Origin of the sequence: Novosphingobium acidiphilum DSM 19966, from assembly GCF_000429005.1 — a bacterium.
Lineage (GTDB): Bacteria > Pseudomonadota > Alphaproteobacteria > Sphingomonadales > Sphingomonadaceae > Novosphingobium > Novosphingobium acidiphilum.
In genome coordinates, this window is the sequence record NZ_AUBA01000005.1 from 115078 (window position 1) to 230420 (window position 115343).

Below are 115343 nucleotides of genomic sequence, written 5' to 3' on the forward strand. Positions count from 1 at the left end.
CACCAGCTGGTCGGGCAGATAATGCACATTGACCACCGCGCGCGCCACACCCGCCTCGACCAGTTTGTCGAGGCCATAGTCGATCAGCGGCTTGCCCGCGACACGCACCAGCGGCTTGGGCCGGGTTGCGGTCAGTGGGCGCATGCGCTTGCCGATCCCGGCCGCCAGCAGCATCGCCACATCGCTGACCAGACGCCCGCCGTTCAACGGCTGATTGCGGAATTCTGCACTCATGCCGCAAAAGTCCCACCCAGGACCCCGGCCGGATCGCGCAAATCGTCGGGAATGTTGGCGGCAAACCATGCCGCCACCGGTGCCAGCGCAGGATGCGCCAGATCGCGCTCTAGCTGCGCCCATACCCGCGGGATCAGATCGAGGTAGCGCGGTTTGCCATCGCGTTTCCACAGCCGCACGAAAATGCCCACGATCTTGGCGTTGCGTTGCGCGCCCAGCCGCGCATAGTCGGCCAGGAAGGTATCGACATCGAACGCTCCGCCCGCAGCGGCCGACGCACCCCGGCAATAATGATCGAACATCGCCGCTTCGATTTCGGGCGACACATCGCGCCGCGCATCCTGCAGCAACGACACCAGGTCATAGGCCGGATGGCCCACCAGCGCGTCCTGGAAATCAAGCAGCCCTTGCGCCTCCAGCCCTTCGAGCAGCATGATGTTTTCGGCATGGTAATCGCGCAGCACCGTCACGCCGGGACGCTGGCGCGGCAACAACGGGGCCAGCGCCTCTTCCCAGGCGGCGGTCCAGCCCTGCACATCGACATACAGACCGCGCGCCGGGCAATACCATTCGGTGAACAGCCGCACTTCGCGCAGATATTCGGACAACGAATAATCGGTGAACGGCCCCGGTGGCAGGCGGTGCAGCGCCAGCAGCGTATCGATCGCGGCGCGATAGACCGCGGCTTCGTCATCGGGCCAGGCCTCGACATATTCGCGCACGCGCACATCGCCGAAATCTTCCAGCAGGACAAACCCGGCTTCGGCCTGGTCGGCATGGATCACCGGCGCGCGCAAGCCATTGGCATCAAGCCAGCGCGCCGCGCGCAAAAACGGTTCGGGATTTTCGCGCGGCGGCGGCGCATGCATCAGCATTGCCGGCCTGCCGTCTGCCTGGCGCACGCGGAAATAACGGCGAAACGAGGCGTCGCCCGGCAAAGGTTCGATTGCGGCATCGGCCCACCCGGCCTTGTGCAGAAAGCCGGTGGCGCCTTCGGGAATGATCACGTCCATGACAAGCGCTCTATCCAATCCGGCCCCGGCTCGACAATGGCCCGCCGGGTGTTATCCCGCGTTTCCATGCGGATCGTCAGGCAAGCCGGCTCGTGGCCAAATCCGCCGGCGTGGTCGGGCCATTCCGCCAGCAAGGCGGCGCCCTGGCGATAATCGTCAAGCCCGATCTCGCCGGCTTCGGCCGGGGCGTTCAGACGATAGAAATCGGCGTGGACCACGGGCAGCCGCACCGCCGGAGGATCATAGACCTCGATGATCGAAAAGGTCGGCGACGGTACCTCGCCATGATGCCCCAGCGCCGCCAGCACCGCGCGCGCCAGCGTCGTCTTGCCCGCACCCAGTCCGCCATAAAGCGCCACCACGTCGCCGGGCCGCAAGGCATCGGCAATCCGCAACGCCAGCCCGCCGGTTGCCGCCAGATCGGGCAGATCGATCGTGATCATGGCAGCAGGACCACCGCGGTGGTGCCCTGCCCCGGTTCTGACGACAATTCGACTGTGCCACCATGCGCGGCGATCAATTGCCGCACCAGCGGCAGCCCCAGGCCGCCGCGGCGTTCAACCCCGTTGCCATCGGGCGCCACGGTCAGGCCTTCAAGCGCGCGCGCCAGTTGTGCCGGTTCCATCCCGCGTCCGTTGTCCGACACCACCACCTGCACCTTGCGATCGATGCGGCGCGCGCAATCGACCAGAATGCGCCCGCCCGGCGGGGTTGCGGCAATGGCATTGTCGACCAGATGACCGAACGCGCGCGCCAGCCGCCGCGCATCGCCGTTTACCGTGCCAATCGCATCGCTGCCTCGCAGATCGAGCGACAAACGTCCCTCGGTCAGGCGCTCGGCGCGTTCCTGCACCACGTCGGTCAGCATGGCAAAGATCGCGATCGCATCGCGCGCCACCGGCAATGTGCCCGCCTCGCCCTGCGACAGGTCGAGCACGGTTTCAATCTGTTCGCTAAGCCGCGTAACCGAGGTCAGGATCGCGGCAACATATTCGCGCGCCTGATCGGGCAGATCGCCCGCCAATCCACCCTCCAGCATTTCGGCAAAACCGCGGATCGAGGTCAGCGGGGTGCGGAATTCATAACTCATGTTGGCAATAAACCGCGTCTTGACGGCATCCGCCTCGACCAGCGCGGCGTTGCGTTCGCGCAACATCGTTTCGGCCTTTTGCGAATCGGTGATGTCGAGCACGGTCAGCAGGCCGTTGCCATCGGGCAAAGGCACCCCGGCAAAGGCCAGATGGCGGCCGTCGGCCAGCGCCAGCCGCCCGGTATGTTGACGCCGTTCAAGCGTTGCGGCTTCGATCACCTGGGAAATCGTGGCCACTTGCGAAGGGCGCCGCAGCTTTGCGGCGATCTGGGTCAGGATCAGATCGGCGCGCGGATGCGTTGCCAGCATGTCCTCGTCCAGCCCCCAGTCGGCGGCGAACCGCCGGTTCCACAGCTGCAACTTGCTGTCGGGGCCGAACACCGCCAGCGATTCGAACAGGTTGTCAAACGTTGCGGTGCGCGTGCGCAGCAGCGTATCGCGCGTGGCCGACAGTTGCAGCTGTTCGGTGCGGTCTTCGAAAATCATCAGCAACCCGCCATCGGGCATCGGCTGCGCGACCACGCGCAAGTGCGTGCCGTCGGACAGATGCCAGGGTTCCTCGCGCGCTTCGCGGCTCAGAAACCAGCCCTGGCGTTCGCGCCGCCATTCGGGAAAATCGCGCACTTCGGGCAGTCGTCCACCATCGCGCATGCGATCAAGCACCCGGTCAAAGGCCGGCGCATCGGCAACCCAGGCGGCCGGCAGGGCAAACAGTCGCAGGAACGGATGGTTGACGAACACAAGATTGCCGCGATCGTCGAATTGCGCGATTGCGGCCGACATCGTGTCGAGCATCTGGCGCTGGGCCGCTCGAAACCGGCGGAATTGCCGGGTCAGCTCTTCCATTTCCTCGATGTCGACGGCGTAGCCGGCCACGCCATCATCGCCCAGCGGCAGATCGATCACGCGCAGGGCCCGGCGTTGGCCGCCGATCGTGGCCGAAACGACGCGTTCGATCGGAAAACCGCGCGATTGCGCGCTGCGCGCCACATCGCGCGGGGCAACCCCGTCGGCGCTTTCAACCAGTTCCGCGCCCGCCGCCACGACATCGGCGCCGCTGCGCCCCCCCACCGCGCGCACATAGGCCGAATTGACCAGCCGCAGGGCAAGATCGGGGCCGCGAAACCACATCGGCAGCGGCGCCGCCTCGATCAGCCCCGACAGTCCGGCAAAATCGGCGCGCGCGCCTGCGGTTTCGGCGCGCAAGGCGCGCAATTCCGCTTCGCTCTCGGAAAAATCGAAAAACCACACCAGCGCCGCGCCCGCCGGCGAAATCTGCGGATCGGCCAGATGGCCCCTTACCCCCAGGGTGCGGTCGGTGCCGTGCGGCGTAAGCGACAGCGTAAAGGGTGCTGCGGTCTTTTGCGTGCGGCGCACCGCATCGTTGAGCAGCGACAACTGGTATTCGTCAAACCCGCCGGTCGAACCGGTGTGACCGGCATCAAGTTCGGACAGATAGCCGGGCATCGCGGCAAATCCGAACCATCCGGCCAGCCGCGCCGGCCCTTCGATGCGTCCATCGGCGCGCACCACCATCGGCAGCGCGGGTGAATCCTCGACCATCCGGCCCAGCCGCCGCGCCTGGCGCATCGCGGTTTCGGCCCGACGCTGCTGTGCCCGTGCCGACAGCACAGCCCACGCCGCCGCAATTGTCCATGCGGCAAGCAGCAGTCCGATAACGGCCAGGGTGGCTTGGTTCAGCACCATGCCGACTTGGCTAGGGGTGAAGTCTGCGAATTACAATGCCGACAACCCGCGTACCCGCCGGAATTCGGCGGATACGCAAGCGCGCTGTCGATCAATAGCGGTAATGGTCGGGCTTGAACGGGCCTTCGGACTTGACCCCGATATAGCTCGCCTGGCGCGGGGTCAGCGTGGTCAGCTTGACGCCCAGTTTTTCCAGATGCAGCGCCGCCACCTTTTCATCGAGATGCTTGGGCAGGACATAGACATCGTTCTGGTACTGGTCGTTGCGGGTGTAGAGTTCGATCTGCGCCAGCGTCTGGTTGGTAAAGCTGGCCGACATCACAAAGCTGGGGTGTCCGGTGGCGCAGCCCAGGTTCACCAGGCGGCCCTTGGCCAGAATGATGATCTGCTTGCCATCGGGAAATTCGACCAGATCGGTACCGGGCTTGACCTCTTTCCAGTTGTAGTTCGACAGCGCGGAAATCTGGATTTCGCTATCGAAATGCCCGATGTTGCACACGATGGCCATCGGCTTCATCGCCTTCATGTGGTCGGCGGTGATCACGTCTTCGTTGCCGGTGGCGGTGACGAAAATGTCGGCACGGCCAACCGCGTCTTCCATCGTGACGACTTCATAGCCTTCCATCGCGGCCTGCAGCGCACAGATCGGATCGATTTCGGTAACGATCACGCGCGCGCCGCCATTGCGCAGCGATGCGGCAGACCCCTTGCCGACATCGCCGAAGCCGGCGACGCAGGCAATCTTGCCTGCCAGCATCACGTCGGTGGCGCGGCGGATCGCATCGACCAGCGATTCCTTGCAGCCATATAGATTGTCGAATTTCGACTTGGTCACCGAATCGTTCACATTGATCGCCGGAAACGGCAGCTTGCCGTCTTTGGCGATGTGATACAGCCGGTGGACCCCGGTGGTGGTTTCCTCTGACACGCCCTTGATGTGCGCCACGCTCATTGTCAGATAGCCGGGCTTGGCCTTGACGAAGGCTTTCAATGCGCGCTGAAATTCGATTTCTTCGGCATTGGTGGGTTCGGGAAGCGTATCGCCGGCTTCGATCCGGGCGCCCCACAGCGCAAACATCGTGGCATCGCCGCCATCATCGAGGATAAGATTGGCGGTCTGGCCGTTGCCATCATCCCAATCAAAGATCCGGCCGACATAATCCCAGTATTCGGCCAGGCTTTCACCCTTGATCGCAAACACCGGAATGCCCGCAGCGGCTATCGCGGCAGCGGCGTGGTCCTGCGTCGAATAGATGTTGCAGGTCGCCCAGCGCACATCGGCGCCCAGCGCAACCAGCGTCTCGATCAGCACCGCGGTCTGGATCGTCATGTGCAGCGATCCGGTGATGCGCGCACCCTTGAGCGGCTGCGACGCGCCGAATTCGGCGCGCAAAGCCATCAGGCCCGGCATTTCGGTTTCGGCAATGGCGATTTCCGCGCGGCCAAATTCGGCAAGACCGATATCGGCAATCACATAGTCCGGCTGGCTCACAGGCGGCACTCCTTGGGCATGAAGGTTGGCAAATGACGGGTCCATCCGTCTCTTGCCGGCGCCTTAGACCGATCGGCGGATAATATAAAGATGTCTTTATATGCGTCGCGGGGCAAGACCGATGTGCGTAACAACGCCTGGCTGTGGTTGCGCTGTCACACAGGCCACCTATATCGGACACCCGACCCGTGACCCGCCGATACCGGCGGTTCACCCGAAGGCTTTTGCAAGACGAAAAGGACACTGCACGATGACAATCGCGGTTGGAGACACACTGCCCGATATCAAGCTGGTCAAGGCCACGGCCGACGGCATGGAACCGGTGCAGACCACCGGCTATTTCGCCGGCAAGAAGATCGTGCTGTTTTCGGTACCCGGGGCGTTTACCCCGACCTGTTCGGCCAAGCACCTGCCCGGCTTTGTCGAAAAGGCGGCCGAGCTGAAAGCAGCGGGCGTCGATGAAATCGCCTGCACCGCGGTCAACGATCCCTTCGTGATGAAGGCCTGGGGCGCCGCTGCAGGTTCGCCCGAAGTGACGATGCTGGCCGATGGCAACGGCGATCTGGCCAAGGCGCTCGATCTTGTCATGGATGGCACCGGTTTCGGCCTGGGCCTGCGCGGCCAGCGGTTTGCTGCGGTGATCAACGACGGCGTGGTCGAACAGCTGCACGTCGAAGCCCCAGGCGATTTCAAGGTCAGCTCGGCCGAATACGTCCTCGAACATCTTTGATGTGTGCGTTCACTGATGTGAACGCCCAAGTCCGCTCGTTCCGCCTGATCACCAATACCCTTGCGGGTCGGTGACCGGGCGGGGCGGCAGAGACCTGTGGTGACCGCGTCTGGTCAGTACCCCATCAGACTCAGCACTTCCTTGCGGCTGCGGTTGTCTTCCAGGAATACCCCGAGCAGCCGGCTGGTGATCATGCCAACACCCGGCGTGCGCACCCCGCGCCCGGTCATGCAGCCATGCTGCGCCTCGATCACCACGGCAACACCGTGCGGCTTCAGCGCATCCCAGATGCATTGCGCCACTTCGCTGGTCAGGCGTTCCTGAATCTGAAGCCGCCGCGAATAGGCATTGAGAACACGCGCCAGCTTGGAAATGCCGACCACCTTGTCGCGCGGCAGATAGGCAATCGAAGCCTTGCCCACGATCGGCGCCATGTGGTGTTCGCAATGCGACTGGAACGGGATGTCCTTCAGCAGGACCAGCTCGTGATAGCCGCCCACTTCCTCGAACTGCCGCGCCAGATGCACGGCAGGATCTTCGCCATAGCCCTGGCAATATTCCTTCCACGCCCGCGCCACGCGCTTGGGCGTATCGATCAGGCCTTCGCGCGTCGGGTCATCACCGGCCCAGCGGATCAGCGTGCGGATCGCATCCTGCACATGATCGGGCACGGGCAATTTGCCCAGACGTTCATCGTCGTCGTCGTCGATATCGTGATCGGCGGAAATGCTCATGGGGGCTACATTGTCCTTGCCCGCAAGGTGCTGCGGCATTTCGGCACACCTAGGGCCACAGCCGGCGGATCGCAATGGCCCGTCATCGCGCAGCGCGCCGAGCCAGGCGCTGCTGCGATCGCGCAATGCGCTATTTGGCGGGCAGGATCAGATCGTCGGGATGCGCAACATTGAGATCACGGTGCAGCAATTCACCCACCAGATCAGGATCGGCGTGGCGCGGATCAAGCCGTTCAACACGGTTGTGCAGCCGATCGCGCATCGCGGTCAGCCGCGCGATCTCGCGCTGGTTGCGTTCAAGCGTATGCGCATTTTCCGACCAGGCCAGCAACCCGCTGGGCCCGGCCAGCGCCAGCGCGCCCAGCACCAGCAACACGACCAGCGCCAGTGTCTGCGTCAGACTTTCGCGCGGAAGTCTCATGGCCTGCGGTTTGCGTTTCATCTTTCACACCGAATCACATCCACCACACGGTTTCAACCACGAAACCGCGCCTGCCCGGCACGTCGCGGCGCGCATGCGGCCAAACGTTCTGCAACGGCGATGAATGGTTGGCGTCGAGATGGATAGCACGGCGTTTACCATACGGCGGTACAGCGCACTGCCTCCCCAGGCCGTCACCATCGGACGTTTTCGCACGTAGTAACACTGATAACTTGGGCTTTTTCGAATCCGTTCGCCGGTCGTCCGGATTAATTCGTTTCGCCGCGGCCATCCCCTTTTCATGACGTTCATGATTGGCCTAGAAGCGACCCTGCGGGACAGGTGATCCCGCGACAACCGGAGGCGATCTGACGTGGCCGACAACACCGGCGGATGGTTTGGACGTATACGCTGCTATTTCGGCAAGCACGAACGTCTGCGCGAAAGCGTGCATCGCAAAGGGCTGTATTACGTCGGCCGCTGCGCCAATTGCGGTGTGCCGCTGCGCAAACGCTATGGCGCGGAATGGACCACCTACACGCCTGACAAGACCGACCGTTGAAGCGTCCTAAGACTGCTTGACGGCCGCGCGGCGCCAGCGCCAGATCAACGCCGGCAGGATCATCAGCACCAGCACCAGCGACGTCAGCAGCCCGCCCAGGATCACCAGCGCCATCGGCCCTTCGATCTCGCGCCCTGCCTGACCGCTTTCCGCCGCAATCGGCAACAGTGCAAACCCCGTTACCAGGGCGGTCAGCACGATCGGCGTAACCCGTTCGCGCGTGGCCCGCAGGATCGTTGCCATCGACCAGGCCGCGCCTTCCTCCTCCACCAGATGATCGACATGGCTGACCAGCAGGATCGCATTGCGCGCCGATATGCCGAACAGCGAAATGAACCCGACCAGCGCCCCCAGCGAAATCACGCCGCCTGTGCCCCAGACCGCCAGCATGCCGCCCAACAGCGCCAGCGGCAAACCGGCCAGGATCAGCAGCGCCGGGCGCAAGCCGCCAAATGCCACCACCAGCAGCGCGATCATCGCCACCCCGGCAATCCCGACATGCCAGGCGATATCGCGCCGGGCAGCCGCCGCACCTTCGGCAGCGCCCGCCCACGACAGGAATGTGCCCGCAGGCATCGTTACATCATGGCCGATGCGTGCCTTGGCCTTGGCCACGACACTGGCCACATCGACGCCGGGCGCGACATTGGCGGTGACCACCTGGCGGCGTTGGCCACCCTGGTGTTCGATGATCGCACGGGTATCGCCCAGCCCGATCGACGCAATATCGCGCAGACGCACCGCCGTGCCGCCCGCCCCGCGCACCAGCGTTTCGCCCAGCATTTCGGGATCCTGGCGCGATTGCGGGGGCAACGTGACTGCCACCGGCACACTGCGCGTGGGCAGCACCACCTGGCCTGCGTCCAGCCCGGCAAAGGCGGCGCGGATGGCATCGCCCGCATCGGTACGGTTAACCCCGTGCAGCACCATCCGAGCGGGGTCGAGCGTTACCCCCAGCATCGGATTGCCCGGTTCGGATTTCAACTGCACATCGGCGGTGCCGGGCGTGGCGCGCAAGGCTCCGGCCACTTGCGCGGCCACTTTGTCCAGCGCGTCAAGATCATTGCCCTGCACGCTGACGACAATGGCGGCGGTTTCGCCCGACAGGCTTTCGCCGATGCGATCGCCCAGAAACGTGGTCACTTCGCCGTGAATGCCGGGCGTCGCTGCCAGCGCCGCGCGAATCCCCGCCAGCGCGCTGTCTTCGCCACCCGCGCCGACATCTTTCAGCCGGATATGGAATTCGCCTTTGCCTGGGGGCCAGGTGTCCTCTCCCGCCTCGGCCCGGCCGATCTGTTCCTCGACCGTCAGCACTTCGGGCAGAGCCAGCAACCGGTGCGACAGCCGCGTTCCGGCATCGCGCATCCAGTCGAACGAGGCACCGGGCGGTCCCGAAATCCCGACCACATAATGCCGTTCGCGAAACGCCGGCATCAGTTCGCTGCCGAACAGCGGTGCCATCGCGACAACCACCAGCGCCAGCACACCGACCACGCCCAGCGCCAGACCCGGTCGCGCGCAGATCCGCGCCAGCAAACGGCCATGCCGGTCCTTGACCGCGTGCAGAAACGCCGGTTCATCGGCCGGCGCGCGGGCGTCGAGCAACAGCAGCGCCAGCGACGGCGTGACAGTCAGAGCGACCAGCAGCGAGGCCAGTGTCGCCAGCACAAACGCCACCCCCAGCGGCGCAAAGAACGCGCCCTGCAGCCCGCTCAGCGCGATCACCGGCAGCATTGTCAGCACCAGGACAAAGGTTGCATAGACCACCGGCGCGCGCACTTCGACCGAGGCCGCAGCGATGATCTCGCGCCGCAGCGCCCGGTCGGCCACCCCGCGCAGGCGCCGCACGATGTTTTCGATATCGACGATGGCATCGTCGATCACCACGCCCAGCGCAACCGCCAGGCCACCCAGTGTCATTGTGTTGATCGTTTGCCCCGCCTGATCGAGCACGATCAGCGTCGCGAGCAACGACAGCGGGATCGACACAAAGGCGATCAGCGTCACGCGCACGTCGCGCAGGAAAAACAGCAGGACCAACGCAATCATCGCCGCGCCGATGAGGAGATCCAGCGTCAGCCCGTGCAGCGCGGCATCGATGAAATTGGCCGGGCGGTGCAGCGCCGGATAGACCTGCACGCCCTGCGCGGCCAGCGCCGGGGCCAGTTCGCCAAGCGCCGCCTCGACCGCGCGCGTCGCATCAAGCGTGTTGGCGCCATACTGGCTGGACAGCGTCATCAGCACGCCGGGCCGCCCCATGATCAACGCGTCGCCCACGCGCGGGGCGCCGGCATCTGTCACTTTGGCCACATCGCCGATACGCACCGCGCCATCGGCGCCATTGCTGACCACGCCCGCGGCAATCGCGTCGGCATCGGCGGCACTGGCGCCGGGATCGATGACGATGCGCTGGTTGGGGGTATCGGCAAAGCCGCCGCCGGTTACCGCTACAGTGCGCGCGACCGCATCGCGCAATTCGGCCAGGCCCAGTCCCCGCGCATAAAGCTTGGCCGGGTCGGCCTGCACCTCGATCCGCCGGTCATCGCCACCAAACACATTGGCCCGCGCCACTCCGCGCGCCGCCAGCAGCCGCGGTTTGACCGTCCACTGCACCAGGTCGCGCAGTTGCAACGGCGTCAGCCGGTCCGACGTGAACCCGATCTTGAGCAGATCCATCGTCGAAGACACCAGCGCCGAAATGCGTGGCGGATCGATCCCGGCGGGCAGCGTCGGCGCAGCATCGGCCAACGCCTCGGCCACCTGTTGACGCGCGCGATAGGGATCGACGCCGGCCTTGAACGTCACGTCGATCACGGCCAGACCCTGGATCGATTGCGACCGCACCGTCTCGACCCCATTGGCTCCGTTGATGACCGCCTCGAGCGGGCGGGTGACCAGCATTTCCACCTGACGCGGCGACAGCCCGGGCGCTTCGGCCTGGACCGAGGCCTGTGGCGGCACGAATTCCGGAAACACGTCATAGGCGGCGCTGCGCAGCGTCATCACGCCGAACGCCAGCACCATCAGCGCGGCCACCAGCACCAGCCAGGGATAACGCAGCGCCCCGCGAACAATGACATTGAGCATGCGCCTAGTCGCCCCCGCCGCCGCCGCCGGCCGATCGTTCCAGCCCCAGCAGCGTGCCGGCGCCGGCCACGACCAGCCTGTCGCCCGGCTTCAACGCGCCACCCCGGGCCACGAACCAGCCATCGACGACCGGCGTTGCCCCGTCGATCGGCACGCGCTCGAAATTTTCCGGCCCCGTGGCGCGCCACACCTGCAAAGCGCCATCGGCGCGTACAATTGCTGAACGCGGCACGATCATGCCATCGCGTGCGCCACCACCGGCGCGATGCGCGCTCAGCACCCGGCCAACGCCTGCCAGTGCCGCCTCGGGCCCTTCGAGCAAGGCCAGGACGCCCGCGCTTTGCAACTGCGTGTCGCCCGCCACGGCAGGGCCCAGCACGCGCACAGTTGCTTCGGCTTTGCCCAGATCGATCGTGACGCTGGAACCGGCCGGCACGGCGCCATCGGGAAAATCGATACGCAGCACGGCCATGCGGCCCGCGGTCGCCTCTGCCGCCAGGCGTGCGACGGCGGCGCACCCCAGCTTGCCCAAGGCAGGCCCGAACTCCAACCCGACCCGCTGGCACGCCTGGGTCAGCTTGGCGCGGTCCTGCCCTTCCTGCGCGCGCGCCGCATCCAGATCGCGGCGCGACGCACCGGCATCGGCGGCCACCAAAGCCGTCAATCGCGCCAGTTCGCGCGATGAACCATCGTGTGCCGCAGTGGCCGCGGTGATGTCGGAGGCAATCGTGCCAAGCGGCGCCGGATCGAGCCCGCGGGCAAAGCCGTCCTGCATCACGGCGGCGTGGCGCGCGACAAGCGGCGCGATCTGCACGCCGGCCTGCTGCTGCACCTTGTCGTCCACATGCAGGCCGGGGCCCGCGTCGGCGGCCTCGGCCTTGGCAGGGGGATGATCGTCGGGGCCCGCCAAGGGTGCGACCAGACGCATGCCCAGTGCCCCAAGCACAAGCCCGGCCATTCCAAGTGCAGCCCCCTGCCAACGCTTCACGGTTGTATCACTCCACCAAGGGCGGGATCGGTGCGCACCGAAATCCCGGTTTCGGGTCCATCGAGCGGACGGCGCAACGCCGCTTCGAGTGTGACTTGCGCCGAACGCAGCCGCACCAGCGCGTCGACCGCCGCCAGCCGTGCCGCAATTTCGGTCACCTTCAAAGCGGCCCAGTCGGCACGATCGATTGTGCCCAGGTGCAATTGCGTGTCGGCCCGGTCGGCAGCGCGGCGGGCCTGGGGCAATTCCTCGGTCTGCAGGCGCAGCAACGCAGTCTGCGCGGCGCGGCGTTCGCTGGCGGCGGCATCAATCGCACCCTGGGCATCGGCCAGCGCGGTCTCGATCGCCTGCCCGGCGGCCGCGCGGCGCGCCTCTGCCGCCGCGATCGCGCTGCGGTTCAAATCGAACGAAGGCGATTGCAGATTGAGACCGAACGGAATGTGGAACAGCCCGCCTTCCCAGGTATAGCCGGGGGCCAGGCTGATCGAGGGCATTTGTTTGGCCAGTTCGACACGCAATGCCTCCTCGGCCTGATCATAGGCGACGAGTTTGCCCAGCACATCTGCGCGATGGACCAGCGCCGCGCGCACATCTGCGGGCGTGATTGCGGATGCGTACGGCGCATCGCCGAATTCGGGCCAGACCAGCGGCACGGAGTCAAGCGCTGCGGCCGGCACGCCCAGCACGGTAGCAATGGCCGCACGGCCGGCGGCCACGCGCCCGGCCGCATCATCACGCGCGCGCGCCGCTGCGGCCCGCGACGCGCGCACCTGGGTCAACGTCAAGGCGGCCATTTCGCCCGCATCGACCCGCCGCTGCATCGCGGCCAGTTGCCGGTCGAGCATGGCCACCAGTTCATCGCCCAGCGCAACCTGCCGCGCGCCCGCCATGACATCGACCAGCCCGCGCATGGCTGCGGTGCGTTCGGTCCAGATCGTGTCGATCAGATCATAACCGGCGCCCACCACGGCCAGTTCCGCCCCGCGAATCCGGCCCTTTTTGCGCCCGCCGAAATCGAGTTGGACATCGGCTGTGGCGCCGATCTGCCAGGGCGAAGGCATCGACGGATCATTGGTGTAATCGGTTGACAATGCCAGCATCGGGCTGGCCGCCTTGTGCGCCACACGGGCATCGCGGCGCGCCACTTCCACCGCATCGCGCGCAGCGATTACGCGCGGATCGTCTGCCACGATTGCGGCGAACAACCCCAACCGGTCAAGCCCGGACACCGGTTGCGGCACGCCCGGTGCCAGTGCTGCGGCACGCGCCTGGATCTGCGACAGATTGACCGTGCCACCAACACGCGCCGACGCCCGCGCCGACAAGTCGACCGGAGCAGGTGGCACGTGCACGCATCCGGCCAGAACGGCCGTTATGCCAAGCGCGGCAAGCGAACGGAACGGGATGACTGACAATCTGGGCACCGCGCGGGGGGTATTGCGCCTTGATGTCGGCAGCAAGACATTGATTATCGGTTCAGGATTATAAATTTGCAACCGGCTGCCCGATCCATGAATTAGACCCATCATGCTCTTGCCCGGGTGGGCTCGCATGCCAAGCGAAACAAGGATTTATGCCCATGGCGCTGAATGACCCCCAGTTTGAAGCGGCCACAGCCGCACTGACCTTGCGCTATGGCCAAGATCATTCCGCCGCGCCTGCGTGGAATCCGACGATCGCGGGATTGCTGGCGCACCGTTCGGTGCGGGCCTATCTGCCCGATCCGCTGCCGCCGGGCACAATCGAAACCATGGTTGCGGCGGCGCAATCGGCGGCGACGTCGTCAAACCTGCAACTGTGGAGCGTGGTGGCGGTACACGATGCCGCTGCGCGCGCGCGGTTGGCAGAGCTTGCAGGCGGGCAACGCCATATTGTCGACGCCCCGGTGATCCTGCTGTTTGTGGCCGATCTGGCACGTGCGGGCATGATTGCGCACGACGCCGGGGCTTCGGGCGAAGGCTACGAATTCCTCGAAAGCTATACGGTTGCTGCGATCGATGCCGCGCTGGCTGCGCAAAACGCGGTTGTGGCCGCCGAATCGCTGGGCCTGGGCACGGTCTATATCGGTGCGATGCGCAACCACCCGGAAGAGGTTGCCGCGCTGGCCGGGCTGCCCCCGCACGCGGTGGTGGTGTTCGGCCTGGTCGTCGGCCACCCCGATCCGGCACACCCTGCATCGGTAAAGCCGCGTCTGCCGCAAGAGGTCGTGCTGCACCATGAACGCTATGACCTGGATGCGCAGCGCGAACCGATCGCGCGCTATGATGAAACCGCGCGCGCATTCCAGACCGCGCAAGGTCAGCAACCGGTAGGCTGGCGCGCGCTGATCATCAGCCGCGGACGCAATGCGGCGGCGCTCAACGGGCGTGACCGGCTGAAGGCGGCACTGCGCGCGCTGGGCATCGCGCTGCGCTAGGCGCCGAGGACACCGCCTAGGCGGCAGCCAACACTCCGCGCACGATGGCCCTGGCCAGCGTGTCGGCGCCTGCCGAGCCGAGCCGGGCCAGCCACCACGGGCGCGTCTGCATTGCGTTCACCGGCAGGTCGATGGCCCCGCTTGCCATGGCAAACGCCACATCGCCGTCAAACGGTGTGTGCACCGGGCGGATCACCCGTGCCATGCCGTCGTGCGCCATGATCGCCAGCCGCCGCACCTCGGCCTTGTCGAGCCGCGCGTTGCAGGCGATCACCGCCAGCGTGGTGTTGGCGCCGGGCTGCAAGCGGCCCATCGCGGCCAGACGGCTGGCCTGGGGAAAGGGATCATCACCCCCTGCCCCCCAGCCGCCGTCACGGCTGACCGCGCCGACCGGATTGACCGCCACCAGCGCGCCAACCACCAGGCCGTGTTCAAGCATGACCGACGCGCTGCCTATGCCGCCCGGCGCCAGCCCCGCGGTTGCCCCGCGCCCGGCTCCGACCCGGCCGAGTGCAAATGGTGCCATGTCTTCACTGGCGAGCGCAGCCCGCGTCGCGGCGCGGCCCAGCTCGTGATACGGTGGCTGCGATCCCCATTGCTTGTCTTCGGGGCCGTTGAGATCGAACAGGATCGCCCCCGGCACGATCGGCACCCGCGGCACGCCTGCGCCCATGTCCAGTCCGATACCCGCCGCCGCCAGTTCGATCGTGGCACCATCGGCCGCAGCCAGCCCATAGACCGATCCACCCGCCAGCGTGATCGCGTGGATGCCGGGCACAAGGTTTTCGGGCGCCATGACCTCGATTTCGCGCAAACCCGGCCCGCCTCCGCGCACATCGGCAGCAGCCGGCCACAACCCTTCGCACACCAGCACCGTCGCGCCCGTACCATGGCGATCGCTGGTCGCATGCCCGATGCGCAGGCCCGGTACATCGGTGATCAGGTCCAGCGCGGTCATGCCCGGTTCAACGCCAGCGCCAGCTGGTCGGCGGCGGCATCGCCGTGGGCACACCGCGTGGCTGCAACGATTTGCGCCGCGTCGGGCCGCACCCCGGTGTAAAGCACGAACTGTTCGACCGATTGGCGGACGATCACCTCGGTGCCCGATATCACGGCCTTGCCCAGTGCCTGTGCGGCAAGGATGAACGGCGTGCGCGGCGGTTGCGCCACGACATCAAACGCAACCTCGGCCGCCGCGATCATCGAGCGCGGAAACGCCATCGCGTTTGCCTGCGGGCCTTCCATGCCCAGGGGCGTGACATTGATCAGCAGCGCCGCACCGCCATCGGACAGTTCGGTCGCAAAGCGATAGCCGTGGCGCTGTGCCAGTGCAGCCCCGCTGTGCGCATTGCGCGCCACGATCGTGCCATTGCGAAAGCCTGCATCGAACAGCGCGGCCGCCACCGCCTTGGCCATGCCGCCGCTGCCCCGCAGCACAAACGGCATGACAGGGTCTGCCGGTCCATGTTCCAGAAGGTCGCGCACCGCGCCGTAATCGGGTTATGGCCGGTGATCACCCCGCTGTCGTTGACCAGCGTGTTGACACTGGCGATGCCCGAAGCCGATGCATCCAGCCGGTCGATCAGCGGGATCACCGCCTCCTTGAACGGCATCGAGATGGCAGATCCGCGAATGTCCAGCGCGCGCATGCCAAGCACCGCCGCCGCCAGATCGGTGGTGGCAAACGCCTTGTAGACATAATCGAGCCCCAACGCGTCATAGAGATGGTTGTGCAGCCGCGATCCGGCATTCCCCGGGCGCGCCGACAAAGACATGCACAGGCGCGTGTCGCGCCCGATCGGGGGTTTGGTCATTGCGGCACAGTACGCCGTGGCTAATGCCCGGCGCAAGGCCCGCCGGTGGCGCGTTCGAACAAGTACAAGGTGTTGTCGATGCGCAGGCCCCGCCACAGCATCGCCGCCGGAAACGTCCGGGTCAGGACATAGCCCGCGCGGCAGGCCTGCCCCGCCGGATCGGCTTTGACCGCGCCGGGCAACCACACCGTCGCCGCGAGCACTGCATCGGGATGCGTGGCGAGCGTTTCGTGCCATTCGCGCGGTGCCGGCAAGGCGTGCCAGGTTTCGTCGGTGTTCCACCGCACGAATTGCGGATGCGGCGCGCCATGGTGGTAATTGTCGAACACGTTGCGCGCCAGCCACGGCTGCGTTTCGAAGCTTTGCCCGCCAAAGGCATCGATGCGTGCGCCCGGATGGGCCGCACGCCATGCGGTCACCGCATCGGCAGCAGGGTGCCCGGCGGAATAGGCGTTGGCCACATCGTACAGCCCGCTGTGCACCGTCTGCATGCCTTGCGCCAGTTCGAGCAGCGCAATCGCGCCGATCAGCAGGCGGCGCGTGGGCAGATCGACCGGATTGTGCCACTGCGTCCACAACACGAACAGCACGATCATGAACAGCACGCCGCCATGCCAGCTGCTGGCAAGCACCGCGCCCGAAAACACGATCAGCGCCACCGGAATGGTCAGCATCACGACGCGGTCGCGCCCCGCCAGCACCAGCCGCACGACCAGCCCCAGAAACCCCACCGACAGCACCATGCCCAACACCACGTCGAGACCGTTCTGGTGCTCGGTGCTCCACGGCGTTACCCGGTCAAACAGCGCATTGGCAACGAACACCGCCGCACTGGCCACGGGATTGAGGCGCGTCACCTGGGCCATGAAGCCATTGTCCGCAGGCTGCCAGGCGGTCCACATTGCAAACAGGCCAAGCCCGCCGGCCACAGCCAGCGCCGCCCACGCGCGCCAATCGCCCAGCCGCCTGGCCAGTGCAAGCCGCACCAGCAAGTCCAGCCCAAGCAACCCCGACGCCACAAAGCTGAATGCGTTGATCTGCGCGATCACCCCGATCACCAGCGCATAAGGCAGCGGCCGATTGACCCGATCGGCAAACAGGATCGCCGCGATCGGCAACAGCATCAGATCAAGGCAATAGCCCCGCGCGACGACCGCGTATTGGTACCCGAAATACCAGGTAACCAGAAGCCCGACGCGCAGCGGCAACGGAAATGGCGCGCGCCACAGCACGATTGCCGCAGCCACGATGGCAAATCCCACCGACAGCACCCAGATCCCGCCGAACGGCAGACCGGCGCGCGTGGCCAGCCACAGTATCGCGTGCCACAGCCCCGGTGTGCCTTCATAACGGGCATAGGTACCGATCAACGTGGTAAACGCGTTGTCGCGCGCCAGCAGCCACGCCTGCATTTCATCAAACCAGGCCTCGTGGTGAAACCCGACCCAGATCACCCATGCAGCATAACCAACCAGCGCCAGCACTTGCACGGGCAGGCCCTTGGTATACGTCTTGTCCATGGCCTGACCGTTCAACCGAGCCGCGCCCGGGTGAACACCAGCAAATGGCGCATGGCCGATGTGGTGACGAAACTGAGCCCGACGGCAAACAGCTTGGCCAGCCGGGGGTTGATCGCCAGCGCCGACGCACTGCCCACGATCGCGGTGGTCAGCGCCAGCCCGACCAGTGCCGACACCAGGAACAGCACCTGTTGCCGCCGCCGTTCGGGGCCCGCCTGTGCCACGCAATCGGCAAACAGCACGCGGCTCGACACCACCCAGTTGACCGCGATACCCAGCACAAAGCCCAGTGCCGCGGCACGCGCAGGCGCCATGCCCAATTGCAGCAGGATCAGGAACGCCCCTGCATCGGCGCACAATGACACCACGCTGGAACTGAGATACCGGGCGAAGGGGCCGGTCAAAAGCGCACGCAGCAGCGTGCGCGCCGTCGTCTGTACCGGCCGTCGACTGGCCAAAATTCCGCTTGCAAACCCGTTCATGCCCGTTCCCGCCCGACCGTGATGGGGGCACCATGGACGAAACACGCTAAACACGGGTTAATGCCTAACCGCGGGTCCACAAAAATTGACAGATCTGGTTACCGGGTGCGCAACCGGCCGCCTGTCGCGATGATAACGCTTGTACCTGTGCGGGCAAAGCGGCACCAACCATGCGCAAGCCACCAGCCAAGGACCCATGATGACCGTTCGCCCGATCCGCCTTGCATGCCTGGCCATGGTCCTGGTGATTGCGCCAGTCCCGGTCATGGCGCAGGCCGGCCACGAACATGCCCCCGGCGTGCCGGATATCGATGCGCCCGAACTGGCCCAGCCCGGCCCCGATGCCGCAGGCATGACACAGCGCGTGATCGCATTGCACGACCGGATCGATCCGCTGGCGTCGCTGCTGGCTGGCCATGCGGTGCACGCCGACCGTGTGCTGCATCTGCGCATCTGGTATCCGGCAAAGCCCGCGCCCGGCGCAGTGCCGGTCACCTATGCCGCCCGCCTGACCGGCGAACCCGGCCATCCCGACGCCGCGTTCACCGTGCCCGGCATGGCCTATGCCGATGCCCCCGCGGCAGGCGATCACCACCCGGTGATCGTGCTGAGCCACGGCTACAACAACGATCCTGTAATGCTGAGCTGGCTCGGCGAAAATCTGGCCACCAAGGGCTATGTCGTGGTTGCGCCCGAACACCGCGACCCGCCGATCTGGGACCGCGCCAAATCGCCGGCCGGCCTGCTGGCGCGGCCGATTGATATCACCGGCACGATCACCGCGCTGCGCGGCGGGCTGCTTGGGCCGCTGGTCGATACCGGGCGCATCGGTCTGGTCGGCTATTCCTACGGCGGTTATGGCGTGTTGCAGGTGGGCGGCGGCAGGCTTGATCCGGAAAGCAAGGTCGTGGCCGCCCTGCCCGCCGATCTGGTGTCGGCCTATGCCGGGAACGGCGCGCGTGCCGCTGACCTGAACACTGCAGGTATCCGTGCGATCGTGGCGATTTCGCCAGCCGGCGGCGCGCCATGGTCGGTGTGGGGGCCGCAGGGCGCAGGCCTTGCCGGGATCAGCGCACCCTTGCTGGTCGTGGTGGGCAGCGCCGATCGCACCGTGGGCTATGAACACGGACCCGCCGCGATCTTTGCCCAGGCCACCCATACCGATCGGCACATGCTGGTGTTTCAGGGCGCCGGCCACGATATCGGTACCAATCCGCCGCCCGCCGAAATGCACGGGCGGCTGTGGGATTTCGACTGGTTTGCCGATCCGGTGTGGCGCAAGGACCGGATCAACGCCATCGCCACCCACATGATCACCGCGTTCCTCGACACCCATGTCAAAGGGGATGCCAGCCGCGCCGCCTATCTCGACGTGCCTTCGGAAAAATCCGACAACGCGGGCTGGCAGGGCGATGCACCCGGCTATGCGGCAATGAGCCAGGGTGGCACCAATCCGACATGGAAAGGTTTCTGGCGCGGACATCAGGACGGTCTGATCCTGATCCATCGGGCGGCGCAATAAACGGGTTCCCAAAATCGCCCGCTTGGCATTATGGGGCGTGAAACCAACCACAGGATCGAACCCGACAATGGCCATCAAACTGACGCTGACCGAGGATGAAACCGAAATCCTGATCGACGCTCTGGAAGCCGACATGGAAGGGTACCTTGAATCCGCCAAGGAAGCGCGCGGCAACAACAACCGCGAAGATGTCAAAACCTTCAGCGAAGCGGCCGAGCGCATCCAGGCGCTGCTGAACCGCCTGCGCCCGCTGGTCGACTGAACAGCCCGCACAGGGTGTGACGAAAGTGTGATTGCCACGGGCAGGTGTTGACCGCCGCGCCCGGCCGCGCTGCGTAGATACCATGATTCCGATGCTGTTTGCCGCGCTCGCGTTTGCCGTGCCTGTGCCTCGACCCGTGCAAAGCTGGGTCGAAATGGCCCCCGGGGGCAGCGTGGTGCGCATCCTGACCGAAGCCGAAACCTGCCCGGTGATTAGGGTGGATGGACGCAACCGGCGTGCCGTGTTGCGCGCGGCGCCCGCGTCGCTGCCCCAACGCAGCAACAAGGCGCATGTCGACGGGCCAACCGGCTTTGCATCGCGGGTCTGTGAACTGCCGCTGCCGCGTTGGGCGCGACGCGCCAGTCTTGGCGGCAGGCCCTTGCCCTTGCCCCGCCCCCGTCTCGACCGGATCGTGCTGATCGGCGATACCGGCTGCCGGATCAAGGCGGCAGACGATGCCGCGCAGGATTGCAACCAGCCCACGGCATGGCCCTTTGCCGCGATTGCCGCGCGCGCGGCGCGGATGCGCCCCGATCTGGTGCTGCATGTGGGCGATTATCTCTATCGCGAAAATGCCTGTCCGCCCGATCGGCAGGGCTGTGCCGGCACGCCGTGGGGGTATGGCGAGGCGGGCTGGCGCGCGGATTTTCTCGATCCCGCCGCACCGCTGCTGAATGCGGCGCCGTGGATCATGGTGCGTGGCAATCACGAGGAATGCGCGCGCGCCGGTCAGGGCTGGTGGCGATTGCTTGATCCGCACCCGCTGCAACCCGGCGCAGACTGCGCCGGCGCCGGCGATGACATGGCGGGCAACCACACCGATCCTTATGCCGTAAACCTGGGCCAGCAGGCGCAGGTGATCGTAGCCGACCTGATGCAATTGGCCAGCGGCAAGCCCGGCGATCCGCTCGTGTCTGCGCAATTCGATCGCGACATGGCCAGGATCGCCATGCTGTCGCGCGGCGCCAAAGTCAGTTTTGCCACCGCACATTTCCCGTTCAACCCGGTGGTGTGGCAGGACAAGCCGCACACCGCCGTCGCGATCGGGGCCAAGCCGGTCACCGCCTATGCGTTGCCGCCCCTGCCCCATGTCCGAGCCATGCTGGCGGGGCATATCCACATGTTCCAGCTGGCCCGCTTTGCCGACCGGCCGACGCAAGTCATCGCCGGATTTTCCGGCACGCTGGAAGACGACGCGCCCGCACCGGCCGGCCTTGCCGACATCGCTGGCAAGCCCGGTGCCGCGGCGTTGCAGGCACTGACCACGATCACCGGCCGGTTCGGCTTTGCGTTGATCGAACGCCATGGCCAGGCCTGGGACATGACCGTGTTTGCCGCCGATGGCGCCGTCATGCGCCGGTTTGCGATCTGACGCTTGCATCCGGTTGCGCGTTGGCGTTCGTAGTGCATTCAAACGGGTTACACCTGCCCGGACAGCAAAGGACACGACGATGGCGGCACGGGCACGCGATGGCGCAGGACGGGTTGCGCTGCGCTGGGTGATGGTGGTGTTCTATGCAGGTGCGGGTGTCCTGCACCTCAAATCCCCGCATGCCTTCGAACAGATCGTGCCGCCCCGGGTGCCCCAGCCGCACATGGTCGTTCTGGCGACAGGCGTGGCCGAATTGCTGGGCGCCGCAGGGCTGCTGGTCCGGCCGTTGCGCTGGTGGGCGGGGCTGGGTCTTGGCGCCTATGCGCTGTGCGTCTGGCCGGCCAATTTTTACCATGCCTTTGCGCATGTGGCGATTGGCGGTGTTGTCCTGGGCTGGGCCTACCACGCCCCGCGCCTGCTGTTTCAACCGGTGCTGATCTGGGCCGCGCTGTTTGCCGGGTCGGTCATCAATTGGCCCTTTGCCAGTCGCAGCCGCCGCATCTTGTCCTAACAGCGAGACTGGCACGCAGGGACACGCGTTGCATGGCGCGCAGACGCGGCAAAAACCGGTTGCTTGTACCGGCTTGTTCAGTAGTTATACTTATATTGCGGTGTGCGGGGGCGGCATTTTCGCTTAACTGACTAACCCCCGTCATTGTTGAACCCCGGCTCCATCAGCAAGGGTGTGTGTTGTGCTTCGCGCATTGGCCCAGATAGCATTGATCGCATTGCTGATGGTGACCCCGGCGCATGCCGCCAGGGTTGCCACCCAATGGGCGCAATTCAACGACCGGGGCTGGACCTTGATTGTCGTCCAGGACAATTTTTCAAAAACCACTGTCTGCCGCCTGCGCGGGTTCAAAGGACACGCGGCCTTTATCAACGGTGCGTTCGCATTTCGCGTGTCCGAACCTGCATTTGCCGCAAATGCGACAATCCGCATCGACGGCGGCGACCCGATCGCACTGCGCGATGAAATTCCGGCGCTGATGGCGCGCGGTATCCCGGTGGACAGCATTGCAGTCGATGGTCTGGGAAACGACCGGATCTGGGTGACTGCCGAACAGGTCGGCGCTGGCCAATCGCTGGTGGTTCAGCCCAGGATCGGTGGCCGCCTGACGCGTTACAGTCTGCAGGGCTACGCCACATTGCGCGAGGCGGCGGCGCGGCGCGGATGCACCGACGAAGGGCAGTTCCGTTGATGCAGCGCGCTTTGCGGCTTGGTCTTGCCGGCCTGCTGGCGGGAACATCGTGGCCTTGCGCACTGGCGCAGACGCCCCCGCGCAGCGATCTGCCGGGGCGCACAGCCAATCCGTTGCCTTGCGTCAAACGACAGGGCCTGTTGTGCCTGCCACACGGCACCGTGCCGGTTGCGCGCGCCATTCCGCTGTTCGAACCCGAGGACGAGCCACAGCCGACCGAAGACCTGGCCCAGGCAATCGACATGGCGTACCGATCGTCGCCCACGATCGAGATGCAGCGCTACAAACTGCGCGCCGATGACGAGGACTTTGCCCTCGCGCTCAGCGAACTGCGCCCTTACTCGGCATTGCAGATCGCCTCGGTGTTCAGCAAGACCGTCGACGGACGCCTGTCGCAAGCGTCCGGTTTTTTGCCCACCGATACCACGACCAGCAAGACCCTGTCGGCCAGCGCCAGCGTCAATCAGCCGCTTTATACCGGTGGCAAGGCCGCAGCCGATCGCGCAGCAGCACTTGCCGAAATTCGTGCCGGCCGGGCGCAATTGCGCGGGACCGAGGGCGATGTCCTGCTGCAGGTGATAACCACCTATGCCAACATTCGCCTTGATGCGGAAATCCTGCGCCTGCGCGCGGCCAATCTCAAACAGCTGGATTTTACACTCGACGAGGTCAAGGCACGCCAGATTGCCGGCGAATTGACCCGCACCGATATTGGCCTGGCCGACCAGCAGCGCCAATATGCGCAAGCGCTGTACAATGTTGCACAACAGCAGTGGCAGCAGGACCGGGCGATCTATGCAGCGCTGATCGGCCACGAACCCGGACAATTGGCCCCGATGCCGCAGCTGGCGCATCTGCCCGAAACGCTCGATGACGTCCTGGCGCTGTCGGACAGCCTCAATCCCGAACTGGCCGCGGCGATCGCCAACGAACAGCAAGCGCGCGCCGCGATCACGGCCGCCCGCGCGCAAGGCCGCCCCACGCTGATGCTGAGCGGGTCGGCCACGTTGAATGGTCAAAGTCTGCCATTCTATCTGCACAACCAGGATCAGGTGTTCGCCGGCCAGGCCATGCTGACTATCCCGCTGACCAATGGCGGGCGGGTGGGCGCCGCAGTGGCCCGGGCCGAAGACCAGGAGGCGGCCGCGCATGTCGGGATCGAAAGCGCACGGCGCCAGGTGATCGCCGATATCGTTGGCGCGTGGAGCCAGATCAAGGCGACACAGCGCAATATCGACGTCAATCAGTTGCAGGTGGCCGCAGCGCGCACGTATGACCAGGGCACGTTCGAGGAATACCGTGCAGGCCTGCGGTCAACTTTCGATGTGCTGTATGCGCACGGCATTGTGCGCGATGCACAGATCGCGCTGGCGACGGTCAGGCACGACCTTTATGTTGCCCAGGCGACCCTGTTGCGAAAGATCGGCCTGCTCGAAGCCCGCGCCATCCTGTCGCATTCGGCTCTGTATGATCCCGACGTCAACCTGACCCACGCCGCGGCCCGGTCTGCCCTGCCGTTTGACGCTGCAATTCGCGCCGTCGATGCATTGGCCCCGCCATCGTCGCGGCCTTTGTCGCTTCAACCGCTGCCAGCGGATCTGAAAGCGCCCGCGATGGTGCCGGCCGAAACCCCGCAGCGGGGCCGGCCATGACCGCAACAGCAGCGCAGCACAGCGATCAGGCCGCGCACAGCGAAAGCGGGCTTATCGCACTGGCGTCGCTGCTGGCGATGCATCGGATCGCGGTGGATCCGATGCAGTTGCGCCACGAAACGGGCCATTTTGATCCCGTCAGCGCGCGCGATATCCTGCGCGTGGCCAAAGCGCGCCAGGATGTGAAGGCGCGCGCCGTGCACGCCAAATATGCCGATCTGGCCCGCATGCCCCTGCCCGCGCTGGCCCATGGCGCGGACGGCTGGTTTCTGATCGGGCGGGTCGAAGGCGATGAAGCGCTGATCCAGCTGACCCGCCCCGAGCCGGGCATGAACGGGCTACCCATCCGCAAGGTCGATCGGCAGGGTTTGCAGGCGCTGTGGGATGGCGCGCTGATCCTTGTCACCACCCGCGAAGGGCTTGGTGACAGCCAGGCAAAGTTCGATGTGACCTGGTTCATTCCCCAGATTGTCAAATACCGCCGCCTGATCGGCGAAGTGCTGCTGATCACGCTGGGCGTCAATCTGCTGGGTCTGGCCGCGCCGCTGTTTTTCCAGAATGTCGTCGACAAGGTGCTGGTGCACGACACGCTCGATACGCTGAACGTGCTGGTGATCGGGTATCTGGCGGTGTCGTTGTGGGAAACCGCATTTGGCTGGCTGCGCACGCGGCTTTATTCCGAAACCAGCCAGAAGATCGACATGGAACTGGGCGCGCGCCTTTATCGCCACTTGCTGTCGCTGCCGATCGGCTATTTCGAAAACCGCCGGGTGGGCGACATCGCCATGCGGGTCAGACAGCTTGAAACCATTCGCGAATTTCTGACCAATGCCTCGTTGACGGTGCTGGTCGATCCGTTCTTCACGCTGGTGTTCCTGGCGGTCATGTGGATGTATTCCACCAAGCTGTTCATTGTCAGCGTGCTGACAATTCCGGCCTATATCGTTGTTGCACTGTTTGTAACGCGGCCGCTGCAGGCGCGCGTCGAAGAAAAATTCGAACGCGGTGCGGCCAACAACGCCCTGCTGGTCGAAAGCATTTCCGGGATCAACACCGTCAAGGCAAGCGCGGTCGAACCCCAATGGCAGGATCGCTGGGAACGACAGCTGGCGGGATATTCCGCCGCCAGCCAGTCCGTGATCAACCTGGGCAACACCGGTAGCCAGCTGATCCAGCTGATCTCAAAACTCAATCTGGCGGCGATCCTCTATTTCGGGGCGCAGGCGGTTATCAACCATCAGATGACGGTCGGCGGACTGGTTGCGTTCAACATGTTTGCCCAGCGCGTGTCGGGGCCGGTGATCCGCATGGCGCAGCTGTGGCAGGATTTCCAGCAGGTCAGGATCGCCGTCGCGCGGCTTGGCGATGTGCTGAACCAGCCCCCCGAACCCGGCGCCGGCAGCCGCATGGCGCTGCCCACGCTAACGGGGCAGATCACCTTTGAAGACGCCCGCTTTCGCTATGCGACCGAGGGGCCGTGGACGATCGACGCGATCAATCTGGTGATCCCTGCGGGCAGTTCGCTTGGCATCGTAGGTTCGTCCGGATCGGGCAAAAGCACGCTGACCAAACTCATCCAGCGGCTCTATGTCGCGCAAGGCGGGCGCATCTTTATCGACGGCGTGGATCTGTCGCAGATCGATCCGGCCTGGTTGCGGCGGCAGATTGGCGTGGTGCTGCAGGAAAACCTGCTGTTCAACCGATCGATCCGCGAAAACATCGCGCTGATCAATCCGGCCATGCCGATCGATCAGGTGATTGCCGCGGCCACGCTGGCCGGGGCCCACGATTTCATCGTCCGCCTTCCCCAGGGCTATGACACCCGCGTCGAAGAACGCGGCACCAACCTGTCGGGCGGTCAGCGCCAGCGGCTGGCCATCGCGCGGGCGCTTGTCACCAATCCGCGCATCCTGATCCTTGATGAAGCGACCAGCGCACTCGATGCCGAAAGCGAGGAGGTGATCCAGGCCAACCTGGCGCGGATCAGCGCGGGTCGCACCGTGGTCATCATCGCGCATCGGCTGTCAGCCGTGCGCGGCTGCGACCACATCATCGCCATGGAAAACGGCCGGATTGTCGAACGCGGATCGCACGACGAACTGTTGGGCCTGGGGGGCCGCTATGCCGATCTGCATCGCCGCCAGATGGGGCCGAACTTTGGCCAGCCTGCCGGAGCGTCAACATGATCGGGCGCTTGGCCCATATGCTGGCAACGATCCGCCGCGCGCTTGCCGATGAACGCGAACGCGCCCGCAACCATCACGCCGGGCTGCAGCCCGAATTTCTTCCGGCCGCGCTGGAAGTGGTCGAGCGGCCCGTTTCGCCGACCAGCCGACGCACCGCGCAAGTCCTGTTCGGGCTGCTGATCATCACGGGGTCGTGGCTGTTTTTCGGGCATGTCGATGTCGTGGCATCGGCGCCGGGCGTGATCGTGCAAAGCGGGGCAAGCAAGCAGGTGCAATCGGCCGGCACAGGAGTGGTGGCCGGCATCTATGTCCGCGACGGCGATCATGTGAAACAGGGCCAGTTGCTGATCGATCTGGACACGACGCTTGCCAGCGCAGAACTGGAACAGGCCCGACGGTCGCTGCTCGATGATCGCATCGAGACCGAACACGACCGCGCACTGGTGGCGGCGCTCGATGGCAAGGGCATCCATTTTGCCGCCCCGCGAAACACGCCCGACGATATCCGGATAACCCAGGAACGATTGATTGCGGCGCAATTGCGCGAACTCGATTCAACCGTGGCCGGTTACAGGGCTGCGCGCGAAACCGCGCTGTCCGACCAGCAGTCTGCGATGGCGACGCGCGACAAGCTAAAGGCCACGCTGCCGCTGCTGCAGCGTGAACTCGATGCGATGAATGTGCTAGACGCGCATGGCTATGCCCCCGGCATGCGGCTGCTCGAACTGAAACGGCAATACCGGTCAGAACAGGGCGAAACCGACGTGGCCGAGGCGCAGATGGCCCATGGCGCGGCCGAGGCGCGCAAATATGGCGCCGCCATGGCCGAAGCGCGCGACACTGTGCGGCGCCAGGCCATGGCAGACATGGCCAAGGCGCAGGCCGATGCCATCGTGCGCCAGGAAGACGTGGCCAAGGCTGCGCGCAGGGCCGGCCTCCAGCATATCACCGCGCCGGCCGATGGAACCGTGCAGCAGCTTGCCATTCATACCGTTGGCGGCGTGATCGAACCGGTTCGCACGCTGATGGTGGTCGTGCCCGAACACGACGATGTCGTGGTCGAAGCAAAGATCCTGAACAGGGACATCGGCTTTGTCCGCGAAGGCCAGGCCGTTTCTGTCAAAATCGATGCCTTTCCCTTCACCCGTTATGGATCGGTTCCGGGCGTAATCCAGACCATCAACCGCGATGCGGTGCCGGATCGCCAGCTTGGCGCGGTTTACGTGGCCCGCATCCGCCTCGGGCGCGGCACGATCGAAGCCGACGGCAAAGTGATAAACCTGTCGGCCGGTCTTGGCGTAACGGCGGATATCCGCACCGGCCGCCGCCGGATCGTGTCGTGGCTGATTTCGCCGATCACCACGACAATCAGCCAGGCCGCGCGCGAAAAATGATACGCCGCGCCAGCCACGCCCTGGCCGGCAGATCGTAAAATCGCGCCAGTGCATGGCTGACGACGACGGCGGTCACGAACAGCATCACCAGACTGCCGTCGCGCACCAGGATGCCGCTGTGATGGCGCCACAGCAGCACGGCCAGCACCATCCGGAACAGCACCTCATGCGTGGCGTACAGCGGATAAGAGATCAGCCCCAGCGTCGCATACAGCCGCGCGCCATGCACCACGGGACCCGTGCGCAGCCCCGCCATGACAATCCATGGCATCACCAGCATGATCGCCACCAGATCATAGGCCGCACCCCACCCGCGGGAAAAAGGGCCCCATAGCACCAGAACGAGCACCACCATCGCCGCCCCGCCCGGCAAACCGGTCTTGGGCAAACGGCCCGCAGCATGCAACCGCGCGATGATCACGCCCAGGCCGAACCCGAACACCGCGCGGCACATCCCGATCATCAGTCCGGCGGCATCACCGCCCTGCTGCAACGTGCCCCCTTGCGCACAATGCCACACCAGCACGGCCGCTGCGCCCGCCACCGGCACCACAATCCGACGCCCGCGCAGCTGCAAGATTGCCAAAGCATACAGGCCATTGACCACCAGTTCGCAAAACAGCGACCAGAACGGCGGATTGAACGGCCACAGTCCCCAGCCCCACCAGGGCCGGGACGATAACGGCAACAGCAGCCCGTTCCACAATGTCGCTGCGGCCAACACCGCAAAACGCGGCGCCGGCCCGGTGTGCAGCCAGCGCCCCAGCAGCATCACGCCCAATCCGGCCAATGTGCCCAGCGCCACCATGGGATACAGGCGGATCGCCCGGCGCAACAGGAACGCACGCACAAACGATCCCGCCATCAACTGTGGCTCATACCGGTCTGCGATCACCACGCCGCTTAGAATAAAGAAAAAGTCGACCGCCAGAAACGCGCGGTCAAGGCTGTCGCCCAGGCGATGATGGCTGATATGGGCAAGATGCACCAGGCAGATCGCAAACGCGGCCAACCCGCGCAATCCGTCAAGCACCAGGTAATGATCCCGGCGCACCGCGTCGGGCGCAGCCAACCCGGGCAGGCCCGGATCGCCGGCTGCACCCGACGCATGTTCCAAGGCGTTCGCCGCGCTGTGCATCAAAGCAAAATCCCCTGACCGAAGACAGAGTGCAATGACTTGAAGGCGTGCGCAACAGCATAGCGGACTATCGGTGCTGCGGCGACCAACGAATCGAAGAGGCCCGCGGTTCTTGCGTGTGATGATGGGTGGTGCGCCCGACGGGATTCGAACCCATGACCCCCAGATTAGGAATCTGGTGCTCTATCCTGCTGAGCTACGGGCGCACGCCGCATGCCATAAGGGGGTTGTCGGCACGGCGCAACACTGTCGGGCGGGTCAGTTGGCTTTGCCGGGCGGGGCAACGGGAAACAGGATCGGGGCGATTTCGACGCCTTCCTCGATCAGGGCGCTGGCCTCTTCCGGGGTGGCCTGCCCGTGGATCGGGGCGGCCTGCGTTTCGCCATAATGCATCGCGCGGGCCTTGTCGGCAAAACGGTCGCCCACCCAGGTTGAACTTTTCAACGCCTCGGCCTGCATCAGGGCGATGGTTTTCAGCACGGCAACGGCTTCGGGCGGCAGCGGTGCATTGGCCTGCACAGCAGGCGCTGCCGGCTTTGCGGTTGCGATCTGATTGCCCTTGCGGCCCAGATTGGGCGCACTGATTGCACGCGTTACATCGGCGCTGGCGCACACCGGGCATGCGATCAGGCCACGCGCCTGCTGATCGGCAAAATCGTCCGACGATCCGAACCAGCCTTCAAACCGGTGATCGCCCTGCCGGCAGACAAGATCAAACACAATCATGATGCCAATCGGGTGCTTTCCGGCTGTTCGCCAAGGCTTCTGCGGTTCTGCAGGCTGGGCAACTGGCGGCGCACATCGCCAAGCCGCGCCAGATCGAGCGTGGCAAAGCCCAGGCCGGGCTCGGTTCCCATGTCGAGCAGCACATCGCCCCAGGGATCGATCACCAGCGAATGGCCATAGGTATCGCGCCCGTCGGCGTGGTGGCCGGTTTGGGCAGGCGCAATGACAAAGGCGCTGGCCTCAACCGCGCGCGCGCGCTGCAACAGGTGCCAGTGCGCCTGGCCTGTGGGCACGGTAAACGCAGCCGGGATCGTGATGACATCGCAGCCACGCCGTCCCAGTTCCTCGAACAGCGCGGGAAAACGCACATCGTAACAGATCGCCAGGCCAAGCCGCCCGACCGGACAATCCACCGACACCACCCGATTGCCGGGGCGATAGGCGGCGGATTCGCGCCAGCTTTCGCCGGTGGCCAGATCGACATCGAACATGTGGATCTTGTCATAGCGCGCGGCGATTTCGCCGTGGGGATCGATCACGAACGCGCGATTGGCAAAGCGCCCGGCGCCATCGCCTTCGGCCAGCACCGGCAGCGATCCGACATGCAGCCAGATTCCGGCACGCGCCGCAGCCTGTTGCAAGGCGCCAAGCGTGGGGTTGTCGGTTTCGGCCACGATGTGCGCACGCGCACGGGCACGCTCGCGATCGAGCAGACCGGCCATTTCGGGGGTAAACAGCATTGCCGCCCCCTCGTCCGCCGCGCGCGTGGCAGCCGCGACCATCACCGCGGCATTGGCGGCGGGATCGATACCGCTGGTCATCTGCAGCACGGCGATGCGTACCGCGGTGTCGGGGTCGGCCATGATCGTTGCGCCTAACGTCCGAGCAGCGGATCGAGCCCGCCCTGCCGGTCAAGCGCCATCAGATCATCGCACCCGCCGATGTGGCGGCCGCCGATGAAAATCTGTGGCACGGTGCTGGCGCCAGGTGCGCGCTCGTGCATTTCGGCGCGCTTGGGCCCGCCCATCGTCACGTCGTATTCGGTCAGCGACACACCCTTTTCCTCAAGGATCGCCTTGGCGCGATAGCAATAGGGGCAGCCCCATTTGGTGTAGATTTCAACCGTGGGAACGGGGGCAGAAGGTTCGCTCATCATCGCCTCTTGAAATTGATCGTCGCCACCACACATGACGCAACGGGTCATGCGCCGCAAGCCGGGCATGGTCCATAAGATTGGCCCGTTCGAACGCCATTCAAGGGTTCGCGGCGGGTCGGGTGCAAATTGCTCAGCATGAGGATTATGCCATGAACCGTTTTGACTTTACCCCCTATCGCCGCACCACCGTGGGCTTTGACCGCCTGTTCGATCTGCTCGAACGCCAGGCACGCGCCCAGACCGGTGACAATTACCCCCCGTTCAACATCGAACGGCGCGGCGATGACCAATATCGCATCACCCTGGCCGTGGCCGGGTTCAAGCCCGACGAAATCGACATTACCGCGCAGCAGAACCTGCTCGTGGTCAAGGGCAACAAGGCCGACATCGAACCCGATGCGCGCCAGTTCTTGCATGTCGGTATCGCCAATCGCGGCTTTGAACGCCGTTTCGAACTGGCCGACTATGTGCGGGTCGACAACGCCGACCTGGCCGACGGGTTGCTGACCATCGACCTGGTCCGCGAAGTGCCCGAGGCGATGAAGCCCAAGAAAGTGCTGATCGGCGGCCAGCAGCCGCTGTCGGTGATCGACGGCGGATCAAGCGCGGCGGCCTGATTTCAGGACGGATATGCGATTGGTTTGGGGCGGGCCGGTAACGGTCCGCCCTTTTTGCGGGTCAGACCAGGCGCGCCTGTTTGACCGCGGCCGCGATGAAATCGCGGAACAGCGGGTGCGGATCAAGCGGACGACTTTTCAGTTCGGGGTGGAACTGCACGCCGACAAACCACGGATGATCGGGGCGTTCGACGATTTCGGGCAGCAGACCATCGGGCGACATGCCCGAAAACACCAGGCCACCCGATTCGAGCCGTTCGCGATAGGCGGCGTTGACTTCGTAACGGTGGCGGTGGCGTTCGCTGATCGTGGTGGTGCCATAGATCGCGGCGACATGGCTGTTGCCGTCAAGCCGCGCTTCATAGGCGCCCAGCCGCATCGTGCCGCCCAGATCGCCACCTTCGGCCCGTGTTTCCAGACCTTCGGGCGTCATCCACTCGGTGATGATCCCCACCACCGGTTCGCAGGTGGTGCCGAATTCGGTCGATCCGGCGCCGGCCACGCCGGCGGTGTTGCGCGCGCCTTCGATGCAGGCCATCTGCATGCCAAGGCAAATACCGAAAAACGGCACGCGGCGCTCGCGGGCAAAGCGCACCGAGGCAATCTTGCCCTCGGTGCCGCGTTCGCCAAATCCGCCGGGCACCAGAATGCCGTGCAACGGTTCCAGATGCGCGGCGATTTCAGAATCGGCCTGTTCGAACAGCTCCGCATCGATCCAGCGGATGTTGACTTTGACCTTGTTGGACAGGCCGCCGTGAACAAGCGCCTCGTTCAGCGATTTGTAGGCGTCGGGCAGGCCGACATATTTGCCCACCACGCCGATCGTCACTTCGCCTTCGGGATTGTGGAACCGTTCGACCACATCGATCCAGCGCGACAGTTCCGGCTCGGGCGCGGTCAGCCCGAAATGGCGCAGCACTTCGTTGTCCAGCCCTTCGGCATGGTACTGCAACGGCACCGAATAGATGCTGCTGGCGTCAAGTGCCGGGATCACCGCCGATTTGCGCACATTGCAGAACTGCGCGATCTTGGCGCGTTCGGTTTCGGGCAGCGGCTTTTCGCAACGGCACAACAGGATATCGGGCTGAATGCCAAGACCGGTCAGTTCGCGCACCGAATGCTGGGTCGGCTTGGTCTTCAATTCGCCCGCTGCCGCAATATAGGGCACCAGCGTGACGTGGACAAAACAGCTGAGTTCGCGATCCAGCTCGTTGTGCAGCTGGCGCAGCGCCTCGATAAACGGCAGGCCTTCGATATCGCCGACGGTGCCGCCGATTTCGCACAGCACGAAATCCAGATCCTCGGTCTCGGCCTGGGCAAATTCCTTGATCGCATCGGTGACATGCGGGATCACCTGCACCGTTGCCCCCAGGTAATCGCCGCGCCGTTCGCGCGTGATGATATCGCGATAGATCCGCCCCGAGGTGATATTGTCGGCCTGGCGCGCCGACACACCGGTAAAACGTTCATAGTGGCCAAGGTCGAGATCGGTTTCGGCACCGTCGTCGGTCACATAGACTTCGCCGTGCTGAAACGGGCTCATCGTGCCGGGATCGACGTTCAGATAGGGATCGAACTTGCGGATGCGCACGCGATAGCCGCGCGCCTGAAGCAGCGCCGCAAGGCTTGCCGCCATAAGACCTTTGCCGAGCGAGGAGACCACGCCGCCGGTGATGAAAATGTACCGCGCCATGGGAGCAAAGCCTTACCGTCAGAAGTTGTACGGGCGCAAGCGGCCGCCGGGGTTTATTCCCGGCAATCCACAGGCGCATCAAAAAACCGCAACAGCCCCGGCTGCGCACCCGCGCGCCATGGCAGGGTGCGGCCGGAACCGTGTTGGCAACGCATGAAGTGTTCCGGCAACGCCGACCCCGTAACCCCACGGGATCGCGTCATGCCCGGACGATGTTACTGCTTGGCGGCACCCGACAACGGATCGGGCTTGGCCGCCGAAGCCGAAGCAACCGGCGCCGGACTGGCCGACGCGGCCGGCACGGGGAATGCGCCCGCCTGCGGATCGACCGGTGCCGAGGTCGGCACCGTCGGAATATGCGACGCATCGATGGTGTGCGTTGCCGTGGCCCGCACTGCCAGAACGCCCAGCAGCACCGACAGACCGACGAATGCCGCTGCCAGGATGCTGGTCGCACGCGTCATGAAATCGGCCGCGCCGCGCGCCGACATGAAGCCCGACGGGCTGCTGCCTACGCCCAGGCCGCCGCCTTCGGATTTCTGCATCAGGATAACCGTGACAAGCAGCGCCGCAACGATGGCCTGCACGATGGTAATGAAAAGGAACAAGGTCATGGCTACTCGCCTGAATCTGGATTTGCGCCACTTAGGCGCGCCACGTCGCCAGTGCAAGCCCGGCGCGTTGTGAAGTCGGAGGTCAGCCTTCGTCGGGTTCGGCCGCAACCACGATCGGCAGAAACGCATCCGCGGTCAGGCTGGCCCCTCCGACCAGCGCGCCGCCGACCCCGGGCGCGCCCAGCAGTGCGGCAGCGTTGTCCGCATTGACCGACCCGCCATACAGGATGCGCATTTTGCCACCGGCATCGCCATACATCGCGATCAGCCGGGCACCGATTGCCGCGTGCATCGCCACCACATCGTCGACCGCGGCCACCCGCCCGGTGCCGATGGCCCAGATCGGCTCGTAAGCCACCGACAACTTGCCCGCCGCGGCAGCCTCTGCCGCGCCATGCCCGCGTGGCAGCGATGCATCGACTTGCGCCTCGATCACGGCCTGGGCATGGCCCGCATCGCGCTGGTCAAGCGTTTCGCCCACGCAGACGATCACCCCCAGATTGGCGGCCAGCGCGGCCTCTGCCTTGGCATGGACGATCGCATCGGTCTCGCCATGATCGCGGCGGCGCTCGCTGTGCCCGACGATCACGAAATCGGCACCGATATCATCGAGCATCGGGGCCGAAACATCACCGGTGTGCGCGCCCTTTGCCACGGCATGGCAATCCTGCCCGCCCACGCCAATGGCGGATACCTCGTCGCGCAACAGGCCAAGATAGGGAAACGGCGGTGCCAGCGCGACCTGAACCCCGCGATGACGCTGCGCCGCCCGGTCGATGGCACGCGCCTCGGCCAACAAGGCCCGGCTGCCGTTCATCTTCCAGTTGCCCACGATATAGGGTCGATGCGCCATGGTTGTGCTGTTGCCCTTTGATTGCCCTGCTGGATTGTCATCACGACCGCCGATCGCAGAATCGGCGCCACCCATCGCGGCTACCAAATGCCTGCCGTGATTGCAAAACCGGCATTGACCGATTTTTTGGCAAAAAAACCGGTTTCCCCTTTTTGTGTTCACGCTCTAAGGCAGCGCGGTTTATCCCTGATATCGATCGGCCAGTATGCTTGACTTTTTTCGCGCCATCACCCGGTCCCGCATTGGCGCGGCGATCGGCCTTGTCTTTCTGATCCTGATCGTGCTGGCATTTGCCGGCGCAGATGTCACCGGGATGCGTACCGGCAGCCTGCTTGGCGGCGAAAACGTCGCGACCGTCGGCGGCACGACCATCACCACCGGCGAACTCGACAAGACCGTGCGCGCCGCCTTTGACAGCGAACGCCAGCGCACACCCACCCTGACGATGAAGGATTTCATCGCGCAGGGCGTGCTTGATGATGTGCTGACCGGGATGATCGACCGCGCCGCAACCTGGGAATGGGGCCGCAAAAACGGTTTCGGCGTCAGCGATGGCCTGATCGACGGCGAAATTGCTAAACTGCCCGCGTTTCAGGGACCTGATGGCAAGTTCAGCCAGGACGCCTACAAGCAATTGCTGGCCCAGCGCGGGCTGTCGGACCGCCTGGTGCGCGATGACATTGCTAAGGGTGTGATGAGCCGGCTGGTGCTGACCGGCGCCAACGAAGGCGCGGTGATGCCGATGGGCGTGACCCAGGTCTATGCCGCACTGCTCAAGGAAAAGCGGGTCGGCAATCTGCTGTTCCTGCCGTCGCAGGCCTTTGCCCCCAAGACGGCGCCAACCGACGCGCAGATCGGCGATTTCTACAAGACCAACATCGCACGGTATCAGCGCCCCGAACGCCGCACATTGCGGTATGCGATCATCGACGAAACCGCGCTGAAAAACCTGCCGCCGCCGTCTGACGCCGAAATTGCCAGGCGCTACAAGGCCAATTCGGCACTTTATGCGGCAGGCGAAACGCGCTCGATCACGCAAGTCATCCTGCCGACCGAAGCTGCCGCCAAAGCCTTTGGTGCCGAAGTTTCGGCGGGCAAGTCGATCGATGCCGCCGCATCGGCCAAAGGCCTTGCCGCCGCAAAGATTGCCGACAAGACCCGTGACGAACTCGCCACCGACGGATCAAAGGCCGTGGCCGACGCGGTATTCGCCACCGGCGAAGGCAAGACAATTGCCCCAACCAAGGGCGCGCTGGGCTGGGTTGTGGCGCGTGTCGATGCGATCAAGCACAAGGCGGGCAAGACGCTTGAGCAGGCCCGCCCCGAAATCCTGGCCGCACTGACCGCCGAAAAGCACAAGACCGCCTTTACCGATCTGGCCACCCGGATCGGTGAAAAGGTCGAAGGCGGCGACAGCCTGACCGATGTCGCCAAAACCTGGGGCCTGACCGTGGTGACCAGCGATCCGTTGCTGGCCGATGGCACGGTGCCCGAAAAGCCCGGCACCAAGGTTTCGCCCGACCTGCAGCCGCTGTTGCAGACCGCGTTCAGCATGGAACACGAAGGTCAGCCGCAGATTGCCGGGCTGCCCGGGGGTCTGCGCGCCGCGGTGTTCGAGGTCGGACGCATCACGCCTGCCGCACCCGCCCCGTTGAACGACATCAAGGCCGCGGTGGCAAAGGACTGGACCTTGCAGCACGGCGCCGACGCTGCCGCTGCCGCCGCCGACAAAGTCCTGGCCGCCATGGCCAGGAAGACCACGCTGGCCGACGCATCCAGGGCGCTTGGCGTGGCGCTGCCGCCGATCAACCCGCTGGCCTTTACCCGCGAACAGCTGGGCCAGATGCAGGGCCGTGTGCCCGCGCCGCTGGCGCTGCTGTTTTCGATGAAAGCAGGCACCACCAAGAAGATGGCCGCGCCCAATGGTGCCGGCTGGCTGGTGATCACGCTTGATACGATCGAGCCGGGCACCGTTGCCCCCAACGATCCGATGATCCAGCAGGCCTCTGCCGAACTGGGCAAGGCCACCGGGCACGAATACGAAGAACAGCTGCGTGCCGCGATTGCCCACGACATCGGGCCAAAGCGCAACGAAGCCGCGATCCGCACCGTGCGGAGCAACCTGTCGGGCGCGCAGTGACACAGACCACCGGCGCCGGTGCCCCCGACAATGCAGGCCCGGCGCTGGTGGCGCTGGGGCTGGATCGGCCCGCGCTCGTGTGGCGCCGGCTGATCGTCGATACCGAAACCCCGGTCGGCGCCGCGCTCAAGCTGATGCGCGAAGGCCGGGGCGATTTCCTGCTTGAATCGGTCCAGGGTGGCGAAGTGCGCGGGCGTTACAGCCTGCTGGGCCTCGCGCCCGATCTGGTGTTTCGCGCGCGCGGCAAACGGGCGGAAATCAACCGCGCCTGGTCCACCGATGCCAATGCATTTGCCCCGCTGCCCGGCAACAGCCTGGACGAACTGCGCGCGCTGGTCGACCAGTGCCGGATCGATGTGCCTGCCGGCCTGCCCCCGGTTCTGGCCTGTCTGGTCGGCTATTTCGGCTATGAAACCATCGGCCTGGTCGAAAAACTGCCGCGCGCGCCCGACAGCGATCTCGACCTGCCCGACATGCTGTTTGTCCGACCGACGGTGCTGCTGGTGTTTGACCGGCTGAGCGATGAACTGTTTGCCGTCGCCCCGATCTGGGCCTCGGCACTTGCACCCGAACGCGCGATCGCCGCCGCGGCCGACCGGATCGACGCAGCGCTGGCCGGACTGCGCGGTGCTATGCCGGCAGAACCGCGCCTGCGCGATGCGATCGATCCGGTGCGCACACCGGTCATGCCGCCCGAACGCTATGCCGACATGGTCAGGGCGGCAAAGGACTACATCTTTGCCGGCGACATCTTCCAGGTGGTGCTGGCGCAACGGTTCACCGCGCCGTTTCCCCTGCCCGCCTCGGCCCTGTACCGATCGTTGCGGCGGATCAATCCTTCGCCGTTTCTCTATTTCCTCGACATGCCCGGTTTTGCGCTGATCGGTTCAAGCCCGGAAATCCTGGTGCGTATCCGCGACGGCGAAGTGACCATCCGGCCGATTGCGGGCACGCGCCCGCGTGGGCGCAACGCCGCCGAAGACCGCGCCAACGAATTGAGTTTGCTGGCCGATCCCAAGGAACGCGCCGAACACCTGATGCTGCTCGACCTGGGCCGCAACGATGTCGGCCGCGTGGCGCAGGCGGGCACCGTGCGCGTGACCGAAAGCTATACTGTCGAACGCTACAGCCATGTCATGCATATCGTGTCGAACGTGGTCGGACGGCTCGATACCGAACGTGCAACCTCGGTCGATGCATTGTTTGCGGGCTTTCCCGCCGGGACGGTCAGCGGCGCGCCCAAAGTGCGCGCGTGCGAGATCATTGCCGAGCTGGAGCCCGAAACCCGCGGCGCCTATGCCGGCGGGGTCGGGTATTTCGCTCCCGATGGCTCGGTCGATTCGTGCATCGTGCTGCGCACCGCGGTGCTCAAGGACGGGGTGATGCATGTCCAGGCGGGCGCGGGCATCGTTGCCGACAGCGACCCGGTTTACGAACACCGCGAATGCGAGGCCAAATCGGGCGCGCTGTTTGCCGCTGCGCGCGAAGCGATCCGGGTGGCCAGCGACACAAAGTTCGGGCAGTAGGGCCGCATCATGATACTGGTTATCGACAACTACGACAGCTTTACGTGGAATCTGGTCCATTACCTGATGGAACTGGGCGCCAAGGTCGAGGTGGTGCGCAACGACGCGCTGTCGGCCGCGCAGGCCATTGCCTCGGGCGCGCAAGGGTTCCTGATTTCGCCGGGTCCATGCACCCCCAACGAGGCGGGGATCAGCCTCGATCTGGTTGGCGCGGCAGCCGATGCGGGTTTGCCGCTGCTGGGGGTGTGCCTGGGCCACCAATCGATCGGGCAGTATTTTGGCGGCACGGTCGAACGCGGGGGGCTGATGCACGGCAAGACCAGCCCGGTCACGCACGATGGCACCGGCATGTTTGCAGGCGTACCCTCGCCTTTTGTTGCCACCCGCTATCACTCGCTGATCGTCAACGACATTCCCGACATGCTGGTGGTCAATGCCCGTTCGGATGACGGGCACGTCATGGGGTTTCGCCATGGGTCGAAACCGATCCACGGGGTGCAGTTCCACCCTGAATCGATCGCCACCGAACATGGCCATGCGATGATCGCCAATTTTCTGCGTATCTGCGGGGTCAACCCGCGCGATATGGCAGCATGACCTCGCTGCCTGCGATCGGCGAACATGCGCTGAACGAAGCCGAGGCCGAACAGGCGTTCGGCGCCATTCTGGATGGTCACGCCGATGACGCGGCGATTGCCCAGTTCCTGATTGCGCTGTCCGACCGGGGCGAAACCGCAGCGGAAATTGCAGGCGCCGCCCGCGCAATGCGCGCACGCATGATCGCGATCACCGCACCGGCCGGTGCCATCGATGTCTGCGGCACCGGTGGCGACGGGCACCACACGCTCAATGTCTCGACCGCGGTCAGCCTGGTCGTCGCGGCCTGCGGCGTGCCGGTGGCCAAGCACGGCAACCGCGCCGCCAGTTCCAAAGCGGGCGCGGCCGACACGCTGGAGGCGTTGGGGCTTAACCTGGATCGCGCAGCCGATACTGCCGAGGAAACACTGCACGACCTGGGCATCGCATTCCTGTTTGCCGCGCGCCACCACCCCGCCATGGGCCGCATCATGCCGATCCGCCGCGCCATCGGCCGCCGCACGATTTTCAATCTGATGGGCCCGCTGGCCAATCCGGCGGGCGTGACGCGGCAGCTCGTGGGGATTGCCCGGCCCGATTATGTGCCGATCTATGGCGAAGCGCTGCGCCGGCTTGGCACCACGCGCGCCTTTGTCGTTTCAGGCGATGAGGGTCTGGACGAACTGAGCCTGGCCGGCGGCAATGCCATCGCCGATGTGGCCGGCACCACCGTCGTGATGCAGCGCATCGCGCCGCAGGATGCGGGGCTGACCCCTGCCCCGGTTGACGCATTGCGCGGCGGCGTTGCTGCGCATAACGCCGGCGCACTGCGGCGCCTGCTGCTGGGCGAACGCGGCCCCTATCGCGATGCGGTGCTGTTCAATGCTGCCGCTGCCCTGATGATTGCAGGCGAAGCAACCGACTGGCACCACGGTGTCGAAGACGCCGCCGAGGCGATTGACAAGGGCCTGGCCAAGGCACTGCTCGATTGCTGGATCGCGGCACTGGCTGGATAGAGATGACCGACAAGCTTGCCGAAATCTGCGCCACCAAGCGTGACGAAGTTGCCGCCCGCAAAGCCGTGACCAGCCTGTCCGACCTGGCGGCACTGGCCCGCGACCAGACGGCGCCGCGCGGGTTTGAGGCGGCTTTGCGCGCAAAGGCCGCCACCGGCTTTGCCCTGATCGCCGAAATCAAGAAAGCCAGTCCGTCGAAGGGCTTGATCCGCGCCGACTTTCAGCCCGCCGATCATGCCCGCGCCTACCAGGCCGGCGGCGCTGCCTGCCTGTCGGTGCTGACCGACGCGCCCTATTTCCAGGGCCACGAGGATTACCTGATCGCCGCGCGCGCGGCCTGCGACCTGCCGGTGATCCGCAAGGATTTCATGATCGATCCCTGGCAATGCGCCGAGGCGCGCGCAATCGGCGCCGATGCCATCCTGATTATCGTCGCCGCGCTGGACGACGCGCAGATGGCCGAAATCGAAGCTGCCGCGCGCGAACAGGCCATGGACGTGCTGGTCGAAGTGCACGACGAAGCCGAAATGGAGCGCGCGCATCGCCTGCATTCGCGGCTGATCGGGATCAACAACCGCGATCTCAAACGGTTTGTCACCGATCTTGGCGTAACCGAACGCCTGGCACCATTGGCGCCTGCCGGCACATTGCTGGTCGGCGAAAGCGGCATCAACACGCATGCCGATTGCCTGCGCCTGGCCGCCTGCGGCGCGCGCACGTTCCTGGTGGGCGAAAGCCTGATGCGCGAGGCCGATGTGGCCGGCGCGACGCGGCGGCTGCTGCTTGCATGAAAACACTCGGACTGATCGGCGGCACCAGCTGGGAAAGCTCAGCCGAGTATTATCGCCTGATCAACCAGGGCGTGCGCGCTGTGCTGGGCCCGACGCATTCGGCGCAAATGGTGCTGTGGTCGTTCAACTTTGCCGAATTCGAGGCGATGCAGCGCGCGGGCGACTGGGCAACGCAGACCGCGCGGATGATCGAGGCCGCGCACCGGCTGGAACGGGCAGGCGCACACGTGCTGCTGATCTGTTCGAATACGATGCACCGCTGTGCCGATGCGATCGAGGCGGCCTGCACCATACCCCTGATCCACATCATGGACCCGGCGGGCGAAGCCATTCGTGCAGCGGGCCTGACCAAAGTCGGCCTGATCGGCACGCGGTTCACCATGGAACAGGATTTCTGCCGTCAACGTCTTGCCGATCGCCATGGCATCGAAGTGATCATCCCTGAAGAAGACGATCGCGCCGTGGTCCACCGCGCGATCTACGAAGAACTGATCGCGGGCCGCATCGTCGACGCTTCGCGCATCGCGTATCGCGGCGTGATCGCGCGGCTGGCCCAAAACGGCGCCCAAGCCATTGTGCTGGGCTGCACCGAAATCATGCTGCTGATCGGCGCACAAGACAGCCCCGTGCCGCTGTTTGACACGACCGCCTTGCATGCCCAGGCCGGCGTTGCAGCGGCGCTTGGTTGACGCGCCCCCTGTGCAACCGCGTCGCAGTCTGGCAATGATCCGGGCATGAGCGAGTTGACCCATCTTGATGACAAGGGCCAGGCACGGATGGTCGACGTCGGCGGCAAAGCCGAAACGCACCGCGTTGCCATTGCCAGCGGACGCATCCGCATGAACCCCGCTGCACGCGCCGCGATCGCCAGCGGCACCGTGCCAAAGGGCGATGTATTGGCCACCGCGCGGATCGCCGGGATCATGGCGGCCAAACGCACCGGCGAACTGATCCCGCTGTGCCATCCGCTCGGGCTGGAATCGGTTTCGGTCGATTTTGCCTTGCAAGACGACGGCCTGACCGCCACCGCCACGGCATCTCTGACAGGACGCACCGGCGTCGAGATGGAGGCGATGACCGCCGTTTCGATCGCGCTGTTGACAATCTATGACATGGCCAAGGCAATCGACAAGGGCATGGTGATCGAGACCGTGCACCTGATCGAAAAGCGCGGCGGCAAATCGGGCACCTGGCGGGTGAGCAACCCGGCATGAGCCATCGCCCGGCGCCGCTGCCGCTGGCCGAAGCGCAGTCGCGCCTGCTGGCGTTTGCCCCCGATCTGCCGATAGAATGGCGCGAAGCGGGGCAATGCGCGGGATATTATCTGGCCGAGCCTGTCACCGCACGGCGCGATCAGCCCGCAGCACCGCTGTCGGCGATGGACGGCTTTGCCCTGCGTGCCGCCGATTTGCCCGGCCCTTGGGACGTGATCGGCGAAAGCGCAGCGGGCCATCCGTTCACAGGCAGCGTGGCCACGGGCCAGGCCATCCGCATCAGCACCGGCGCAATGGTTCCGCCGGGGGCCGACATGGTGCTGATCAAGGAAGACAGCGCGGTCGACGGCAAGACCCTGCTGCTGACCGGCACCCCGCCGCAACCGACCGGACGGCATATTCGCCCACAGGCGATGGATTTTGGCGCAGGCTCGGTCATTCTGCCCGCAGGCTGGCGGATCGATGCCGCCGCAATCGGCCTGACCATTGCCGCCGGCCACGCGCATTTGCCCGTGCGGCGCGCGGTCCGTCTGGCCGTGATCGACGGCGGCGACGAACTGGCCCTTGCAGGCACCCTGCCCGAACAGCACCAGATCCCCGCCAGCAACGGACCGATGCTAGCCGCGATCGCGCAGCGCCTGCCGGTTCAGGCAACGCGCATCGGCCCGGTTCCCGACCGCCTTGATGCGCTGATCAGCGCGTTTGCAGCCGCCGCCGATGCCGATGTGATCGTCACCAGCGGCGGGGCTTCGGTCGGCGATCATGATCTGATGCGGCCCGCGCTTGCCGCCATCGGCGCGCAGCTTGAATTCTGGCGCGTCGGGATAAAGCCGGGCAAGCCGCTGCTTGTGGCACGCCGCGGTCACCAGATCATTGTGGGACTGCCTGGCAATCCCGCCTCTGCCTGGGTGACGGCGTTTCTGTTCCTGCTGCCGCTGCTGCGCGCAACCCTGGGCGCAGGACACGCCCTGCCCCGCACGATCCACGTGCCGCTGGCAACGCCGATGGGCAAAGGCGGCAGCCGCATGGAATTCCTGCGCGCGCGCTGGGACGGAGCAAGTGTCGCACTCGATCCGTTGCAGGATTCAGGCGCGCTGTCCCCGCTTGCGCGCGCCAATGCGCTGGTGGTGCGCGAACCCGGCGCCGCACCCGCACCGGTCGGCACCCCGGTTCCGGTTTATCTGACCGAATTGGATTGATTGCCTGACACCGCAAATGGCGGAAATGCTTGACGTGTTCGCTTTGGTTGCCTAATCGTTCCTCATTCGTTCACGAACTGCACCGGCGGTTTTTTATGTGGGAGATCGGGTGATGCTGACGCGCAAGCAGCACGAGCTGTTGACCTTCATCCAGAATCGACTGGAAGAGTCGGGAATATCGCCCTCGTTCGAGGAAATGAAGGAAGCGCTCGACCTCAAGTCGAAGTCGGGCGTGCACCGCCTGATTTCCGCATTGGAAGAACGCGGCTTTATCCGCCGCCTGGCCAACCGCGCCCGCGCGCTCGAAGTGATCCGCGAACCCGACACCGCCAGCCCGCGCACCGCCGCGCGCGCCGCCGCACCGGTTGCGTCGGCCCCCCCCGCACCGGTGCGCGCGGTCACCCCGCCGCCTGCCAATGACGTGATCGAAATCCCGCTTCATGGCAGGATCGCGGCAGGCGCCCCGATCGAAGCGATGGAGGTGGGCACGATGCTGCCTGTGCCGGCAGCGCTGCTCGACCCCGGCGAACACTATGCGCTGGAAGTATCGGGTGATTCGATGGTCGATGCGGGCATTTTCGATGGCGATCTTGCGCTGATCCGCCGCACCGACGTGGCACGCGATGGCGAAATCGTGGTGGCGCTGGTGCGCGGCGAGGAAGCCACGCTGAAATACTTGCGCCGCGAAAAGGGCATGGTCCGCCTCGACCCGGCCAATGCCGCGTATGACCCGCAATTCTATACCGCCAGCGAAGTGCAGGTGCAGGGCAAACTGGCGGGCCTGCTGCGGCGCTATCATTAGGGTCAGCCCCCCAAGCCCTGCCGCGCGTCGCTTCCCGACGAGGGAACGGATTATCGATGGGCATTCCAGGGGTGGCTGCCGCTGGTCTGGGCGACGGTCGTGACCATCCCGGTCCCAAGATCAATCGCCATGCCCCCGGATCGCGCCAGCACCGTGCCGTCAACCAGCATCCGCCGAGGTTTGCACACCGGCGCCAACACGCGATCCGCGATGACGATATCGCTTTGCGCGCAGGCCTGCGCCAGGCCATCGTCGTTCAGACGACGGCGGCTGCGGCCGATCAGCAGCACCGTGCGCTGCGCCGCGCGATCAAGCGCCAGCGCGCAGAAATCGTGATTGCAGCGCGCACCGGGCCAGTCTTCTACCGCAATCGCGGCACCCGACATGCCCGCCATTTCCAGCAGGGTATCGCGTGCAAAGCGCCCTTGCCCCGGGCTCAGCACCACCAGATCTGGGCCAAGCCCGGTGATCCCGACATGACGACCATCGCCCGCAATCAGGATATCGGGGGTGCGGATCGTGGCCCACAGGCACAGCGCCAGCAGCATCGGGACCAGCCCCCAGCCACGCACCCATCCCCGCCATAGCGCCAGCCACAACGCGCCGGCCAGCCACAGGCCATAGACCCACCCGGGCATCGCGGGCAGCGTCGTGACCGCGCCGGGCAGCGTGGCGGTGGCATGGGCAATCCACAGCACCGCGTCGAGCGAGCGCCCTGTCACCCACCAGGCCGGCGCACCCAGTCCCACACGGTCAAGCACCAGCGCCAGCGCCAAGGACGGCATCGACACCAGCGTGACCAGCGGGATCGCCAGCAGATTGGCAACCGCGCCATACAGTCCGGCACGATGAAAATGGAACAGTGCCACCGGCAACAGCGCAAACCCGATGACCACCCCGCCTGTCAGCAGCATGGCCGCATGGCGCAGCACCCGCATCGGCCATTGCTCGTCGCGCCGCGCCACAAAGCGCCGCACCCATGCCGCATCATGCAGCGCGATCACCGCGACCACCGCGCCAAAGCTCATCTGGAACGCCGGCCCTGCCACCGCCTCGGGCCAGAACACCATGACAAACAGGGCCGCCACCGCCAGCAGGCGCATCGATAGCGGATCGCGCCCCAGCGCCAGCGCGCCCAACATCAGCACCGCGCCCGCGGCCGCACGCATCGTCGGCACTTGCGATCCGGTTATCAGGCAATAGGCCAGGCCCGCGGTGGCCCCGCACACCGCCGCCACCAGCGGCAACCGCACGCGCAACGCAATCCACCCCGCCAGGCCCAGACCCCTGAACACCAGCACATACGCCGCTGCGATCACCGCACTGACATGCAGCCCGCTGATCGACAGCAGATGGGCAAAACCCGCGTCGCGCATCGCATCGGCATCGCTGCGCGCAATTGCGCCGCGGTCGCCACTGGCCAAAGTGGCGGCAATTGCCCCCGCCGAGCCACCCAGGTGCGCCAGCACCTCGGCATGAAGCGCCTGCTGCGTGCCTCGCAACATCGCAGCCCTGGTGCCGGCGCGCTGCACGATGACCGGACCTTCAATCGATCCGGTTGCCCCCACGCCTTCGAACCACGCTGCAAATGCGAAATCGTGCGCGCCGGGCAGCATCGGCGGTGGCGGAGGCTCCAGGCGTGCCTTTGCCGTGATCGTTGCACCCGCCGCGATCCCGGGTCTGTCCAGCGGATCGGGCAGCATCACGCGGATCAGCATGGGACGATCCGCACCGGCAACGCGCGCGGCCAGCAACAACCGCACCCGCGCACCGGCGCCTTCGTCCTGACGATCGAGGATCGTGGCGCTGATCGGCGCGTATATCCGGGCGGGCAAAGGTGGTTTGCCGACCAACGCGGATTTGGTCCAGATCGTACCGCAGCCGGCCGCAAGCATCAGCGCCATGCCCATGATCGCGTGGCGCAGATGGTCGGCCACGCCCTCGCGCGCGACCAGCGGAGCGAACACCGCGGCCGCAGCGCACAAGGTGATGAACCCGGCCCATTGCCATGGCCCCGGCAGCACGATCCACGCCGCAATTCCGGCGCCAAAGCCCACTGCCAGCCACGGCGCGCGCTCGAACGGATGGGCACTCAGGAATTGTTCGATGGTGCGCTGCACACTGGACAAGCGCGCCAATCTGTCCCAATGCCCGCTGGTCATTTGGACCAGCCGATACGCGCGATTCCCGTCGCCTGCGGTCTGGAGCGAAGCCGACAGCGTGGAGGGTCGGGATTGCACCGGGTCTGCCATGGCGACGATGAAAAGGAATGCGCCAGGGATGGCAAGCACGAGTGCGACCAATTCTGCTGCTTCGGACCGCAAGGCTGCGGTCGTCACGCGTTTTGCACCTTCGCCGACCGGATACCTGCACATTGGCGGTGCGCGTACCGCGCTGTTCAACTGGCTGTTTGCGCGTCACCACGGCGGGACTTATCTGCTGCGGATCGAAGATACCGATCGCGCGCGTTCAACCGAACCCGCGATCGATGCGATTTTCGACGGTCTGGACTGGCTGGGTCTGGGCGGAGACGCGGAACCGGTGTTCCAGTTTGCCCGATCCGACCGCCATGCCCAGGTGGCGCACCGCCTGCTTGACGCAGGTCACGCCTATCGCTGCTATCTGACCCAGGCCGAACTGGCCGCTCGGCGCGAAGCGGCGCAGGCCGAACGCCGCCCGTTCCGTATCGACAGCGAATGGCGCGACGCCGATCCGGCAAGCTGGCCCGCCGATCAAGGCTATGTCATCCGCATCAAGGCGCCGCGCGATGGCGAAACCGTGATCCATGATCTGGTCCAGGGCACGATCACCGTCAGCAACCGCGAAATCGACGATTTCGTGATCCTGCGCAGCGACGGCACGCCGACCTATATGCTGGCCGTTGTGGTCGACGATCACGACATGGGCGTGACCCACGTTATCCGCGGCGACGACCATATCAACAACGCGTTCCGCCAGCTTGTCGTCATCCGTGCGATGCATACGATTGAACAGGCCGCCGGCACCGGCGCCTGGCCCGATCCGGACTATGCGCATATCCCGCTGATCCACGGGGCCGACGGGGCCAAGCTGTCAAAGCGGCATGGCGCGCTGGGCGTCGATGCCTATCGCGACGAACTGGGCCTGTTGCCCGAAGCCGTGGTCAATTACCTGATGCGGCTTGGCTGGGGCCATGGCGACGAGGAATTCATCACCCGCGACCAGGCCGTGGAATGGTTCGACATCGCCAATGTCAACAAGGGCGCAGCGCGCTTTGACCTGAAAAAGCTGCTCAATCTCAACGGGCACTATATCCGCCTGGCCGACGATGCGCGGCTGGCACACGAAGTGGCCAAGCGGCTGGGCGTGACCGATGCGGCGCAGATCGCGCTGCTGACCACGGCCATGCCCGTGCTGAAAGTGCGTGCCGCCGATCTCAACGAATTGAGCGAAGGCGCACGGTTCCTGTTTGCGGTTCGTCCGATCGCGCCCGATGCCAAGGCCGCCGCTTTGCTGACGCCAGAGGCGCGCGGCATTCTGGCCCAGGCGCATGCCCGGCTGGCCGCCACCGCCGACTGGACACCGGATGCGATCGAGGCAACGCTCAAGGCCCTGGCCGAAGAGCTTGGCCTGGGGCTTGGCAAACTGGCGCAGCCTTTGCGCGCGGCGCTGACCGGGCAGACCACATCGCCCGGCATCTATGATGTGCTGGTGTTGATCGGTCGCGATGCGACCCTGGGCCGGATTGCCGACCAACTGATTGATACACCCGCGGTTTGAAAATTTCGGGATCATACTCCCGGCCCAATATCGACACAGGAGGACTGAGACGTGAGCAAGACCGAGGCAACGCTGCAGACCGGCGGCAAGACCGTGGAATTGCCAGTGACGAGCGGCACAATCGGTCCCGATGTGATCGATATCCGCAAGCTCTATGGCCAGACCGGGATGTTCACCTATGACCCCGGCTTTACCAGCACCGCCAGTTGCGACAGCGCGATCACCTATATCGATGGTGACGAAGGCGTGCTGCTGCACCGGGGCTATCCGATCGGGCAACTGGCCGAACAATCCTCGTTCATGGAGGTCAGCTATCTGCTGCTGAACGGCGAATTGCCCAATGCGGCAGAACTCGCCGATTTTAGCCGCACGATCACGCGCCACACGATGGTGCACGAACAGCTGAGCACATTCTACCGCGGGTTCCGCCGCGACGCCCACCCGATGGCGGTGATGTGCGGCGTGGTTGGCGCGCTGTCGGCGTTTTATCATGATTCCACCGACATCGCCGATCCCGAGCTGCGCAAGATCAGCTCGCACCGCCTGATCGCCAAGATCCCCACGATCGCGGCGATGGCCTACAAGTATTCGGTCGGGCAGCCGTTCGTCTATCCCGACAACCGCCTGTCCTACACCGGCAATTTCCTGCGTATGACCTTTGCCGTGCCGGCCGAGGAATACCACGTGGTGCCCGAAGTGGAACGCGCGCTCGATCGCATTTTCATCCTGCATGCCGATCACGAACAGAACGCGTCGACTTCGACAGTGCGCCTGGCCGGATCGTCGGGCGCCAATCCCTTTGCCTGCATGGCGGCAGGGATCGCCTGCCTGTGGGGCCCCGCGCATGGCGGCGCCAACGAAGCCGCGCTCAACATGCTGCGCGAAATCGGCACGCCCGACCGCATTCAGCACTATATCGATCGCGCCAAGGACAAGAACGATCCGTTCCGCCTGATGGGTTTCGGCCATCGCGTGTACAAGAACTATGACCCGCGCGCTGCCGTGATGCAAAAGACCGTGCGCGAAGTGTTCAAGGCGCTGAACGTGACCGACCCGCTGTTCGAAACCGCCCTGCGGCTGGAAGAGATCGCGCTGAGCGATCCGTACTTCATCGAAAAGAAGCTGTTTCCCAACGTGGATTTCTATTCGGGCATCATCCTGTCAGCGATCGGTTTCCCCACGACGATGTTCACCGTGCTGTTCGCCCTTGCCCGCACGGTGGGCTGGGTCGCGCAATGGAACGAAATGATTTCCGATCCAGGCCAGAAGATCGGCCGTCCGCGCCAGCTCTACACCGGGCCGGTTGCGCGCGATTACGTGCCGGTCGATCAACGCTGATTGCGGCCGGTCCGGCGACACAGATCAGGCAGGGGTGCCATCGGCCCCCTGCCTTTTTTGTGCGCGCATCGCGTCAGATGTGACTGCGTCGTGGCAAGGTCAGCACAAATCGCGCCCCTGCCCCCGGCGCCACGGTCAGATCGCCGCCCATCGCGCGCGCAAGACGACGCGAGATATACAGACCAAGTCCGCTGCCACCATCGCCGTTGCGGCCAAGGCGTTCAAACTTTTCGAAAACACGCGCAGTCTGGTCTGCGCTCAGGCCCTGGCCTTCGTCACGCACTGCAATCCATGCGGTTTGCGCGTCGCTACCGGTTTCGATCGTGACGGTCGAATGTGCCGGGCTGTAGCGGATGGCATTGGTCAGCAGATTGAGCAGGATCTGCAGCACCCGGCGGAATTCGCCGGTGGCGGGCACAGCCAGGTCTGACGGCGGGATGACGAGCGCGATGCCGCGTTCCTGCGCGCGCATGGCCAGAATGCCCGATGCGCGGCGCGCACAATCGGCCAGATCGATCCGATCGGGCGCGGGTGCAAAATCGGGCGCCTCCACCGCGTCGAGATCGGCCAGATCCTCGACGAGCGCCAGCAGATGCCGCCCCGCCTCGGCAATGTCGGCGGCATAGCCTGCATATTCCTCGGCCAGTGGCCCTGCCAGCCGTGTCCTGATGGTTTCGGCGTTGGCAATGATGCGATTGATCGGCTGACGCAAGGCGGGTGCCAGATCGCGGCCGATCACCCGGTTGGACGAGGCCATGGCGGGTGCCGCGGGGCCCGCCTGCACGCCGGGTACAGCCTCGATCGCATCGGGCACGATCAGCAGATCAAACCCGGCATCGCCATGCGGCAGCAGCCGGGCGCGCCAGGTCTGTGCGCAACCCGGAACATGAAATGCCACGTCATCGATCAGCCGCCAATGCATCGGCTGGCGATGCGCCACGCCCACCAGGTTGACGGCCTCGCTCCACACCGGGCTGCCGCTGCGCCATTGCGCGATCAGGTCGTGCAACGCGGCATCGTGGTCATCCTCGCCGCGCAGTTCAACCGCCAGCACCCGTTGATCCGCATCGAGCACCGCGTGGATCCGCGCGATCTGATACAGCACGGCATCGGCCGCACCGGCGTCCGCGGCGTGAACCCCGACAAGCCGCCAATGGCTGAGCGCGATGCGCGTGCCCCCGGCGTCAGGCGCAACCTGCGCCAGGAATGCGATGGTATTGCCCTCGTCCACCGCGCCCAGCATCGCCACTTGCGCCACCCCAGAAACCCGCGTGCGCCGCACCAGCGCCAACAGCGCCGGCACTGCCAGCACGCCGCCTGGCCAATCACCGCCGCATCGCATGTGCAATCCGGCAAGCGCCGGATCAGCCTCGATCAGGCGATCATGGGCGTCGCATGTTCCCCGCACCGGGCCGCCCGCAGTCATCCCAGCGAATCCCTCAACAAACGCTCGGCATCGGCGATGTCGACCAACGCAGGATCAGCATCCGGCCGGATCGCCAGCAATTGCAACGCTGCCGAATCCCGGCCAAGCCCGGCCGTGCGCAGCATCAGCGCCAGACGCAGCGGATCGTCCTCGGCGGTGGCCAGCGCCACCATTTCACGCGGCATGCCCGACGCCAGCGCCAGCGCGCTGAGGAACAGGGCCACGCCCGCCTCATCGATGTGCAGGGTCAAGGCAAGGTCGTCGGCCATATGCAACAATGCGCGTTGCAACAGCGCGATGCGCCCGGGCGGATCGGCGCGCACGGGCGTTCGCCCGTTTGGCGGCGAACCATCCGCATCTGCGCAGGCCGCATCGCGGATCGACCAGGCGATATGCTGCAGATCGCCCGGCAATTCGGCCAGGGGCATTCGCATCAGCCGCACTGCATCGGTCACGCGGGTCTGCGCCGCCAGCAATGCGCCGCCATCGGGATGCCGGCGAACAAGCGGCGGAAACACCGGATCAAGCGCACGCCGTGCCGCCAATGCCTCGCTCAGCCGAAATTCCACCGCGATCGCGTGCAGGTGCATCAGCATGGCCCGATGGGCGACGAGCAATGCGCGCACCGCGGCGGTCAGCGCATGATCCGACCCTGACAATTGCGCCGCCAGGTCTGCCGTCATGCCCCGCACCAACGCGATCGTGCGATCGTCGAGCAGGCCGCAGGGTCCAAGGGCCGCCTGGCTTTCCAGCACAGCGCTGCACGCAGACAGCCGATGATCGGCGTCGGCCAAAGCGCGTGCGGCCCAAACCGGGCCATCGGCGGTTGCTGCATGGTCCATCGCGCCAGCCTTAGTCCGCTGTGGTTAAATCGGCGTTAGCCAGCGGGCCGCGCGCCGAAGTTACCGCCAGCGCCCATACCACCAGCGCCAGGATCACCGCGCGCAGGCAGATGTCGAATGGCAGCACCGCGCTGCATGCGGCCAGCGCAACCCCGGCAACAAGCCGATCGCGCAACCACCAGGTCATCCGCCCGACCGGCACGACGCGCGGCAGCAGATGGAGCATCAAAATCAACACCAGCGGTGCGAACCAGCCCAGGCCGAGCGGCACGCCCGGCGCATGCGAGACTTCGCTGCGCCAAGCCGACAAGGCGACAAATCCACCGTCGATGACCCATTCGAACCATACCCCGGTGGGCGCGCGATAGCCGGTTGCGAGCAATGCGCGCCGCTCGATATCGGCCATCATCTGCGCCACACGCGCCAGCGTCCAGGCCAGCGCCAGCAGGCCAAAGCCCGGCGTGCGCCAACCGAACCAGCCCGCGCCAAATGCCAAAAGCAGTGCCACCACGCCACCCAGCGCCACCACCCAGGGCCGGGTTCCGGCGTGCAGCAGCGCCGGGCCAGCCAGATGCACGGTCTTGGCCGTGATCCATTCGCCCGGGCTGCGCAAATGCCCTGATGCCGTATGCAGCCGCAGCCACACCGGCTCGGCCGCGTGCGCCTCGTCCTCGTTGCGCACGAGTTTCCAGCGTGCGTCCGCCAGCACCGCGTCGGGCAACAGGCGCAGCGGCACGCGGCCCTGCACCGCCAGGCGCAGCAGCGCCGCATGGGTGTTCCATTCGGGCGGCAAATCGCCCAGCCCGGCCACGATACGCCCGGGCAGGCGCATCGCCCCGGCAAAGGCGTGATTGATATCGATCCGTTCAAATCCCGCCGCCACCCCGGCCTCGACCGGCAACGCCAGCACGCCCGTGGCCTGTTCCAGCTGGGGCAAGGCCAATTCGGGCTGCACCAGCAGACCGTCACCCAGGACAATCAGGTCATCTTCGGCCGTGACCAGCGGCAGCAGTGCATGCGCAGACGTAATTACGTGGAACCGCGCGCCCGCGCTTTCGGTCGCGTGCTGCAGTGCTATCACTTCGCTGGTCAGCGCGTCTGTCACCACGACAATGCGGGTGCAGCCCAATGCCAGCGCCAGCCCCAGCTGGTGGCGCACCAGTGATCGACCGCCGATCGTCAGGACCGCGCGCAAACCTTGCAGTTCGCCCGATACGGCATCGGTCATGGACAGCAATCCGACCCTCAAGGCCCCCAAACTCCTGATAATGGCGTGAGGTTCGATCACCCGTTGCCCGGTCTGCGCCAAACGCAACGCCGTTACCCTAGGCGCACACCCTGTCGCTGCCAAGCGGTCTGCCCACCTTTCGCAAACCCCGGCTTAACGGATTCACGGCACAGGTAAAGTCAGGCCAAGGGGTCGATTTCACGCAACAGCGCGCGAATTCGCCGCAAAATCGCGGGATCGCCGGGCGCGCCAGCCATTGCATCATCGGCCAGCGCAACCAGCTCGGTGCCATGAAATGTGGCCGCCAGGCCCTTCAACCGCTGCGCCGCCTGCATCCAGTTGGCATCGCACCGCGCGCGCTGCAACAGATCGAGCGCGCCCAATGCGCTGTCCAGAAATGCGCGCCGCAATTCGCGCAACAGCACGGGATCATCCCCCAGCGCGGAGACGAGATGTGCATCGATTGCTTCACCAAGATAGGCCATGCCGATAAGGATGCGCCCCACCCGGTTAAGGCAGGGTTACACAGCGGCCAAAATCCGTGTTAGAGATCGGTCCCATGACCGGGGGAACACGCATCATCGCGCTGGATGGCGAAACATACGACGGCAGCTCTGCCGAAGCAGAGGGGCGACCGCTGCCGGCAGACCATGTGGTCCATGCAGATCAGCCGGATGGCACTACACCAGAGCTGGACAGCGCGTTCGCGCCCCAAGGGCCGTTGCGCTGGATCGTGCCGGGGCTTGCTGCAGTGCTGATCACCGGCTGGACCGTGTTGCTGGGCGTGGCGCGTGCGCCAGCCGTGCAGGCCGGTCTGAACGCCGACGGGCTGGTCAATCTGGTTACCGTTTGGGCGCTGCCGGTTATGCTGGTGCTGATGGGCGTGCTGATCGCGCGCACCACCTTGCGCGATGCCACCCGCCATGCCGCGGTGATCCATGCGCTGTCCGAAGAAAGCCGCCTGCTTGAAACGCGGCTGCGCGCGATGAACACCGAACTGTCGCTGGCGCGCGATTTCATCGCGGCCCAAAGCCGCGATCTCGAATCGCTTGGACGCATCGCGGTTGATCGCCTGTCGGGTTCGGCCGAACGTCTGAAGGACGTCATCGCCGGACAGGGCAAGGACATGGACCATATCGGCACCGTGGCGGCCAAAGCGCTGGAAAACATCTCCACGCTGCGCACGCACCTGCCGGTGATCAGCAATTCGGCCAAGGACGCCGCCAATGCGATCGCGCATGCCGGACGTACCGCCGACACACAGCTGGAAGACCTGATCAACGGGTTCAACCGTCTCAACGAATTCGGCACGGCCAGCGGGCGCAAGGTCGAAGACGTGCGCACCGCCGTCGATGCCGCGCTTGACGCCTTTGCCACCGCGACCGAGCGCATCGGCCTGGCCGGCGAAGTGCGCCTGCGCGCGGTGATCGACGCGCTTGACGCGCAACGCCTGCGCATCGATGGCGAAGAAGTCGCGGCCCTGGCCGCAATCCGCGCACGCGCCGATACGCTGGCCAGCGAATTGGCCGGGCAACGCGAAGTGATCGCCACCGCCGAAGAAGACAGCCTGGCTGCGCTGGCCGGGCGCATCGCCGCGCTCGATGGCGATGTGCGCAAAGTGGCCGCATCGCTGGCGCGCGCCATCGAGGAAGTCGGCCGCGATCACGACCAGCTGGTGTCGGATTCGCGCGAACGTCTGCACCGGTTTGAGGAAAGCGCCGGATCGCTGGGCCGCGCGCTGGTCGACGAAGCCGCATCGGTCGATGACGCGATGGCCGTGCGCCGTCATGCACTCGAAGCCGCGCTGACCGCCACTGCCGAACAATTTGCCGCGCGGCTCGATCAGCTCGACACCGCGATCGGTCAGCGCCGTGCCGCCATGGCCGCCGCCGCCGCCGACGCCGTCGACGCAATCGACACGCGCCTGGCCGAAGTCGACCGCACGATCGCCACCCGTCGCCAACAGCAGGCCGACGCGCTGGATAAAATGGTCGCAACTTGCGACACGCTGGCCGCGCGCGTCACCGACTTTGCCACCACGATCGATGCGGGTACTGCCGCGGGATCACGCACGACCACGGTGATCGACGCCGCGCTGACCACTTTGACCAGCCGATTGAACGCCGCGCGCAATGCATTGGGCGGCACCGACGAAACCATTGTCGGCCTGACCGACGCGGCGGTCCGCCTGCTCGAACTGATCGAAGCGGCCAGCGACCATACCCGCACCCAGATCCCCGAGGCCCTGCGCAGCGCGGTCGCCGGAATGGACGGCGTGGAACGCAGGGTGGTCGCGATGCGCGACACCCTGCGCGAGGCCGGCGATGCCGGCACGGCGCTGACCGGCGCGATCACCGACGCGGACACGCGGTTGGGATCGGTGCGCAACGATATCGCCGCAATCCATGGCACGATCGAGGCGCACGCGCGCGAACACGAAACGCGCCTGACCACCTTGCGCGATATGCTGCGCGCAGCACAGGGGGAAAGCGATACGCTGACCGGATCGATCGAGCGGCGTCTGGCGGGCGCAATTGCCGAACTTGAAGCCGCGGCGCACAAGGCCGGGGCGGATCTTGGCACCACCACCGCCGCCGAAATCAGCGCGATGGCCGCACGTTTTGGCGAAGAAACCAGCGCGGCACTGGCGCGTGTGGTGCAAGGTCGCGGCGCGCAGATGATCGCCCGGCTGGAAGAGGCGATGGACAGCGCGTCGAACTCGGCCCGCGAAACCGCGCTGCAGATGCGCGATCAACTGGCACGGATCGACGAATTGGCCGGCAATCTGGAAAACCGGGTCAACCATATCCGCGAACGCGCCGAGGAACAGGTCGACGGCGATTTTGCGCGGCGCACGGCATTGATCACCGAAAGCCTGAATTCGGCGGCCATCGATATATCGCGTATCCTGTCGGCCGAAGTGTCGGAATCGGCCTGGGCATCATATCTGCGCGGCGAGCGCGGCATTTTTACCCGCCGTGCGGTGTCTCTGCTGGATGCCGGCGACGTGCGCGCGGTGCAGCAACACTACGAAAACGACGAGGAATTCCGCGTTCACGTCAACCGCTACATCCACGATTTCGAAGCGATGCTGCGCCAGCTGCTGTCCACCCGCGACGGCAATGCGCTGGGCGTGACGCTGCTGTCGTCGGATATGGGCAAGCTCTATGTCGCGCTGGCGCAAGGGATCGAGCGGCTGCGCACCTGATCATTCCCAGAACGCCACGCAGCGGGTTTCGATCGAACTGCGGATCTGGGCATTGGCAAAGCTGGCGTCGTGAAACGCGGTGTGCGGGCAGCGCCAGGTGACCGAATGATCGCTGTCGTAGAATTTGAACAGCAGCACGTCGTCGCGCGTCATGTTCGAAAAATACCACCATGCATGGCCGGGGCGATACCGCAGGATCGTCGCCGCGATCATGTCGTCTTCCCCGGGCACCGGCGCGGTCAGCGCGTCGCCGGTGGGAAATTCATCGACCACGAACAGCGTGTTTGACGCCAGTTCGTCGCCTGCGATCGTGCGGCCATCCATCACTGCCAGCGGCCAGTCCTGCGGCGGAGGCGACCAGGTGCGCCATAACGAGCAACAGCAATGGCGTGAAAACCCCGCACCATCGGGTCGGTGGGCTGCATAAAGGCGCGCGCCGGCCGCGTGACCAGTGCGCGGGTTGTAATCGATATGGGCCTCGCCCGCCTGCGGCTGCAACCCGCCCTTGTGCTGATACCCGGCCACCTTTTGCCCCGCCAGCGCCGACAGATCGGCGGTCGTGCGCCGCATCCAGCCCTGCACCGCGACAAAGCTGGCCCCGGTCAGCGTCTTGACCGCATCGGCCACCTCGCGCTCGTACACCGCGTCCACCTCGGCATTGTCGTTGAAGTTGCGGACCTTGGTCGGACACCGCGCGATCATGAAGCCGTGGCTGTCCAGCGCAAAGCGGTCGCGGATCGGCATGCCGTCGCGCACCAGCACAGGGTAATCGCGATAATCGCCGGTGTTGATCTCGGCCCCCTGGCTGACATAGCGCCGGGTGACGAATTCGCCTTCATCGAGATAACGGATCGTTGCGCGCGCCTCGCGTATGCCCGTCAGGTCTGCCGCATTCGCCATCGTATCCGCTCCGCCCTGGCTCCGGCATGGGACTCAGGTCGGGCGAAAATCTATCATTTGTTATGATATGCGCAAGACGCGCGGATCACTTCGTGCGGGGTTGGTACAATTCGATGCGTGTGCCGTCGGGGTCCGCAATCCAGGCAAACCGGCCATAGGGATCGCTGTCATCGCGCTTGATCACCACAACCCCATGCGCACTCAGCCGCGCCAGAAAGGCATCGAGATCGTCCACTGCAAAATTGAGCATCATGTCGCGCGGGTTGGGGCCGAAATAGTCGGTGCCTTGCGGAAAAGCGTTCCACACCACCACGTCGGGATGGCCCGGCGCGTCATAGCGCAGCATGGCCCCACCCCACGCCTCGACCTTGATCCCCAGCACATCGCGATACCACGCGGCCAGGGCTTTGGGATCCTTGCTGCGCACGAAGACGCCACCGATGCCGGTGATGTGACCTGCGGGTTCGGCGTGAACAGACGACGACATCATGCACACCCCCATCATGATCGACAGCCGGAACAGGCGCGCACGTGTCATGGGCCAGCCCCTGATGCAAGCGAGGATGACAGAATATGGGACCCGCCGCGTTGCGTCAACGCCGCATGCAAAAGGGGCGATGGCTCATCACCATCGCCCCCTTTGTCAAACGTTGCGCAAGTGGTGAACGATCAGTCGTCCGACTTCAGAAAAGCCGGCAGGTGATCGGGCGCCGGGCCATCGTCGCGGTCGGGACGCGGCGCGCGCGGGCCGCGATCGTCGCCACGGCCACGGCCGCCGCCACGATCGTTGCGGGGTCCGCGACGGTCGCCGCGATCGCCACGGTCGGGGCGATCGCCACGTTCGGGGCGGTCACCACGGGGTTCGCGTGCCGGACGGGTGTCTTCCAGTTCGGCACCGGTTTCCTGATCGACCAGGCGCATCGACAGGCGGACTTTGCCGCGCGGGTCGATTTCGAGCACCTTGACCTTGACTTCCTGGCCTTCCTTGACGACGTCGCCCGGCTTTTCCACGCGCTCGTTGCGCATTTCCGACACGTGCACCAGGCCGTCCTTGCCGCCCATGAAGTTCACAAAGGCGCCGAAATCAACGATGTTGACGACCTTGCCGTTGTAGACTTTGCCGACTTCGGCTTCTTCGGTGATGCCCAGGATCCACTGACGCGCAGCTTCGATCTGGGTCAGGTCGGACGACGAGATCTTGATCAGGCCTTCATCGTCGATGTCGACCTTGGCGCCGGTGGTGGCGACGATCTCGCGGATCACCTTGCCGCCGGTGCCGATCACGTCACGGATCTTCGATTTGTCGATCTGCAGCGTTTCGATCCGCGGCGCATGCGCCGACAGTTCGCCACGGACTTCGCCCAGCGCCTTGGTCATTTCGCCCAGGATATGCGCGCGGCCTTCCTTGGCCTGTGCCAGGGCAGCGCGGAAGATTTCCTCGGTGATCCCGGCGACCTTGATGTCCATCTGCATCGTGGTGATGCCTTCGCTGGTCCCGGCCACCTTGAAGTCCATGTCGCCCAGGTGATCTTCGTCACCCAGGATGTCGGACAGCACGGTGAATTCGTCGCCTTCAAGGATCAGCCCCATGGCAATGCCCGAAACCGGACGTGCCAGCGGAACGCCCGCATCCATCATCGACAGCGAACCGCCGCAGACCGTCGCCATCGACGACGAACCGTTGGATTCGGTGATGTCCGACAGGACGCGGATGGTATAGGGGAAATCTTCCTTCGACGGCAGCACCGGGTTCAGCGCACGCCATGCCAGCTTGCCATGGCCAACTTCACGACGACCGGGGGCACCGAAACGGCCAACTTCGCCAACCGAATAGGGCGGGAAGTTATAGTGCAGCATGAACCGCTGATACGACAGGCCATCCAGGCCGTCGATCATCTGTTCAGCATCCTTGGTGCCAAGCGTGGTGGTGCAGATCGACTGCGTTTCGCCGCGTGTGAACAGCGCCGAACCATGCGTGCGCGGCAGGAAACCCACCATCGCTTCGATCGGGCGGATCTGCGTCACGGTGCGGCCATCGATGCGCTGACCATCCTTGAGAATGGCGGTACGCACGATGTCGGCTTCGACCTTTTTCAGGGTCTTGATCGCCACCATCCGGGTCTGCGGGGCTTCGTCGGCATAGGCCGCCTTGGCCTTGTCGCGCGCGGCATTGAGCGCATCCGAACGCGCCGACTTGTTGGTCAGCTTGTAGGCAGCGGCAATGTCCTTGCCGACCAGCTTCTTGAGCTTGGCCTTGATGTCGGCGGTGTTGTCCGACAGATCGATATCCCAGGGATCTTTCGCGGCCTTTTCAGCCAGGTCGATGATCGCGTTGATGACCTTGCGGATTTCCGCATGGGCAAACAGCACGCCGCCCAGCATGACGTCTTCGCTCAGTTCCTTGGCTTCGGATTCGACCATCATCACCGCGTTGCCGGTGGCGGCCACGACCAGATCGAGCTGGCCTTCCTTGACCTGACCCAGCGACGGGTTGAGCTGGTATTCGCCATCCTTGAAACCGACGCGCGCGGCACCGATCGGGCCCATGAACGGGACGCCCGAAATGGTCAGCGCGGCCGAGGCAGCAATCATTGCCACGACATCGGGTTCGGTTTCGCCGTCATAGCTCAGAACCTGGCAAATGACGTTGATTTCGTTGTAGAAACCTTCGGGGAACAGCGGCCGCACGGGGCGGTCGATCAGGCGCGAAACCAGCGTTTCCTTTTCGGTGGCGCCACGTTCCCGCTTGAAGAAGCCACCCGGAATACGACCGGCGGCGGAAAACTTTTCCTGGTAATGGACGGTCAGGGGGAAGAAGTCCTGCCCTTCCTTGACCGATTTGGCGGCCGTGACAGCGCACAGCACCACGGTTTCGCCATATGTGGCAAGGACCGCCCCGTCAGCCTGACGGGCAATGCGGCCGGTTTCCAGAGTGAGGGTTTTTCCGCCCCATTCCAGTGATACGGTCTTGACGTCGAACATCGTTTTTCCTTCAGCCCGCGAAAGGCCCTATTGCCGCGCGGGATTTGCTTGCCGGGGGTTCCGTCCCGGTCCGGTGTGGGGCTTGATCTCACCCCATGGGCTTGCTGCCGAATTGCAGACCGCCCGGATGCGAAAAGCGGCCCACGTGGGGCCGCTTTTGCGTTTACTTGCGCAGACCCAGCTTCTGGATCAGGGCGTTGTAGCGTTCGACATCCTTTTTCTTCAGATAATCGAGCAGGCTGCGACGCTTGTTGACCATCTGCAAAAGGCCACGGCGCGAATGGTTGTCCTTGTGGTGGATCTTGAAGTGTTCGGTCAGGTTGACAATGCGCTCGGTCAGGATGGCGACCTGTACTTCCGGCGAACCGGTATCGCCTTCGATGCGGGCGTTGTCGACGATGATCGTCTGCTTCTTTTCAGCGGTAACCGACATGAACTCTTCACTCCGCGACATCGGGAAAATTGAAACCCCGTTCGACGCGCATGGCGCCATCCGCAAGTGCCACCAGCGCCACCGGAACCATGCCGGATCGCGCAAGCCACAGCCCGTCGGATTGGGGCAACCCCGTCAGAACGCGGCCCTGGCGGACCGCCCTTGCCTGTTCGGGGTCGAGGTCAAGAGCCGGGATGTCGTCCAGCCCTGCCTCCAACGGCAAGATCATCAGTTCAAGGCTTGCGCCCTTAGCGATCGCGTCCAAATTGTCCAGCGAAATCGCCTGCGCCAGGGCAAACGGCCCTGCCCGCACGCGTCGCAACATCGTCACATGGCCGACCGTGCCCAGCGCCAAGGCAATATCGCGCGCCAGGCTGCGCACATACGTGCCCTTGGACACGGTGACGGTCAGCGTTGCGGTGCGTTCATCGTCGACCTGCGCTTCGTGGATCGCCCCCCAGTGCAGGATCGTCACCGTACGCGTCGGCATGTCGATATCTTCGCCGTCGCGTGCCCGGTCATAGGCGCGACGCCCGTCGATCAAGATCGCCGAATAGGCGGGCGGCACCTGTTCGATCACGCCGGTGAAGCGTTCGGCCACGACCCTGGCCACCGCACCGGGTTCGGGTTGGACCGGGCTGGTCGCGATGACCTGCCCCTCCCGATCGAGCGTGTCGGTCTGCCGCCCAAACTGCACGGTAAAGTCATAGGTCTTGGTCGCATCGAGCATGCGCCCGGCCAGTTTGGTGGCTTCGCCCAGCGCGATCGGCAGGACACCCGTGGCGAGCGGATCAAGCGTGCCGCCATGGCCGACTTTGGCCTTGCCGTGCCCGCCCTGGCGCAGCGCGCGCTTGACCGCAGAAACCGCCTGTGTCGATCCCAGTCCCAGCGGTTTGTCGAGCACGATCCAGCCGTGCACGCTCATGTCGTGGGCGCGCCTGCCGGCCCTGCCACCCAGGTGATAAAGCCGGCCAGGTGATCCAGCAGCCAGTCGCGCGGCGGCAGCAGCACATGGTCGATCAGATGCAGCGAAGGGAAAATCTGCGGCACGACCACCAGGATCACCAGCAGCACCATGATGCCATAAGGTTCGATCCGGTCGAGCAGCCGCGCGCCCGACCATGGCAGAATGCCGCGCAGCACACGCGATCCGTCGAATGGCGGGATGGGCAGCAGGTTGAACAGGCCCAGCGAACAGTTGAACAAAATGAAATTGCCCAGATTGCGCAGCACAAACATTGCAATCGGCCCCGGCACACCGCCCGGACCAATCGCCCTGATCATCAGGCCGATCGCCACCGCACTCAACGCCGCGAGCACGAAATTGCTGGCCGGGCCGGCGGCACCGACCAGCGCCATATCGCGCTTGGGATTGCGCAGGCGGGCGTAATCGACCGGCACCGGCTTGGCCCAGCCGAACACCGGCATATGCGCCAGCGCCAGCATGCCGGGCAGCACGATCGTCCCGAACGGATCGACATGGCGCAGCGGATTGAGGCTGAGCCGCCCGCGCTCTGCCGCGGTGTGATCGCCCAGCATGCGCGCGACCATGCCGTGTGCGACTTCGTGGAACACGATCGCAAAAATCAGCGGCAGGATGATGGTTGCCGCTTCGTACAGGGAAGAATTCATCGCGCCTGCCATTCGGATTTGAGGATGCTGAACGACACGGTGTCGCGCACGTGGCCGGTCCAGGTCATGCGTTCATGGCGCAGCACGCCTTCGCGCAGTGCGCCAAGCTTCGCCACGGCGGCCTGGCTGCGGGTGTTGCGCGCATCCACCTTGAAACCGACGCGTTCCAGCCCGCAGGCAAAGGCGTGGTCAAGCAACAGCCGCTTGACCCGGTCGTTCAGACCCGTGCCGCGCGCGGCGGGCACGATGAACGTGTTGCCGATCTCGATCGACCAGCCGGGCTGGCCCTGTTCGATCCAGGCGGTCATGCCGATCACGCGGCCTGCCTGCTTCACCGCATAGACCCGGCGCTTGGGTGCACCCTGCAACAGGCCATCGAACTGCGGATCAAAGGCATCGCCCAGATAATTGAACGGATAAATGTCCCAGATCGCATCGTCGGCGGCGCAGGCCGCGCGCAGCCCTTCGCGGTGCGCCTCGGTCAATGGCACCAGCGCCAGATCGCCCTCGCACAGGGGCACGTACAGTGCGGCATCGGTCATGGATTGAGGCTTTCGCAGAAATGGCGGCGGCACAGCGCGACATAGCGGTCGTTGCCGCCGATTTCGGTCTGCGCGCCCTGGCGCACCGCATTGCCCTGTGCATCAAGCCGCAGGTTCATCGTTGCCTTGGCGCCGCAATGGCAAACGCCGCGCAATTCGACCAGCCGGTCGGCGATCCCCAGCAGCGTTGCAGCGCCTTCGAACAGCACGCCCTGGAAATCGGTGCGCAAGCCATAACACATTACCGGAATACCGGCCTGGTCGACAATCCAGGCCAGTTGCCAGACCTGATCGCCGGTCAGAAACTGCGCTTCGTCGATCAAGACCGCTGCCAGCGGCGTCGCCTGGTGCGCGGCCATGATCGCCGCACCCAGATCGGTCTCGCGATCGAAGCGGCAGGCCGGCGCGCCAATCCCGATCCGGCTGACGATATCAAGCCCCGGTGTCTCGGCCGATCGCTGATCGATCGATGCGGTCCACAACATGGTTGCCATGCCGCGCTCGCGATAGTTGAAATCGGCCTGCAGCAGCGCGGTCGACTTGCCCGCGTTCATGCTGGCATAGTGAAAGTGGAGCTTGGCCATCCGCGTGCGCCGATCAGGCGTCCTGATCGCTGCCGGGCACATCGCCCAGATCGCGGCTGACGCGCGGATCGTTCAACAGCTGATCGATGTGGCTGGCCACGTCGAAACTGACATCGGACTGAAATTTCAGCTTGGCCGCATATTTCAGCTTGAGCCGCCCGGCGACTTCGCGCTGGAAAAACGCGGTGTTGGTGCGCAGCGCGCTGATCACCAGTTCCTCGTCGCTGCCCAGCAGCGATTTGACGAACACGGTGGCGTGGCGCAAATCGGGCGACATGCGCACTTCGGTCACCGACACGGTGTGCGCGGTCAGTACTTCATCATGCACTTCCTGCCGCAGCAGCAGTTCCGACAGGATGTGGCGCACCTGTTCACCCACCTTCAACAGGCGGACAGAGCGGGTTTCGGGGGTCTGATTGGGACGGGCCACGTGTGTTGTTATCCAGTTTCCAGCATGCGGCTGCGACCAGCATGCTGATCCCAACCCCATCGACGTGATCGATATAGGCCGCCGCAGGCCCGATGGCGAGACCCCGGGCCCCGCCTGATCCGACCCGTCACCGGGAAAGCAACCGCCCGAAGCGTGATGGAAAGACGACACCCGGCGGCACGACGCGCGATTGACGTGCCGGGCCGACCGCCCCCTTCCACCATCCTTCGGGTGGTCCCCCTCCCCATGGTGGGGAGGGTTTGGTTACAGCGTGCGGGCGCGTTCTTCGACTTCGAACACTTCGAGCATGTCGCCCGGCTTGATGTCGTTGGTATCGGCCAGCACCACACCGCATTCCAGACCCGCGCGCACTTCGGCAACGTCGTCCTTGAACCGGCGCAGCGACGCGATGAGCGTGGCCGAGACGATGACATCGTTGCGGGTAAGCCGCGCATGGATACCCTTGCGGATATAGCCTTCGAGCACCAGCAGACCGGCCGCCTTGTCACGCTTGCCGGCGGCAAAGACTTCCTTGACTTCGGCGCGGCCAACCACGGTTTCGATGCGTTCAGGTCCGAGTTCACCGGCCATTTCGCGCGCGATTTCATCGGTCAGCTTGTAGATCACGTCGTGATATTTCAGCTGCACCTTGTTGCGTTCGATCAGTTCGCGCGCCTTGGCATTGGGACGCACGTTGAACCCGATGATCGGCGCACCCGTGGCCTGCGCCAGGGTAACATCGCCTTCGGTGATCGCGCCAACGCCCGAAGACAGCACACGCACCTTGATCTCGTCGGTCGACAACCGGTTGAGCGCGTTGACAATCGCTTCGGTCGAGCCCTGCACGTCGCCCTTGATGACCACGGGGAACTCGATCACGACTTCCTTGGCCTTCAGCGCCGAGAACATCGTGTCGATGCTCGCCTGCGGCGATGTGGTGCGCTTGGCCTGGGCCATTTCCTCGCGATAGGTCGCAACTTCGCGCGCACGCGCTTCGTTTTCAACCACGGTCAGCGTGTCCCCGGCCATCGGCACGCCGCCGATGCCCAGCACTTCGACCGGCAACGATGGCCCTGCGGTCTTGATCTGGCGCCCCTTGTCGTCAAGCATCGCGCGCACGCGGCCTGACTGGGTGCCGACCACCAGGATGTCGCCGACTTTCAGCGTGCCGCGCCGCACCAGCACGGTGGCCAACGGCCCCTTGCCCTTGTCCAGCTTGGCCTCGATCACGGTCGCCTCGGCGGCGCGATCGGGATTGGCGCGCAGTTCGAGCAATTCGGCCTGCAACAGGATCTTTTCGATCAGCGTGTCGAGACCCGCACCGGTCTTGGCCGAAACCTCGACATCCTGCACGTCGCCCGACATTTCCTCGACCAGGACTTCGTATTCCAGCAGCCGTTCGCGGATCTTCTGCGGATTGGCCTCGGGCTTGTCCGCCTTGGTGATCGCCACGATCATCGGCACGCCGGCGGCCTTGGTGTGGTTGATCGCTTCTACCGTCTGCGGCATGATGCCGTCATCGGCGGCCACCACCAGCACGACGATGTCGGTGACATTGGCGCCGCGCATGCGCATTTCGGTAAAGGCTTCGTGGCCCGGCGTGTCGAGGAAGGTGATGTGGTCACCGCCCTTGGTCTTGATCTGATAGGCGCCGATATGCTGGGTAATGCCACCGGCTTCGCCGCGTACCACATCGGTGCCGCGCAGCGCGTCAAGCAGGCTGGTCTTGCCGTGATCGACATGGCCCATGATCGTCACGACCGGCGGACGCACCTGAAGCGAATCCTCGGCATCGACGTCGGTGCTGGTGTCGATATCGACATCGCTGGCGCTGACGCGCTGCACGTTGTGGCCGAAATCGGTCACCAACAGTTCGGCGGTGTCCTGGTCGATGGTCTGGTTGATGGTGACCATAACCCCCATCTTGAACAGGGCCTTGACCAGATCGGCGGCCTTTTCGGCCATGCGGTTGGACAGTTCCTGCACGGTGATCGCTTCGGGCACGATCACGTCGCGCACCTGTTTTTCACGCACGTGCTGCTGTCCGGCGTAATGCGCGCGGCGTTCCTTTTCGCGTGCGCGCTTCAGCGCGGCGAGCGAACGCGCGCGTGCGCCTTCATCATCGTTGAGCGCGCGCGTCACGGTCAGCTTGCCCGCCTGGCGACGGTCATTGGCGTTCTTGTCGCGCGGGGCATGCGCGGGCTTTTTCGCGGCCGGTTCGGGGCGCTTGATCGGCGCCACCGGGGTGAACCTGCGGGGTGCGGTCTGCACCGCGCGCGTGTCTTCGGCAGCCGGCGTCTCGGGCTCGGCCCGGTCCGGGGCCGCGGCTTCGACGGCCGGGGCGGGCTCTGATGCCTGGACGACGGGTTCGGATGCGGCATCGGCCACCGCTGCGGGCGCGGGCGTTTCGCCCTGCGGTTCGGGATTGCGCGCCTCGTCGGTGCGGCGACGGGCATCTTCCGCAGCGCGCTGACGCTCTTCCTGTTCGCGACGGTTGTTGGCTTCGGCCGAGGCCAGGCGCGCCTCTTCGGCTTCGCGCAGCAGACGCGACTGCAGTTCCTGACGCGTCTCGCGCGAGGCGGCGGGCGCAGACGGCGGCGGGGGCGGCGGAGTCGGACGCGCGACCGGCTGCGGCGCGGGGGCGGCCTGCGCTGGCACGGGCGCTTCGGGCGCAGCGGCTTCGCCCGGACGCGGCATGATCTTGCGCCGCTTCACTTCGACCACCACCTTGTTGGTGCGGCCGTGGCTGAAGGTCTGCTTGACCTCGCCGGCTTCCACCGAGGTCTTCAGGCCCAGTGGCCTGCGGCCGAGTGTCGGCTTCTTGTCGCTATCGCTCATCGAACTCATTCGCCCTTCGTATCAATTTCATCGCTCGGGTCGGCCGTCACGGCAGATCCCTCATCGGCAGGTTCGCACCCGCTGTCGTACCCGGTAAAATGCTTGAGACGCCCGAGCAGCCCTGTCACGCGCGCGGCGGCAGCAGCATCGGTCAGCGCCAGGTGTACGACGTTGTCGCGGCCCAATGCCACAGACAGTGCCGCACGGTCCAGCGGCAAGATCGTGCCTTTCATGCCCGTGCCTTCGGCCATTTCGCCCACGCGCCAGGCCTGGGCCAGTTTGCCCGCGCCATCGCCGCCGGCATCGCTGGCATGGCCCAGAAACGTAACCACGCCGGCGCGCGCCGCAGCGGCAATTTTTTCTGTGCCCAGCACGATCATCCCGGCGCGCAATTCGATCCCCAGCCGATCGGCCAGTGCACGGCGCAATGCCGTCTCGATGCGATCGCCAAGGTCGGCGGGAATGGTCAGCGGCGTGCCCTTGAAGGCCCGCGCCAACGCGCCCTTCAGCTTGCCCTTGGTCATGGCCTGGTCAAGCTCGGCCCGGGTTACCCCGATCCATGCGCCGCGTCCCGGCGCACGCGCCAGCACATCGGGCAGGACATCGCCATCGGGCGATATGGCCAGGCGGATCAGATCATCGCGCGTGTCATGCCGCGCGGTCAGGATGCATTTGCGTTCGGGCACGGGGCGCGCGGACGCAAGTCCGCCTTCGGGCAAACCATCACGGTCCGTCCGGTCAGGCACGGGGGTGCTGCCTGCGCCCCGATGTGCAATCGGGCCGCGGGCCTTGCCCCGGATCTGCGGCGTTAGCGGCTCATTGCGAGGATTCCGCATGGGCGGCCTCCTCGGTTGGAGCTGCAGCGGGCGCGGCCGGTTCGTCGTCGAACCAGTGGGCGCGTGCGGCCATGATGATTTCGTTGCCCTGTTCTTCGTTCAGGCCGTATTCGCCCAGCACGCCGCCCTTGTCTTCGGTCCGTTCCGAACGCTCGCGCCGGTCGGGACGTTCATTGCTGTTGCCGCGGCGACGCTGTTCATTGACGCGCTTGCGCGTGATCAGTTCGTCGGTCGAAAGATCGGCCAGATCGTCAAGCGTCTTGATCCCGGCCTTGCCCAGCGTGACCAGCATCGCTTCGGTCAGGTGCGGCAATTCGGCCAGGGCATCTTCGACACCCAGGTTGCGACGTTCTTCGCGCTGGCCCTCTTCGCGACGTTCCAGTGCTTCGAGTGCGCGGTTCTGCAGTTCGCCGGCAAGTTCGTCATCGAAACCGTCGATATTCGACAGCTCGCTGATGTCGATATAGGCGACTTCTTCCAGTTCGCTGAAGCCTTCGGCCACCAGCAGCTGCGACAGCGTTTCGTCAACGTCGAGTTCTTCCTCGAAGGTCTTGGACCGTTCGGTGAATTCCTTCTGGCGCTTTTCCGAAGCCTCGGCCTCGGTCATGATGTCGATTGCCGATCCCGTCAGCGACGACGCAAGGCGCACATTCTGGCCGCGGCGACCGATCGCCAGGCTCAGCTGGTCATCGGGCACCACCACCTCGATGCGGCTTTCTTCCTCGTCGATCACCACGCGGCTGACCGTTGCCGGCTGCAGCGCGTTGACGACAAAGGTTGCGGTGTCTTCGCTCCAGGGGATGATGTCGATCTTTTCGCCCTGCAGTTCCTGCACCACCGCCTGCACGCGGCTGCCCTTCATGCCGACGCAGGCGCCAACCGGATCGATCGAGCTGTCGCGGCTGATCACGCCGATCTTGGCGCGGCTGCCGGGATCGCGCGCGGCTGCCTTGATCTCGATGATACCATCGTAGATTTCGGGCACTTCCTGCGCGAACAGCTTTTTCATGAATTCGGGGTGGGCGCGGCTGAGAAAGATCTGCGGACCGCGGTTGGTGCGTTCAACCTTCATCACCAGCGCACGGACGCGTTCGCCCACACGCGGCACTTCGCGCGGAATCTGCTGATCGCGGCGGATCACACCTTCGGCGCGGCCCAGGTTGACGATCACGTGGCCGAATTCGACCGACTTGATCACACCGGTGATCACTTCGTTCACCCGGTCCTTGAATTCTTCGAACTGGCGTTCGCGTTCGGCATCGCGGACCTTCTGAAAGATCACCTGCTTGGCCGATTGCGCATCGATGCGGCCCAGTTCCACAGCGGGCAACGGATCGACGATAAAATCGCCGACCACCGCGCCGGGCTGCAGCTTTTCAGCCTGCTTGATGTCGACCTGCTTGAAGTAGTCTTCGACCTCTTCCACCACTTCGACCACGCGCCACAGGCGCAGATCGCCGGTGCGCGGATCAAGCTTGGCGCGAATGTCGTTTTCGGCGCCGTAACGGTTGCGCGCCGATTTCTGGATGGCTTCTTCCATCGCTTCGATGACGATCGACTTGTCGATCATCTTTTCGCTGGCAACTGCGTTCGCAATTGCCAGAAGCTCGGCGCGGTTGGCGGAAATCGCACTGGCCATGGCTTAGTCTTCCTGTTCCTCGACGATTGTGTCCGCGCCGGTCATGTCGATCGGGCGGGAAGCGACTATCAGCTTGTCCGTAAGGATAAGCTTGGCATTGTCCACGAGATCGAATGGCACGGTATATACCACGGCATCCTCCTCGATCGAAATCGTGTTTGTATCGGCATCAAAACCGGTCAGATCGCCGCGAAACCGCTTGCGCTTGTCGAGCAGCTCGCGAAGTTCGATCCGCGCCTCGTGCCCGATCCACGCGGCAAAATCCTTGGGCCGGGTCAGCGGACGGTCAATTCCCGGCGAACTGACCTCAAGCCGATAGGCCCCCTCGATCAGCACTTCGCCCGCGTCTTCCAGCGCATCGAGCCGGTCGGAAATGCGGTGCGACAGCGCGGCGCAATCATCGATCAGCAACTGGCCGGTGTCGGGCCGTTCGGCCATGACCTGCAACGTGCGTTCTTCATCGCCCACTTCGCTTTTGCCGTAAAGCACGACTCGCACCAGATCATAGCCGAGCGCACGTGCCTCGGGCTCAACAATCTCGGCAATGCGGGCGATAGCGGTCATTGATACTCCGAAGCGATCCGGCTGCGTTGCAAATGCGATGTCGTGCCGGTGCCCTGTGGCGCCAGCCTGACCTTGCTTTCACAATGTCGGGATTGATCGTGCAGATAAGGAGCGCGGAACAAAAAGGCAAGCCCAAAGCGGCGTCCCGGCCAAAATGAAACAGGGCCAATGTTCGGCGCAATTTGCGATCCATTGGCGCGATTTACCGCATGCGATGTGCGCCACAGCCGTAAAAACCCCGCAATTGCGCCATTTTTCGCAATTGGCACGGCCCGTGCAATCGCTGGGTCAGTCACATCAAACAGGGGTAAATCACCATGAAGACCTTCGCTCTGCTTTTCGCCGCCATGATCCTTTCGGCCACCACGCTGTCGGCAACGGTTGCCGTTCCGGTCAGCCCCGCACAGATCACCGCCTGAACCGTCCCGCATTCCACAGGAGCACCTGACCATGTCCACCCGTTTCCGTCTTGACCGCGCCAATGGCAAATTCCTGGGCGTCTGCGCGGGCATTGCCGCACATTTCGGCTGGGATCCGATGCTGGTTCGCGCCGGCTTCGTGATCGGCACGCTGGCCGGCTTTGGCTCGGCGATCCTGATCTATATCGCGATCGCGCTGATCGCCGATTGATGCAGGGTCAGACCGCGGCCGACGTGGCAAAGGGGGAAAAATCGGTGTCGGTATCATAGACATCGACCCCCTCGCGCCGTTTCAGAAACGCCACGATCCAATAGGTGAACGGCGTCAGCAGCACTTCCCACAGCACCTTGAACATCCAGTTGTGCCACGCGATGGTAAACACCAGATCGTTGCTCATGATGCCAAGGAACGCGATCGGATAGAACAGCGTGCTGTCGACCGCCTGGCCGAACACGGTCGATCCGATGGTGCGCGTCCACAGATGGCGCCCCTGGGTCAGCACTTTCATCCGCGCAATCACGAACGAATTGACGAATTCCCCGGCCCAGAACGCAATCACCGACGCGGCGACAATCCGCCCGGTGTTGCCGAACACCGACACATAGGTTGTCTGGCACAGCGCTCCGGACGAGGTTTTGGCGATGATCGCCGCAAATTGGGGATCATTGCTCGACGTACAGCCCCAATCGGCCGACGGCGGCATCGCCACCACGACATAGCTCATGACCGCCATGAACAGCAGCGCAAAAAACCCCACCCACACACAGCGCCGCGCATTGGCATAGCCATAGACTTCGGTCAGGACATCGCCCAGCACATAGGACAGCGGGAAAAACAAAATGCCCGCGCCGAATTTCCATCCGCCGATTTCCGCGCTTTTGGCCGCCCCGATCAGGTTCGACAGCAGCAGGATGCCGACAAATGCGGCCATCATGTAATCGAAGTACCGGAAATGACGCCGTGCGCCATGGGTGCCGTCGATGCGGGCAATCTGTGGTTCGTTCATCGCCCAAGGCTAACCGCAATCAGGCCCTGCGCAAAGACTGTTTTGGTGCAACCGCGCGCCACGCCGGCACATCCGCAACAACAAATTAAGCAGTCGGACAATTTTCCTGACTTGAGCGGCCAACGCACTTGGTTACCGTTGACCCGACGCTGTTTAGGAACCCTGCCATGGCCACCATCGCCCCCGCGCCCGCCCCTGCCCTGCATGATCACGGGCTTGAGGTCATGCTTGCGGACGGTGCGTCGCATTATTTCAACTATCACTGGCTGCGCGACAATTGCGCCACGTCGTTCGATGCAGAAACGCGCGAACGGGTTTATGACATCTTTGCCGAAACCGCCCCGCCGCGTCCAAGGCGGGCCGTGGTTGCCGATGATGCGCTGCAGATCGAATGGGCTGGATCGGGGCATTGTTCGACCTATCCGCTGACCTGGCTGGCGGCGCATGCGCATGGCACACCGCGCCACGATCCGGCGATCCTGCCGCGCCAGTACTGGCATGCCGACCATTACCCCGCCATGGCCCGGTTTGCGTACGGCGCGGTCAGCACCGACCGCGCCGCGCTGAAGGCGTGGGTCCATGCGCTGTTGACCCAGGGCGTGGCGATCCTGACCGATATGCCCGACAGCGACCAGGGGCTGACCGATGCGGCCAATCTGATCGGGTTTCCCCGGCCCACGTTTTTTGGCGCCTATTTCGATGTGAAGCTGCATATCGATCCCGACAATCTGGCCTATACCGCCAAGGCGCTGGAACTGCACACCGATGTGCCGGCCGAAGACCTGGCCCCGGGGGTGCAATTCCTGCATTGCCGCCGCAATTCGGTGGATGGCGGGGAAAGCCTGTTTGTCGATGGCGCCGCTGTTGCCGCCGAATTGCGCCGCACCCACCCTGAGGATTTTCGCCTGCTGTGCGAAACCACGGTGCCGTTTTACAACGAACATGACCGGTATGACATGCGCGCGCGCCAGCGGGTGATCGAACTGGATGACCAGGGCGATATTTCGGGCGTGACCATCAGCCAGCACATGGCCGACGTGTTTGACCACGATCAACGCTTTCTCGATGCCTATTACCCCGCGTTCTGCCGGTTTGGCCGGCTGTTGCAGGACCCGCGTTTTGTCATGCGGTTCCGCCTCAACGCCGGCGAATGCATCGTGTTCGACAACCATCGCGTGGTCCATGCGCGATCCGCGTTCGTTGCCGAAAGCGGCGATCGTCATTTGCGCGGCACTTATACCGACCGTGGCGAATTGCGCAGTCGCTGGCGCAAACTGTCGGGCGAAGGGCGGTTTTCGGCGTGATCGACGAAGGCGCGTTGCGCATCGACCTGGCCGCGGCGTTCCGGCTGTGCGCGCGGTTTGGCTGGCACGAATCGGTGGGCAATCATTTCAGCGCGGCGCTGTCGGCCGATGGCCGGCGGTTTGTGATGAACCGCAAATGGCGGCACTTTGCCACGATCCGCGCCAGCGATCTGCAAGTGCTCGATGTCGATGACGCGCCGGCGATGACCGGCCCCGATGCGCCCGATGCATCGGCCTGGTGCATCCACGGCAACGCCCACGCCCGCGTCCCGCAGGCACGCGTGATCCTGCATTGCCACCCGATCGCGGCCACCACCCTGACCACGCTGGCCGACCCGCGCATTGTGCCGATCGACCAGAACACGGCGCGGTTTTTCGGGCGTTATGTGATCGATCCGGAATGCGGCGGCATCGCCGACCAGGACGACGAAGGCATCCGCATCGCCGCCCTGCTGGCGCAGGCCCCGACCCTGATCATGGCCAACCACGGCGTGACCTGCGTGGGCGAAACCGTGGCCGAAGCATTCGAAAACCTGTATTTCCTGGAAAAAGCCGCCGAAACCCTGCTGCGCGCCTATGCCACCGGGCGCCCGTTGCAGGTGATGAGCGACGCCATCGCCGAACACACTGCACAAGGCTGGGATGCCTATCGTGGCATGGCCTTTGCCCATTTCGACCACCTGAAATCGATGCTGGACGCCGAAGATCCGTCGTACCGCGATTGAAATCCGGGCACTGCGCAATGCTTGCGCGGATCATACGCGCCACACCACGCGCAGGTTTTTTGCGGGTCTGTGACAAACCGCCGAACACCGCCCCTATCAAGACCCCTTTGCAACGCCCCCCAACCCGTCCTATGCGGATCACGCGCGCGCCCTTAGCTCAGTTGGATAGAGCACCAGCCTTCTAAGCCGGTGGCCGCAGGTTCGAATCCTGCAGGGCGCGCCAATTATTTCGCTGATGGTGTCGCGTTCCATAGGCGCTGACTCAAATCGGTAACCGTAAACGGCGGATTTGTATAAAATTGGCTACCGCTCGGGCTAACTAGCGGGACTCAAAATTCCGCATAGACTGACTCAATCCACCGGATATTCCGTGTTCACTGACTCATGAAGATTCGCCCGGCATATAGAGGTTCTCGCACCTTTCACCGTAATCCTTGTCGCCGTAATCCTTAGCTGTGACGCAAAAACTCAATTATTGGGTCCCCTGCGGGGGGCGAGAGGGTTCCCCCGATATGGACCGCCACGGGTCAGAGGTCGTCATCGTCCTCGCCAAGCAGTTCGTCTTCGTCGTCGAAGGGGTCGAAGTCCGGCATGACCGCATCGACCTTTTTGAAGTTCTCGACCGAGTTCAGGATGGATTGTAGCCCAGCACTATATGCGAGCATTTGCTCGATGCCGAAGAATAGCTCCAAGATCGTTGGCGGAGACTTCGGGTATCTCTCTTGTATCAAGTCGTAACCGCTTGAGGTATACAGCAGATAACACAGTAACCCGAACCGATCCGAAAGGTCCTCAGTGTTTCGGTATTCCTTCCAGCGTTCGAGCCAGATCGCGCCGAGACCGGGGGCAGACCTTTCGATAAACTGGTCTTTGATGGTTCTGGGGGTGGATGACAGTGGGAGCCAAATGCGGTCGAGGCCTGTGGCTCGCTCCTTGGATCGTTGCAAATAGACCGCCCTCGTGATCGTGGGCGTCACGAATGCCAAACATTCCATAGCGAAGATGTCTGCGTTGACCCGCTTCAGGATCGTGGGCATCGCGGGGGACAGGACGCCCATGAAGTCCCTAGTCGCGGCCACGCATGATCCCATTGCAGCTACCGACTGCATCACGTCTGGATCGCGGCCTTTGTTCCTATTGGCGAGTAGTGCGCAAACCGTGTCGAAGCTGAAATTCTGGACGTTATCGTAGATTTTCGTTTCCGGCTTCTTTTTGAAAAGTTTTAACATTCGCTCGGCCCTGCGTTGAAGTGCGACAGGGTAATGGATCACCTTCCCATTGAACAGCAGACAAGCAGGGATTTGCAGCGGGCTGCTGTCGGTCCAGTCGCGCACTGCACCGACCGTTACACCTCCAGCACCTGCCAGTTTGAGTCAGTTTTGTGGAATTTGAGTCAGCTTCCACGGAATGCGACAGATGCGTCGCGTTCCATTCAAGCGGACTCAAGTGGAATTTGGGTCAACTTCCACAGAGCGCGACACGTCAAAACAAACCCTCGATCAGTCCCTCGGCGTCAACGCGGATCGACTCGGCCGCCGGCACGCGTGGCAGGCCGGGCATCGTCCTGATCGCGCCGCAGATGGCGACGACAAACCCTGCCCCCGCCGACAGCCGGACATCGCGCACCGATACGATGTGCCCGGTGGGCGCGCCAAGCAGCGCGGGGTCGGTTGAAAAGCTGTATTGCGTCTTGGCGATACAGACCGGAAGATGCCCGTAGCCGTCGGCTTCCCATTGGGCGAGCTTTGCGCGGACCGCGGGCGCGGCCACCGCCGCCTCGGCGCGGTAGATTCGCGTTGCCACGGTGCTGATCTTGTCGAACAGGGCGATGCCGTCGTCATACAGCGGGGCAAATTGCGACGGGGTTTGGGCGATTTCGGCCACGCGCCGCGCCAGGTCTTCGGCACCGGCGCCGCCGTCGGACCAATGCGTGCACAGTATCGCCTGTGATCCGTGCGTTTCGGCGATCGCCGCGATGGCCGCCAGTTCGGCATCGCTGTCGGTGTGAAACCGGTTGATCGCAACAACCGCCGGCACACCGAATTGACGCACGTTTTCGATGTGACGGACCAGGTTGACCGCGCCGCGCCTGACGGCATCGACATCGGGGTGGGCCAGATCGGCCTTGTCGATGCCGCCGTTCATCTTCAGCGCGCGGACCGTTGCCACGATTACCACGGCATCGGGCCGCAGTCCCGCCTGGCGGCATTTGATGTCAAAGAATTTTTCCGCGCCCAGGTCTGCACCAAACCCCGCCTCGGTCACGACATAGTCGGCAAGTTTCAGCCCGGTGCGTGTCGCGATCACCGAATTGCAGCCATGCGCGATATTGGCAAACGGCCCGCCGTGGACCAGCGCGGGATTGCCCTCCAGCGTCTGTACCAGATTGGGTTTGATCGCCTGCGCCAGCAGCACGGCCATGGCGCCATCGGCCTTGAGATCGCGCGCCGTCACCGGCCGCTTGTCGCGGGTATGGCCGATCACGATCCGGCTGAGCCGCGCCTCGAGATCGGCAAACCCGTCGGCCAGGCACAGGATTGCCATGACCTCTGATGCAACGGTGATTTCAAAGCCGGATTGGCGGGGATAGCCATTGCCGGGGCCGTTGAGCGATTGCACGATGTCGCGCAGCGCGCGGTCGTTCATGTCCGCCACGCGCGGCCACACCACCCGGCGCACATCGATATCGAGCGCGTTGCCCCAATACACATGATTGTCGATCATCGCGGCCAGCAGATTGTGCGCGCTGGTGATCGCATGAAAATCGCCGGTGAAATGAAGGTTGATATCCTCCATCGGCACCACTTGCGCATAGCCGCCGCCAGCCGCGCCGCCCTTGGTGCCAAAGCATGGGCCCAGCGATGGTTCGCGCAGGCACAGCATCGTGCGCTTGCCGATCCTATTCAGCGCATCGGCCAGCCCGACCGAGGTGGTGGTCTTGCCCTCGCCCGCAGGGGTCGGGTTGATCGCGGTCACCAGGATCAGTTTGCCCGCCGCATCGCCGGGATCAAGCCGGCCCAAATCGATCTTTGCCTTGTAATGGCCATAGGGTTCGATCGCATCGGCCGGAATCCCTGCGCGCAGGGCAATGTCGGCAATGGGGTGAAGCGTGGCAGCGCGCGAGATTTCGATGTCGGACAGCATGGGGTTCTAACCTGTGGGGCAAGCGCGGTCGGGCACAAGGGACTATCGCATCAGCGTCCGCGGCTGCCAAGCACGGGCTTGCATGCCGCGGCGGATGCGTGGGGCCGCCCGCATAGGGCAAAGATGCGCGTGTGCGCCACCGGGCTGCACGTACAGGCAAGGCAATGACCGGGACGCGGCCCGGGCCATTGCGTAGGCCCGCATGGCGGGTGCGTTTACCATGCCCGCGCTAGGCCGGGGGTCTATGCATCAGGGGGTTGGTTATGACGGGACGTGCGCGGATACCCAGGGGCGGAGCCTTGCTGCGATGACCGCGCCGATCCCGGCTTCGGCCTTTGCCGTCACCGACGGTGCATCGTGCCTGCCGCATGAATTGCCGCATGTGCTCGATCGCTATGCCGGGCTCAAAGTGCTGAGCCTTGATTGCTTTGACACCCTGTTGTGGCGCGATTGTCATGCGCCGGCGGATCTGTTTGCCGCGCTGCCAGGCATCACCCCGATGCAGCGCACCACGGGTGAAGGCCGCGCGCGGGCACTGGCGCGGGCAACCCGCGATGCGCGCGATGTGGCGATCGATGCGATCTATGCCGCGGTCATGCCGCGCGCTGATCCGCGGACACGTGCCGCCGCGATCGCGGCCGAACTGGCAGCAGAGGCGCGGCATTGCCATGCCTTTGCGCCAACGGTGGCGCTGATGCGCGAAGCACGGCGGCGCGGGATGAAGGTGATCATCGTGTCCGACACCTATCTGGATCAGCGGCAACTGCTGCAATTGATCGCAGCGGCGGCAGGCGATGACGTTGCCGGGCTGATCGACCGCGTGTTCTGTTCGTCGAGCTGGGCGAAGCCCAAATCCGAAGGGCTGTATGGCGAAGTCCTGCCCCGGATCAAGGCGCGGCCCGACCAGATCCTGCATATCGGCGACAACCACCATGCCGATGTGCTGGGCGTACGGCCGTTTGGCGTCAACACGATGCATCTGAAACAGTTTGGCGCAGACATGGCCGAACTGCTGCGGCTGGAAAGCACGGTCGCGGGCGTGCTGTTCGGCCATGGCTGCGCGCGCATGGCCCGCCCGCAGCCGCATCGCGCCGCGCTGGCGTTGGGCGCACCGCGCCAACCCGATGCCGCGCGCGCGTTGGGTTTTTCCGTGCTGGGGCCGCTGTTTTACGGGTTTGACGCCTGGTTGCGCACCCAGGCCGCCGAACTGGCAGCGCGCGGCGGCACGGTCCACTGGCTGTTCATGTTGCGCGACGGCTATCTGCCTTTGGCGATGCATCGCGCCTGTGGCCCGGATGACCGCGCCCACGCGATCGAGATCAGCCGGATGACCGCAACGTTTGCCAGCCTGAACAACGATATCGCGCTGACCCGGCTGCTGGCCGAACATAGCACCACGCCGGCCCCGACGCTGGCGCGGATGCTGCGGATCGATCCGGCCGTCATCGAACGCCTGTGCCACGGGCGCGATCCGCAGGGCGCGCGCCTGGCGCTGGGCCAATGGTGCCGTGAACGCGCCAATCGGCGCAGCATTCTGGCCGATGCGCAAGGCATGGCCGAACGCATGGCCGCGCATGTGCGCGCCACGGTCGATCCCGCACCCGGCGATACGCTGATGATGGTCGATCTGGGCTATAACGGATCGGTACAAAGCTATGCCGGGCCGCTGCTGGCCCAGGCGCTGCAGGTGCATGTTGCCGGACGCTATCTGTTGCTGCGCGAAACAGAAGTATCCGGCCTCGACAAGCGCGGGTGGTTTGATGGGCATCATTTTGATCCGATCGCGCTTGGCACAATGGTCGCCAATGTCGCGGTGCTGGAACAGCTGTGCACCACGGCGATGGGATCGGTCATCGACTATGCCGCAGATGGCATCCCGATCCGCGCCGACAACACGATTAAGGCGCGCCAAAGCAGCGTGCGCGCAGCGGTTCAGGGCGGGTGCGTGGCCTTTGCCGATGTTGCGCGCGGGGCCACCATGCGCCGCGCCGAACCCGACGATGCCGATCGCCAGTGGCGCGAGGCGGCAGCGGCGGGCATGACCCGGCTGATGTACCTGCCTTTGCCGCCCGAAGTGGCGACGATTGCGGCGTTTCAGCACGATGTAAACCTGGGCACCGACGAAGTGCTCGATCTGTTCGACGCGGCCGAGGCACGGCGCGGGCTGCGACAAAAGGGCCTATTCTACCAGAAGGGCACGCGGCGCATGTTTTTGCCCGCCGAACTTGCAGGCGAAGGGATGCCGCTGCGCCTGGCCAACCTGGCCGCCACGCGCTGTGCCGCGCCGCTGACCTTTGCCGATATGGTCAGCGGGGGCGAACATGTGCCGGTGATCATGGTCGGCCCCGATGGCGAAATGCAACGCCAGTGCCCCGCACGCCTGACCCACGACGGATTCCGCGCGCTGTGCATCCCGGTCGGCGCGGACCGCAATCCGGTGGCCGTGCTGATCGGGCAGATCGCCCGCCATATCGAGATCGAGGCAATTCTGGCGGTATCGACCGACGATTACCTGCACACGCGTGTCGGCTTTGCCGCGCAGGAAACCCCGATCACGCCGCTGCTCGACGGCATTGTCGAATATGCCCCCGGCCTGTGGCACTGCCAGACGCCCCACGCCTTTGCCCTGATCCAGCCGCCGGCGCTGGACCAGGTGCCCGACCTGATGCTGGTCATGGTGTTCCGCGCGCTGGGCCGCGCCGACCAAAGCCGATAGCGGGGCCATCGCACGCCTTGTTGCGCGGCGCCGATCGCGTATAGCGCCTGGGGTTGGAGGCCGCGCAGACCATGGTGCCAAACGCGATCGAGATTGTCGAAGTCGCCCCGCGCGACGGGCTGCAGAACGAGAAGGTGGCGATGGCCACTGCGGACAAGCTGGCGCTGATCGCCCGCGCGATTGCCGCAGGCGCGCGCCGGATCGAAGTGACAAGCTTTGTCAATCCGCGCGCCGTGCCGCAAATGGCCGACGCCGAGGCGGTGGCCACCGCCCTGCCCCACCATGACCAGGTGACCTATATCGGGCTGGTGATGAACGCGCGCGGCGCCGGGCGCGCGCTGGCCACGGGCCGCATCGACCAGTTGGGCGCGGTCGCGGTTGCCACCGACAGCTTTGCCATGGCCAACCAGAACCAGACCAGCGACGGATCGGTTGCCGCGGCGTCAGATATCATCGCGATGGCGCAGGCCGCGGGCAAGACCGCGCAAGTCACCATTGCCGCAGCCTTTGGCTGTCCGTTCGAAGGCGAAATGGCGCCCGACCGCGTGCTGGCGATGGCGGCCGCGCTGGCGCAGGCGGGGCCGGTGGAGATCGGGCTGGCGGATACCATCGGCGTGGCCGATCCGGCGCAGGTGTCCCGGCTGGTTGCCCGCGTGCGCGACCTGATCGCGCCGATCCCGGTGCGGGTGCATTTCCACAACACGCGCGGCACCGGCCTGGCCAATGTCTGGGCCGCGGTGCTGGCCGGCGCCGCCACGGTCGATGCGGCGATCGGCGGACTGGGCGGGTGCCCGTTTGCACCCGGTGCATCGGGCAATGTGGCAACCGAGGACGTGGTCTATATGCTGCAACGCGCAGGCGTGGCCACGGGCCTGGATCTGCGTGCGCTGATCGCGGCCAATCACTGGCTGGGCGGCGTAATGGACCGCACTTTGCCGGGCATGGTGGCGCGCGCGCCTGTGTTTCCCAAAGGTTCCTGATATGGCCCAGACGATGAACACCGGCGCTTTGCACGATATCCGCGTGGTCGAACTCGGCCAATTGCTGGCAGGGCCGTTTTGCGGCCAGTTGCTGGGCGATATGGGCGCCGATGTGATCAAGGTGGAACCGCCCGTAACCGGCGACCCGTTGCGCGAATGGGGCCTGGGTGACGACAAAGTGCAATGGGAAGTGATCGCACGCAACAAGCGTTCGGTCAGCGCCAACTTGCGCGTGCCCGAAGGGCAGGCGCTGGTGCGCCGCCTGATCGCCGGCGCCGATGTGGTGATCGAGAATTTCAAGCCGGGCACGATGGAAAAGTGGGGCCTGGGCCCCGATGTGCTGCTGGCGCAGCAGCCCGGGCTGATTATCGCGCGCATGTCGGGCTATGGCCAGACCGGACCTTATGCCTCGCGCGCCGGATTTGGCGGAATTGGCGAGGCGATGGGCGGCTGGCGGCATATCGTGGGCGAGCCCGACCGGCCGCCCAGCCGGATGGGCGTGTCGATCGGCGATACGCTGACCGCGACGTATGGCTGCATGGGCGTGCTGGCCGCGTTGCATGCGCGCAGCCGCACCGGTCGGGGCCAGGTGATCGATGCTGCGCTGTACGAAAGCGTGCTGCAGGTGATGGAGGGGCTGGTGCCCGAATACGACCGGTCGGGCCTGATCCGCGAACGCTCGGGCTCGATCCTGAAAGGCATCGCGCCATCGAATGTCTATCGCTGCAAGGACGGCGATTTCATGATCGGGGCCAACAAGGATTCGCTGTGGCAACGGCTGGCGCAGGCAATGGGCCGACCCGAACTTGGCCAGGATCCACGCTTTGCCACACATATTGCGCGCGGCGAAAACCAGACCGAGATCGACGCGCTGATCGACGCGTGGACGCAGACCCTGACCATCGACGAAGTCGAAACGCTGATGACCCGGCATTCGATCCCGGCCGGGCGCGTCTATCGCGCGCCCGACATGATTGCCGATCCGCATTTTCAGGCGCGCGAGGCGCTGATCGACGTGCCGACCGAACGCTTTGGCCCGCTGAAAATGCAGGGCGTATTTCCGAAATTGTCTGCCACCCCGGGCAGCGTGCGGCGCCCTGCCCCATCGATCGTCGGGCAGCACAATGCCGAAATCTATGGCGATCTGCTGGGCCTGTCGGGCGAAGAGCTTGCCGATCTGAGCGCACGCGGCGTGATCTGACGCGTCTGCGTGGTCATACGGATCGTGCCGCACCAACATCGGTGATGTCCGTCGGCTAACCTTGCGCGATGGGGAGGCCCGATGGGATATCTGCACCAAACGCTTGCCACTTTGCGCCGGGACCTTCGTGACTATGCGGCACCGCCGTGGACCGAAGATGCCGCCGATGCCTGGCTGGTGGCGATGCCCGACGACTTTTTCGTGCAGCGTCAGGCAATGATCGAGGCTTTGCGCATACGGCTGCTGCCGCTGCGCGATCGGTTTGCTGCCGGGGCGATTGAGCGCGCCCTGGACGCGATGGCCACAGTCCCGCGCGAGGATTTCCTCTGCCCGGTGGTGGATGATCTGGCCTATTTGCCCGGGCCGGTTGATATCGGCCAGAATCAGATCATGTCGCACCCCGAACTGGTGGCGGTGCTGGCGGCAGCTGCCGATCCGCGTGGCGGTTGCGTGCTCGATGTCGGCACCGGCTCGGGATATCAGGCGGCTGTGCTGTCCCGAATGGGTTCCAGCGTGACATCGATCGAGATTATCGTACCGCTTGCCCGGCTGGCGGCGTGGCGTTTGCAGCGCGGCGGGTTCGTAAATGTCTCGGTCGCGGCCGGTGATGCCGCGATGCACAATTTCGGCTGCGAAACGTTCGACGCGATTGTCGTCGCTGCCGGTGCCGCAGCGGTGCCTGCTGAGCTGTTAAGGGCGCTCCGGCCCGGAGGACGGTTGATCATGCCAGTTGGTCCAACCGGTGATCAGGAACACCTGGTATTGGTGCACAAACGGCGCGATGGCACGCTATCGCGCAGCCGGGTTCGGCCAGCCCGATTTGTGCCGTTGACCGGCGCGGGTGCGCGGACGGGCATCACCGACGCGCCACCCCGGTAATGCCTAGAACGCAAAGTACGGCCCGTTGGCCGAACCCGCCCGGCGGCCGGCGATGGCGGTATAGATGGTGTGTCCGAAAAAGAACGGCAGACCGAAATCGAAGCTGTTGGTGATCGGCTGCGTAAACGACTGGGTGTTGGGGTTGACGCCGATCCCGGGAACCGCGTTCGACGTGGCCGCAGGGGTGTTGTAGGCGTCGATCAGGGTAAACGCGGCATTGGCCGAACCAACGCCGCCCGATCCGGTAACGGTGGGCGAAAGCGCCAGCGGCGACGGCGGGCAATAGAACCCGGTATAGCCGGTTTGGGTGCATTCCGGGATGCTGGCATCGACGAAATAGATGAAATTGCTGCCGCTGTCGAAAAAGCTGTTGCTTAGCGCGGTGCCATTATACGTGGCCGTGACAAACCCGCTGGAATCGACGGGCAGGACGGTGGCAGACCCCAATCCGTTGTTGGTCTGGGTGCCTATCCCGAAATAAATCGTGCCGCTGGTGCTGACCACCCCGGCATTGGGAATGCTGGGCAAAGACAGCATTGTGCCGTTGTTGTCGACCGCAAAGGCGGCCACCGGGTTGGGCAGTTGCTGGAACGGTGCAGACGTTGCCTCGGCGCGGGTCACCACATTGGCGCAGCCGCTGGAGGGGCAATCGTAATAGATTGCGCCGCCCGATCCGCTGGTCCGCGTGCAGGCCGATCCGCAATCGATCGTGCCGAGGCCAACCCCGATGATGCCGTTGGCGGCAAGCGTCTTGACGGTGTTCATGTTCGTACCGCCGCTTGACGAACAGCTGTTGGGCACGGTGGCAAACCCGCCGGTGGTATCGCCGATGACCTGCAGCGGCATCGACGCCACGGTTTCACCGCCGATCGTAAAATCACCCAGACGCACCGATCCGAACACGTAATTGTCAACATATTCATAGCATTCGCCGATGCCGTTGCCCGATGCATCGGTCTCCGGGGTCAGGCCCGACAACAGCGAGGCATTCAGCACCGAGGCCTCGAGCCGAAGCCCGACCGACCCGGTATCGAGCAGCACGTGGTCGATCGTCTGGCAATTGGTGGTCGATCCCGGCGCGCAGATCGTGACAGTGACATAGGGCACGTTGGTGGCGGTATAGGCATCGGCGCCGACATTGAGCGCGGCTGGCCCGGCATCGACGGTGACGGTGGTAAAATTGGTCAAGGCCGGCGGCGGTGTCCCGCCCGACGAACTTGATGACGACGATCCACCCGAAGAGGCGCCGCCGCCGCTTCCGCCGCAGGCGGCAAGCAGCAACAGGCCCACAATTGCCGCGATCTGCCGCATAGTCCCAACCCCGCCGCCAACCATCATCGATCCTTTCACAGCGCCTGCGGGTCAAATCCGGCCGGCACGCTTTGCGGCAGCCAGGCAAAGCCCCAAAACGCCCCGGAGCGCCCGCCTGTGACAATCTTGAGGTTGGACCGGTTGACCATCGGCGCACGGCGCATGCCGCGGCGCGTCGCAATCGGATTGTCAGCCTGCAACGCGCTGAAGTGTGGCCCCAGCAAGGCCTGAAGATCGGGCTTGCCCGGCCCGGTCCAGCGGATCGCATAGACGATCCCGGCCGCGTTGGTATATTCGCGCACCTCGCCCCCGTTGGCGAGCGTCAGGGTGTGCCGGGCGCCCAGTGCGGAGGGTGCCACCGCGTGCAGACGCACCTGCATGCGGGCCGGATCGCCGCCAACCGTATCGACACTGCCGCCAAGCCCGGCCATCGCGGCCTGGGGCATCAGCAGGGCTGACACCGCCACACACAGACACGCAATCATCCGGGCCATGCGCCCCCCCTTGCCGCTTCGAACCGATGCAATCTGCGCAAGGCATTAACCCCCGTCAACCATTTGCACCAACGACCGCTTTGAATCAGTGGATATTTGCGATCGGATGATCAGCCCCACACCGCGCCCCCCAGCACCGTCATGGCAACCACCGCGACAGGCGGAACACGCCAGCGCACCAGCAGCACCAGCCCGACCGCCGCGATCACCGCGTCAATCGGGCGCAACAGCGCGGTGCGCGCGACAGGCGTGCACCAGACCGCGGCCAGAACGCCGACCACGGCGGCGTTGATCCCGGCCAACGCGCCGCGCGCACGGGCGTGATGCCCCAGCCATTGCCATACCGGCAACGCGGCCATGATGATCAACAGCCCGGGCGCAAACATCGCACCCAGCGCCACCGCCGACCACAGCACGGCAACCGGCCAGCCGGCGCCGGCCGGGGCGCACACTGCCCCCAGCCAGGCGGCCAGCGTGAACAACGGGCCTGGCATGGCCTGCACGGCGCCATATCCGGCCAGAAAGGTCTGGTCGTCGACCCAGTGCCCGGGCACCAGAGCATCGCGCAGCAAGGGCACGACGACATGCCCGCCCCCGAACACCAGCGCGCCCGAACGATAAAACAGCGCAGCCAGCCCCGCGATGCCGTGAATCCCGACGGTGTCGGTCGCCAGGGCCAGGCCCAGCAAACCGACAAACAGCGCCAATGCCGCCACGCCAAGGCGGCGTGAAACGGTGGCTTCACCCACGACCGCAGGCACCCCGCCCCGCAGCCACGCCGCACCGGCCAGCCCGCCCAGCAGCACGGCCATCAATGTCACCCAGGGGCCCGTCAAAGCCAGCACCAGCGCCATGGCCAGCAGCGCAATCAGCGCGCGCGGCCAATCGGGGCACAGGCTGCGGCCCATCGTGTAAATCGCCTGCGCCAGCACCGCCACCGCCACCAGCTTGAAGCCGTGCACCAGGCCGTCGCGGATCGCACCTTGCCCGCCAAACCGCGCCAGTCCGATGGCAAGCAGGGTCATCAGCAGCGCCGAGGGCAAGGTAAACCCTGCCCATGCCGCGATCGCACCGCGCCATCCACCCCGCCGCCAGCCAATCATAAAACCCAGCTGGCTTGACGCGGGCCCCGGCACCATCTGGCACAGCGCCACCATCGCGGCAAAATCGTCGCGGCCAAGCCACTGCCGCTGTTCAACATAGCACCGTTCGAAATAACCGATATGCGCAGCCGGCCCCCCGAACGACGTCACGCCCAGCCGCAGCGCCACACCAAAGCATTCCCGTGCGTGCCCGGATGTCGTTGCGTGCGCATCGTCCAATGTGGTCATGGCGCTGCCCTTGCCCGATCGCAACCCATGCACGGACCCGGCCATTCCGGCCAGAGCGCGCCGATCAAGGCTTTGGCGGGGTTGCCGACGGATGCAGGTCGACCGCCCCGGTCCATTGTCCACCAATCGCCTCGATCAGCGATACTGCCGCGTTCTGCTGGTTGACCGTGTTCAGGATCAGCGTGGTCCGTGCGTTGTAGGCGGTGGCCTGTGCTGCGGTGACGGTGGTGAAATCGACCGTGCCGGCCTGGTATTCGTTGCGCGTGACCTGTTCGGCACGGTCTGCCGATTGCGACGCAATGCGGTAATGTTCGTATTCGGCACGAAACGCATCGACCCCGGCCAGGTCGGATTCAACCTCCTGGAATGCACCCAGCACGGTCTGGCGATAGGTGGCGACAGCCGCGTCATACGCGGCACGCGCACCCGCCACTTTGGCCGATCGCGCGCCCCAATCGAGCAATGTTTCGGCCGCACTGGCACCAAGCGACCATACCGATGTTGCAGCACCAAACAGGCTGGACAGGCTGCCCGCGTTCGATCCCAATTGCGCCGACAGCGACAATGACGGAAAAAACGCCGCGCGCTGTACCCCGATATTGGCATTGGCCGCAGCGACCAGCCGTTCGGCATTGGCAATATCGGGACGACGTTCGAGCACCGCCGATGGGACCACCCCGGGCACCTCGGGCACGACCGGGTGCCAATCGCTGCGGGCGATCGCAAATGTGCTGGGATTTTGGCCCACCAGCACGGCGATCGCGGTTTCGTTGGCGATACGCTGGCGATCGAGATCGCGACGGCTGGCTTCGGCGTTCGACAACGTCGCCTGCGCGGTATCGACATCGGCCGAAGTGGCCGTCCCGGCGGCAAACTTGTTGCGCGTGATGACCAGGGCGCGGCGATAGCCGGCGATCGTGGTGTCCAGCATCTGCGCCTGCGCATCGAGACCGCGCAAGGTGAAATAGCTCGTGGCCAAAGTGCCCTGCGCCGACAGCGTGGCGTTGGCCAGTTCTGCCGCGGACGCCTCTGCAGCGGCGCGCGCACCCCGCGTGGTGTTGGTCAACGCGCCCCACAGGTCAGGCGCCCAGCTGGCGGTGCCAGCCGCGCTGAACGTGCTGCCGGTGGTCGAAGTGGCGGCCCCGCCGATCTGCGATTGCGTGCGGCCCGAAACCGTGCCCTGGCGGGTGACCCCTGCAGTAACCCCGACCGTGGGCAACAGCGCTGCCTTGTCCACCCGCACTGTCGCCAGCGCCTGGGCATAGGATGCGCGATAATACGCCAGGTTCTGGTTGGTGATCAAAACGCGCGCTTCCAGCGCATTCAGCGTGTCATCGCCAAACAGACGCCACCATTCGCCTTTGGCCACAGCATCCGACGGGGTTGCGGCAACCCAGCCCGGATCGGCCCTGAACGCGGATGTGGGCACGACACTGGTCGGCACATGATAGGCAGGCGCCATCGAACAGCCAGCCAGCAGCGTCGAAACAGCGATCAGAGGCAGCAAACGATGGGTCATGGAATTCAGCCTATCCACAATTGGGTCAGGAGCTTGCGGTTGCCGGTTCTGCGCCATCTTCGGAATGTCGCACCAGCAGATGTTCATAAGGCGATCGGCGCCGCCACCGGTCCAGCGCCAGATAGACGACCGGAGTGGTCAGCAGCGTCAGCAACTGGCTGACCATCAGCCCGCCGACAATCGCGATGCCCAGCGGCCGGCGCAGTTCGGCCCCGTCGCCAAATCCGATCGCCAGCGGCAGGGCACCCAGGGCCGCCGCCAGCGTGGTCATCAGGATCGGGCGAAACCGCAGCAAACACGCCTCGCGGATCGCTTCGAGCGGCGCGGTGCCGAACTGGCGTTCGCTTTCGATGGCAAAGTCGATGATCAGGATCGCGTTCTTCTTGACGATGCCGATCAGCAGGATGATGCCGATCAGCGCAATGATATCGAATTCCCCGCCGGTTACGATCAGGGCAAAGATCGCGCCAAGCCCCGCCGACGGCAGCGTCGACAGCACGGTCAACGGGTGGATCGCACTTTCATACAGAATGCCCAGCACGATATAGATCGCCAGGATCGCCGCCACGATCAGCCACGGGATCGTCGCCGTCGATTGCTGAAACACTTTGGCCGTGCCGCCGAAATCGCCGTGCACCGTGGCCGGCAGGCGCAACTGGCGCTGGGCATCCGCGATCACCTGACTGGCCTGCCCCAGCGAAACCGATGCGGGCAGATTGAAAGAGATCGTGGCCGATGGTTCGCCATTGGAATGGCTGACCGCCGCATTGGTCGATGCCGAAGACCAGCTGGCAATGGTCGACAGCGGCACCAGCGTCGACGGTGTCGTGCTGATCGCACTGCCGAGCGCCTGGTTCGACCCGAGCGAGGCATTGGACGAGGCGGCCTGCTTGGCCAGCGCAATGTTGCCTGCCGTGGGCAGGTACAGGCTTTTCAGCGCCTCGGGATTGCCGTTGAACGACGGATCGACTTCCATCACCACGTGGTACTGGTTCAGGCCCTTGTAGATGTTCGAAACCTGGCGCTGGCCGAACGCATCATACAACGTGTTGTCGATATTGACCATCGAGATGCCAAGATCGGCCGCGCGGTCGCGATTGACCGTTACATAGCTCGCTGCGCCTGCATCCTGCTGATCGATGTCGACATCGGTGATCATGCCCGGCTGCGATTTCAGGATCCTGACCAGGCCATTGCCGGCGTCCGCCAGCTGATCCGGCGTTTCGGCATAGAGCACATACTGGTACATGCTGGTGGTCTGGCGCCCGCCGACCTGCAGATCCTGCACCGGATTGAGAAACAGGCTGACCCCGCGGATCCGCGCCAGCTTTGGCCTTAACCGCTGGATCACGTCGGTCACCGCATCACGCTGGCCGCGCGGTTTCAGATTGACGAACATGAACCCCGACCCGGCGCGCCCGCCGCCTGCAAAGGCCACCACCGTGGCCACGGCCGGGTCCTTGCCCACGATCTGCGCGATCCGGGTCAGTTTGTCCGACTGGCTGCGGAATGACATCGACTGGTCGATACGCAGACCGCCGGCCATGCTGCCGGTATCCTGCTGCGGCAGAAAGCCCTTTGGCGCGATCACCAGACAATATGCATTGAGCACCACCGCGCCCGCCAGCAGCAACAGCACCGGCCCGCGATGGTTCAGCGCCCAGTTCAGCTGACGCGCATAGCTGCGCTGCAACCAGTCGAACAGGCGGCGCGACCGGTCGAACAGGGCACGGCTGAAGCGGTCGAGATGGGTTTGGCGCTCGCGATCGTTTTCCAGCAGTTTCGCGGCCAGCATCGGTGTCACCGTCAACGATGCGATCAGGCTGATCATCACCGCGGCAGTCATGGTCAACGCAAATTCGCGCAGCAGGCGCCCCAGAATGCCACCCATGAACACCAGCGGGATGAACACCGCGACGAGGCTGATCGAAATCGACAGCACGGTGAACCCGACCTCGCGCGCGCCGCGCAGCGCAGCCGCAAACGGCTTCATGCCGTCTTCGACATGGCGGGCAATATTTTCCACCACCACGATCGCATCGTCGACCACGAAACCGGTCGCCACGGTCAGCGCCATCAGCGACAGATTGTCGAGCAGGAACCCGGCCATGTACATCACGCTCAGCGTGCCCAGCAGCGACACGATCACCGCGGCCGCCGGGATCAGCGTGGCGCGCCAGCTTTGCAGAAACAGGCTGACCACCAGCACCACCAGCAACGTCGAAACCAGCAGCGAAACTTCGACTTCGACCAGCGACGCGCGAATGGTGATGGTGCGATCGGTGGCGAGCGACAGCTTGATATCGTCGGGCAACAGCGCCTGAAGCCCGGGTATCTGGGCCTTGATCGCATCCACCGTCTGCACGATATTGGCATCGGGCTGGCGCGTCACGATGATCGGCACCGCGCGTTTGCCGTTGAACAGCCCCATCGTGCGCACATCTTCGGGCGCATCGATCACCCGCCCGATGTCCATCAGGCGCACCGGCGCACCGTTGCGCCAGGCGATGATCGCAGGGGCAAAGTCGGCCGCCTTGAGCGAGGGATCGTTGCTGTAGACCTGCCAGGCCAGGCCGCCATGGTCTTTGCCGCCGGTGCTTTGGGTGATCTGTTCGATCACCCCGCGCGGGCGGTCGGTGCTGGCCGATTGCAGCGCCGTGCGCACATCTTCCAGCGCGATGCCGTCGCGCGCGAGCAGGGTCGGGTTGATTTCGATACGCACCGACGGCAGCGCCGCGCCGCCAAGTTCGACATTGCCGACACCGTTCACCTGCAGCAATTTCTGCTGCACGATATTCGACACCGCGTCGTAGATCTGGTCGGGGCTGCGCGACCGGCTGGTCAGCGCCAGGATCATGATCGGCGCTTCGGCCGGGTTGATCTTGCGATAGGTCGGCTGCGATTTGAGCGTGCTGGGCAGATCGACGCGCGCCGCGGCAATGGCCGCCTGCACATCGCGCGCGGCGCCGTCAATATCGCGCCCAAGATCGAATTGCAGCGTGATCGAGGCCGAACTCAACGTCGATCGCGAGGTCATTTCGGATACCCCGGCGATCGTTCCCAGATGGCGTTCGAGCGGGCTGGCCACCGTGCTGGCCATTGTCGCAGGACTGGCGCCGGGCAGGTTGGCCGACACCTGGATCGTGGGAATATCCACCTTGGGCAAAGGCGCCACCGGCAGTTCAAGAAACGCCAGCATGCCCGCCAGCACCACCCCCAGCGTCAGCAGCAGCGTGCCGATCGGTCGGCGGATAAAGGGGCCCGAAATGTTCACGCCGGTGCAGGCCTTGGCGTGCCGGTTGTGCCCGCTTTGCGTGCCTCACGCGATTCGCGCATGCCTTCGAACGCCAGGAAGATCACAGGCGTGGTAAACAGCGTCAGGACCTGGCTCAGGATCAGCCCGCCCGCGATCGCCAGACCCAGCGGCTGGCGCAATTCATGCCCCATGCCGGTACCGAAAATCATCGGCACCGCAGCAAACAGCGCGGCAAATGTGGTCATCATGATCGGCCGGAACCGCAACTGCGCCGCATTGCGGATTGCCGTTCGCGGATCGTGGCCCTGGTCGCGCATTTCGACCACCGCAAAATCGATCATCATGATCGCGTTCTTTTTGACGATCCCGATCAGCAGCACGATCCCGATGATCCCGATCACGCCCAGCCCATACGATGACAGCAACAGCACGATCAGCGCGCCAACGCCTGCCGAGGGCAAAGTGGACAGGATCGTGATCGGGTGGATGAAGCTTTCATACAGCACCCCCAGCACGATATAGACCACCAGGATCGCGGCAATCACCAGCAGCACTTCGTTCGACAGCGCCGACCGAAAGGCCGAGGCCGCGCCCGAGAAATCGGTGCTGACCGAGATCGGCAGGCCAATCTGGCTTTCGGTCTGTTCGATCGAACTGACCGCCTTGCCCAGCGACACGCCTGGCGCCAGGTCAAACCCGATCGATGCCGAAGGAAACTGGTTCTGCCGCGACAGCTCGAGCGGTACCCAGCCTTCGTGTATGCTGGCCACCGTGCCCAGCGCGACCTGTGTGCCATTGCCCACCGGGATATAGAACCGTTGCAGCGCCGACGGATCGGACAGCATGGCAGGCGTTGCCGACAGGATCACGCGGCTTTGGCTTGACTGGGTGTAGATCGTCGAAATGATGCGCTGGCCAAACGCGTCGTACAGCGCATTGTCGACGGTCAGCGCCGAAATCCCGATGCGCGCGGCAGCATCGCGGTTGACATCGATGATCACCGCCCGGCCCTGCCCCAGGCTGGCGGTGTTGACGCCGGTCAGCGATGGGTCATCGCGCAGTTTGTCGGCCAGTTTCTGCGCCCACAGGTTCACCGTATTGGCGTCGGCACCCTGTAGCGAAAAGCGATAGGGGGTCAGTCCGGTTTCGGTATCGATCGTCAGATCCTGCACCGGCTGGAGATAGATCTTGACCCCCGGCACGCGCGCCGCCAGATCGGCAATATCAGCGGTAACAGCAGTCAGGTTGCCGCGATTTTCGATCGGTTTGAGATTGATGATCATCCGGCCCTGGTTGAGCGCGGGATTCTGCCCGTCGACCCCGACCGCCGATGACAGCGATGCCACCGACTGGCTTTTCAGGACTTCGGAGGCCACCTGCTGCTGCAGGTGCGCCATCTGCTGAAAACTGACGTCGGAACTGGCCACGACGGTGGCGCGCAACTGCCCGGTGTCCTGCACCGGAAACAGGTTCTTGGGAATGACCCAGAACAAGGCTGCCGCCACCAGCAGGCTGAACGCAAAGACGCCAAGCGTGGCGCGCGGACGCGCAATCACCCAGTCGAGCGCGCGGCCATAGTGATGCGCCAGACGGTCGAATGCCGACATCGCCTTGTCGACCACGGCCAGCCTGGTTTCGGCGTCGTGCGGACGCAACCAGCGCGCGGCCAGCATCGGCACCACGGTCAACGCAACCACCGCCGACAGCACGATTGTCACCGCCAGACTGATCGCGAATTCGCGGAACAGGCGTCCCACGACATCGCCCATGAACAGCAGCGGGATCAGCACCGCGATCAGGCTGGCGGTTAACGAGATGATCGTAAAGCCGATTTCGCTCGCCCCGCGCAACGCCGCGTCGAACGGTTTCATCCCGTCTTCGATATGCCGCGCGATGTTTTCGATCACCACGATGGCGTCATCGACCACAAATCCCGACGCGATGGTCAGTGCCATCAAAGTCAGGTTGTTGATCGAAAAGCCCAGTGCCCACATCGCCGCAAACGCGCCGATCAGGCTGAGCGGCACCGATATCGCCGCGATGAGCGTGGCGCGCGGCGATCCCAGAAACAGGAAAATCACCAGCACCACCAGCAGCACCGCCAGCACCAGTTCGAACTGCACGTCCGAAACCGAGGCGCGAATGCCCTCGGTGCGGTCGGTCAGCACGGTCGCCTGCACATCGGCGGGCAACTGCGCCTGCAGATCGGGCAAAGTGGCCTTGATCGCGTCGACCGTGGCAATCACGTTGGCGCCCGGCTGGCGCTGGACATCGATGATCACCGCGGGCTGCCGGTTCATCCAGCTGCCCGTGCGCACATTTTCGACACCCGCATCGACCGACGCGATGTCTTTCAGACGCACCGGCTGGTTGGCGGCAAAGGCCACCACCAGATTGGCGTAGGAGTCCGCGCTGTTCAGTTGATCGTTGGCATCGATCGTCCAGCTTTTGGTGGCGCCGTCAAAGCTGCCCTTGGCGCTGTTGGAATTGGCATTGGCAATCGCGTTGCGAATGGTTTCAAGGCTGAGCCCCCGCGCGGCCAGCGCCTGGACATTGGCGACTATTCGCACAGCCGGGCGTTGGCCCGATGACAGGCTGACCAGGCCAACGCCGGTAACTTGCGCAATCTTGTTGGAAAACTGTTTTTCGACGATGCCTTCCACTTCGCCCAGCGCACGCGTTTTGGAGGCCACGGCAATCGTCAGGATCGGCGCATCGGCCGGATTGACTTTGGCATAGACCGGCGGTGCGGGCAGATCCGAAGGCAGCAGCGAATTTGCCGCATTGATCGACGCCTGCACTTCCTGTTCGGCCACGTCGAGTGACAGGCCCAGTGAAAATTGTAACGTGATGACCGAAGCGCCCGACGACGAATAGGACGTCATGCGGGTCAGGCCCGGCATCTGCCCGAACTGGCGTTCCAACGGGCTGGTCACGGTCAGCGCCATGACGTCGGGGCTGGCCCCCGGGTACAGCGTGCTGACCTGGATCGTCGGGTAATCGACCTGTGGCAGCGCCGACAGCGGCAGCTGTTTCCACGCCACCAGCCCAGCCAGCAACAGCGCCACCATCAACAGCGTGGTTGCCACCGGCCGCAGGATGAACGGTCGCGAAGGTCCCCCCGGCGGAAGATCCGCGCCGGGGGTGGTGGTCGCGATGTCGCTGTCGCTCACTGGCCGCCGGCTCCGCCCTGCTTGCGCTTGTGACCGCCTGCGGCCGCCGCGCCACTGGCGCCTGGCTTGTCGCCACCTTTGTCGCCGGGCAGACGCACGGTCGATCCGTCATCGAGGCCATCGGCGCCTTCGGACACGACAATCTGGCCCTTTTGCAGGCCCGACAGGATTGCGGTGTTGGTGCCATCGCTGGGCCCGGTGCGGACAATCGCGATCCTGACCGTCTTGTCGGGCTGAACCACGAACGCGAAGTCGCCCTGCGACCCATGCCGCAGCGCCGAAACCGGCACCACCGGCACCTGGCGCAGCGTGTCGACCAGCATCGTCACGTTGACAAACTGGTTGGGGAACAGTGCGGTCGCACCGGCCGCACCATGCGCCGCGGCCGGGGGATTGGCGACCCGCGCCTTGGCCATGACCGTGCCGGTGCTGGTGTTGATCTGGTTGTCAAACGTCTCAAAAGCACCATGCGCCAGCACGGTCTTGTTGTCCTGGTCAAGCACTGTGACCGGCAGGCCCGCGCCACTGCCAACCTTGCGCTGGACATCGCCCAGCATCGCCTGCGGCACCGAAAATTCGACGTCGATCGGATCGATGCGCGTCACGGTGGCCACGCCCCCGGCGGTGCCGGACGAAACGAAATTGCCCACAAACACCTGTTTCAGGCCGATGCGCCCGGCAAACGGCGCCTTGATCGTGGCATATTGCAGATTGAGCCGCGCGGTGCCGACCGCAGCGCGGTCGGTCGCGACCGTGCCTTCAAGCTGGGCCACGGTCGCGCGTTCGTCTTCCATCGTCTGGCGCGCGATCGAATCCTGCGACGCCAGCGTTTCGTAACGTTTCAGATCCATCTTCGCCATGGCCAGGCTGGCCTGATCATGCGCCAGCGTGCCCTGGGCCTGTTGCAGCGCCAGGGTATAGGGACGCGGATCGATCTGAACGATCGGCTGCCCCTGATGGACCAGCTGGCCTTCCTTGAACAGGATCGCGACGACATTGCCCGAAACCTGGCTTTGCACAGTGGCCGTGTCGAGCGGGATGACCGTGCCGATCGCGCTGACCGTTTCGGGCATGTCGGCCAGCGCCACGGTCACGATATTGACCGCAGCGGGGGGGCGGCCGGCGCGGGTGTTCTTGCTGACCCCGGCCATGGCAAACCACCAGGCCAGCAAACCGACCGCGACCAGCCCGGCAAGAACCAGGACCCAGGCCAACCAGCGCGGGCGATGTCGCTCTTCGCCGGTGCTATGCTCGATGACAGTCGACAGGGCAAACCTCCATGGGCACAAACACGGCCTTGGTCACAAGTCCCAGACGCGAACCGGCCCAACGACAAGATGCCCGCACGGGCAAGCGCACCGCGGGGCACGGACGGTTTCAGGCCGGGGGGACCTTTACACGGTGGCGTCCTACCGCGACTTTGGTTCCAGATGGAAACACTTATTTGTCGTTTCGTGTTCGAGCCTGCGAAACAATTGCATCAATTCGTATCAGAACCACCCGCCTTGACGCCGCCCCGGCGACACGCCACCGCGGATCAAACCACCCCGCCCGATGGAGATGCCGCGCGTGACCGAGACCGGAGACCAGACTGCAACCGCGATAGCACCCCTTCCGGGGGCGCCCTTTGCGGGCCGGCTGATCCTGATCGAATCGGGTGAATGGTCGGGCTGGCACAAATGGGCCGGTGTCGATCCGTTCGAAGACCAGACCGGGCCGTTTCATGTGGCGCGCGATGCCGAAGGGATCGTCTGCGGGTTCCGCCCCGGTCCGGGCCACCGCAATGGCCACGGCATGATCCACGGCGGATGCCTGATGACGTTTGCCGATTTCAGCCTGTTCATGCTGGGCGCATCGCACGGCGGCGAAGTCAACGGGGTTACCGTGACGATGAATTGCGAATTCCTTGCCCCGGCACGGGCGGGGCAATTGCTGCTGGCGCGCGGCGAACGCACCGGTGGCGGACGCAGCCTGGTGTTTGCGCGCGGCATGATCACCGCCGACGGCCAGCCGGTGCTAAGCTTTTCGGGCGCGATGAAGCAGTTCGCGCCGCGCTGACCGCGCAAGGGACGACCCCGCCGGGATCGTTCCCTCGCGCAACGGCGTTCAGGCGGTGCGGCTGCCATTCAGCGGAAAGCTGCCGAACATGCCGGCGGTTACCGTGCCCGAGATGGTATCGCCGTCGACCGTCGCCTGACAATCGATCTTCATCGGCATCGGCGACGTGATCTGGTTTGACCAGCTGATGGTGTTGCCATCGACCACGCCGTCGGTGATCTCCAGCGAACCCATCGGTCCGATATTGCTGCCGGTAAAGGCATTGCCGTCGACGGCAACGGTCAGAACCGACTTCTGTTCGCCCATCGGCGTTCTGGTGACGACTTCGTATGTTCCTGCAACCGACATCGCGCTCTCCCGTGACGTATGTTCGTGCACCCACGAACATTGCATGCTTCGCGCTTGCCTACATTGATGTCAACAGCGTGACGATGGCGCCGTTTGATGCGCCTGCATCAATGATTCATGCCGCTGCATGTGTATCTTGATGCAGCCGCATCGATCGACATATCCTGCCCGAAGGTTAACCGATGCATCGGCATGGACCCGCAATTGCCGCGATCACCGGCCGGCGCCATTGTCGGGTGCATGACAACACCCGCTGCCATCACTCTGCTCGCCTGGGATCGCCTGCTTGGTGCGGGCGCCCGCGCGTTGCGCACCGCCAGGGCCGAATTGAAACGCGCCGGGCTGCCGCCGCTGGAATGGTATGATATTCTGGTGGCGCTCGACCGGCGCGGCGCGATGCGCCCGCGCGATCTGCAGCGCGTGCTGGACATCGAACAGTACAACCTGTCGCGCCTGCTGGCGCGGATGCAGCGCGCCGGCCTGGTCACGGTCGCGCCGTGCCTGTCGGATGGTCGCGGGCAGATTGTCGCGCTGACCGAGGCGGGCGTTGCGTGCCGAACCGCGATGTGGCCCGCCTATGCCGCAGCGATTCACGGCTCGATCGAAGCCCCGCTCGAACCCGACGAACGAATCCACCTGGCCGGCATGCTGCAAAAGATCGCCTGACCGCGCAAATGCCGCTTGCCTGCGGCCTCGACCTGCGTTTAATCGTTCGCTTAAGCTCAGGACAGGCCCGCCATGACCCAGACCGATTATTCTGCGTTCGACCCGCGCACCCCCGTTATCGTCGGCGTCGGCCAGTCGGTCGAACGGATCGAGGACCCCGGCTACAGCGGCCTGAGCGCGGCCGATCTGGCGGCGCGCGCCGCACAGGCCGCGCTGGATGACAGCGGCATTGCCGATCGCGCGCGGGCGTTGGTGCGGGTCGTGGGCGCGGTGCGCACATTCGAGGATTCCAACGCCGCGCCTTCGCCCTTTGGCAAGCCCGACAAGTTTCCGCTGGCGGTTGCACGGCGGCTGGGCATCACGCCGGCCAGGGCCGTGCTCGACAAAGTCGGTGGCCAATCGCCGGTGACGATCCTGATGGCGATGGGCGAAGCGATCCGCAGCGGCGAAACCGACGCCGCGCTGATCTTTGGCGCCGAAGCGATGTCGAGCGCGCGGCACCTGTCGGCCCGCGGCGAAACCCGCGACTGGGCCGAAACCGATGCCGGCGCGATCGAGGACCTGGGCCTTGGAGTCAAAGGGCTGTTGTCGCCGCTGGCGATAGCCCACGGCGTGGTGTCACCGCCGGTGGCCTATGCGCTGATGGAAAACGCGCGCCGGGCCCGGCTCGGGCTGGACCAGGCGGCTTATGCACAGGCGATGGGCGACCTGTTCGCGCCGTTTTCGCATATCGCCGCGGCCAATCCCTACAGCAGCGCCGCCGCGCCGGCACTGTCTGCGCACGACATTGCCACGCCCACCGCGCGCAACCGGATGGTAACCGATCCCTACACGATCAAGCTCGTCGCGCGCGATCAGGTCAACCAGGGCGCGGCGGTCGTGCTGATGGGCCTGGGCGCAGCGCTTGCTGCGGGGATTGCGCCGTCGCGCATGACGTTCGTCCATTCCGCCACGCTTGCCAACGAAAAGGACATTCTGGCGCGCCCGGCGATCGACGCCTATCCCGCCGCCAATGCCGCGATTGCCGCCGCGCTGGACATTGCTGAAACAACCATCGCCGATTGCACCGCGTTCGATTTCTACAGCTGCTTTCCCATTCCGGTGTTCAACACTGCGATCGATGCCTTGGGCCTTGCGCCCGACGATCCGCGCGGGCTGACGGTAACCGGCGGGCTGCCCTATTTCGGCGGTGCGGGAAACAACTATTCGATGCATGCCGTGGCCAGCATGGTCGAACGGCTGCGCACGATCGGCGGCACCGGCCTGGTTGGCGCCAATGGCGGTTTTCAGTCCAAATATGCAGCGCTGGTGCTGTCAGGCGATCCGGCGCCGTGGCGTCCGCTGGCGCACGATGCGATCCAGGCGGTGCTCGATGCGGTGCCCGATGTTGTGCCGGTGGACCGCGCACAAGGGCACGGTATCGTCGAAACCTGTACCGTGTGGCGCAGCAAAGGCGAACCTTCGCGCGCCATCGCCATCGGTCGCATGACCGATGGCGGGCGGTTCATTGCCACCGCGGCCGATGACGCCGCCCTGCTCCACGCCGCCAATACCGACCTGATCGGCGCATCGGTCGAATTGGCGTGGGATGGCAGCGCGAACCGGTTTAGCGCAGCCGGCTGACCGGATAGCCCTCCATTCGCTTGATCCGGCGCAGCGAAAACGACGATCGCATTGCCGACACCCCGGGCAGGCGCGCCAGGCAATCGCGGTGGATCGTGTCGTAATCGGCCAGATCCGCCGCCGCGACGCGCAACAGATAATCCGCACTGCCGCTCATCAGGTGGCATTCAAGGATATCGTCGAAATCGCCCACCGCGCGTTCGAACCGGTCCATCGCCTCGCGGCTCTGGCTGGTCAGAGTGATTTCGACAAAGACCTCGACGGTCAGGCCCAGCCGACGCGAATCCACCCGCGCGGCGTATCCGGCGATCAGGCCCTGCTCCTCCAGCGCCTTGATCCGGCGATGGCAGGCCGATGGCGACAGCGACACCAGCTCGCCCAGATCGGCCACCGAGCGCGACGAATCGCGTTGCAACGCTTCAAGCAGATTGCGATCCGTGCGATCCATGAAAATTTATCCCGCCTTTTGCCTATAAATCGGGATATCATTGCACGCAGGGTCGCCACAAGCGCAAAATCGGGGAATTCATTGCGCCAATGCAGGTCTATCCTGCATCAAACATCGCGACAGGAGAGCGACCCATGCGCATCGGCACCGTCACCGAAATCAAGAACCACGAATATCGTGTGGGGCTGACCCCTGAATCGGCGCGCGAACTGGTCGCGCATGGTCACGACGTCTGGGTTCAGACCGGTGCAGGCCTGGGCATTGGCGCCAGCGATGCCGCCTATGAAGCTGCAGGCGCGGTGATCAAGCCCGATGCCGCAACGATCTTTGCCGCATGCGAAATGATCGTGAAGGTCAAGGAACCGCAGGCGGTCGAACGCGCGCAGCTGCGCCAGGGCCAGGTGCTGTATACCTATCTGCACCTTGCCCCCGATCCCGAACAGACCGCAGATCTGGTGAAGTCGGGCGTAACCGCGATCGCCTATGAAACCGTGACCGGCCCCGGCCGCAGCCTGCCCCTGCTCAAACCGATGAGCCAGGTGGCCGGGCGCATGGCGATCCAGGCGGGCGCCACTGCGCTGGAAAAGGCGCATGGCGGACGCGGCGTGCTGCTGGGCGGCGTGCCCGGTGTGGCCCCGGGCAAAGTCGTGGTGATCGGCGGCGGCGTGGTCGGGTTCAACGCCGCGCAGATGGCGGTGGGCCTTGGCGCCGATGTAACCATCCTCGACCGCGATCCCGAAGTGCTGGAAAAGCTCGACAACCATTTCGAAGGCCGCGCCAGCACGATCTATTCGGGCAAGGCCACGCTGGCCGCGCTGGTCGCCGATGCCGATCTGGTGATCGGCGCGGTGCTGATCCCCGGCGCCGCGGCACCCAAGCTGGTCACGCGCGACATGCTGGCGACAATGCGGCCGGGCGCAGTGCTGGTCGATGTCGCGATCGACCAGGGCGGCTGTTTCGAAACCAGCCACGCCACCACCCATGCGGAACCGACCTATGTGGTCGACAACGTGGTGCATTATTGCGTGGCCAACATGCCCGGCGGCGTGGCGCGCACCAGCACGTATGCGCTGAACAATGTCACCCTTCCCCACGCCCTGCGCATCGCCAACATGGGTTGGCAGGCCGCGCTCAAGGCGGACCCGCACCTTGCCGCGGGCCTGAACGTGCACGACGGCAAAGTGACGTATGAAGCCGTGGCAAGCGAACTGGGCTATCCCTACACCCCCGTCGCCGACGTGCTGGGCTGATCGTCGCGCAGCGGCCATCCCCCCGCGCACGGGGAATGGCCGCTGCATCCGGTGTTGGTCATTCACGGGGTTTCCCAACCCGGTGGCTGGTTATAAGACACAGCGGACCGGCCGACCTGACCGGGGTGACAGGCGGGATTTTGCGCGTGAACTATACCCTGATGGTGGCAATCAGCGTTCTGTCCGCTGACCAGGTTCTTGCGCAATCCGGCGGTGATGCCACCGCGTTGCCCCCCGCGCCCGCGCCGACGCCGATCTGCACCGATCGCCCGACGCATTCCAATTTTGCCTGCACCGTTCCCGATGGCGGGGTTCAGATCGAAGCAGACGCCATCAACTGGTCACGCCGCTCGCTGGATGGCACCACCACCGACATCGTGCTGTTTACCAACCCCACCGTAAAATATGGTCTGTCGGGCTCGACCGATGTCGAAGTGAACTGGGCGCCTTACGCCAGCGTGCACACGCATCGCCCGGCGGGTTCGTCGACCACGGTGGATGGAACGGGTGACGTGATCTTGCGCTTCAAACAGCGCCTGACGGCCGCCGATGCCAAACTGACCTTTTCGATGGTGCCGTTTGTCAAGGCACCGACCGCGCGCGCAGGTATCGGCAATGGCCAGTGGGAAGGCGGGCTGATCGGGGCGACAAACTACCAGTTGACCCCCACGTTGCTGCTGACGCTTGATCCCGAACTTGACGTGCGCGCGGATGCATCGGCCCCGTCGCGGCGCCATCTGGCCATGCAGCAGCTGATCAATCTTGGCTGGTCAGCCACGCCACGACTGACGCTCTATGGCGAAGTCTGGACCGACCAGGATTACGATCCGGCCGGAACGACGCGGCAATTTTCTGCCGATTTCGCAATCGCCTGGCTGCTGCGCCCCAAACTGCAGCTTGATGCGGGAACCAATCTGGGTCTGAACCGCGCGACACCCGGCACGCAGGTTTATCTGGGCGTGTCGGCGCTGTTCTGAAATCAGGGCAGACCTTTATGAAACCATTACCTTTTGTCCATGCAATCGCCTTTGCACCTTAAGCCGACTGCGGCCTAACCGCTTTGCACTGGCACGGCCCGTCAGGCGCACGATCGCAACGCGCAGGACGGATCGCCAAGACGAAGGGTGATCCCATGACAATATTTGCCAGCCGGTTTGTTGCCGGGCTGATTTTGATCGATGCGCTTGGCCTTGGCGGGGTCGATGCGGCACAGGCTGACCAACCGGCCGCACCTGCCGAAGACGCATCGCCCGCACCGGCAGCACCACCGGCCGCGCCGGCCACAATCACCGATAAATCGCTCGGCACCAGCGTGATCGGGCGTTTCTTCAACTATCAGGCCGCCGAATGGGGCAAGGCCGCCTCGCCGCTGGAAACCGACCCCAACGCGCCGGTGTCACGGCGCACCGACTGGGCCCCGGCGCCGGTCACCGCCCCGCCCTATCCGTTTACCGACTGGCCCTATGGCGGCTCGGAACTGATGGGCGCCACGCGCCCAAGTTCGGTGGACAGCCCCTTGATGGTGGCGATTGCCGACACCGGGCTGGGCAAGGCCATGGCCGGTGCGCATATCCAGATGTACGGCTGGGTGGACGTGGGCGGCAATATTTCGACCAGCCATGTCCACCAGGGCAATCAGCCGGCGGCTTATGCCTATGCACCCAACACGGTTCAGCTGGATCAGGCCGTGCTCTACATCGAACGCACACCCGATACGGTGCAAAGCGATCATGTCGACTGGGGCTTTCGCGTGTCGGGAATTTATGGCTCGGATTATCGCTATACCGCGTCGCGCGGATTTCTGGTTGATCGCGGGCTGTTTCAAAAGAACAAGATCAACGGTTTTGACATGCCGATGATCTATGGCGAAGTGTTCGTGCCCAAGATCGCCCAGGGGCTGCTGATCCGTATCGGCCGCTATATCTCGTTGCCCGACATCGAGGCGCAACTGGCTCCCAACAACTATATGTACAGCCATTCGCTGACCTACACTTTCGACAATTACACCAACGAAGGGGTCCAGTTGACTTTGGCCGCGACCAAGAACCTGTTTCTGCAACTCGGGGTCAGCATGGGTTCGGACACCGCGCTGTGGAACGCCAACAAGCGGCTGCCGAATGCGACGTATGGCCAGTCGCTACCCTATGGCACCGATGCCTCGGGCAACACGCTTTATACCACCAACACGCTGTTCCCCGGCGCCACGTTCAAGACCGATCCCGGCGCGGTGCCGTCGATCACCGCCTGCGTGCGCTATCAGTCAAGCTCGGCCCGCGACAATGTCTATGTCTGTGCCGACGCGATCAACCACGGCACCTGGGGCTATAACAACCTGCAGTGGTTTGGGGTGACGTATTACCACAAGTTCACCCGCAACACCCATGTGGCGTTCGAAAGTTATTATCTTTACCAAAAGAACGTGGTCAACGTCGATGCCGGATCGCCCGGGCTGGCCATTTTCAGCGCCGGCGGCACCCCGTTCAGCCCGCAGTTCTACCTGTTCAACGGCCCCAACGGCGCGCAATGCAACGACGTGAACGCAGTGTCATGCACAGCCAAAGTCTATACCGCGCTGGCCTACTGGAACTGGCAGCCCTCGCCGTTGGACAACCTGTCGTTGCGCACCGAATACTACAACGATGAACAGGGCCAGCGTACCGGCACCAAATCGCGGTATTACGAAGTGGGCATCGGCTGGCAGCACTGGCTTTCACCCCAGATCGAACTGCGCCCCGAAGTCACCTATTACCGCTCGCTCGATGGCAATGCGTTCAACAACGATTTTTCAACCGGGAACACCGCATTTGCCAAAAACCATCAACTGATGGCGGCAGGCGACGTGATCATCCATTTCTGACCTGCCACGGTTGCGGCACAGCGGGTTTGCCCCGATGTGCCGCACACATCGCCCTACCCGCCCTGCCCTTCGGCAAAGGCCAGGTCATAGGCTTCGCTCAGGCCCATCCAGCTCGCCTCGATCTCTTCAAGCTTTGACGCGGCCAGACCGCGCCGGCGCGACAGTTCGCCCATCGGCAGTTTGGCCAGTTCGCCGGTGGCGCGCGCCGGTTCGAACATCGCGCGGTCCAACGCATTGATTTCGGCCTGCAGCTTGGCGATCTGGGATTCGGCGTCGATCACCTTCTTTTTGATCCCGCGCAGCTGTTCGCGCAATTGGGCATTGGCCTTGCGATCGGCCTTGGCGCCCGATTTCGATTTTTCGCCCTCGCCCTTGGGCTGGTTCCGGCCGAGCACGAAATCGATGTAATCGTCCATCGCCCCGTCAAACGCGAGCGCGGTGCCGTTGTCGACCAGCACCAGCCGGTCGGCGGTCAGTTCGACCATGTGCCGATCGTGGCTGATCAGGATCACCGCACCCTTGTAGGTGTTCAACGCCTGCACCAGCGCCTCGCGCGCGTCGACGTCAAGGTGGTTGGTCGGCTCGTCCAGGATCAGCAGGTGCGGCGCATCGCGGGTGACCAGCGCCAGCGCAAGACGCGCACGTTCACCCCCCGACAGCGTGCGGATCTCGGCAGTGGCGCGCCCCCCGGAAAAGCCGAAGCGGCCCAGCTGGCTGCGCACTTTCTGTGGCGTTGCGCCGGGCATGGCGCGCTGCATATGGATCAGCGGGGTGGCATCGCCGGCCAGTTCCTCGACCTGGTACTGGGTGAAATAGCCCACGCGCATCTTGGTGCTGGTGCTCATCGCGCCTTCCATCGCGGGCAATTGCGCGGCCAGCAGGCGCGCCAGCGTGGTCTTGCCATTGCCGTTGCGGCCCAGCAGCGCGATCCGGTCATCGGGATCGATGCGCAAGTTCAGCCGGCGCAGGATCGGTTTTTCGCCATAGCCGACGCTGGCCAGATCGAGCGTGATCAGCGGCGGGCGCAATTCGTCGGGATCGGGAAAATCAAAGCTGAGCGAGGGATCTTCGCTCAATGCCGCGATCGGCTCCATCTTGGCCAGCATCTTGGCACGCGCCTGCGCCTGGCGCGCGGTCGAGGCGCGCGCGCTGTTGCGCGCGACATAGTCGGCCAGTTTGGCGCGCTGCGCATCCTGCGCCGCGGCAAACGAGGCAGCCTGTGCCGCGCGTTCGGCGCGCTGACGTTCAAACGCGTCATAGGCGCCGGGATAAAGCGTCAGCTTGCCACCCTGCAAATGCAGGATGTGATCGACCACGGTGTTAAGCAGATCGCGTTCGTGGCTGATGATCAGCAGCGTTGCGGGATAGGATTTGAGAAAGTTTTCCAGCCACAGCGTGGCTTCGAGATCGAGGTGGTTCGACGGTTCGTCGAGCAGCAGCACATCGGGTTCGGAAAACAGCAGCGCACCCAGCGCCACGCGCATCTTCCACCCGCCTGAAAACGAATCGAGCGGCTGGCCCTGCGCCACCTCGTCAAAGCCCAGACCCGACAGGATGCGCGCGGCACGCGCCGGCGCCGTATAGGCATCGATCGCGATCAGCCGTTCGTGGATATCGCCCAGCAGGTTCGGATCGTGTTCGGTTTCTGACCGGGCAAGCAGGTCGGCGCGCTCGACATCGGCGGCCAGCACGGTTTCGAACGGCGTTGCGGTACCATTGGGCGCTTCCTGCGCGATATAGCCCAGCCGGCACCCGCGTGGCATGTCGACCGATCCGGCATCGGGATCGATCTCGCCGATCAGCGTCTTGACCAAGGTAGACTTGCCCGCGCCATTGCGCCCGACCAGCCCCACTTTGCCACGCGGCGGAATGGCCGCACTGGCCCCGGCAATGATATCGCGCCCGCCCAGGCGCACGGTCAGGTTTGAAATGCTCAGCATGGGCGCCGCATAGAGCATTGCGCAAAAAAGTGGGTACCGGTTTTTTGCTTTTTGCAATGCGGTGTCAAAAAACCCGCATTCCAGCAAGGAACTTGACGGCGCGCGCAAGAATGCAATCCCTTTGCGCAACCATTGCCCTTCCGAAAGCGATCCCGATGCCTGCGTTTTCGCGTTTCCTGCGTTACTTCATGGTGGTCGGGCGTCTCGGTTCGATCCGCCGTGCCGCTGAAGAGCTGAATGTGTCGGCCTCGGCGATCGATCGGCAGATCCTGAATGTGGAGGCCGATCTTGGCATGCCGCTGTTCGAACGCCTGCCCACCGGGCTGCGCCTGACCGCGGCGGGCGAAGTGCTGATGGCGGCGGGCGGGCGCTGGCAAAAGAACCTCGCCGATGTGCGCGCCCAGATCGAGGATCTGCGCGGCCTCAAACGCGGGCATGTCGATATCGCGGTGATCGATGCGCTCGCCAAGGGGCATGTGCCCGCTGTCCTGCATTCGCTGCAAGAGCGGTATCCCGGCATATCCATCGGCATCAAGGTCCATGGCAATGACATCGTGCGCCGGATGGTGGCCGATGGCGAAGTGGATCTGGCGATCATGTTCGAACCGCAATCGTACCGCGATCTGACCGTCAGGGCCTTTGTCGATGTCGTGCTCGGCTTCGTGGTCCCGCCCCGGCATCCACTGGCACAGCACCGCGAAACGCGTTTTTCATCGTGTGCCGGCATGCCCGTGATCGCGCCTGACCGTCCGCTGGCGGTCAGTCAGCAGATCGAGGTGCTCGAAGCCACCAATTCGGTGGCACTCGACCGGCGGGCGACGTCCGACAACATCCAGATGATCGTGTCGCTGGTCATGCAGGGCATCGGCGTGGGCATGCTGACCTCGCTCGATGTCGCCACCGAAGTGCAGCGCGGCCTGCTGTCGTTCGTCCGCCTGACCGACCCGGTGCTGCGCCCGATGACCCTGGCATTGTGCACCGCCACGGCCCGCACCCCGTCGCATGCCGCCGGGATCGTGCTGGGCGAACTGGAAGCCGGCTTTGCGCAACTGGGCTATCCCGCCGCGCATCGGGTGCCCGGCGTCTAGCCGCGCGCCGCCACCGCATCCAGCCGCGCACAATGCGCCGCAATCGCCTCGGGTGGCAGAAACGACCCCGTCAGGCTGTTGCGCGCCAGTTGCACCAGGTCGCCGCGTGACAGCCCGCGCGCGTGGGCCACGGCGCGATAATTGTCGGCGATATAGCCGCCGAAATAGGCCGGATCGTCCGAATTGATCGTGACCTTCAACCCCAGCGCCAGCATGCGGTCAATCGGGTGGTCGGCCAGATCGCCCACCACGCACAGCTTCAGGTTTGACAGCGGACAGACCGTCAGCGTCATTCCGCTTGCGACCAGCCGTGCCACCAGGTCCGCATCCTCCAATGCGCGATTGCCGTGATCGATGCGATCGACGTGCAGCGCATCGAGCGCGCCGGTCACATAGGCGGGCGGCCCTTCTTCGCCGGCATGGGCCACACGTTTCAGGCCGCGCGCGGCGGCGGCGGCAAACACGCGGGCAAACTGTTCGGGCGGATGTCCCAGTTCGGACGAATCGAGGCCCACGGCGGTGATCCGGTGCAGCCAGGGATCTGCCTGTGCCAACGTGGCAAAGGCGTCCGCCTCGCTCAGGTGGCGCAGGAAACTCATGATCAGGCGGCTGGTCAGGCCATGACGCGCATGGGCCTCGGCCATCGCCGAAAGCAGCCCTTCGATCACTTCGGCAAACGCCACGCCGCGCATCGTGTGCGTCTGCGGGTCGAACATGATTTCGGCATGCACCACGCCATCGCCCGCGGCGCGATCGAAATAGGCCATGGCCAGATCGTGAAAATCGGCGCGGGTCAGCAGGACAGCCGCGCCCGCGTAATAAATATCGAGGAAATCCTGCAGATTGCCAAAGTCATAGGCCGCACGCACCGCCTCGACACTGTCATAGGGCAATGCCACGCCGTTGCGACGCGCCAGCGCAAACATCAACTCGGGCTCAAGGCTGCCCTCGATATGCAGGTGCAACTCGGCCTTGGGCAGCGCCACGATGAAACGGTCAAGATCGGTCATCGGCGAAAATCATCCCTCAGTCGGGCAAGGCCGCAAGATAGCCGCGCACGACGCGTGCCGAATTGATCGAGGCCAGTTGCATGAACGTGTCCATGCGATTGGCATCGGCATCGCCGCCGGCCAGGTCCGACAGGCTGCGGAACACGATCGCCGGCACGCGGTTGGCATAGGCCACCTGGATCACGCTGGCGCTTTCCATATCGAGCACGCGCGCATGCCACGCGGTGAACAGATATTCGCGAAATGCGGCGTTGTCGGCATAGATACCAGCTGTCACCCCGGTGCCCCCGACGACAATCCGCGGGGGCCGCGGCAGGCATTGCGCATGCCCCGCCACATCGACACAGGCCGACAGCGTCAGCCCCGGCACCACCTTGCGCGCCAGCGCGACCAGCGCCGGATCGGCAGGAATCGTGAACAACCGCTGTGGCGGGGCATCGGCGCGTGCGACCGTTGTGCCGCGCGGAAAGATGAAGTTCCAGTTTGGCGCCGCCCCGGCAAAGCGTTCGGGCGGTTTCCAGCCCTGCGGCGTGGCACGCGCGAACGACGCCTCGAGATACTGACCCCAGTCTTCGGGCACGATCACATCGCCGATCGCCAGCGTCGGATCAACGCCACCCGCGATGCCCGAAAACACGATGCGGCGCACCGCGAACCGATCGATCACCAGTTGCGTGGTCATCGCGGCATTGACCACGCTGACCCCGCTTTTGAGCAGGACCACCGGTTTGCCATCGAGCAAGCCCGTGACGATGCTGCTGCCGTTCACCATATGGGTCTGCGCATGATCGACCAGACCGGACAAGGCATCGAATTCGGGGCCGAACGCGGTCATCACCACCGTGCGCGGCGTCGCGTCGATCCGCTGCGCCTGCGCCGGATTGCCCACGACCAGCGTCGCGATCAACAGGCACGCGCGGATCGAAACGGCAAGGCAAAGGCGATGAACGATCATGATCGCCCATCCATGCCCGCAAAGCGGCCAGTGATCCACCGCTATGATGCGAACGGCCCGCCGCAAAATCCCGCGCACCGCCCGCGGCGCGACATTACGACTTCTTAATGCCGCGCCGGCGCTTCGCCGTAGAACCTTAATCGGGGTTCGGGCCAATGCCGCCGGGTAATCACGATGCACAGGAGCAACGCCGTGCCCGATCTGACCTGGCTGGCGGTGCTCGCCGGCCTGACCCTGCTGACACTGGGCTTTGTCCGGCTGTGCGATGCATCATGACCGGAGTGTGCCTGGCATGACCCCTGCGCTTGTTCTGGCCGGCCTGACCGCGCTGGGCCTTCTGGCCTATCTCGTCATCGCGCTGCTGAACCCCGAAAAATTCTGACGCGAAACGGACCTGCTGTGATGATTTCGACAGACCTGACCCAGGGCACAACCCCAACCGGCTGGGGGCTGATCCTGCTGTTTGTGGCGATCTGCGTGGCACTGGCCAAGCCTGTGGGACTATGGCTGTTTGCGCTGTATGAAGGGCGCGATACGCCATTGTCGCGGGTGCTCGGACCGGTGGAACGGGGCATCTATCGTCTGGGCGGGATCGACCCGGCGCGCGAACAGACGTGGCGCGACTATGCGTTGGCGATGCTGCTGTTCCAGATCGTCACCGCGATCGCCACCTATACCCTGCTGCGCCTGCAGGGCATGCTGCCGCTCAATCCGCGCGGCCTGTCGGGTCTGTCGCCCGATCTGGCGATGAACACCGCGATCAGTTTTGCCACCAATACCAATTGGCAGGCCTATGCCGGCGAAGCCACGCTGTCGAACCTGTCGCAGATGCTGGCGCTGGTGCCGCACAATTTTCTGTCGGCGGCCACCGGGATCGCGGTCGCCTTTGCGCTGTTTCGCGGCTTTGCCCGGCGGCAGACCCGGTTCATCGGCAATTTCTGGGCGGACCTGGTGCGCGTGACGCTGTATCTGCTGGTGCCGCTGGCGGTGGTCTTTGCCCTGGTGCTGGTGGCAGGCGGCGTGCCGCAGACGCTGGCCAGCAGCATCGATGCAACGACGGTCGAAGGTGCGCACCAGACGCTGATCGTGGGTCCGATCGCCAGCCAGGAGGCGATCAAGATGGTCGGCACCAACGGCGGCGGGTTCTTCAATGCCAATTCGGCGCATCCGTTTGAAAACCCCGGCGCGCTGGTCAATTTCCTGCAGATGCTGTCGATCTTCGTGATCGGCATTGGCCTGACCTGGTGCTTTGGCAAGGCGGTGGGCGACACGCGCCAGGGCTGGGCCATTCTGGCCGCCATGCTGATCCTGTTCACCGCCGGCACCGCGATCGTCTATTGGGCCGAAGCGGGCGGCAATCCTTTGTTGCACCATGCAGGGCTGGCCGGCGCAAACCTCGAAGGCAAGGAGGTGCGCTTTGGCACCGCGGCCAGCGCGCTGTTCGCGGCGGTAACCACCGCGGCCAGCTGCGGGGCGGTCAATGCCATGCACGACAGCTTTACACCGCTGGGGGGCCTGATCCCGCTGTTCAATATCGAACTGGGCGAAGTCGTCGTCGGCGGGGTCGGTTCGGGCATCTATGGGTTTCTGCTGTTTGCGCTGCTCGCGGTGTTCATTGCCGGGCTGATGGTCGGCCGCACGCCCGAATATGTCGGCAAAAAGATCGAATCGCGCGAGGTAAAGCTGGCCGTGCTGGCCATTGTCGTGCTGCCGGTGTGCATCCTGGGCGGCACCGCGCTGGCCAGCGTGCTGGCCGACGGGCTGGCGGGCCCCGCCAACAAGGGTCCGCACGGGTTTACCGAGATCCTCTATGCCTTTACCTCGGCCACCGGCAACAATGGCTCGGCCTTTGCCGGGCTCAACGCCAATTCGCCGTTTTATAACGGCATGCTGGCCGTGGCGATGTGGATCGGGCGGTTTTTCGTGATGGTGCCGGTGCTGGCGATTGCCGGATCGCTGGCGCAGAAAAAGCACACGCCCGCGTCTGCCGGATCGTTCCCCACCACCGGTCCGCTGTGGATCGGCCTGCTGGTTGCGATCGTGCTGGTGGTTGGCGGGCTGACCTTTCTGCCCGCGCTTGCGCTGGGGCCGATCGCCGAACACCTGGCGATGCTGGCCGGCACGACCTTCTGATCGGGAACAAGCCCACGATGTCGACCCAGACCCCCTCTTCGATGTTTGCGCCTGCGCTGGTGATCCCCGCGTTGGCAGAGGCGTTGCGCAAGCTTGCGCCGCGCCAGCTGATCCACAATCCGGTGATGTTCACCACTGCGGTCGTGGCTCTGTTGCTGACCGTCCTGCTGTTTGTAAACGAAAGCCACCTTGCACTGGGGTTTCAGCTGCAGCTGATCGTGTGGCTGTGGCTGACCGTGCTGTTCGGCACCTTTGCCGAGGCGCTGGCCGAAGGGCGCGGCCGCGCCCAGGCTGCCAGTTTGCGCGCCACGCGCAGCGAACTGTCGGGCAAACGGCTGAAAGGCCAAGGCGATGCTTATGACGTGGTCCCCGCCAGCACGCTCGCCAAGGACGACGTCGTACTGGTCGAAACCGGTGACCTGATCCCCGCCGATGGCGAAGTGGTGCTGGGCGTGGCCTCGGTCAACGAAGCCGCGATCACCGGCGAATCCGCGCCTGTCATCCGCGAAGCAGGCGGCGATCGCAGCGCGGTCACCGCCGGCACCCGGGTGATTTCGGACCAAATCCATGTGCGCGTGACGCAGGAACCCGGCCAGGGCTTTCTCGACCGGATGATCGCACTGGTCGAAGGCGCGCAACGCCAGAAAACCCCCAACGAGATCGCACTGACCATTCTGCTTGTCGGACTGACGATCATCTTTCTGATCGCGGTGTCGACCATTCCGGCGCTGGCCGCCTATGCCGGCGGCAAGATCGCCATTGCCGTGCTGGCGGCGCTGCTGATCACGCTGATCCCGACCACGATCGCAGCCCTGCTGTCGGCCATCGGCATTGCCGGCATGGACCGGCTGGTGCGGTTCAACGTGCTGGCCAAATCCGGCCGCGCGGTCGAGGCGGCGGGCGATATCGACGTGCTGTTGCTCGACAAGACCGGCACGATCACTGTCGGCGACCGCGCCGCGTGCGAATTCCGCCCGTTGCCGGGTATCGACATGACCGATCTGGCCGGCGCTGCATTCTATGCCAGCCTGGCCGACGAAACCCCCGAGGGCCGCAGCGTGGTCGTGCTGGCGCGCGAACGCTACGCGATGGCCGGCACGCTGCCCGCCGATGCCGAGATCATCCCCTTTACCGCGCAGACCCGGATTTCGGGGGTGAAGACCGCAACCCGGCTGATCCAGAAGGGGGCGATCGATTCGATCATCCGCGCCAACCCGCAGGCGGGCGATAGCGCCGCGGCCGAACTGAAGCGCAATGCCGAGGAAATCGCCCGGCTGGGCCAGACCCCGCTGGGTGTCGCCGAAAACGGCCGTCTGCTGGGCGTGGTGGCGTTGAAGGACGTGATCAAGGCCGGTGTGCGCGAACGCTTTGGCGAATTGCGCCGCATGGGCATCCGCACGGTGATGATCACCGGCGACAATCCGCTGACCGCGGCCGCGATTGCCGCCGAAGCCGGAGTCGACGATTTTCTGGCCGAGGCCACGCCCGAGGACAAGCTGGCGCTGATCCGCAAGGAACAGCAGGGCGGACGGCTGGTGGCAATGTGCGGCGATGGCACCAATGATGCCCCCGCACTGGCACAGGCCGATGTCGGCGTGGCGATGAACACTGGCACCCAGGCCGCGCGCGAAGCGGGCAACATGGTCGATCTCGACAGCGACCCGACCAAGCTGATCGAAATTGTCGGGCTGGGCAAACAGCTGCTGATGACGCGCGGCGCCTTGACCACGTTTTCGGTCGCCAACGATGTTGCCAAATATTTTGCGATCATCCCGGCGATGTTTGTCGTGCTTTACCCCGGGCTGCGCGCGCTCAACGTGATGCACCTGGGCAGCCCGCAAAGCGCGATCCTGTCGGCGATCATTTTCAACGCATTGATTATCCCGACGCTCGTGCCGCTGGCGCTGAGGGGGGTGACCTATCGCCCGGCCGGGGCGGGCACTTTGCTGGCGCGCAATCTGGCGATCTATGGCGCGGGCGGCCTGCTGGCCCCGTTCATCGGGATCAAGGCAATCGATCTTGCCGTCAGCGCCCTGCACCTTGCGTAAGGACATCGACCCATGCTGAATGATCTGGCCAAGGCCTTTCGCCCGGCCCTTGTGCTGACCGTGCTGCTGTTTGTGCTGACCGGTCTGGTCTATCCGCTGACCATGACCGGACTGGCGCAGGCGCTGTTTCCGCACGCGGCCAATGGATCGCTGATCCGGCGCGACGGCCATGTCATCGGCTCTGCCCTGATCGGGCAGGCCTTTGCCGCGCCGGGCTATTTCCATCCACGGCTGTCGGCGGCGGGCAAAGGCTATGATCCGACCCAGTCGGGCGGGTCGAACCTGGGCCCCACGTCAAAGGCCCTGATCGACCGGGTGTCGGCCGATGTGCGCGCCAATCCGGGTGCGCCAGCCGATCTGTTGACCACATCGGCATCCGGGCTTGATCCCGATATCACGCCCGAGGCCGCCGAGTGGCAGGTGCCGCGCGTGGCTGCCGCGCGCCATCTGGCGCCGGCCCGGGTCAACGCGCTGGTGCAGAACGCGATACGCGCGCCCTTGCTGGGGCTGATCGGAGAACCCCGGGTCAATGTTCTGACGCTCAATCTGGCGCTCGACAAATTGGCCGGCAAAGGCGCACAACACGTTTCATGAACGACCTGCCCCGTCCCGACCCCGATGCCCTGTTGCGCACCTTGGCACTGGGCAACGGCAAAACCGCGGGCAGCGCGGGCGCAGGCGAAAAATCGCGCGGTCGGCTCAAGGTGTTTCTCGGCGCCGCGCCGGGCGTTGGCAAGACCTGCGAAATGCTCGACGATGCAGCGGCGCGGCAAAAGGCCGGGATCGATGTGGTGATCGGGCTGGTCGAGGCGCACGGCCGGATGGAAACCGTCGCGCGCACCACCGGGTTCGAAGTGATCGCGCGCCGCCGGATCGAATACCAGGGCCGCGTGCTCGAAGAAATGGACATCGATGCGGTGCTGGCGCGGCGGCCAGGCCTGGTGCTGATTGACGAACTGGCGCACACCAATGCGCCGGGCAGCCGCCATGACAAACGGTATCAGGACGTCGAGGAAATCCTCGATGCCGGGATCGAGGTCTATTCGACGCTCAATATCCAGCATCTGGAAAGCCTGAACGATGTCGTCGCCTCGTTCACGCGGGTGCGGGTGCGCGAAACCCTGCCCGACAGGGTGCTCGAACAGGCCGAACTCGAAATCGTCGACCTGCCCCCCGACGAGCTGATCGAACGGCTGCGCGACGGCAAAGTCTATGTGCCCGAAGAAGCCAGCCGCGCGCTGGCGCATTTCTTTTCCAAATCCAACCTGTCGGCCTTGCGCGAACTGGCGCTGCGCCGTGCGGCGCAGGCGATCGACGCCCAGATGCTCGATCACGTGCGCGCGCATGCACTGGGGGGCAAATGGGCGGCGGGCGAACGGCTGGTTGTGGCCGTGTCGGAACACCCCGGTGCCGCAGCGCTGGTGCGCGCGGCCAAACGCATGGCCGATGCGCTGGGCGCGCCCTGGACTGCGCTGCATGTCCAGACCACGCGCGATCTGGCGTTTTCGGACGAACAGGCGCGGCAATTGTCGGCCACGCTGGAACTGGCGCAGCATCTGGGCGGGCAGACAGCGGCCATCCCCGCAGAATCGGTGACCGAAGGCCTGGCGACGTTTCTTGACGAAGCGCGCGCGACCCAGCTGATCCTGGGCAAGGCAGCGCGTTCGCACTGGCACGAATGGCGCCATGGGTCGGTGGTGGACAACATGGTGCGCCATGCCTCGGGCGTGGCGATCCATGTGCTGACGCTGGATGACCAGGCCGAACGCGTGCGACCCGGGCCGTTGCAACGCCTGCGTGCCGATCGCTGGGGATCACCGTTCGGCTATGGCGTGTCGCTGACGCTGGTCGTGCTGGTCACGCTGATCGGCCATTCGATCTATGGCCTGGGCAATGTTACCAATATCGCGCTGCTATACCTGTTGCCGGTGCTGGTGGCGGCCACGCGCTATGGCCTGCGTACCGGGCTGGTTACAGGTCTTGCCTCGTCACTGGCGTACAATTTCTTTTTCATCCCGCCGATCTACACGTTCACGATTGCCGATCCGCAAAACCTGATCACGGTGATGGTGCTGCTGGGCATCGCCGTGCTGGTCAGCCAGATGGCCTCGCGCGTGCGCGACCATGCCATGCTTGCCCGCCAGAGCGCGGCGCAGAACAGCGCGCTGGCAGGCTTTGCGCGCCACTTGACCGCGATCGCCACCGAAACCGAGCTGGGCCAGGTGCTTTGCGCCGAAGTCGCGCGGCTGCTCGATGTGCGCAGCGTGCTGATGCTGCCCGAAATGGGCACGCTGGCGGTGCGCGCTGCCATCCCGCCCGAAGACCGCATGCACACGCTGGAACACGCCGCCGCACGCTGGGCGTTCGACAACAACCGCAGCGCCGGGCGCGGGTCCGACACGCTGAGCGCGTGCGAATGGCTGTTTACCCCGGTCAACGCCGGTGGCCGCGTGCTGGGTGTGCTGGGGATCGCGCGCGCCGACACCGCAGCACCCTTGCGCACCGATCAGTCGCCGCTGTTGTCCAGCCTGCTCGACCAGGCCGGGTTGGCGCTCGAACGCATCACGCTCGAAGGCGAAATGTCGACCGTTGCCAAATTGCGCGAACAGGACCGGTTGCGCACCGCGCTGCTGTCTTCGGTCAGCCACGACTTGCGCACGCCTTTGACCGCGATCATCGGCAATCTGGCAGCGATCGCGCCCGCCGATGCCGTGCAGGCCGAACAATTGGGCAGCGCACGGGCCGAAGCCGAACGGCTGAGCGGATTTCTGGCCAATCTGCTCGATATGGCGCGGATCGAGGCGGGTGTGCTGACACGCAACAGCGAACCGGTCGATCTGGCCGAGGCCATTGCCAGCGCGGTGCACGACTTGCGCGTCCGGCTGGCCCATACGCCGATCGTGATGGACGTATCGCCCGATCTGCCGTTTGTGCGGGTTGATCCGCAGTTGTTCCACCAGTGCCTGATCAACCTGATCGACAACGCCGCCAAATATGGCGATGCCGGCGCAGCAATCGCCCTGGCCGCGCACCGCGAACCCGGCAGGCTGACGCTGATGGTGCTCGACCAGGGGCCGGGCCTGCCAGCGGGCGAGGAAGACCGCATTTTCGAAACCTTCGCCCGGATCGAAGGATCCGACCGCAAGGGCGGCACCGGGCTGGGCCTGGCCATCGTGCGCGGGTTCTGCACCGCGATGGGGCTGACCGTGTCGGCGGCCAACCGCACCGACGGCGTGCGCGGGGCGTGTTTTTCGATCCGCTTTGACAATGCGCACCTGACCAGTCCCGATATCGAAAAGGCAGAAAGCGCCCTATGAAACCGCCCGCCGTGTTGGTGATCGAAGACGATGCCGCGATCCGCCGGCTGTTGCAGACCGCGCTTATCCGCGAAGGCTATCGCGTGATCGAGGCCATCGACGCGCGCGCTGCCATGGCCTCGTTGTCGATCGACAAGCCCGACGCGGTGCTGCTCGATCTGGGCCTGCCCGATCGCGACGGATTGGAACTGGTGCCGCTGATCAAGGCCGCGGGCTGCGCGCTGATCGTGGTGTCGGCGCGCGGCGACACCGATCAGAAGGTGACCGCACTCGACCTGGGTGCCGACGACTACGTGATCAAGCCCTTCGACAGCGAGGAACTGCGCGCCCGGCTGCGCACCGCACTGCGCCACCGCCTGCGCGCAACCAGCCAGTCAGACGTGGTCACGCTGGGCGATGTGGTGATCGACCTGTCGGCGCGGCTGGTCACGCGCGAAGGCCGAGAGGTGCACCTGACGCCCAAGGAATACGGGATGATTGCCGAACTGGCGCATCATCCCGGCCGCGTGATCACCCATGCCCAGCTGTTGCGCGCGGTGTGGGGCCCCGGGCATGAACACGATGTCGAATACTTGCGCGTGGCGGCCCGCGGCATCCGCCGCAAGCTTGAGGCGGATCCCGCCACGCCCGTGCTGCTGCGCAACGAGCCCGGTGTGGGCTATCGGCTGATGGGGTAACGGCGGATCGGGCAATGCGCACGCGGACGTGCGTTAGCCTGCGCCGCCCCCACCCGACCGATAGCCGCGCACCAGATCGACAAAGCTGGTGATCGCAATGTGCTTGATCTGGTCCATGCGCGCTTCGAACGGCTTGGCATGGCCGGCAAACATCGTCGCCCCCTCCATCGCAAACGAGATGAACAGCGCCAGGGTTTCGCGCGCCGGCGGCGCCAGATCGGGCCGCATTGCCGCGATGATCGGATGCAACGGTGCGCGCGCGCGGGCGTAAAGCTCGTGCATGCGGTCATGGATGAAGGGATCGTGGTTCGACAGCGCCCACAGCTCGGGAAAGAACCGCGTGG

General features: G+C 64.8%; 99 protein-coding genes, 2 tRNA genes and 1 pseudogene (2 of these 102 only partly in view). 45 read left to right on the forward strand and 57 right to left on the reverse strand.

Going from position 1 to position 115343, the window contains the following annotated elements:
• From G404_RS0105995 to ahcY, 5 genes are all read right to left on the reverse strand, one after another.
• Nucleotides 1-234, reverse strand: partial view of a nucleotidyltransferase family protein gene (locus G404_RS0105995; protein ID WP_211230739.1) — the 5' portion only. It extends 519 nt beyond the left edge of the window; 234 of the gene's 753 nt are visible here — the first part of the coding sequence; it begins with the start codon at nt 232-234; its stop codon lies beyond the left edge, outside the window.
• Entirely contained in the window at nt 231-1247 is a 1017-nt protein-coding gene (locus tag G404_RS0106000) for an aminoglycoside phosphotransferase family protein (protein ID WP_028640274.1), read from the reverse strand. The genes G404_RS0105995 and G404_RS0106000 overlap by 4 nt, the downstream gene beginning before the upstream one ends.
• A complete protein-coding gene (gene tsaE, locus G404_RS0106005) occupies nt 1238-1690 on the reverse strand; it encodes a tRNA (adenosine(37)-N6)-threonylcarbamoyltransferase complex ATPase subunit type 1 TsaE (protein ID WP_036520578.1) in 453 nt (150 codons plus the stop codon). The genes G404_RS0106000 and tsaE overlap by 10 nt, the downstream gene beginning before the upstream one ends.
• On the reverse strand, nt 1687-4044 hold the full coding sequence (locus G404_RS0106010; RefSeq protein WP_028640276.1) for a sensor histidine kinase: 2358 nt from the start codon (nt 4042-4044) through the stop codon (nt 1687-1689). Before G404_RS0106010 ends, tsaE begins: the two co-directional genes overlap by 4 nt.
• A 91-nt stretch (nt 4045-4135) precedes the next feature.
• On the reverse strand, nt 4136-5581 hold the full coding sequence (gene ahcY, locus G404_RS0106015; protein WP_169719691.1) for an adenosylhomocysteinase: 1446 nt from the start codon (nt 5579-5581) through the stop codon (nt 4136-4138).
• A 205-nt stretch (nt 5582-5786) separates the two neighbouring features.
• On the opposite strand from ahcY, the gene G404_RS0106020 reads away from it, so the two are divergent.
• Nucleotides 5787-6266, forward strand: a complete 480-nt coding sequence (locus G404_RS0106020) for a peroxiredoxin (RefSeq protein WP_028640278.1) — start codon at nt 5787-5789, stop codon at nt 6264-6266.
• Nucleotides 6267-6379: 113 nt separating this feature from the next.
• On the opposite strand, the gene folE is transcribed toward G404_RS0106020, so the two are convergent.
• The gene (gene folE / locus G404_RS0106025) at nt 6380-7000 is read right to left on the reverse strand and encodes a GTP cyclohydrolase I FolE (RefSeq protein WP_028640279.1); all 621 of its coding nucleotides are present in this window, start codon (nt 6998-7000) and stop codon (nt 6380-6382) included.
• Between the two features lie 130 nt (nt 7001-7130).
• Complete coding sequence (locus G404_RS0106030) at nt 7131-7442, reverse strand: hypothetical protein (RefSeq protein WP_028640280.1); 312 nt, start codon at nt 7440-7442, stop codon at nt 7131-7133.
• A 352-nt stretch (nt 7443-7794) separates the two neighbouring features.
• On the opposite strand from G404_RS0106030, the gene G404_RS0106035 reads away from it, so the two are divergent.
• On the forward strand, nt 7795-7983 hold the full coding sequence (locus G404_RS0106035) for a hypothetical protein (protein ID WP_028640281.1): 189 nt from the start codon (nt 7795-7797) through the stop codon (nt 7981-7983).
• A gap of 6 nt (nt 7984-7989) precedes the next feature.
• Here G404_RS0106035 and G404_RS0106040 read toward each other — a convergent pair whose 3' ends face one another.
• Genes G404_RS0106040 through G404_RS18285 form a run of 3 tightly spaced genes read right to left on the reverse strand, consistent with a single transcriptional unit; the run spans nt 7990 to nt 13482 of the window.
• Nucleotides 7990-11070 carry an efflux RND transporter permease subunit gene (locus G404_RS0106040; RefSeq protein WP_028640282.1) on the reverse strand — a complete coding sequence of 1027 codons (3081 nt, stop codon included), beginning with the start codon at nt 11068-11070 and terminating at the stop codon, nt 7990-7992.
• 4 nt (nt 11071-11074) lie between these two features.
• Nucleotides 11075-12028 (reverse strand): efflux RND transporter periplasmic adaptor subunit, encoded by a 954-nt coding sequence (locus G404_RS0106045; protein ID WP_245584414.1) that lies wholly within the window; start codon nt 12026-12028, stop codon nt 11075-11077.
• 26 nt (nt 12029-12054) lie between these two features.
• Complete coding sequence (locus tag G404_RS18285) at nt 12055-13482, reverse strand: TolC family protein (RefSeq protein WP_245584415.1); 1428 nt, start codon at nt 13480-13482, stop codon at nt 12055-12057.
• Between the two features lie 155 nt (nt 13483-13637).
• On the opposite strand from G404_RS18285, the gene G404_RS0106055 reads away from it, so the two are divergent.
• Nucleotides 13638-14474 carry a nitroreductase family protein gene (locus tag G404_RS0106055; RefSeq protein ID WP_036520580.1) on the forward strand — a complete coding sequence of 279 codons (837 nt, stop codon included), beginning with the start codon at nt 13638-13640 and terminating at the stop codon, nt 14472-14474.
• 16 nt (nt 14475-14490) lie between these two features.
• Here the strand turns inward: G404_RS0106055 and G404_RS0106060 are convergent, their stop codons facing one another.
• From G404_RS0106060 to G404_RS0106075, 4 genes and pseudogenes are all read right to left on the reverse strand, one after another.
• Nucleotides 14491-15432 carry a P1 family peptidase gene (locus G404_RS0106060; protein WP_028640285.1) on the reverse strand — a complete coding sequence of 314 codons (942 nt, stop codon included), beginning with the start codon at nt 15430-15432 and terminating at the stop codon, nt 14491-14493.
• A pseudogene (locus tag G404_RS18290) lies at nt 15429-16288 on the reverse strand (shikimate 5-dehydrogenase). Before G404_RS18290 ends, G404_RS0106060 begins: the two are co-directional and overlap by 4 nt.
• Before the next feature lie 20 nt (nt 16289-16308).
• Nucleotides 16309-17808 (reverse strand): hypothetical protein, encoded by a 1500-nt coding sequence (locus G404_RS0106070; RefSeq protein WP_036520582.1) that lies wholly within the window; start codon nt 17806-17808, stop codon nt 16309-16311.
• 11 nt (nt 17809-17819) lie between these two features.
• A complete protein-coding gene (locus tag G404_RS0106075) occupies nt 17820-18290 on the reverse strand; it encodes a GtrA family protein (protein ID WP_084601062.1) in 471 nt (156 codons plus the stop codon).
• Nucleotides 18291-18489: 199 nt separating this feature from the next.
• Here G404_RS0106075 and G404_RS18295 point away from each other — a divergent pair, with 199 nt between their 5' ends.
• The 8 genes from G404_RS18295 (at nt 18490) to G404_RS0106115 (ending at nt 27880) form a co-directional block, all read left to right on the forward strand.
• On the forward strand, nt 18490-19812 hold the full coding sequence (locus G404_RS18295; protein WP_169719692.1) for an alpha/beta hydrolase family protein: 1323 nt from the start codon (nt 18490-18492) through the stop codon (nt 19810-19812).
• Nucleotides 19813-19879: 67 nt separating this feature from the next.
• The gene (locus G404_RS0106085) at nt 19880-20074 is read left to right on the forward strand and encodes a hypothetical protein (protein WP_028640288.1); all 195 of its coding nucleotides are present in this window, start codon (nt 19880-19882) and stop codon (nt 20072-20074) included.
• Between the two features lie 82 nt (nt 20075-20156).
• Entirely contained in the window at nt 20157-21446 is a 1290-nt protein-coding gene (locus G404_RS18300; RefSeq protein ID WP_051280267.1) for a metallophosphoesterase, read from the forward strand.
• Nucleotides 21447-21525: 79 nt separating this feature from the next.
• Nucleotides 21526-21957: a DoxX family protein gene (locus tag G404_RS0106095; RefSeq protein ID WP_028640289.1), complete on the forward strand. Its 432-nt coding sequence runs from the start codon at nt 21526-21528 to the stop codon at nt 21955-21957.
• 208 nt (nt 21958-22165) lie between these two features.
• Complete coding sequence (locus G404_RS0106100) at nt 22166-22648, forward strand: hypothetical protein (protein ID WP_028640290.1); 483 nt, start codon at nt 22166-22168, stop codon at nt 22646-22648.
• A complete protein-coding gene (locus G404_RS0106105; RefSeq protein ID WP_028640291.1) occupies nt 22648-24300 on the forward strand; it encodes a TolC family protein in 1653 nt (550 codons plus the stop codon). The genes G404_RS0106100 and G404_RS0106105 overlap by 1 nt, the downstream gene beginning before the upstream one ends.
• Nucleotides 24297-26486 carry a type I secretion system permease/ATPase gene (locus G404_RS0106110; RefSeq protein WP_028640292.1) on the forward strand — a complete coding sequence of 730 codons (2190 nt, stop codon included), beginning with the start codon at nt 24297-24299 and terminating at the stop codon, nt 26484-26486. The genes G404_RS0106105 and G404_RS0106110 overlap by 4 nt, the downstream gene beginning before the upstream one ends.
• Nucleotides 26483-27880, forward strand: a complete 1398-nt coding sequence (locus G404_RS0106115) for an HlyD family type I secretion periplasmic adaptor subunit (protein WP_051280269.1) — start codon at nt 26483-26485, stop codon at nt 27878-27880. The genes G404_RS0106110 and G404_RS0106115 overlap by 4 nt, the downstream gene beginning before the upstream one ends.
• Here the strand turns inward: G404_RS0106115 and G404_RS0106120 are convergent.
• The 5 genes from G404_RS0106120 to grxC form a co-directional block, all read right to left on the reverse strand.
• Nucleotides 27855-29018 carry an acyltransferase family protein gene (locus G404_RS0106120; protein ID WP_028640294.1) on the reverse strand — a complete coding sequence of 388 codons (1164 nt, stop codon included), beginning with the start codon at nt 29016-29018 and terminating at the stop codon, nt 27855-27857. The two genes, G404_RS0106115 and G404_RS0106120, sit on opposite strands and share 26 nt — an antisense overlap.
• A gap of 129 nt (nt 29019-29147) precedes the next feature.
• Nucleotides 29148-29224, reverse strand: a tRNA-Arg gene (locus tag G404_RS0106125).
• 52 nt (nt 29225-29276) lie between these two features.
• Nucleotides 29277-29744, reverse strand: coding sequence for a DUF1178 family protein (locus G404_RS0106130; protein ID WP_028640295.1), 468 nt, complete (start codon nt 29742-29744; stop codon nt 29277-29279).
• On the reverse strand, nt 29741-30607 hold the full coding sequence (locus G404_RS0106135; protein WP_036520584.1) for a carbon-nitrogen hydrolase family protein: 867 nt from the start codon (nt 30605-30607) through the stop codon (nt 29741-29743). Before G404_RS0106135 ends, G404_RS0106130 begins: the two co-directional genes overlap by 4 nt.
• Nucleotides 30608-30618: 11 nt before the next feature.
• The gene (grxC, locus tag G404_RS0106140; protein ID WP_028640297.1) at nt 30619-30897 is read right to left on the reverse strand and encodes a glutaredoxin 3; all 279 of its coding nucleotides are present in this window, start codon (nt 30895-30897) and stop codon (nt 30619-30621) included.
• 152 nt (nt 30898-31049) lie between these two features.
• On the opposite strand from grxC, the gene G404_RS0106145 reads away from it, so the two are divergent.
• The gene (locus G404_RS0106145) at nt 31050-31517 is read left to right on the forward strand and encodes an Hsp20 family protein (protein ID WP_028640298.1); all 468 of its coding nucleotides are present in this window, start codon (nt 31050-31052) and stop codon (nt 31515-31517) included.
• Nucleotides 31518-31578: 61 nt separating this feature from the next.
• On the opposite strand, the gene G404_RS0106150 is transcribed toward G404_RS0106145, so the two are convergent.
• The 3 genes from G404_RS0106150 to tpiA all read right to left on the reverse strand — a co-directional run bounded on the left by G404_RS0106150 (nt 31579) and on the right by tpiA (nt 34677).
• Entirely contained in the window at nt 31579-33210 is a 1632-nt protein-coding gene (locus G404_RS0106150) for a CTP synthase (protein WP_028640299.1), read from the reverse strand.
• A 215-nt stretch (nt 33211-33425) separates the two neighbouring features.
• Complete coding sequence (gene secG / locus G404_RS0106155; protein ID WP_425411619.1) at nt 33426-33824, reverse strand: preprotein translocase subunit SecG; 399 nt, start codon at nt 33822-33824, stop codon at nt 33426-33428.
• Between the two features lie 82 nt (nt 33825-33906).
• Complete coding sequence (tpiA, locus tag G404_RS0106160; RefSeq protein WP_028640301.1) at nt 33907-34677, reverse strand: triose-phosphate isomerase; 771 nt, start codon at nt 34675-34677, stop codon at nt 33907-33909.
• Between the two features lie 205 nt (nt 34678-34882).
• On the opposite strand from tpiA, the gene G404_RS0106165 reads away from it, so the two are divergent.
• From G404_RS0106165 to lexA, 9 genes are all read left to right on the forward strand, one after another.
• Nucleotides 34883-36817: a peptidylprolyl isomerase gene (locus G404_RS0106165; RefSeq protein WP_028640302.1), complete on the forward strand. Its 1935-nt coding sequence runs from the start codon at nt 34883-34885 to the stop codon at nt 36815-36817.
• A gap of 47 nt (nt 36818-36864) precedes the next feature.
• Entirely contained in the window at nt 36865-38343 is a 1479-nt protein-coding gene (locus G404_RS0106170; protein WP_245584425.1) for an anthranilate synthase component I family protein, read from the forward strand.
• Nucleotides 38344-38352: 9 nt separating this feature from the next.
• Complete coding sequence (locus G404_RS0106175) at nt 38353-38940, forward strand: anthranilate synthase component II (protein ID WP_028640304.1); 588 nt, start codon at nt 38353-38355, stop codon at nt 38938-38940.
• Complete coding sequence (gene trpD, locus G404_RS0106180) at nt 38937-39935, forward strand: anthranilate phosphoribosyltransferase (RefSeq protein ID WP_028640305.1); 999 nt, start codon at nt 38937-38939, stop codon at nt 39933-39935. The genes G404_RS0106175 and trpD overlap by 4 nt, the downstream gene beginning before the upstream one ends.
• 2 nt (nt 39936-39937) lie before the next feature.
• Nucleotides 39938-40726 carry an indole-3-glycerol phosphate synthase TrpC gene (gene trpC / locus G404_RS0106185; RefSeq protein WP_028640306.1) on the forward strand — a complete coding sequence of 263 codons (789 nt, stop codon included), beginning with the start codon at nt 39938-39940 and terminating at the stop codon, nt 40724-40726.
• Nucleotides 40723-41415: an aspartate/glutamate racemase family protein gene (locus G404_RS0106190; protein ID WP_028640307.1), complete on the forward strand. Its 693-nt coding sequence runs from the start codon at nt 40723-40725 to the stop codon at nt 41413-41415. The genes trpC and G404_RS0106190 overlap by 4 nt, the downstream gene beginning before the upstream one ends.
• Before the next feature lie 45 nt (nt 41416-41460).
• Nucleotides 41461-41940, forward strand: a complete 480-nt coding sequence (gene moaC / locus G404_RS0106195) for a cyclic pyranopterin monophosphate synthase MoaC (protein ID WP_028640308.1) — start codon at nt 41461-41463, stop codon at nt 41938-41940.
• A complete protein-coding gene (locus G404_RS0106200; RefSeq protein ID WP_028640309.1) occupies nt 41937-43139 on the forward strand; it encodes a molybdopterin molybdotransferase MoeA in 1203 nt (400 codons plus the stop codon). The genes moaC and G404_RS0106200 overlap by 4 nt, the downstream gene beginning before the upstream one ends.
• A gap of 112 nt (nt 43140-43251) precedes the next feature.
• Nucleotides 43252-43941: a transcriptional repressor LexA gene (lexA, locus tag G404_RS0106205; protein WP_028640310.1), complete on the forward strand. Its 690-nt coding sequence runs from the start codon at nt 43252-43254 to the stop codon at nt 43939-43941.
• Nucleotides 43942-43991: 50 nt separating this feature from the next.
• Here lexA and G404_RS18305 read toward each other — a convergent pair whose 3' ends face one another.
• On the reverse strand, nt 43992-46061 hold the full coding sequence (locus G404_RS18305; protein ID WP_084601085.1) for a ComEC/Rec2 family competence protein: 2070 nt from the start codon (nt 46059-46061) through the stop codon (nt 43992-43994).
• Between the two features lie 160 nt (nt 46062-46221).
• Between G404_RS18305 and gltX the strand changes: the two genes are divergently transcribed.
• Together gltX and G404_RS0106220 are read left to right on the forward strand one after the other, a co-directional pair.
• The gene (gene gltX / locus G404_RS0106215; RefSeq protein WP_028640311.1) at nt 46222-47700 is read left to right on the forward strand and encodes a glutamate--tRNA ligase; all 1479 of its coding nucleotides are present in this window, start codon (nt 46222-46224) and stop codon (nt 47698-47700) included.
• 51 nt (nt 47701-47751) lie between these two features.
• A complete protein-coding gene (locus G404_RS0106220) occupies nt 47752-49038 on the forward strand; it encodes a citrate synthase (RefSeq protein WP_028640312.1) in 1287 nt (428 codons plus the stop codon).
• A gap of 73 nt (nt 49039-49111) precedes the next feature.
• Here G404_RS0106220 and G404_RS0106225 read toward each other — a convergent pair whose 3' ends face one another.
• The 4 genes from G404_RS0106225 to G404_RS0106240 form a co-directional block, all read right to left on the reverse strand.
• Nucleotides 49112-50464 (reverse strand): sensor histidine kinase, encoded by a 1353-nt coding sequence (locus G404_RS0106225; protein WP_028640313.1) that lies wholly within the window; start codon nt 50462-50464, stop codon nt 49112-49114.
• Nucleotides 50461-51306, reverse strand: coding sequence for a hypothetical protein (locus G404_RS18310; protein WP_051280273.1), 846 nt, complete (start codon nt 51304-51306; stop codon nt 50461-50463). Before G404_RS18310 ends, G404_RS0106225 begins: the two co-directional genes overlap by 4 nt.
• Before the next feature lie 10 nt (nt 51307-51316).
• Nucleotides 51317-52534, reverse strand: a complete 1218-nt coding sequence (locus G404_RS0106235; protein WP_036520587.1) for a hypothetical protein — start codon at nt 52532-52534, stop codon at nt 51317-51319.
• A 179-nt stretch (nt 52535-52713) separates the two neighbouring features.
• Nucleotides 52714-53019 carry a hypothetical protein gene (locus G404_RS0106240; protein WP_028640315.1) on the reverse strand — a complete coding sequence of 102 codons (306 nt, stop codon included), beginning with the start codon at nt 53017-53019 and terminating at the stop codon, nt 52714-52716.
• A 74-nt stretch (nt 53020-53093) separates the two neighbouring features.
• Between G404_RS0106240 and G404_RS18315 the strand changes: the two genes are divergently transcribed.
• Nucleotides 53094-55742 (forward strand): coiled-coil domain-containing protein, encoded by a 2649-nt coding sequence (locus tag G404_RS18315; protein ID WP_051280275.1) that lies wholly within the window; start codon nt 53094-53096, stop codon nt 55740-55742.
• Here the strand turns inward: G404_RS18315 and G404_RS0106250 are convergent, their stop codons facing one another.
• The 14 genes from G404_RS0106250 to G404_RS0106315 all read right to left on the reverse strand — a co-directional run bounded on the left by G404_RS0106250 (nt 55743) and on the right by G404_RS0106315 (nt 69391).
• The gene (locus tag G404_RS0106250) at nt 55743-56642 is read right to left on the reverse strand and encodes a CmcJ/NvfI family oxidoreductase (RefSeq protein WP_028640316.1); all 900 of its coding nucleotides are present in this window, start codon (nt 56640-56642) and stop codon (nt 55743-55745) included.
• A gap of 85 nt (nt 56643-56727) precedes the next feature.
• The gene (locus tag G404_RS0106255) at nt 56728-57180 is read right to left on the reverse strand and encodes a VOC family protein (RefSeq protein WP_084601064.1); all 453 of its coding nucleotides are present in this window, start codon (nt 57178-57180) and stop codon (nt 56728-56730) included.
• Nucleotides 57181-57311: 131 nt separating this feature from the next.
• Entirely contained in the window at nt 57312-59624 is a 2313-nt protein-coding gene (pnp, locus tag G404_RS0106260; protein WP_028640318.1) for a polyribonucleotide nucleotidyltransferase, read from the reverse strand.
• A 163-nt stretch (nt 59625-59787) separates the two neighbouring features.
• Nucleotides 59788-60057 carry a 30S ribosomal protein S15 gene (gene rpsO / locus G404_RS0106265; RefSeq protein WP_028640319.1) on the reverse strand — a complete coding sequence of 90 codons (270 nt, stop codon included), beginning with the start codon at nt 60055-60057 and terminating at the stop codon, nt 59788-59790.
• A gap of 7 nt (nt 60058-60064) precedes the next feature.
• Nucleotides 60065-60982, reverse strand: coding sequence for a tRNA pseudouridine(55) synthase TruB (gene truB / locus G404_RS0106270; protein WP_028640320.1), 918 nt, complete (start codon nt 60980-60982; stop codon nt 60065-60067).
• Nucleotides 60979-61689, reverse strand: coding sequence for a site-2 protease family protein (locus G404_RS0106275; protein WP_028640321.1), 711 nt, complete (start codon nt 61687-61689; stop codon nt 60979-60981). The genes truB and G404_RS0106275 overlap by 4 nt, the downstream gene beginning before the upstream one ends.
• A complete protein-coding gene (locus G404_RS0106280; RefSeq protein ID WP_028640322.1) occupies nt 61686-62231 on the reverse strand; it encodes a GNAT family N-acetyltransferase in 546 nt (181 codons plus the stop codon). Before G404_RS0106280 ends, G404_RS0106275 begins: the two co-directional genes overlap by 4 nt.
• The gene (locus tag G404_RS0106285; protein ID WP_028640323.1) at nt 62228-62815 is read right to left on the reverse strand and encodes a thymidine kinase; all 588 of its coding nucleotides are present in this window, start codon (nt 62813-62815) and stop codon (nt 62228-62230) included. The genes G404_RS0106280 and G404_RS0106285 overlap by 4 nt, the downstream gene beginning before the upstream one ends.
• 13 nt (nt 62816-62828) lie before the next feature.
• Complete coding sequence (gene rbfA, locus G404_RS0106290) at nt 62829-63245, reverse strand: 30S ribosome-binding factor RbfA (protein ID WP_028640324.1); 417 nt, start codon at nt 63243-63245, stop codon at nt 62829-62831.
• Between the two features lie 264 nt (nt 63246-63509).
• Nucleotides 63510-66083, reverse strand: coding sequence for a translation initiation factor IF-2 (gene infB / locus G404_RS0106295; RefSeq protein ID WP_028640325.1), 2574 nt, complete (start codon nt 66081-66083; stop codon nt 63510-63512).
• Between the two features lie 5 nt (nt 66084-66088).
• Complete coding sequence (locus G404_RS0106300) at nt 66089-66919, reverse strand: DUF448 domain-containing protein (protein ID WP_028640326.1); 831 nt, start codon at nt 66917-66919, stop codon at nt 66089-66091.
• Entirely contained in the window at nt 66900-68558 is a 1659-nt protein-coding gene (nusA, locus tag G404_RS0106305) for a transcription termination factor NusA (protein WP_028640327.1), read from the reverse strand. The genes G404_RS0106300 and nusA overlap by 20 nt, the downstream gene beginning before the upstream one ends.
• A gap of 3 nt (nt 68559-68561) precedes the next feature.
• Entirely contained in the window at nt 68562-69122 is a 561-nt protein-coding gene (rimP, locus tag G404_RS0106310) for a ribosome maturation protein RimP (protein WP_028640328.1), read from the reverse strand.
• Nucleotides 69119-69391: a hypothetical protein gene (locus G404_RS0106315; protein WP_028640329.1), complete on the reverse strand. Its 273-nt coding sequence runs from the start codon at nt 69389-69391 to the stop codon at nt 69119-69121. The genes rimP and G404_RS0106315 overlap by 4 nt, the downstream gene beginning before the upstream one ends.
• Nucleotides 69392-69572: 181 nt before the next feature.
• On the opposite strand from G404_RS0106315, the gene G404_RS0106325 reads away from it, so the two are divergent.
• The gene (locus G404_RS0106325) at nt 69573-69752 is read left to right on the forward strand and encodes a PspC domain-containing protein (RefSeq protein WP_028640330.1); all 180 of its coding nucleotides are present in this window, start codon (nt 69573-69575) and stop codon (nt 69750-69752) included.
• Nucleotides 69753-69759: 7 nt separating this feature from the next.
• Here G404_RS0106325 and G404_RS0106330 read toward each other — a convergent pair whose 3' ends face one another.
• Nucleotides 69760-70548: a queuosine precursor transporter gene (locus G404_RS0106330; RefSeq protein ID WP_028640331.1), complete on the reverse strand. Its 789-nt coding sequence runs from the start codon at nt 70546-70548 to the stop codon at nt 69760-69762.
• Between the two features lie 167 nt (nt 70549-70715).
• Between G404_RS0106330 and G404_RS0106335 the strand changes: the two genes are divergently transcribed.
• The 3 genes from G404_RS0106335 (at nt 70716) to G404_RS0106345 (ending at nt 72800) form a co-directional block, all read left to right on the forward strand.
• Nucleotides 70716-71852, forward strand: coding sequence for a TauD/TfdA family dioxygenase (locus G404_RS0106335; RefSeq protein ID WP_028640332.1), 1137 nt, complete (start codon nt 70716-70718; stop codon nt 71850-71852).
• Nucleotides 71849-72577 carry a class II aldolase/adducin family protein gene (locus G404_RS0106340; RefSeq protein WP_028640333.1) on the forward strand — a complete coding sequence of 243 codons (729 nt, stop codon included), beginning with the start codon at nt 71849-71851 and terminating at the stop codon, nt 72575-72577. The genes G404_RS0106335 and G404_RS0106340 overlap by 4 nt, the downstream gene beginning before the upstream one ends.
• 146 nt (nt 72578-72723) lie before the next feature.
• A tRNA-Arg gene (locus G404_RS0106345) sits at nt 72724-72800 on the forward strand.
• A 304-nt stretch (nt 72801-73104) separates the two neighbouring features.
• Here G404_RS0106345 and G404_RS0106350 read toward each other — a convergent pair.
• A complete protein-coding gene (locus G404_RS0106350; RefSeq protein ID WP_156906218.1) occupies nt 73105-73911 on the reverse strand; it encodes a hypothetical protein in 807 nt (268 codons plus the stop codon).
• Between the two features lie 148 nt (nt 73912-74059).
• A complete protein-coding gene (locus G404_RS0106355; RefSeq protein ID WP_028640335.1) occupies nt 74060-75721 on the reverse strand; it encodes a formate--tetrahydrofolate ligase in 1662 nt (553 codons plus the stop codon).
• 307 nt (nt 75722-76028) lie between these two features.
• Between G404_RS0106355 and G404_RS18320 the strand changes: the two genes are divergently transcribed.
• From G404_RS18320 to G404_RS18325, 4 genes are all read left to right on the forward strand, one after another.
• Nucleotides 76029-78437, forward strand: a complete 2409-nt coding sequence (locus G404_RS18320; protein ID WP_051280277.1) for a hypothetical protein — start codon at nt 76029-76031, stop codon at nt 78435-78437.
• Between the two features lie 71 nt (nt 78438-78508).
• Complete coding sequence (locus tag G404_RS0106365; RefSeq protein ID WP_028640336.1) at nt 78509-79417, forward strand: hydroxymethylglutaryl-CoA lyase; 909 nt, start codon at nt 78509-78511, stop codon at nt 79415-79417.
• Nucleotide 79418: 1 nt separating this feature from the next.
• Nucleotides 79419-80618, forward strand: a complete 1200-nt coding sequence (locus tag G404_RS0106370; RefSeq protein ID WP_245584417.1) for a CaiB/BaiF CoA transferase family protein — start codon at nt 79419-79421, stop codon at nt 80616-80618.
• An 81-nt stretch (nt 80619-80699) separates the two neighbouring features.
• Entirely contained in the window at nt 80700-81497 is a 798-nt protein-coding gene (locus G404_RS18325; RefSeq protein WP_051280279.1) for a protein-L-isoaspartate O-methyltransferase family protein, read from the forward strand.
• A gap of 3 nt (nt 81498-81500) precedes the next feature.
• Here the strand turns inward: G404_RS18325 and G404_RS0106380 are convergent, their stop codons facing one another.
• The 7 genes from G404_RS0106380 to G404_RS18330 all read right to left on the reverse strand — a co-directional run bounded on the left by G404_RS0106380 (nt 81501) and on the right by G404_RS18330 (nt 93795).
• Complete coding sequence (locus G404_RS0106380) at nt 81501-82808, reverse strand: DUF3443 family protein (protein WP_028640338.1); 1308 nt, start codon at nt 82806-82808, stop codon at nt 81501-81503.
• A 35-nt stretch (nt 82809-82843) separates the two neighbouring features.
• On the reverse strand, nt 82844-83302 hold the full coding sequence (locus tag G404_RS0106385) for a DUF2844 domain-containing protein (protein ID WP_036520591.1): 459 nt from the start codon (nt 83300-83302) through the stop codon (nt 82844-82846).
• Between the two features lie 110 nt (nt 83303-83412).
• Nucleotides 83413-84633 (reverse strand): chromate efflux transporter, encoded by a 1221-nt coding sequence (gene chrA, locus G404_RS0106390; RefSeq protein ID WP_036520662.1) that lies wholly within the window; start codon nt 84631-84633, stop codon nt 83413-83415.
• Nucleotides 84634-84697: 64 nt separating this feature from the next.
• Nucleotides 84698-86152 (reverse strand): efflux transporter outer membrane subunit, encoded by a 1455-nt coding sequence (locus G404_RS0106395; protein WP_028640341.1) that lies wholly within the window; start codon nt 86150-86152, stop codon nt 84698-84700.
• 25 nt (nt 86153-86177) lie between these two features.
• Nucleotides 86178-89426 carry an efflux RND transporter permease subunit gene (locus G404_RS0106400; protein ID WP_028640342.1) on the reverse strand — a complete coding sequence of 1083 codons (3249 nt, stop codon included), beginning with the start codon at nt 89424-89426 and terminating at the stop codon, nt 86178-86180.
• Nucleotides 89423-92581, reverse strand: coding sequence for an efflux RND transporter permease subunit (locus G404_RS0106405; protein ID WP_051280281.1), 3159 nt, complete (start codon nt 92579-92581; stop codon nt 89423-89425). The genes G404_RS0106400 and G404_RS0106405 overlap by 4 nt, the downstream gene beginning before the upstream one ends.
• Nucleotides 92578-93795, reverse strand: a complete 1218-nt coding sequence (locus tag G404_RS18330; protein WP_245584418.1) for an efflux RND transporter periplasmic adaptor subunit — start codon at nt 93793-93795, stop codon at nt 92578-92580. The genes G404_RS0106405 and G404_RS18330 overlap by 4 nt, the downstream gene beginning before the upstream one ends.
• A gap of 355 nt (nt 93796-94150) precedes the next feature.
• Between G404_RS18330 and G404_RS0106415 the strand changes: the two genes are divergently transcribed.
• Nucleotides 94151-94639 carry a PaaI family thioesterase gene (locus G404_RS0106415; RefSeq protein ID WP_245584419.1) on the forward strand — a complete coding sequence of 163 codons (489 nt, stop codon included), beginning with the start codon at nt 94151-94153 and terminating at the stop codon, nt 94637-94639.
• Between the two features lie 48 nt (nt 94640-94687).
• Here the strand turns inward: G404_RS0106415 and G404_RS0106420 are convergent, their stop codons facing one another.
• Complete coding sequence (locus G404_RS0106420) at nt 94688-94987, reverse strand: hypothetical protein (protein ID WP_028640345.1); 300 nt, start codon at nt 94985-94987, stop codon at nt 94688-94690.
• A 240-nt stretch (nt 94988-95227) separates the two neighbouring features.
• On the opposite strand from G404_RS0106420, the gene G404_RS0106425 reads away from it, so the two are divergent.
• Together G404_RS0106425 and G404_RS18335 are read left to right on the forward strand one after the other, a co-directional pair.
• Nucleotides 95228-95653: a MarR family winged helix-turn-helix transcriptional regulator gene (locus G404_RS0106425; RefSeq protein WP_245584420.1), complete on the forward strand. Its 426-nt coding sequence runs from the start codon at nt 95228-95230 to the stop codon at nt 95651-95653.
• Between the two features lie 72 nt (nt 95654-95725).
• A complete protein-coding gene (locus G404_RS18335) occupies nt 95726-97276 on the forward strand; it encodes a hypothetical protein (protein ID WP_051280283.1) in 1551 nt (516 codons plus the stop codon).
• On the opposite strand, the gene G404_RS0106435 is transcribed toward G404_RS18335, so the two are convergent.
• The gene (locus tag G404_RS0106435) at nt 97260-97724 is read right to left on the reverse strand and encodes an Lrp/AsnC family transcriptional regulator (protein WP_028640347.1); all 465 of its coding nucleotides are present in this window, start codon (nt 97722-97724) and stop codon (nt 97260-97262) included. The two genes, G404_RS18335 and G404_RS0106435, sit on opposite strands and share 17 nt — an antisense overlap.
• Before the next feature lie 134 nt (nt 97725-97858).
• Between G404_RS0106435 and ald the strand changes: the two genes are divergently transcribed.
• The 3 genes from ald to G404_RS0106450 all read left to right on the forward strand — a co-directional run bounded on the left by ald (nt 97859) and on the right by G404_RS0106450 (nt 101831).
• Nucleotides 97859-98974, forward strand: a complete 1116-nt coding sequence (gene ald, locus G404_RS0106440; protein ID WP_028640348.1) for an alanine dehydrogenase — start codon at nt 97859-97861, stop codon at nt 98972-98974.
• 146 nt (nt 98975-99120) lie between these two features.
• Nucleotides 99121-99951, forward strand: a complete 831-nt coding sequence (locus G404_RS0106445) for a transporter (protein ID WP_051280285.1) — start codon at nt 99121-99123, stop codon at nt 99949-99951.
• A gap of 155 nt (nt 99952-100106) precedes the next feature.
• Nucleotides 100107-101831 (forward strand): outer membrane beta-barrel protein, encoded by a 1725-nt coding sequence (locus G404_RS0106450; protein ID WP_028640350.1) that lies wholly within the window; start codon nt 100107-100109, stop codon nt 101829-101831.
• Nucleotides 101832-101884: 53 nt separating this feature from the next.
• Here G404_RS0106450 and G404_RS0106455 read toward each other — a convergent pair whose 3' ends face one another.
• Nucleotides 101885-103771 (reverse strand): ABC-F family ATP-binding cassette domain-containing protein, encoded by a 1887-nt coding sequence (locus G404_RS0106455; RefSeq protein WP_028640351.1) that lies wholly within the window; start codon nt 103769-103771, stop codon nt 101885-101887.
• A 155-nt stretch (nt 103772-103926) separates the two neighbouring features.
• On the opposite strand from G404_RS0106455, the gene G404_RS0106460 reads away from it, so the two are divergent.
• Nucleotides 103927-104859: a LysR family transcriptional regulator gene (locus tag G404_RS0106460; RefSeq protein ID WP_028640352.1), complete on the forward strand. Its 933-nt coding sequence runs from the start codon at nt 103927-103929 to the stop codon at nt 104857-104859.
• Here G404_RS0106460 and G404_RS0106465 read toward each other — a convergent pair.
• Nucleotides 104856-105869 (reverse strand): adenosine deaminase, encoded by a 1014-nt coding sequence (locus G404_RS0106465; protein ID WP_028640353.1) that lies wholly within the window; start codon nt 105867-105869, stop codon nt 104856-104858. The two genes, G404_RS0106460 and G404_RS0106465, sit on opposite strands and share 4 nt — an antisense overlap.
• Nucleotides 105870-105885: 16 nt before the next feature.
• Nucleotides 105886-106824: a 5'-methylthioadenosine/S-adenosylhomocysteine nucleosidase gene (locus G404_RS0106470; protein ID WP_084601067.1), complete on the reverse strand. Its 939-nt coding sequence runs from the start codon at nt 106822-106824 to the stop codon at nt 105886-105888.
• Between the two features lie 292 nt (nt 106825-107116).
• On the opposite strand from G404_RS0106470, the gene kdpF reads away from it, so the two are divergent.
• From kdpF to G404_RS0106505, 6 genes are read left to right on the forward strand one after another with little or no spacing between them, the layout of a single operon-like run.
• Nucleotides 107117-107206 (forward strand): K(+)-transporting ATPase subunit F, encoded by a 90-nt coding sequence (kdpF, locus tag G404_RS18340; protein WP_036520593.1) that lies wholly within the window; start codon nt 107117-107119, stop codon nt 107204-107206.
• Nucleotides 107207-107226: 20 nt separating this feature from the next.
• Nucleotides 107227-108957, forward strand: a complete 1731-nt coding sequence (kdpA, locus tag G404_RS0106485) for a potassium-transporting ATPase subunit KdpA (protein WP_051280287.1) — start codon at nt 107227-107229, stop codon at nt 108955-108957.
• Between the two features lie 41 nt (nt 108958-108998).
• On the forward strand, nt 108999-111005 hold the full coding sequence (gene kdpB, locus G404_RS0106490) for a potassium-transporting ATPase subunit KdpB (protein ID WP_084601069.1): 2007 nt from the start codon (nt 108999-109001) through the stop codon (nt 111003-111005).
• Between the two features lie 12 nt (nt 111006-111017).
• Nucleotides 111018-111599 carry a potassium-transporting ATPase subunit KdpC gene (gene kdpC, locus G404_RS0106495; protein WP_028640357.1) on the forward strand — a complete coding sequence of 194 codons (582 nt, stop codon included), beginning with the start codon at nt 111018-111020 and terminating at the stop codon, nt 111597-111599.
• On the forward strand, nt 111596-114322 hold the full coding sequence (locus G404_RS0106500) for a sensor histidine kinase (protein WP_028640358.1): 2727 nt from the start codon (nt 111596-111598) through the stop codon (nt 114320-114322). Before kdpC ends, G404_RS0106500 begins: the two co-directional genes overlap by 4 nt.
• Entirely contained in the window at nt 114319-114999 is a 681-nt protein-coding gene (locus G404_RS0106505; RefSeq protein ID WP_028640359.1) for a response regulator, read from the forward strand. The genes G404_RS0106500 and G404_RS0106505 overlap by 4 nt, the downstream gene beginning before the upstream one ends.
• Before the next feature lie 33 nt (nt 115000-115032).
• Here the strand turns inward: G404_RS0106505 and G404_RS0106510 are convergent, their stop codons facing one another.
• Nucleotides 115033-115343: the 3' portion of a TetR/AcrR family transcriptional regulator gene (locus G404_RS0106510; protein WP_028640360.1), read on the reverse strand. The gene runs 346 nt beyond the window's last position; only the last 311 of its 657 coding nucleotides appear in the window; the start codon falls outside the window, past its right edge; it ends in the stop codon at nt 115033-115035.

Excerpts from the sequence above, each read along its gene's own strand:
- G404_RS0106150 (WP_028640299.1), bottom strand. The coding sequence starts at position 33,210 with ATGGCGCGGTACATTTTCATCACCGGCGGCGTGGTCTCCTCGCTCGGC.
- G404_RS18325 (WP_051280279.1), top strand. The coding sequence starts at position 80,700 with ATGGGATATCTGCACCAAACGCTTGCCACTTTGCGCCGGGACCTTCGT.
- G404_RS0106455 (WP_028640351.1), bottom strand. The coding sequence starts at position 103,771 with ATGCTGAGCATTTCAAACCTGACCGTGCGCCTGGGCGGGCGCGATATC.
- rpsO (WP_028640319.1), bottom strand. The coding sequence starts at position 60,057 with ATGTCGGTTACCGCTGAAAAGAAGCAGACGATCATCGTCGACAACGCC.
- G404_RS0106240 (WP_028640315.1), bottom strand. The coding sequence starts at position 53,019 with ATGGCCTATCTTGGTGAAGCAATCGATGCACATCTCGTCTCCGCGCTG.
- G404_RS0106070 (WP_036520582.1), bottom strand. The coding sequence starts at position 17,808 with ATGGACAAGACGTATACCAAGGGCCTGCCCGTGCAAGTGCTGGCGCTG.
- G404_RS0106145 (WP_028640298.1), top strand. The coding sequence starts at position 31,050 with ATGAACCGTTTTGACTTTACCCCCTATCGCCGCACCACCGTGGGCTTT.
- G404_RS0106190 (WP_028640307.1), top strand. The coding sequence starts at position 40,723 with ATGAAAACACTCGGACTGATCGGCGGCACCAGCTGGGAAAGCTCAGCC.
- G404_RS0106060 (WP_028640285.1), bottom strand. The coding sequence starts at position 15,432 with ATGACCGCGCTGGACCTGATCACCGATGTACCGGGCCTGCGCATCGGG.
- secG (WP_425411619.1), bottom strand. The coding sequence starts at position 33,824 with ATGACCTTGTTCCTTTTCATTACCATCGTGCAGGCCATCGTTGCGGCG.
- G404_RS0106385 (WP_036520591.1), bottom strand. The coding sequence starts at position 83,302 with ATGGCCCGGATGATTGCGTGTCTGTGTGTGGCGGTGTCAGCCCTGCTG.
- gltX (WP_028640311.1), top strand. The coding sequence starts at position 46,222 with ATGGCAAGCACGAGTGCGACCAATTCTGCTGCTTCGGACCGCAAGGCT.
- G404_RS0106280 (WP_028640322.1), bottom strand. The coding sequence starts at position 62,231 with ATGACCGATGCCGCACTGTACGTGCCCCTGTGCGAGGGCGATCTGGCG.
- G404_RS0106335 (WP_028640332.1), top strand. The coding sequence starts at position 70,716 with ATGGCCACCATCGCCCCCGCGCCCGCCCCTGCCCTGCATGATCACGGG.
- moaC (WP_028640308.1), top strand. The coding sequence starts at position 41,461 with ATGAGCGAGTTGACCCATCTTGATGACAAGGGCCAGGCACGGATGGTC.
- G404_RS0106010 (WP_028640276.1), bottom strand. The coding sequence starts at position 4,044 with ATGGTGCTGAACCAAGCCACCCTGGCCGTTATCGGACTGCTGCTTGCC.
- G404_RS0106115 (WP_051280269.1), top strand. The coding sequence starts at position 26,483 with ATGATCGGGCGCTTGGCCCATATGCTGGCAACGATCCGCCGCGCGCTT.
- pnp (WP_028640318.1), bottom strand. The coding sequence starts at position 59,624 with ATGTTCGACGTCAAGACCGTATCACTGGAATGGGGCGGAAAAACCCTC.
- G404_RS0106330 (WP_028640331.1), bottom strand. The coding sequence starts at position 70,548 with ATGAACGAACCACAGATTGCCCGCATCGACGGCACCCATGGCGCACGG.
- G404_RS0106000 (WP_028640274.1), bottom strand. The coding sequence starts at position 1,247 with ATGGACGTGATCATTCCCGAAGGCGCCACCGGCTTTCTGCACAAGGCC.
- G404_RS18335 (WP_051280283.1), top strand. The coding sequence starts at position 95,726 with ATGACCCAGACCGATTATTCTGCGTTCGACCCGCGCACCCCCGTTATC.
- chrA (WP_036520662.1), bottom strand. The coding sequence starts at position 84,633 with ATGACCACATTGGACGATGCGCACGCAACGACATCCGGGCACGCACGG.
- G404_RS0106505 (WP_028640359.1), top strand. The coding sequence starts at position 114,319 with ATGAAACCGCCCGCCGTGTTGGTGATCGAAGACGATGCCGCGATCCGC.
- G404_RS0106105 (WP_028640291.1), top strand. The coding sequence starts at position 22,648 with ATGCAGCGCGCTTTGCGGCTTGGTCTTGCCGGCCTGCTGGCGGGAACA.
- G404_RS0106465 (WP_028640353.1), bottom strand. The coding sequence starts at position 105,869 with ATGACCGATCTTGACCGTTTCATCGTGGCGCTGCCCAAGGCCGAGTTG.
- G404_RS0106110 (WP_028640292.1), top strand. The coding sequence starts at position 24,297 with ATGACCGCAACAGCAGCGCAGCACAGCGATCAGGCCGCGCACAGCGAA.
- G404_RS0106365 (WP_028640336.1), top strand. The coding sequence starts at position 78,509 with ATGGTGCCAAACGCGATCGAGATTGTCGAAGTCGCCCCGCGCGACGGG.
- G404_RS18300 (WP_051280267.1), top strand. The coding sequence starts at position 20,157 with ATGATTCCGATGCTGTTTGCCGCGCTCGCGTTTGCCGTGCCTGTGCCT.
- G404_RS0106285 (WP_028640323.1), bottom strand. The coding sequence starts at position 62,815 with ATGGCCAAGCTCCACTTTCACTATGCCAGCATGAACGCGGGCAAGTCG.
- G404_RS0106095 (WP_028640289.1), top strand. The coding sequence starts at position 21,526 with ATGGCGGCACGGGCACGCGATGGCGCAGGACGGGTTGCGCTGCGCTGG.
- G404_RS0106435 (WP_028640347.1), bottom strand. The coding sequence starts at position 97,724 with ATGGATCGCACGGATCGCAATCTGCTTGAAGCGTTGCAACGCGATTCG.
- trpD (WP_028640305.1), top strand. The coding sequence starts at position 38,937 with ATGACCTCGCTGCCTGCGATCGGCGAACATGCGCTGAACGAAGCCGAG.
- kdpB (WP_084601069.1), top strand. The coding sequence starts at position 108,999 with ATGTTTGCGCCTGCGCTGGTGATCCCCGCGTTGGCAGAGGCGTTGCGC.
- G404_RS18320 (WP_051280277.1), top strand. The coding sequence starts at position 76,029 with ATGACCGCGCCGATCCCGGCTTCGGCCTTTGCCGTCACCGACGGTGCA.
- G404_RS0106380 (WP_028640338.1), bottom strand. The coding sequence starts at position 82,808 with ATGCGGCAGATCGCGGCAATTGTGGGCCTGTTGCTGCTTGCCGCCTGC.
- G404_RS0106175 (WP_028640304.1), top strand. The coding sequence starts at position 38,353 with ATGATACTGGTTATCGACAACTACGACAGCTTTACGTGGAATCTGGTC.
- kdpA (WP_051280287.1), top strand. The coding sequence starts at position 107,227 with ATGATTTCGACAGACCTGACCCAGGGCACAACCCCAACCGGCTGGGGG.
- tpiA (WP_028640301.1), bottom strand. The coding sequence starts at position 34,677 with ATGGCGCATCGACCCTATATCGTGGGCAACTGGAAGATGAACGGCAGC.
- kdpC (WP_028640357.1), top strand. The coding sequence starts at position 111,018 with ATGCTGAATGATCTGGCCAAGGCCTTTCGCCCGGCCCTTGTGCTGACC.
- G404_RS0106460 (WP_028640352.1), top strand. The coding sequence starts at position 103,927 with ATGCCTGCGTTTTCGCGTTTCCTGCGTTACTTCATGGTGGTCGGGCGT.
- G404_RS0106045 (WP_245584414.1), bottom strand. The coding sequence starts at position 12,028 with ATGGCCGGGCTTGTGCTTGGGGCACTGGGCATGCGTCTGGTCGCACCC.
- G404_RS0106235 (WP_036520587.1), bottom strand. The coding sequence starts at position 52,534 with ATGACCGATGCCGTATCGGGCGAACTGCAAGGTTTGCGCGCGGTCCTG.
- G404_RS0106130 (WP_028640295.1), bottom strand. The coding sequence starts at position 29,744 with ATGATTGTGTTTGATCTTGTCTGCCGGCAGGGCGATCACCGGTTTGAA.
- G404_RS18315 (WP_051280275.1), top strand. The coding sequence starts at position 53,094 with ATGACCGGGGGAACACGCATCATCGCGCTGGATGGCGAAACATACGAC.
- G404_RS0106370 (WP_245584417.1), top strand. The coding sequence starts at position 79,419 with ATGGCCCAGACGATGAACACCGGCGCTTTGCACGATATCCGCGTGGTC.
- tsaE (WP_036520578.1), bottom strand. The coding sequence starts at position 1,690 with ATGATCACGATCGATCTGCCCGATCTGGCGGCAACCGGCGGGCTGGCG.
- trpC (WP_028640306.1), top strand. The coding sequence starts at position 39,938 with ATGACCGACAAGCTTGCCGAAATCTGCGCCACCAAGCGTGACGAAGTT.
- G404_RS0106420 (WP_028640345.1), bottom strand. The coding sequence starts at position 94,987 with ATGTCGGTTGCAGGAACATACGAAGTCGTCACCAGAACGCCGATGGGC.
- G404_RS0106450 (WP_028640350.1), top strand. The coding sequence starts at position 100,107 with ATGACAATATTTGCCAGCCGGTTTGTTGCCGGGCTGATTTTGATCGAT.
- G404_RS0106470 (WP_084601067.1), bottom strand. The coding sequence starts at position 106,824 with ATGATCGTTCATCGCCTTTGCCTTGCCGTTTCGATCCGCGCGTGCCTG.
- G404_RS0106165 (WP_028640302.1), top strand. The coding sequence starts at position 34,883 with ATGCTTGACTTTTTTCGCGCCATCACCCGGTCCCGCATTGGCGCGGCG.
- truB (WP_028640320.1), bottom strand. The coding sequence starts at position 60,982 with ATGAGCGTGCACGGCTGGATCGTGCTCGACAAACCGCTGGGACTGGGA.
- G404_RS0106425 (WP_245584420.1), top strand. The coding sequence starts at position 95,228 with ATGACAACACCCGCTGCCATCACTCTGCTCGCCTGGGATCGCCTGCTT.
- G404_RS18295 (WP_169719692.1), top strand. The coding sequence starts at position 18,490 with ATGACCGTTCGCCCGATCCGCCTTGCATGCCTGGCCATGGTCCTGGTG.
- ald (WP_028640348.1), top strand. The coding sequence starts at position 97,859 with ATGCGCATCGGCACCGTCACCGAAATCAAGAACCACGAATATCGTGTG.
- G404_RS0106200 (WP_028640309.1), top strand. The coding sequence starts at position 41,937 with ATGAGCCATCGCCCGGCGCCGCTGCCGCTGGCCGAAGCGCAGTCGCGC.
- G404_RS0106135 (WP_036520584.1), bottom strand. The coding sequence starts at position 30,607 with ATGGCCGACCCCGACACCGCGGTACGCATCGCCGTGCTGCAGATGACC.
- rimP (WP_028640328.1), bottom strand. The coding sequence starts at position 69,122 with ATGACCGCTATCGCCCGCATTGCCGAGATTGTTGAGCCCGAGGCACGT.
- G404_RS0106030 (WP_028640280.1), bottom strand. The coding sequence starts at position 7,442 with ATGAAACGCAAACCGCAGGCCATGAGACTTCCGCGCGAAAGTCTGACG.
- G404_RS0106040 (WP_028640282.1), bottom strand. The coding sequence starts at position 11,070 with ATGCTCAATGTCATTGTTCGCGGGGCGCTGCGTTATCCCTGGCTGGTG.
- infB (WP_028640325.1), bottom strand. The coding sequence starts at position 66,083 with ATGAGCGATAGCGACAAGAAGCCGACACTCGGCCGCAGGCCACTGGGC.
- G404_RS0106395 (WP_028640341.1), bottom strand. The coding sequence starts at position 86,152 with ATGACCCATCGTTTGCTGCCTCTGATCGCTGTTTCGACGCTGCTGGCT.
- ahcY (WP_169719691.1), bottom strand. The coding sequence starts at position 5,581 with ATGGACCCGTCATTTGCCAACCTTCATGCCCAAGGAGTGCCGCCTGTG.
- folE (WP_028640279.1), bottom strand. The coding sequence starts at position 7,000 with ATGAGCATTTCCGCCGATCACGATATCGACGACGACGACGATGAACGT.
- G404_RS0106250 (WP_028640316.1), bottom strand. The coding sequence starts at position 56,642 with ATGGCGAATGCGGCAGACCTGACGGGCATACGCGAGGCGCGCGCAACG.
- G404_RS0106075 (WP_084601062.1), bottom strand. The coding sequence starts at position 18,290 with ATGAACGGGTTTGCAAGCGGAATTTTGGCCAGTCGACGGCCGGTACAG.
- G404_RS0106225 (WP_028640313.1), bottom strand. The coding sequence starts at position 50,464 with ATGACTGCGGGCGGCCCGGTGCGGGGAACATGCGACGCCCATGATCGC.
- kdpF (WP_036520593.1), top strand. The coding sequence starts at position 107,117 with ATGACCCCTGCGCTTGTTCTGGCCGGCCTGACCGCGCTGGGCCTTCTG.
- G404_RS0106255 (WP_084601064.1), bottom strand. The coding sequence starts at position 57,180 with ATGACACGTGCGCGCCTGTTCCGGCTGTCGATCATGATGGGGGTGTGC.
- G404_RS0106355 (WP_028640335.1), bottom strand. The coding sequence starts at position 75,721 with ATGCTGTCCGACATCGAAATCTCGCGCGCTGCCACGCTTCACCCCATT.
- lexA (WP_028640310.1), top strand. The coding sequence starts at position 43,252 with ATGCTGACGCGCAAGCAGCACGAGCTGTTGACCTTCATCCAGAATCGA.
- G404_RS18310 (WP_051280273.1), bottom strand. The coding sequence starts at position 51,306 with ATGGACCATGCAGCAACCGCCGATGGCCCGGTTTGGGCCGCACGCGCT.
- G404_RS0106500 (WP_028640358.1), top strand. The coding sequence starts at position 111,596 with ATGAACGACCTGCCCCGTCCCGACCCCGATGCCCTGTTGCGCACCTTG.
- G404_RS0106055 (WP_036520580.1), top strand. The coding sequence starts at position 13,638 with ATGGCGCTGAATGACCCCCAGTTTGAAGCGGCCACAGCCGCACTGACC.
- G404_RS0106300 (WP_028640326.1), bottom strand. The coding sequence starts at position 66,919 with ATGCGGAATCCTCGCAATGAGCCGCTAACGCCGCAGATCCGGGGCAAG.
- G404_RS0106120 (WP_028640294.1), bottom strand. The coding sequence starts at position 29,018 with ATGCACAGCGCGGCGAACGCCTTGGAACATGCGTCGGGTGCAGCCGGC.
- G404_RS0106020 (WP_028640278.1), top strand. The coding sequence starts at position 5,787 with ATGACAATCGCGGTTGGAGACACACTGCCCGATATCAAGCTGGTCAAG.
- G404_RS0106085 (WP_028640288.1), top strand. The coding sequence starts at position 19,880 with ATGGCCATCAAACTGACGCTGACCGAGGATGAAACCGAAATCCTGATC.
- grxC (WP_028640297.1), bottom strand. The coding sequence starts at position 30,897 with ATGAGCGAACCTTCTGCCCCCGTTCCCACGGTTGAAATCTACACCAAA.
- G404_RS0106325 (WP_028640330.1), top strand. The coding sequence starts at position 69,573 with ATGTCCACCCGTTTCCGTCTTGACCGCGCCAATGGCAAATTCCTGGGC.
- nusA (WP_028640327.1), bottom strand. The coding sequence starts at position 68,558 with ATGGCCAGTGCGATTTCCGCCAACCGCGCCGAGCTTCTGGCAATTGCG.
- G404_RS0106275 (WP_028640321.1), bottom strand. The coding sequence starts at position 61,689 with ATGAATTCTTCCCTGTACGAAGCGGCAACCATCATCCTGCCGCTGATT.